The 112239-nt window shown below is 56.0% G+C and carries 114 protein-coding genes, 1 other RNA gene and 1 other annotated feature (1 of these 116 only partly in view); of the genes, 66 read left to right on the top strand and 49 right to left on the bottom strand.

Annotated features, from left to right (window positions below; all coding sequences use genetic code 11):
- Positions 1-58: 58 nt before the first annotated feature.
- Together LRM19_RS04470 and LRM19_RS04475 are read left to right on the top strand one after the other, a co-directional pair.
- A complete protein-coding gene (locus LRM19_RS04470; protein ID WP_271367690.1) occupies positions 59-406 on the top strand; it encodes a DUF1304 domain-containing protein in 348 nt (115 codons plus the stop codon).
- 74 nt (positions 407-480) lie between these two features.
- Positions 481-726: a DUF2543 family protein gene (locus LRM19_RS04475; RefSeq protein WP_271367691.1), complete on the top strand. Its 246-nt coding sequence runs from the start codon at positions 481-483 to the stop codon at positions 724-726.
- 288 nt (positions 727-1014) lie between these two features.
- Here the strand turns inward: LRM19_RS04475 and LRM19_RS04480 are convergent, their stop codons facing one another.
- Positions 1015-2514: an EAL domain-containing protein gene (locus LRM19_RS04480; protein WP_271367692.1), complete on the bottom strand. Its 1500-nt coding sequence runs from the start codon at positions 2512-2514 to the stop codon at positions 1015-1017.
- A 235-nt stretch (positions 2515-2749) separates the two neighbouring features.
- Between LRM19_RS04480 and LRM19_RS04485 the strand changes: the two genes are divergently transcribed.
- The 3 genes from LRM19_RS04485 (at position 2750) to LRM19_RS04495 (ending at position 6402) form a co-directional block, all read left to right on the top strand.
- The gene (locus LRM19_RS04485) at positions 2750-4270 is read left to right on the top strand and encodes an EAL domain-containing protein (protein ID WP_271367693.1); all 1521 of its coding nucleotides are present in this window, start codon (positions 2750-2752) and stop codon (positions 4268-4270) included.
- A gap of 113 nt (positions 4271-4383) precedes the next feature.
- Entirely contained in the window at positions 4384-5868 is a 1485-nt protein-coding gene (locus tag LRM19_RS04490; RefSeq protein WP_442876243.1) for a sensor domain-containing diguanylate cyclase, read from the top strand.
- Between the two features lie 285 nt (positions 5869-6153).
- A complete protein-coding gene (locus LRM19_RS04495; protein ID WP_008500746.1) occupies positions 6154-6402 on the top strand; it encodes a GlsB/YeaQ/YmgE family stress response membrane protein in 249 nt (82 codons plus the stop codon).
- Between the two features lie 131 nt (positions 6403-6533).
- On the opposite strand, the gene LRM19_RS04500 is transcribed toward LRM19_RS04495, so the two are convergent.
- Together LRM19_RS04500 and LRM19_RS04505 are read right to left on the bottom strand one after the other, a co-directional pair.
- On the bottom strand, positions 6534-6632 hold the full coding sequence (locus LRM19_RS04500) for a YoaK family small membrane protein (protein WP_029739841.1): 99 nt from the start codon (positions 6630-6632) through the stop codon (positions 6534-6536).
- 45 nt (positions 6633-6677) lie between these two features.
- Positions 6678-7706 carry a sensor domain-containing diguanylate cyclase gene (locus LRM19_RS04505; protein WP_127732765.1) on the bottom strand — a complete coding sequence of 343 codons (1029 nt, stop codon included), beginning with the start codon at positions 7704-7706 and terminating at the stop codon, positions 6678-6680.
- Positions 7707-8015: 309 nt separating this feature from the next.
- Between LRM19_RS04505 and LRM19_RS04510 the strand changes: the two genes are divergently transcribed.
- Together LRM19_RS04510 and LRM19_RS04515 are read left to right on the top strand one after the other, a co-directional pair.
- Positions 8016-8270, top strand: coding sequence for a putative hemolysin (locus LRM19_RS04510; RefSeq protein WP_111965569.1), 255 nt, complete (start codon positions 8016-8018; stop codon positions 8268-8270).
- An 80-nt stretch (positions 8271-8350) separates the two neighbouring features.
- The gene (locus LRM19_RS04515) at positions 8351-8656 is read left to right on the top strand and encodes a periplasmic protein (RefSeq protein ID WP_045401563.1); all 306 of its coding nucleotides are present in this window, start codon (positions 8351-8353) and stop codon (positions 8654-8656) included.
- Here the strand turns inward: LRM19_RS04515 and LRM19_RS04520 are convergent, their stop codons facing one another.
- The gene (locus LRM19_RS04520; protein WP_271367694.1) at positions 8657-9001 is read right to left on the bottom strand and encodes a DUF488 domain-containing protein; all 345 of its coding nucleotides are present in this window, start codon (positions 8999-9001) and stop codon (positions 8657-8659) included. It lies immediately after the preceding gene.
- Positions 9002-9102: 101 nt separating this feature from the next.
- Here LRM19_RS04520 and LRM19_RS04525 point away from each other — a divergent pair, with 101 nt between their 5' ends.
- Positions 9103-9810 (top strand): CTP synthase C-terminal region-related (seleno)protein, encoded by a 708-nt coding sequence (locus LRM19_RS04525; RefSeq protein ID WP_127730432.1) that lies wholly within the window; start codon positions 9103-9105, stop codon positions 9808-9810.
- A 31-nt stretch (positions 9811-9841) separates the two neighbouring features.
- Here the strand turns inward: LRM19_RS04525 and LRM19_RS04530 are convergent, their stop codons facing one another.
- A complete protein-coding gene (locus tag LRM19_RS04530) occupies positions 9842-11029 on the bottom strand; it encodes a CynX/NimT family MFS transporter (RefSeq protein WP_115874788.1) in 1188 nt (395 codons plus the stop codon).
- Positions 11030-11128: 99 nt separating this feature from the next.
- Here LRM19_RS04530 and LRM19_RS04535 point away from each other — a divergent pair, with 99 nt between their 5' ends.
- Positions 11129-11920 (top strand): AraC family transcriptional regulator, encoded by a 792-nt coding sequence (locus LRM19_RS04535; RefSeq protein WP_271367695.1) that lies wholly within the window; start codon positions 11129-11131, stop codon positions 11918-11920.
- On the opposite strand, the gene LRM19_RS04540 is transcribed toward LRM19_RS04535, so the two are convergent.
- Entirely contained in the window at positions 11904-12350 is a 447-nt protein-coding gene (locus LRM19_RS04540) for a DUF441 domain-containing protein (protein ID WP_024908579.1), read from the bottom strand. The two genes, LRM19_RS04535 and LRM19_RS04540, sit on opposite strands and share 17 nt — an antisense overlap.
- Positions 12351-12494: 144 nt before the next feature.
- On the opposite strand from LRM19_RS04540, the gene yoaI reads away from it, so the two are divergent.
- Positions 12495-12599, top strand: coding sequence for a small membrane protein YoaI (yoaI, locus tag LRM19_RS04545; RefSeq protein WP_111965575.1), 105 nt, complete (start codon positions 12495-12497; stop codon positions 12597-12599).
- A gap of 20 nt (positions 12600-12619) precedes the next feature.
- On the opposite strand, the gene LRM19_RS04550 is transcribed toward yoaI, so the two are convergent.
- The 3 genes from LRM19_RS04550 to yeaG form a co-directional block, all read right to left on the bottom strand.
- A complete protein-coding gene (locus LRM19_RS04550; RefSeq protein WP_111965576.1) occupies positions 12620-13120 on the bottom strand; it encodes a YbaK/prolyl-tRNA synthetase associated domain-containing protein in 501 nt (166 codons plus the stop codon).
- A gap of 98 nt (positions 13121-13218) precedes the next feature.
- Positions 13219-14502, bottom strand: coding sequence for a YeaH/YhbH family protein (locus LRM19_RS04555; protein WP_032651499.1), 1284 nt, complete (start codon positions 14500-14502; stop codon positions 13219-13221).
- A 74-nt stretch (positions 14503-14576) separates the two neighbouring features.
- Positions 14577-16511, bottom strand: coding sequence for a protein kinase YeaG (gene yeaG, locus LRM19_RS04560; RefSeq protein ID WP_008500713.1), 1935 nt, complete (start codon positions 16509-16511; stop codon positions 14577-14579).
- A 431-nt stretch (positions 16512-16942) separates the two neighbouring features.
- Here yeaG and LRM19_RS04565 point away from each other — a divergent pair, with 431 nt between their 5' ends.
- On the top strand, positions 16943-17689 hold the full coding sequence (locus LRM19_RS04565; RefSeq protein WP_115874791.1) for a MipA/OmpV family protein: 747 nt from the start codon (positions 16943-16945) through the stop codon (positions 17687-17689).
- A gap of 78 nt (positions 17690-17767) precedes the next feature.
- Here LRM19_RS04565 and LRM19_RS04570 read toward each other — a convergent pair whose 3' ends face one another.
- The gene (locus LRM19_RS04570; RefSeq protein ID WP_115874792.1) at positions 17768-18652 is read right to left on the bottom strand and encodes a D-hexose-6-phosphate mutarotase; all 885 of its coding nucleotides are present in this window, start codon (positions 18650-18652) and stop codon (positions 17768-17770) included.
- Between the two features lie 73 nt (positions 18653-18725).
- A complete protein-coding gene (gene gapA, locus LRM19_RS04575) occupies positions 18726-19721 on the bottom strand; it encodes a glyceraldehyde-3-phosphate dehydrogenase (protein WP_014831506.1) in 996 nt (331 codons plus the stop codon).
- Positions 19722-20061: 340 nt separating this feature from the next.
- Between gapA and msrB the strand changes: the two genes are divergently transcribed.
- Complete coding sequence (msrB, locus tag LRM19_RS04580) at positions 20062-20475, top strand: peptide-methionine (R)-S-oxide reductase MsrB (RefSeq protein WP_008500710.1); 414 nt, start codon at positions 20062-20064, stop codon at positions 20473-20475.
- A 56-nt stretch (positions 20476-20531) separates the two neighbouring features.
- The gene (locus LRM19_RS04585; RefSeq protein WP_249429466.1) at positions 20532-20795 is read left to right on the top strand and encodes a YeaC family protein; all 264 of its coding nucleotides are present in this window, start codon (positions 20532-20534) and stop codon (positions 20793-20795) included.
- A gap of 45 nt (positions 20796-20840) precedes the next feature.
- Here LRM19_RS04585 and pncA read toward each other — a convergent pair whose 3' ends face one another.
- The 3 genes from pncA to sppA all read right to left on the bottom strand — a co-directional run bounded on the left by pncA (position 20841) and on the right by sppA (position 24427).
- Positions 20841-21482, bottom strand: coding sequence for a bifunctional nicotinamidase/pyrazinamidase (pncA, locus tag LRM19_RS04590; protein ID WP_271367696.1), 642 nt, complete (start codon positions 21480-21482; stop codon positions 20841-20843).
- 9 nt (positions 21483-21491) lie between these two features.
- Entirely contained in the window at positions 21492-22508 is a 1017-nt protein-coding gene (ansA, locus tag LRM19_RS04595) for an asparaginase (protein WP_127730441.1), read from the bottom strand.
- Between the two features lie 62 nt (positions 22509-22570).
- Entirely contained in the window at positions 22571-24427 is a 1857-nt protein-coding gene (gene sppA, locus LRM19_RS04600; RefSeq protein ID WP_111965581.1) for a signal peptide peptidase SppA, read from the bottom strand.
- Positions 24428-24594: 167 nt separating this feature from the next.
- Here sppA and LRM19_RS04605 point away from each other — a divergent pair, with 167 nt between their 5' ends.
- The 3 genes from LRM19_RS04605 to LRM19_RS04615 all read left to right on the top strand — a co-directional run bounded on the left by LRM19_RS04605 (position 24595) and on the right by LRM19_RS04615 (position 28218).
- On the top strand, positions 24595-25146 hold the full coding sequence (locus LRM19_RS04605) for an NAD(P)H nitroreductase (RefSeq protein WP_143344991.1): 552 nt from the start codon (positions 24595-24597) through the stop codon (positions 25144-25146).
- A gap of 116 nt (positions 25147-25262) precedes the next feature.
- A complete protein-coding gene (gene selD / locus LRM19_RS04610; protein WP_008500702.1) occupies positions 25263-26306 on the top strand; it encodes a selenide, water dikinase SelD in 1044 nt (347 codons plus the stop codon).
- A gap of 4 nt (positions 26307-26310) precedes the next feature.
- The gene (locus LRM19_RS04615; protein ID WP_271367697.1) at positions 26311-28218 is read left to right on the top strand and encodes a DNA topoisomerase III; all 1908 of its coding nucleotides are present in this window, start codon (positions 26311-26313) and stop codon (positions 28216-28218) included.
- 25 nt (positions 28219-28243) lie between these two features.
- On the opposite strand, the gene gdhA is transcribed toward LRM19_RS04615, so the two are convergent.
- Complete coding sequence (gene gdhA, locus LRM19_RS04620) at positions 28244-29587, bottom strand: NADP-specific glutamate dehydrogenase (protein WP_271367698.1); 1344 nt, start codon at positions 29585-29587, stop codon at positions 28244-28246.
- 229 nt (positions 29588-29816) lie between these two features.
- Here gdhA and LRM19_RS04625 point away from each other — a divergent pair, with 229 nt between their 5' ends.
- A complete protein-coding gene (locus tag LRM19_RS04625; RefSeq protein WP_115874800.1) occupies positions 29817-30095 on the top strand; it encodes a DUF1496 domain-containing protein in 279 nt (92 codons plus the stop codon).
- On the opposite strand, the gene LRM19_RS04630 is transcribed toward LRM19_RS04625, so the two are convergent.
- The gene (locus LRM19_RS04630; protein ID WP_271367699.1) at positions 30055-30471 is read right to left on the bottom strand and encodes a pyrimidine (deoxy)nucleoside triphosphate diphosphatase; all 417 of its coding nucleotides are present in this window, start codon (positions 30469-30471) and stop codon (positions 30055-30057) included. The two genes, LRM19_RS04625 and LRM19_RS04630, sit on opposite strands and share 41 nt — an antisense overlap.
- Before the next feature lie 75 nt (positions 30472-30546).
- Between LRM19_RS04630 and LRM19_RS04635 the strand changes: the two genes are divergently transcribed.
- Together LRM19_RS04635 and LRM19_RS04640 are read left to right on the top strand one after the other, a co-directional pair.
- Positions 30547-31116, top strand: a complete 570-nt coding sequence (locus LRM19_RS04635) for a carboxymuconolactone decarboxylase family protein (RefSeq protein ID WP_149366700.1) — start codon at positions 30547-30549, stop codon at positions 31114-31116.
- Positions 31109-31726: a CDP-alcohol phosphatidyltransferase family protein gene (locus LRM19_RS04640; protein WP_111965589.1), complete on the top strand. Its 618-nt coding sequence runs from the start codon at positions 31109-31111 to the stop codon at positions 31724-31726. The genes LRM19_RS04635 and LRM19_RS04640 overlap by 8 nt, the downstream gene beginning before the upstream one ends.
- Here the strand turns inward: LRM19_RS04640 and LRM19_RS04645 are convergent.
- The 6 genes from LRM19_RS04645 to xthA form a co-directional block, all read right to left on the bottom strand.
- Positions 31723-33030: a rhodanese-like domain-containing protein gene (locus tag LRM19_RS04645; RefSeq protein ID WP_271367700.1), complete on the bottom strand. Its 1308-nt coding sequence runs from the start codon at positions 33028-33030 to the stop codon at positions 31723-31725. The genes LRM19_RS04640 and LRM19_RS04645 overlap by 4 nt on opposite strands.
- 73 nt (positions 33031-33103) lie before the next feature.
- Positions 33104-33724 (bottom strand): ATP-binding cassette domain-containing protein, encoded by a 621-nt coding sequence (locus LRM19_RS04650; RefSeq protein WP_271367701.1) that lies wholly within the window; start codon positions 33722-33724, stop codon positions 33104-33106.
- Positions 33724-35253: a thiamine ABC transporter permease gene (locus LRM19_RS04655; protein WP_127730454.1), complete on the bottom strand. Its 1530-nt coding sequence runs from the start codon at positions 35251-35253 to the stop codon at positions 33724-33726. The genes LRM19_RS04650 and LRM19_RS04655 overlap by 1 nt, the downstream gene beginning before the upstream one ends.
- The gene (locus LRM19_RS04660; protein ID WP_442876248.1) at positions 35226-36386 is read right to left on the bottom strand and encodes an ABC transporter substrate-binding protein; all 1161 of its coding nucleotides are present in this window, start codon (positions 36384-36386) and stop codon (positions 35226-35228) included. Before LRM19_RS04660 ends, LRM19_RS04655 begins: the two co-directional genes overlap by 28 nt.
- 15 nt (positions 36387-36401) lie before the next feature.
- Positions 36402-37085, bottom strand: a complete 684-nt coding sequence (locus LRM19_RS04665; protein ID WP_271367702.1) for a TVP38/TMEM64 family protein — start codon at positions 37083-37085, stop codon at positions 36402-36404.
- A gap of 6 nt (positions 37086-37091) precedes the next feature.
- On the bottom strand, positions 37092-37898 hold the full coding sequence (gene xthA / locus LRM19_RS04670) for an exodeoxyribonuclease III (RefSeq protein ID WP_111965595.1): 807 nt from the start codon (positions 37896-37898) through the stop codon (positions 37092-37094).
- A 433-nt stretch (positions 37899-38331) separates the two neighbouring features.
- Between xthA and astC the strand changes: the two genes are divergently transcribed.
- From astC to ves, 7 genes are all read left to right on the top strand, one after another.
- Entirely contained in the window at positions 38332-39552 is a 1221-nt protein-coding gene (gene astC / locus LRM19_RS04675) for a succinylornithine/acetylornithine transaminase (RefSeq protein ID WP_271367703.1), read from the top strand.
- Entirely contained in the window at positions 39549-40583 is a 1035-nt protein-coding gene (astA, locus tag LRM19_RS04680; RefSeq protein WP_115874811.1) for an arginine N-succinyltransferase, read from the top strand. The genes astC and astA overlap by 4 nt, the downstream gene beginning before the upstream one ends.
- Positions 40580-42067: a succinylglutamate-semialdehyde dehydrogenase gene (gene astD, locus LRM19_RS04685; RefSeq protein WP_271367704.1), complete on the top strand. Its 1488-nt coding sequence runs from the start codon at positions 40580-40582 to the stop codon at positions 42065-42067. The genes astA and astD overlap by 4 nt, the downstream gene beginning before the upstream one ends.
- A complete protein-coding gene (gene astB / locus LRM19_RS04690; RefSeq protein WP_271367705.1) occupies positions 42054-43379 on the top strand; it encodes an N-succinylarginine dihydrolase in 1326 nt (441 codons plus the stop codon). The genes astD and astB overlap by 14 nt, the downstream gene beginning before the upstream one ends.
- A 10-nt stretch (positions 43380-43389) precedes the next feature.
- A complete protein-coding gene (astE, locus tag LRM19_RS04695) occupies positions 43390-44355 on the top strand; it encodes a succinylglutamate desuccinylase (RefSeq protein WP_271367706.1) in 966 nt (321 codons plus the stop codon).
- A gap of 338 nt (positions 44356-44693) precedes the next feature.
- Positions 44694-45188, top strand: coding sequence for an ATP-independent periplasmic protein-refolding chaperone Spy (gene spy, locus LRM19_RS04700; RefSeq protein ID WP_271367707.1), 495 nt, complete (start codon positions 44694-44696; stop codon positions 45186-45188).
- A gap of 297 nt (positions 45189-45485) precedes the next feature.
- A complete protein-coding gene (ves, locus tag LRM19_RS04705; protein ID WP_115874816.1) occupies positions 45486-46043 on the top strand; it encodes an environmental stress-induced protein Ves in 558 nt (185 codons plus the stop codon).
- Here ves and cho read toward each other — a convergent pair.
- Together cho and nadE are read right to left on the bottom strand one after the other, a co-directional pair.
- On the bottom strand, positions 46021-46899 hold the full coding sequence (cho, locus tag LRM19_RS04710; protein ID WP_271367708.1) for an excinuclease Cho: 879 nt from the start codon (positions 46897-46899) through the stop codon (positions 46021-46023). The genes ves and cho overlap by 23 nt on opposite strands.
- Before the next feature lie 114 nt (positions 46900-47013).
- Positions 47014-47841: an ammonia-dependent NAD(+) synthetase gene (gene nadE / locus LRM19_RS04715; protein WP_271367709.1), complete on the bottom strand. Its 828-nt coding sequence runs from the start codon at positions 47839-47841 to the stop codon at positions 47014-47016.
- 232 nt (positions 47842-48073) lie between these two features.
- Between nadE and osmE the strand changes: the two genes are divergently transcribed.
- The 7 genes from osmE to chbG all read left to right on the top strand — a co-directional run bounded on the left by osmE (position 48074) and on the right by chbG (position 53923).
- Positions 48074-48418: an osmotically-inducible lipoprotein OsmE gene (osmE, locus tag LRM19_RS04720; RefSeq protein ID WP_010430142.1), complete on the top strand. Its 345-nt coding sequence runs from the start codon at positions 48074-48076 to the stop codon at positions 48416-48418.
- Between the two features lie 280 nt (positions 48419-48698).
- Complete coding sequence (gene chbB / locus LRM19_RS04725; protein ID WP_008500676.1) at positions 48699-49016, top strand: PTS N,N'-diacetylchitobiose transporter subunit IIB; 318 nt, start codon at positions 48699-48701, stop codon at positions 49014-49016.
- Between the two features lie 79 nt (positions 49017-49095).
- Complete coding sequence (gene chbC / locus LRM19_RS04730; RefSeq protein ID WP_032657878.1) at positions 49096-50454, top strand: PTS N,N'-diacetylchitobiose transporter subunit IIC; 1359 nt, start codon at positions 49096-49098, stop codon at positions 50452-50454.
- Positions 50455-50501: 47 nt separating this feature from the next.
- Positions 50502-50849 (top strand): PTS N,N'-diacetylchitobiose transporter subunit IIA, encoded by a 348-nt coding sequence (gene chbA / locus LRM19_RS04735; RefSeq protein WP_115874818.1) that lies wholly within the window; start codon positions 50502-50504, stop codon positions 50847-50849.
- A 29-nt stretch (positions 50850-50878) separates the two neighbouring features.
- Entirely contained in the window at positions 50879-51697 is an 819-nt protein-coding gene (gene chbR / locus LRM19_RS04740; protein WP_029740446.1) for a transcriptional regulator ChbR, read from the top strand.
- Between the two features lie 109 nt (positions 51698-51806).
- Positions 51807-53162: a 6-phospho-beta-glucosidase gene (locus LRM19_RS04745; RefSeq protein WP_115874820.1), complete on the top strand. Its 1356-nt coding sequence runs from the start codon at positions 51807-51809 to the stop codon at positions 53160-53162.
- An 11-nt stretch (positions 53163-53173) separates the two neighbouring features.
- On the top strand, positions 53174-53923 hold the full coding sequence (gene chbG, locus LRM19_RS04750) for a chitin disaccharide deacetylase (RefSeq protein ID WP_115874821.1): 750 nt from the start codon (positions 53174-53176) through the stop codon (positions 53921-53923).
- A gap of 88 nt (positions 53924-54011) precedes the next feature.
- Here chbG and katE read toward each other — a convergent pair whose 3' ends face one another.
- Positions 54012-56261: a catalase HPII gene (katE, locus tag LRM19_RS04755; RefSeq protein ID WP_271367710.1), complete on the bottom strand. Its 2250-nt coding sequence runs from the start codon at positions 56259-56261 to the stop codon at positions 54012-54014.
- Between the two features lie 188 nt (positions 56262-56449).
- Between katE and cedA the strand changes: the two genes are divergently transcribed.
- Positions 56450-56704, top strand: a complete 255-nt coding sequence (gene cedA, locus LRM19_RS04760) for a cell division activator CedA (protein ID WP_072032690.1) — start codon at positions 56450-56452, stop codon at positions 56702-56704.
- A gap of 49 nt (positions 56705-56753) precedes the next feature.
- Here the strand turns inward: cedA and LRM19_RS04765 are convergent, their stop codons facing one another.
- From LRM19_RS04765 to hxpB, 3 genes are all read right to left on the bottom strand, one after another.
- The gene (locus LRM19_RS04765) at positions 56754-58145 is read right to left on the bottom strand and encodes an L-cystine transporter (RefSeq protein ID WP_111965608.1); all 1392 of its coding nucleotides are present in this window, start codon (positions 58143-58145) and stop codon (positions 56754-56756) included.
- Positions 58146-58272: 127 nt separating this feature from the next.
- On the bottom strand, positions 58273-58863 hold the full coding sequence (locus tag LRM19_RS04770; protein ID WP_014883483.1) for a metal-dependent hydrolase: 591 nt from the start codon (positions 58861-58863) through the stop codon (positions 58273-58275).
- Between the two features lie 101 nt (positions 58864-58964).
- Positions 58965-59636 carry a hexitol phosphatase HxpB gene (gene hxpB, locus LRM19_RS04775; protein ID WP_115874824.1) on the bottom strand — a complete coding sequence of 224 codons (672 nt, stop codon included), beginning with the start codon at positions 59634-59636 and terminating at the stop codon, positions 58965-58967.
- Positions 59637-59784: 148 nt separating this feature from the next.
- Between hxpB and LRM19_RS04780 the strand changes: the two genes are divergently transcribed.
- Positions 59785-60321, top strand: coding sequence for a YniB family protein (locus tag LRM19_RS04780; RefSeq protein WP_023311291.1), 537 nt, complete (start codon positions 59785-59787; stop codon positions 60319-60321).
- Between the two features lie 36 nt (positions 60322-60357).
- On the opposite strand, the gene LRM19_RS04785 is transcribed toward LRM19_RS04780, so the two are convergent.
- The 3 genes from LRM19_RS04785 to pfkB form a co-directional block, all read right to left on the bottom strand.
- A complete protein-coding gene (locus LRM19_RS04785) occupies positions 60358-61218 on the bottom strand; it encodes a fructosamine kinase family protein (protein WP_024909435.1) in 861 nt (286 codons plus the stop codon).
- Between the two features lie 105 nt (positions 61219-61323).
- Positions 61324-61614 (bottom strand): type V toxin-antitoxin system endoribonuclease antitoxin GhoS, encoded by a 291-nt coding sequence (gene ghoS / locus LRM19_RS04790; RefSeq protein ID WP_271367711.1) that lies wholly within the window; start codon positions 61612-61614, stop codon positions 61324-61326.
- Between the two features lie 106 nt (positions 61615-61720).
- Positions 61721-62653 (bottom strand): 6-phosphofructokinase II, encoded by a 933-nt coding sequence (gene pfkB / locus LRM19_RS04795; protein WP_127732767.1) that lies wholly within the window; start codon positions 62651-62653, stop codon positions 61721-61723.
- A gap of 295 nt (positions 62654-62948) precedes the next feature.
- On the opposite strand from pfkB, the gene LRM19_RS04800 reads away from it, so the two are divergent.
- The gene (locus LRM19_RS04800) at positions 62949-63707 is read left to right on the top strand and encodes a DUF481 domain-containing protein (protein WP_111965612.1); all 759 of its coding nucleotides are present in this window, start codon (positions 62949-62951) and stop codon (positions 63705-63707) included.
- A gap of 80 nt (positions 63708-63787) precedes the next feature.
- On the opposite strand, the gene yniD is transcribed toward LRM19_RS04800, so the two are convergent.
- Together yniD and yncL are read right to left on the bottom strand one after the other, a co-directional pair.
- Positions 63788-63895 carry a small membrane protein YniD gene (gene yniD / locus LRM19_RS04805; protein ID WP_008500658.1) on the bottom strand — a complete coding sequence of 36 codons (108 nt, stop codon included), beginning with the start codon at positions 63893-63895 and terminating at the stop codon, positions 63788-63790.
- 98 nt (positions 63896-63993) lie between these two features.
- Positions 63994-64194: a stress response membrane protein YncL gene (yncL, locus tag LRM19_RS21160; RefSeq protein ID WP_320717749.1), complete on the bottom strand. Its 201-nt coding sequence runs from the start codon at positions 64192-64194 to the stop codon at positions 63994-63996.
- A 214-nt stretch (positions 64195-64408) separates the two neighbouring features.
- On the opposite strand from yncL, the gene thrS reads away from it, so the two are divergent.
- The 14 genes from thrS to selO all read left to right on the top strand — a co-directional run bounded on the left by thrS (position 64409) and on the right by selO (position 77047).
- On the top strand, positions 64409-66337 hold the full coding sequence (gene thrS / locus LRM19_RS04815; RefSeq protein WP_008500657.1) for a threonine--tRNA ligase: 1929 nt from the start codon (positions 64409-64411) through the stop codon (positions 66335-66337).
- A gap of 3 nt (positions 66338-66340) precedes the next feature.
- Positions 66341-66883: a translation initiation factor IF-3 gene (gene infC, locus LRM19_RS04820; protein WP_014069901.1), complete on the top strand. Its 543-nt coding sequence runs from the start codon at positions 66341-66343 to the stop codon at positions 66881-66883.
- A 97-nt stretch (positions 66884-66980) separates the two neighbouring features.
- Positions 66981-67178 carry a 50S ribosomal protein L35 gene (gene rpmI / locus LRM19_RS04825; RefSeq protein ID WP_003030583.1) on the top strand — a complete coding sequence of 66 codons (198 nt, stop codon included), beginning with the start codon at positions 66981-66983 and terminating at the stop codon, positions 67176-67178.
- 50 nt (positions 67179-67228) lie between these two features.
- The gene (rplT, locus tag LRM19_RS04830) at positions 67229-67585 is read left to right on the top strand and encodes a 50S ribosomal protein L20 (protein WP_000124850.1); all 357 of its coding nucleotides are present in this window, start codon (positions 67229-67231) and stop codon (positions 67583-67585) included.
- 117 nt (positions 67586-67702) lie between these two features.
- Positions 67703-67827 (top strand) — a sequence feature (Phe leader region).
- The gene (gene pheM / locus LRM19_RS04835) at positions 67708-67752 is read left to right on the top strand and encodes a pheST operon leader peptide PheM (protein ID WP_001386830.1); all 45 of its coding nucleotides are present in this window, start codon (positions 67708-67710) and stop codon (positions 67750-67752) included. It overlaps the preceding feature by 45 nt.
- A 62-nt stretch (positions 67828-67889) precedes the next feature.
- The gene (pheS, locus tag LRM19_RS04840; protein ID WP_020884406.1) at positions 67890-68873 is read left to right on the top strand and encodes a phenylalanine--tRNA ligase subunit alpha; all 984 of its coding nucleotides are present in this window, start codon (positions 67890-67892) and stop codon (positions 68871-68873) included.
- Between the two features lie 15 nt (positions 68874-68888).
- Positions 68889-71276, top strand: coding sequence for a phenylalanine--tRNA ligase subunit beta (gene pheT / locus LRM19_RS04845; protein WP_133294213.1), 2388 nt, complete (start codon positions 68889-68891; stop codon positions 71274-71276).
- A gap of 4 nt (positions 71277-71280) precedes the next feature.
- A complete protein-coding gene (gene ihfA / locus LRM19_RS04850) occupies positions 71281-71580 on the top strand; it encodes an integration host factor subunit alpha (RefSeq protein WP_003857805.1) in 300 nt (99 codons plus the stop codon).
- A 103-nt stretch (positions 71581-71683) separates the two neighbouring features.
- A complete protein-coding gene (gene btuC, locus LRM19_RS04855; RefSeq protein WP_271367712.1) occupies positions 71684-72664 on the top strand; it encodes a vitamin B12 ABC transporter permease BtuC in 981 nt (326 codons plus the stop codon).
- Positions 72665-72686: 22 nt separating this feature from the next.
- On the top strand, positions 72687-73238 hold the full coding sequence (locus LRM19_RS04860) for a glutathione peroxidase (protein ID WP_111965614.1): 552 nt from the start codon (positions 72687-72689) through the stop codon (positions 73236-73238).
- Positions 73238-73993, top strand: coding sequence for a vitamin B12 ABC transporter ATP-binding protein BtuD (btuD, locus tag LRM19_RS04865; RefSeq protein WP_127730480.1), 756 nt, complete (start codon positions 73238-73240; stop codon positions 73991-73993). Before LRM19_RS04860 ends, btuD begins: the two co-directional genes overlap by 1 nt.
- 74 nt (positions 73994-74067) lie before the next feature.
- Complete coding sequence (locus LRM19_RS04870) at positions 74068-74532, top strand: C40 family peptidase (protein WP_111965616.1); 465 nt, start codon at positions 74068-74070, stop codon at positions 74530-74532.
- 294 nt (positions 74533-74826) lie between these two features.
- Positions 74827-75543: an EAL domain-containing protein gene (locus tag LRM19_RS04875; RefSeq protein ID WP_271367713.1), complete on the top strand. Its 717-nt coding sequence runs from the start codon at positions 74827-74829 to the stop codon at positions 75541-75543.
- Positions 75544-75604: 61 nt separating this feature from the next.
- Entirely contained in the window at positions 75605-77047 is a 1443-nt protein-coding gene (selO, locus tag LRM19_RS04880) for a protein adenylyltransferase SelO (RefSeq protein WP_271367714.1), read from the top strand.
- Positions 77048-77091: 44 nt separating this feature from the next.
- Here the strand turns inward: selO and LRM19_RS04885 are convergent, their stop codons facing one another.
- Genes LRM19_RS04885 through LRM19_RS04905 form a run of 5 tightly spaced genes read right to left on the bottom strand, consistent with a single transcriptional unit; the run spans position 77092 to position 81866 of the window.
- On the bottom strand, positions 77092-77862 hold the full coding sequence (locus LRM19_RS04885) for a 3-hydroxybutyrate dehydrogenase (RefSeq protein WP_136194717.1): 771 nt from the start codon (positions 77860-77862) through the stop codon (positions 77092-77094).
- A 10-nt stretch (positions 77863-77872) separates the two neighbouring features.
- Entirely contained in the window at positions 77873-79264 is a 1392-nt protein-coding gene (locus tag LRM19_RS04890) for a GntP family permease (RefSeq protein WP_271367715.1), read from the bottom strand.
- 44 nt (positions 79265-79308) lie between these two features.
- Positions 79309-80490 (bottom strand): acetyl-CoA C-acetyltransferase, encoded by a 1182-nt coding sequence (locus tag LRM19_RS04895; RefSeq protein ID WP_271367716.1) that lies wholly within the window; start codon positions 80488-80490, stop codon positions 79309-79311.
- A gap of 9 nt (positions 80491-80499) precedes the next feature.
- Complete coding sequence (locus LRM19_RS04900) at positions 80500-81156, bottom strand: CoA transferase subunit B (protein WP_271367717.1); 657 nt, start codon at positions 81154-81156, stop codon at positions 80500-80502.
- Positions 81157-81158: 2 nt separating this feature from the next.
- Entirely contained in the window at positions 81159-81866 is a 708-nt protein-coding gene (locus tag LRM19_RS04905) for a CoA transferase subunit A (RefSeq protein WP_271367718.1), read from the bottom strand.
- Between the two features lie 140 nt (positions 81867-82006).
- On the opposite strand from LRM19_RS04905, the gene LRM19_RS04910 reads away from it, so the two are divergent.
- On the top strand, positions 82007-82909 hold the full coding sequence (locus LRM19_RS04910; protein WP_164850621.1) for a LysR family transcriptional regulator: 903 nt from the start codon (positions 82007-82009) through the stop codon (positions 82907-82909).
- Between the two features lie 19 nt (positions 82910-82928).
- Here LRM19_RS04910 and aroH read toward each other — a convergent pair whose 3' ends face one another.
- Together aroH and ppsR are read right to left on the bottom strand one after the other, a co-directional pair.
- Positions 82929-83975, bottom strand: a complete 1047-nt coding sequence (gene aroH / locus LRM19_RS04915; protein WP_008500645.1) for a 3-deoxy-7-phosphoheptulonate synthase AroH — start codon at positions 83973-83975, stop codon at positions 82929-82931.
- Between the two features lie 152 nt (positions 83976-84127).
- Positions 84128-84961 (bottom strand): posphoenolpyruvate synthetase regulatory kinase/phosphorylase PpsR, encoded by an 834-nt coding sequence (ppsR, locus tag LRM19_RS04920; protein WP_023311315.1) that lies wholly within the window; start codon positions 84959-84961, stop codon positions 84128-84130.
- Positions 84962-85296: 335 nt separating this feature from the next.
- On the opposite strand from ppsR, the gene ppsA reads away from it, so the two are divergent.
- The 3 genes from ppsA (at position 85297) to LRM19_RS04935 (ending at position 91688) form a co-directional block, all read left to right on the top strand.
- Complete coding sequence (gene ppsA, locus LRM19_RS04925; RefSeq protein ID WP_271367719.1) at positions 85297-87675, top strand: phosphoenolpyruvate synthase; 2379 nt, start codon at positions 85297-85299, stop codon at positions 87673-87675.
- A gap of 233 nt (positions 87676-87908) precedes the next feature.
- Entirely contained in the window at positions 87909-89309 is a 1401-nt protein-coding gene (locus LRM19_RS04930; RefSeq protein ID WP_048977420.1) for an MFS transporter, read from the top strand.
- 3 nt (positions 89310-89312) lie between these two features.
- Positions 89313-91688: a glycoside hydrolase family 3 N-terminal domain-containing protein gene (locus tag LRM19_RS04935; protein ID WP_271367720.1), complete on the top strand. Its 2376-nt coding sequence runs from the start codon at positions 89313-89315 to the stop codon at positions 91686-91688.
- A 5-nt stretch (positions 91689-91693) separates the two neighbouring features.
- On the opposite strand, the gene rprA is transcribed toward LRM19_RS04935, so the two are convergent.
- Both rprA and ydiK read right to left on the bottom strand, forming a co-directional pair.
- Positions 91694-91801, bottom strand: an RNA gene (gene rprA / locus LRM19_RS04940) — antisense sRNA RprA.
- A gap of 208 nt (positions 91802-92009) precedes the next feature.
- The gene (gene ydiK, locus LRM19_RS04945; RefSeq protein WP_271367721.1) at positions 92010-93125 is read right to left on the bottom strand and encodes an AI-2E family transporter YdiK; all 1116 of its coding nucleotides are present in this window, start codon (positions 93123-93125) and stop codon (positions 92010-92012) included.
- Between the two features lie 199 nt (positions 93126-93324).
- Between ydiK and ydiJ the strand changes: the two genes are divergently transcribed.
- From ydiJ to LRM19_RS04960, 3 genes are all read left to right on the top strand, one after another.
- Positions 93325-96381 carry a D-2-hydroxyglutarate dehydrogenase YdiJ gene (ydiJ, locus tag LRM19_RS04950; RefSeq protein WP_271367722.1) on the top strand — a complete coding sequence of 1019 codons (3057 nt, stop codon included), beginning with the start codon at positions 93325-93327 and terminating at the stop codon, positions 96379-96381.
- Positions 96378-96788 (top strand): 1,4-dihydroxy-2-naphthoyl-CoA hydrolase, encoded by a 411-nt coding sequence (gene menI / locus LRM19_RS04955; RefSeq protein ID WP_023311321.1) that lies wholly within the window; start codon positions 96378-96380, stop codon positions 96786-96788. Before ydiJ ends, menI begins: the two co-directional genes overlap by 4 nt.
- Before the next feature lie 85 nt (positions 96789-96873).
- Entirely contained in the window at positions 96874-97068 is a 195-nt protein-coding gene (locus tag LRM19_RS04960) for a YdiH family protein (protein WP_003857766.1), read from the top strand.
- A gap of 135 nt (positions 97069-97203) precedes the next feature.
- On the opposite strand, the gene LRM19_RS04965 is transcribed toward LRM19_RS04960, so the two are convergent.
- The 5 genes from LRM19_RS04965 to ycgZ all read right to left on the bottom strand — a co-directional run bounded on the left by LRM19_RS04965 (position 97204) and on the right by ycgZ (position 101275).
- Positions 97204-97842, bottom strand: a complete 639-nt coding sequence (locus LRM19_RS04965) for a winged helix-turn-helix transcriptional regulator (RefSeq protein ID WP_271367723.1) — start codon at positions 97840-97842, stop codon at positions 97204-97206.
- 218 nt (positions 97843-98060) lie between these two features.
- Positions 98061-100211 (bottom strand): formate dehydrogenase subunit alpha, encoded by a 2151-nt coding sequence (gene fdhF / locus LRM19_RS04970; protein WP_127730498.1) that lies wholly within the window; start codon positions 100209-100211, stop codon positions 98061-98063.
- 191 nt (positions 100212-100402) lie between these two features.
- Positions 100403-100681: a biofilm/acid-resistance regulator YmgB/AriR gene (locus LRM19_RS04975; protein ID WP_023311323.1), complete on the bottom strand. Its 279-nt coding sequence runs from the start codon at positions 100679-100681 to the stop codon at positions 100403-100405.
- 29 nt (positions 100682-100710) lie between these two features.
- Complete coding sequence (locus LRM19_RS04980; RefSeq protein ID WP_271367724.1) at positions 100711-101031, bottom strand: hypothetical protein; 321 nt, start codon at positions 101029-101031, stop codon at positions 100711-100713.
- A gap of 4 nt (positions 101032-101035) precedes the next feature.
- Positions 101036-101275 (bottom strand): regulatory protein YcgZ, encoded by a 240-nt coding sequence (gene ycgZ, locus LRM19_RS04985; RefSeq protein WP_029739771.1) that lies wholly within the window; start codon positions 101273-101275, stop codon positions 101036-101038.
- Positions 101276-101612: 337 nt separating this feature from the next.
- Between ycgZ and LRM19_RS04990 the strand changes: the two genes are divergently transcribed.
- The 9 genes from LRM19_RS04990 (at position 101613) to ldtE (ending at position 110691) form a co-directional block, all read left to right on the top strand.
- Positions 101613-102833, top strand: a complete 1221-nt coding sequence (locus LRM19_RS04990) for a diguanylate phosphodiesterase (protein ID WP_271367725.1) — start codon at positions 101613-101615, stop codon at positions 102831-102833.
- 188 nt (positions 102834-103021) lie between these two features.
- Positions 103022-103750: a MerR family transcriptional regulator gene (locus LRM19_RS04995; RefSeq protein ID WP_115874844.1), complete on the top strand. Its 729-nt coding sequence runs from the start codon at positions 103022-103024 to the stop codon at positions 103748-103750.
- Between the two features lie 312 nt (positions 103751-104062).
- Positions 104063-104431 carry a Fe-S cluster assembly scaffold SufA gene (gene sufA / locus LRM19_RS05000; protein WP_008500631.1) on the top strand — a complete coding sequence of 123 codons (369 nt, stop codon included), beginning with the start codon at positions 104063-104065 and terminating at the stop codon, positions 104429-104431.
- An 8-nt stretch (positions 104432-104439) separates the two neighbouring features.
- Positions 104440-105930, top strand: a complete 1491-nt coding sequence (sufB, locus tag LRM19_RS05005; RefSeq protein WP_111965634.1) for a Fe-S cluster assembly protein SufB — start codon at positions 104440-104442, stop codon at positions 105928-105930.
- Between the two features lie 9 nt (positions 105931-105939).
- Positions 105940-106686: a Fe-S cluster assembly ATPase SufC gene (gene sufC / locus LRM19_RS05010; protein WP_271367726.1), complete on the top strand. Its 747-nt coding sequence runs from the start codon at positions 105940-105942 to the stop codon at positions 106684-106686.
- The gene (sufD, locus tag LRM19_RS05015; RefSeq protein ID WP_271367727.1) at positions 106661-107932 is read left to right on the top strand and encodes a Fe-S cluster assembly protein SufD; all 1272 of its coding nucleotides are present in this window, start codon (positions 106661-106663) and stop codon (positions 107930-107932) included. Before sufC ends, sufD begins: the two co-directional genes overlap by 26 nt.
- Positions 107929-109149: a cysteine desulfurase SufS gene (sufS, locus tag LRM19_RS05020; protein ID WP_111965636.1), complete on the top strand. Its 1221-nt coding sequence runs from the start codon at positions 107929-107931 to the stop codon at positions 109147-109149. Before sufD ends, sufS begins: the two co-directional genes overlap by 4 nt.
- 14 nt (positions 109150-109163) lie before the next feature.
- Positions 109164-109580 carry a cysteine desulfuration protein SufE gene (gene sufE, locus LRM19_RS05025; protein WP_115874847.1) on the top strand — a complete coding sequence of 139 codons (417 nt, stop codon included), beginning with the start codon at positions 109164-109166 and terminating at the stop codon, positions 109578-109580.
- Between the two features lie 97 nt (positions 109581-109677).
- Positions 109678-110691: a L,D-transpeptidase LdtE gene (gene ldtE / locus LRM19_RS05030; RefSeq protein WP_115874848.1), complete on the top strand. Its 1014-nt coding sequence runs from the start codon at positions 109678-109680 to the stop codon at positions 110689-110691.
- A 60-nt stretch (positions 110692-110751) separates the two neighbouring features.
- On the opposite strand, the gene lpp is transcribed toward ldtE, so the two are convergent.
- A complete protein-coding gene (lpp, locus tag LRM19_RS05035) occupies positions 110752-110988 on the bottom strand; it encodes a murein lipoprotein Lpp (RefSeq protein ID WP_010430241.1) in 237 nt (78 codons plus the stop codon).
- 309 nt (positions 110989-111297) lie between these two features.
- A protein-coding gene (gene pykF, locus LRM19_RS05040; protein WP_115874849.1) for a pyruvate kinase PykF crosses the window boundary here: on the bottom strand, positions 111298-112239 show its 3' portion. 480 nt of this gene lie beyond the right edge of the window; 942 of the gene's 1422 nt are visible here — the last part of the coding sequence; its start codon lies beyond the right edge, outside the window; the stop codon is at positions 111298-111300.

The raw sequence follows: 112239 nt of genomic DNA on the forward strand, positions 1-112239 counted from the left end.
AAGAGCGGGGGCCTGAGGGTTCCCGTTTTTTTTGCCTCTGCCTGCGGGAGACAACACGATGCTAGCTACTCTTCTTATCGCTTTCGTTGCACTCATCCATCTCTACATTCTTGTGCTGGAAATGTTCCTGTGGAATACCAAAACAGGGCACAAGGCCTTTAATCTGCGTCCTGATTTTGCGCGCGATACCCGCGTACTGGCCGCGAATCAGGGGCTGTATAACGGTTTTCTGGCGGCAGGTCTGCTCTGGAGCCTCTGGCTCGGCGAAAAGGGTATTCAGGTGGCCATCTTCTTCCTGGCCTGCGTGCTGATCGCCGGGCTCTTTGGCGCAGCCACCGCCAGCCGGAAAATTTTGTATGTACAGGCCGTACCCGCTCTCGCGGCGCTGCTTGCGTTGCTCATCTGAAGCAATGCTTTGGTTGAGATAAGGCGTCCGATATACTGATGGCTTCACCCTTACAGGTTAGCGACGAGACAGTTATGAACAACGATATCCCACTGAAATATTATGACATTGCCGATGAGTATGCTACGGAAGCCGCAGAGTCCGTCGCTGAGTCAGAGCTCGACGCGCTTGCGCATTATTTCCAGCTGCTGCTTACCCGTTTATCGAATAACGACGAGATTAGCGAGGAAGCCCAGCAGGAGATGGCCGCAGAGGCCGGGATCCGTGCGGGGCGCATTGATGATATTGCGAACTTCCTCAATCAGTGGGGAAATGAATAGCCTGCTTCAAAAACCGTTATGCTGATGCTTTGCGATACAGCTAAGCATCACGCTATCGGACCACATGCACTTTTTCCGCAGAATATGCGAAGCGGGGGCGTCGATAAGCAGCGCGAAAATAACGGTCAGGCAAAAGAGTACCACTGGGAATAGTAAGGATAATTTCACGTTTTTAACCAAAATATGAGTGTGCTTCAGGGTAATCTACCGTCTGATTGTGACGACTATATGTTTTTGCGTAAAAAATTGAAATGCCCGACTGAAAAAAACGGGCACGCCAGTTTTGAATTACGGTGTGACGCCGGTGAGTTGCTTCGCCAGTTCGCTGCGGGTGAGTGCTTTTGAAAAATACCATCCCTGGATCAGGGCATCGGGATATCTGTCCGCAATAAAGCGATATTGAATTTCATTTTCCACGCCCTCGAATACAAGCGTTTTATTCAATCTTGCAAGAGCATCGCTGAAGATAGCGAAGATGTTTTGCTTATAATGCTCGCTGATGCCGTCAACCAGCGACTTATCAATTTTGATTTCATCATATTCAAGCAGCGACAGGCGGGCGAGGTTCGAGTTTTGCACGCCAAAATCATCTATTGATATTTTAACGCCGAGCGATTTGAGCTCCCGACAGAACCCCTCGAGGATATCTGCCGTTGAAACGGCTTTCTCAGAGAGTTCGACCTTCATCAGGGAAAGGGGAAGGTGATTGGCAAAACACGCACGACGCAAAATGGTAATGAACTGTCCATCTTCAATTTCCTTCCGCCCAACGTTGATTGAGACTATCAGCTGGTGTTTTATTGCCAGTGGGGCAATTTCGGAAAGGGATTTTTCGATAATATTACTATAATATTTTTTATACAGACCAATCTTCTTAATTAATGGAATAAACAGCTCCGGAGAGACGTCCCCGTGCTTTTGATCGCGCCATCTCGACAGAACTTCAACACCCACGATTTTTTTATCGTGAATGCGGATAATGGGCTGATAGTTAACGCAGATGGTATTCGTGATGACGGCTTTGATCAGCGTGCGTTCCAGAGAAAAACGATCTTCATAGATTCGGAAGATAAACAACGTAATCGCGATCCAGATCAAACAGAGAATGACCGCAAGAAGCGCAAAGATAAACGGAGGTAACGAGGCCAGCCCAGCGTCATGATGCTTCACGATGACGCACAGGTCCCAGAAGGCGCTGCACTGCGTCAGGGTCAGGGTAAACAACGTCGAATGCAGCCAGCTCTGCTGATTTAGCTCCGGAGCGGCCGAAAAAAAGACTCTGCCGAAGTCTTTCGTGGTAGCACTTAGCGAATAACTTGCGGTAACCGGGCTGAATTTATCGTAAGCATAGCGGGAGGTGAAGATAATAATATTGTTATAAATTGCCGCGTTGCCCGTGAAAAAGTCTTTTCGCGAAAACTGGGCCAGGAGAAAGCCTCTCGGCGTTTTATGCAGTTCTGCAGGAAGTGCAACGGGCGTTGCGAGTTTCCCCCAAAAAGCGGTACAGACTATTTTTCCCTTTTCGATAAAACCTATATCGCCAAAATAAAGATTATGAAGCTTGATTTGTCTGTAGCTATCAAGGCTGGCTTTATCACATCCCTGCGTCGTTATGCTTTTTAGGCCCAGCGCAACGTTTTGGGACAGGTCTTCTGAATAATGTAAAAGGGTTCGGGATATTTCGAGCTGTTTGCTCTTCTGCTGTCCTGTGATGACAGCATTGACGGCATAAAGAGACAGGAAGACCAGAAGCGTTGAAACGATAGCAACGGCAATGCGCTTTTTCATTTTCCAGATATCCAGTCCGCTCCCTGATTTCACAAAGCTTAACACAGCCTGGGCAAGGAACAAGCCTGATAGTCACGTCATGTGAGCAAATTCGGGCAGGTGAACTCATACGAAAGCATCAGTTTTTTAAGACAATTCTCAGCTAAGCTATTTTCATTGTCATAAGCAACGCCGGATTAGCACAGGCTTTTCTTCTAGTACATCCATGCTTGTTTTTTCTATTAAGGAAAACATCATGCGCAACGTGATGATCCCTATTATGAGTGCCCTGTTTCTTTTTCTGAGCGGCATTCTGATTATTAACTGGCAGCTATGGCAGATGGCGAAGCTGAGTAATAGTCATGCCGCGACGGCAAGCACCCAAAAAATAGAAAGTATTCTGGCTGAAGCAGTCAGTGCGGCCAGCACGGCGAAGCGCGTTGCGGAGCAGGGGTGTACCAGTAGCGGACAGCTGGCGCTAGGGACGGAAGCCGCGCTAAAACCGCATCTGCGCGCCATCATGATCCAGCAGCAGGGCAGGATCATCTGTACTTCCCTTCCCGGGAATGGCGTATTGATTATTCACCCTGAGACCTTACCTGCCGAAAAGTTGATGCTGCTACCCGGCAATCGGCTGGTGAACGGCATGCCGGTGCTTGTCTTTCAGATGCCCGTTGCGGGAGGGCGCGTCATGGTCAGCATCAGCGACGCGCATTTGCAGGATGCCATTACGAGCGCATCAAATAGCGTTGGCCTGGGACTGGTTGTCGGCGAAAGAATGTTTACCCGCAGCGGTGATGTGACCGGCTGGAAAGCGGCCTCGTGGACGGGGTCACTGACGACATCTTCGCAGTTCCCCTTTAGCCTGGCCTGGCAGCCTCCTGCCTTTTTTAGCCTGACGCGGCTACTGCAGCAGGGATGGAGCCTGACACTGCTTATTCTTGCATTATCCGTGGCGGTGGGCATTTTGATCCGCCGTTACAAGGGGAAAAGCACCTCATTCGAAGACGATTTGCGCAAAGCCATTTTGCAGGGGGAGATCGAGCCTTATTATCAGCCGATCGTGAACGGGGATACCGGCGGGTTGTACGGCGTTGAGGTCCTGGCGAGATGGAAACATCCAAAGTCAGGCTTTATCCCGCCGGATGTCTTTATTCCGATTGCCGAACGTAGCGGTTTAATTATCCCGTTAACCAAAGGGTTGATGGCGAAAGTGGTCGCACAGCTTAAACCACTGTTGCCTAAGCTACCGGACGGGTTTCATATCGGGGTGAACATCAGCGCCAGACACATCAATGCACCTTCCTTTATCGGGGACTGTCGCGTCTTCGGGAAGGGGTTTCAGGGTAAAGAAGTCAAACTGGTTCTCGAGGTGACCGAGCGTGAACCGCTGATCGATAATCCTCACCTGGTGGAAAACCTCAACATGCTGCATAACGCCGGTTTTGTTATTGCCCTTGATGATTTTGGTACGGGTTATTCCGGGCTGTCATGCCTTAATGCGCTTGCCATTGATTATATTAAAATTGATAAAAGCTTTGTGAACCGGGTTTCAGAGGAAAAGGACTCAACGATCCTGCTGGACTGCGTCATTGATCTGGCGAAAAAACTCTCATTGCGCATTGTAGCTGAAGGAGTAGAAACAAAAGAGCAGCTGGAGTATCTCAACCGTAATGAGATAACCCTGTTACAGGGATATTATTTTGGTAAGCCCGTCTCCTATATCGATTTTATTAAAGTCATTTTATCTAAACCCAGGGAGATCGTAAGTTTGTAAAACAAAATAAAGGCAAGCTTCCGTTGTCTGCTTAAGTGCAATTCATTTTCCTCTTATCCCGAGCTTTGTTACAGTGACAAGAGTTGTCAGCCAGGGATGTCAGGCGTGATAAGGTGGAAAAGCTCGTGCATGTGAAAAATACTTTTTACACAACAACCATTACCGTCATCATTGTTTCATTGATCCTCTCGCTGTCGCTCGCCGTCCAAATAGCCACGTCCAGACAGCAGTCAATCCAGCAAATTAATACCAGCGTTGCTAACCTGAGCCATACCCTTGATGTCTACACCGAGGGGATCATGCGCCAGAGTGAAATGTTAATTACTACCGTTTCCGACATAATCGAAATTTATGGTATGACCCCGCAGCAGGCGACCAATATTCAGCACGTGATCAATAATCAGGATAACCTTCTTACCCAGATTAATAATGTGGTTGTTTACAACGCTCAGGGCGATATCTTCACCGCACTGCATGAAAGTTTTACCGGGTCACGCAAAGGCTCGGACAGAGAGTTTTTTATCTATCACAAAGAAAATAAAACTCAGCAGATTTTTATTGGGGAGCCGGTGGTAAGCAGAACCAATGGCAAATGGGTTATCACCATCAGTCGACGCCTTGAAACCGAGAGCGGGGCATTTAACGGAGTGGTGGTGGTGACGCTGGGTATCGAAAATTTTCTGGCACTCTACGGGCAGATTAATATCGGTCACTCGGGCGTCATCGGCTTAACGACGCAATCAGGCGTGCTGCTGATCCGTTATCCCTTTAAAAATACTTATATCGGCACGATTGTTTCTGATTCACCGCTATTCAGGAAATATCTCAAGGTACAAAATTCGGGGATAGCCAGCTCCATCTCACGGTTTGATAAAATCGAGCGCATTTATGCCTACGAGAAAAACAGACGCTACGGACTGGTCACCACCGTGGCCGTTAGCATTGATGAAGCCCTTGCACCCTGGCGCAAACAGGCCATTCAGCTGGCGGTGCTCATTTTCGTGTTCACGGCGATCCTCATTGTGGCGTCATACTTCCTGTATTCCGACCTGTCCCGAAAAACAAGGGATAACAAAGCGCTGAAGATTATTGCCTCAGAAGATGCGTTGACCGGGCTGTACAACCGCCGCTTCTTTGATGAAAAAATCCTCTCGGAAATCACTATGTGTGCTGAGCATGACGCACCGATTTCGATACTGATCGTAGACGTGGATTACTTCAAAAAATACAACGATAACTACGGTCATCCGGAAGGGGACCGGTGTCTGGCAATGCTCGGAAACAGCCTCAGGGAGAGCCTTACGCGTGATAATCAGATTGTGGCGCGATACGGCGGAGAAGAGTTTGCGCTGATATTGCCGGATACGGATATCCAGGATGCGCTCCGACTGGCGCAGACGATTATTCGCAATGTGTTTTCCCTGCAAATTGCGCATGCTTTTAGCCCCTTCGGACGGGTAACGGTCAGCGTCGGGATTTCTACCGCACGTGCCGTCGACATCGCTGGCAGCCAGCAAAATATCATTATTGCCGCTGACCAGGCCCTCTATCAGGCAAAGCGCGCAGGACGTAACCGTTACGCGTTTGTTGGGGTATGAGCAGAAAAAAAAGCCCACTCAGGAGTGGGCAAGAAATACTGGAAGCAATGTGAGCAATGTCGTACTGAATACCTGAGTATTTCGCTCAACTATTCAGTGTTGAGAAAGATAATCTTTCTCAACAAAAGATGCAACCCCACAGTTTATGTGGCACGCTCTTTTTGTTGATGAATAATCACTCACTCTCTCATTGTGACGCCTATCACAAATTTCCTTTCTGAAATCCTGTGCTATTCTTTTTTGTGTCGTTGATTTAATGACAAAAACCATACAGAGAGGAAAGTTATGGGAATTTTATCCTGGATTATCTTTGGGCTTATTGCGGGTATTCTGGCGAAGTGGATCATGCCGGGCAAAGATGGCGGTGGGTTTATCGTCACCGTAATACTGGGTATTGTCGGCGCAGTAGTCGGCGGCTGGATCAGTACGCTGTTCGGTTTTGGCAAAGTCGATGGCTTTAACTTCGGCAGTTTCGCCGTCGCGGTGATTGGTGCGCTGGTTGTTCTGTTTATCTACAGAAAAATCAAAAGCTAAGGCTTAAAAGCGTTGAAAAAAGGCTGCCAGATGGCGGCCTTTTTACGTATTGGCGTTTACCACCAGCCAAGCTGGGTGCCGGCAAACGCCGCGATGGCAACGATCAGCATAATGAGGGTCGTTTTTCTCATTTATGCCCCAGGCGCCGCGTAACCACCGACAAAAAACCACGCTAAAAAAATCACCGCCGTTATAAAAATAACGACCGGGAAGAGGATCCCTATTCTCATATCATCACCTGTTTCGGTTTTTGTAACGCCGTAGAGTGTACGGGGTTAATCCATAGTGAGAAAGCGTGTTTTGCTTTTTCCTTTCTTATCCTGATACATCGCGACATCCGCGTCGCGTAATGCGCTGTCAGGATCGGTTGCGGCAGGGTCCACTTCGATAACGCCGAGGCTGGCGCCCGGATAAATAATATGAACGCTGCCCAGCCAGTATTCGCCTGCGATACAGGCGCTGAGGCGCGTTTTGAGCAGCGTAACCTGCGCGTTATCTCCGTCCTCGTGGAGCTGGCTCAGCGATGCGACCAGAAATTCATCACCGCCCAGTCGGCCGATAATATCGTCCTCCTGTTTCTCTTCCGTCAAACGCTTGCCCACTTCTATCAGGAACTGGTCGCCAGCCTCATGGCCGTAACGATCGTTAATCAGTTTGAAATCATTCAGATCGATGAACGCGATGATGGCGTTACGCTTAAGGTGCCGGGCCAGAGAAAACAGCGTGGTCAGATCTTCAAAAATGGCGCGACGGTTGGGTAAACCGGTAAGGGCATCCGTGTAGGAGTGCGCGATGAGGGCCGCATTGGCTTCGCGAAGCTGGGTTACCAGCGACTCTTTCTGAATGGACTGGGCGATCAGCCCGGCGAAGAGCTTCAGAACCTGTTCCCCGCGCTCGCTAAGCGGCTTTCTGGCCGTGCTGGTGGCGCAGAGCGTGCCGTAGAGTGAACCATCCGCAAGATGGACAGGTATACTCATGTAGGTCGTAATGCCAAGCGCTTTTGCGGCTTCACACTCGGGCCAACGTTCGGGTACGTCATTGCTGAATAACGTGTCACTGTCCAGAGCACGCTTGCACAGCGTCTCGTCCCATGGGACGCTCAGACCCTCCGGGATCGTCATCTGCTTGCTGTTGCGGGCGTAGAGGATGTGCTGCAGCCGCGCCTCGATATCGACCTTCGTCAGGTAGGTCGACTCCATGTCGGTGACAATCTCCAGCATCTCCAGCAGCTGGCGAACGAGGCTTTCAAGGGACTGCTCGGTGGCAAGGGTTTCTGAAACGCGAGCGAGGATAAGATCCGACATGACGTAGAATGACTCCCAGGCAGAAGACGTCTGCATCTGCATGTTATGCTGAGTTTTGAGGCTTCAGGCATAGTAAAACATGAATACAGAAAATTTAATATATGCAGGGAGAGGGCAGCATGCGTGAAAAAAAGCCCCGTTGTTGAGACCGGGGCAAAGACATCTTGATTACGGAATGATGTTCTCTGGTCATATCGAGAACATGCCACACTATAGTGCTGAAAAGTGCAGTTAAAATGGAGAAATCATGGAGAACGCGGCGATGACCCGTTACCCTTAGGGTGTAATGACGTCAAAAGGATCAATGAGATGAGATTTCTGCTTCTGGCGCTGGCGCTTCCCCTGACCGCCTGTACCGCAAAACCCACGCCACCCGATGCGCCGAAACCGCCGCACGTTATTGGTATGGCGAACCCGGCCTCCGTCTACTGCCTGGAGAAAGGCGGGGAACAGATCCCGGTTCAAAGCCCGCAGGGCGTTCGCACCGAGTGCAAATTACCGGGCGGGGAAGTGATCGATGAATGGACGCTCTATCGTCGCGATCGTCCGCAACCCACCAGGTGACAGACGGATACCGCCTGCGATACACTTCTCTTTAGGATTAATCTTAGCCAGTTTCTGGCATTCGTTTCCGCGAGAGAAGTATGTTTCAGCTAAAACCGGGCAGCATGGCGATGATCGTGGGTGCCCGCACGGCGTCAGGCCGTCGCAATATTGGTAAATCTGTTGAACTATTTGGCCTCTGCCAGCCTGGTCTGCGTTTTGTTAACCCGGTCAACGGCGTGATGACGCAATTACCGGCCACCGCAGATCGCGCGCTTTGGCTGGTGACGGGTGATGTCTACGCCTTTGACAACCAGCACGGCTTTGCGTTTGTACGCGCCGAACATCTGATGCCGCTCACCCCGGATGAAGCGCCGCAAATTCTGGATGAACTGACGATCGGCTGATCACAGATGACGCAGCCAGTCGGCTAAGATCAGGGCGTGATTTTGCTCCGTGTTTTTGGCAGCAAAGAGCAGGGTGACGGTCTGCCTGCGCGCCAGCGTCGCCAGACGCACTCCCTCGTTAGCATGCTGCGCAAGCTCTTCCCGATAGGCCTTACTGAAGGCGGTGAAATCAATGGTTTCGCTATGAAAGGCCTTGCGTAGTTCATTCGAGGGCGTGAGCGCTTTACACCATTCGTCATAAACGAGGTCCGTTTTTTTAACCCCGCGAGGCCAGAGCTTGTCCACCAGCACCCGATAGCCGTCGTCCGGACCTGCCTGTTCGTAAACGCGTTTGCACTGAATCATGATTTCACCCTCCCAATTTAAGGTATTGTGATAATTGCAAAAGATCGGTAGTCTGAGGTTCCTTATGTTATCTGATAATACTCTGGCATAAGGAACCTTTCATGGAACACCTCCCGGTTAAAACGACGCTGCGCATTGCGCTGGTTGGCGATTACAATCCCAATGTTATTGCGCATCAGGCGATCCCGTTGGCCATTGACGACGCTGCAGCAGTCCTTGACCTCACCGCCGATTACGACTGGCTGGCCACCACGGAGCTGACTAGCCCTGAAGATCTGGTGGGCTACGATGCCATCTGGCTGGTTCCTGCCAGCCCCTACAAAAACACCGAGGCCGCTTTTATCGCCGCGCGCTACGCCCGTGAAAACAGCATCCCGTTCCTGGGCACCTGCGGCGGGTTCCAGCACGCGCTGATTGAGTATGCCCGAAACGTGCTGGGCTGGGCCGATGCGGCACACGCTGAGACGGATACCGAAGGCACCATGGTGATTGCGCCGCTGACCTGCTCGCTGGTGGAAAAAACCGATGCGATTGAACTGCGCAAAAATACGCTGATCGCCAAAGCATACGGCAAGCCGGAAATTGAAGAGGGGTATCACTGTAACTATGGTGTGTCGCCGGCGTTTGCACAGGCGCTGGAAAGCGGTGATATGCATGTTACGGGCTGGGACGATCGGGGGGAAATTCGCGCCGCGGAGTTGGTTACGCACCCGTTCTTCGTGATCACCTTATTCCAGCACGAGCGTGCCGCGCTCGAAGGGCGTCCGGTCGTGCTGGTGCAGGCGATGCTGCGCGCCGCTCGCGGGTAAAAAAGGCAGACCCGAGGGTCTGCCACACTGTTTAACGGGGCGCGATCTCCCGGTCTCGCCCGGCTAAGATGCCGCAGAGGGCCATTATCACGGCGGCCAGGGCGCAGCCCAGAAGCGGGATTTGCCAGTCTCCCGCGCTATCGTGAATTTTCCCCATCAGCGGGGGACCGCAGGCGGCGAGCAGATAGCCAATCGACTGCGCCATGCCGGACAACGCCGCCGCCTGGTGTGCAGAACTGGCGCGCAGACCGATGAACGTCAGGCCGAGGATCATCGTTGCCCCTGTGCCAAAGCCAAACACCAGCGTCCACATCACCGCCATGCCCGGCATAAACCATAATCCCGCCGCGCTTATCGCGCACATCAGCGCCACCGCGCCTGCGATCGCCCGCTGGTCTTTCAGACGGTGAAGGATCAGCGGAACGGCGAGTCCCGGCACGGCCGTAGCCAGCTGCAACAGACCGTGCACCGAGCCGGCCTGCGCTTCGCTGTAGCCGTGGCTCAGCAGTATCGCCGGCAGCCAGCCGATGATGACGTAGTAAATCAGCGAGTTTATCCCCAAAAAGAGCGTGACCTGCCAGGCGAGGGCCGAGCGCCAGATCGCGCGGTTATGTAGCGCGCCTGCGGCCGTTACCGTTGCGACGTGTTTCTGACGCCACTGGGGCAGCCAGAGCAGCAGCGCGACCAGCGGAAACGCCATCAGCATCAGCAGCGCGCCATGCCAGCCGGCGCTACCCTGTGCCAGGGGAACGATCATTGCCGAACCGAACGCCGCCGAGACGCCCATCGTCAGGGAATAGGCGCCGGTGAGCTTCGCCACCTGGCCGGGAAAATCACGCTTAATTAATCCGGGTAACAGCACGTTCCCGAGCGCAATACCGCAGCCGACGATCGCCGTTCCGGTGAAAAGCAAAGCGGCGGAAGGCAGGGAGCGAACGGCAATCCCGACGCAAATCAGCAGCAGGGCGATAAACAGGCTGCGCTCCATGCCGATACGCCGGGCAACGCCCGCGGCGAGCGGCGAGACAATGGCGAAAGCCAGCAGGGGCAGGGTGGTCAGCAGACCGGTTTGCGCCGTACTTAAGCCATAATCAAGACGAATGGTATCGAGCAGCGGCGCTGCGCCGGTAAAGGTGACGCGAAGCGTAGTGGCAATCATCAGGATGCCTGCAACCAACAGCGCGCCGTGTTTTCCTGAGGTGCGAATAGCAGTAGTCATTATGTTCTCATACGTTCAAGCGAGCGCACACAATACCCATTTTATCAGCGGTTGAAATCAGGCTAAAATGACAGTTTATCGCTAATATCGGACAAACTGATGATTGGTCTGGGACTGGAAGGCTACGATCCAGATAGCCAGTACAATGCGGCCGTCGCATTTCGCATCCGCGTGGTGGCGGAGGAACAGTATATTCCCCGACATCATCACCGTAAGGGGCAGCTGATTCTGGCCCTCGGCGGCGCAATCACCTGTGAAGTGGAAAATGCGATGCTGATGGTTCCACCTCAGTATGCCGTCTGGATCCCCGGCCAGATGCCGCACAGCAACAGGGCCACGCCGGGCGCGCAGCTCTGCTTTTTGTTTATTGAGCCGGGGGCCGTCAGCCTGCCCGAGCGCTGCTGTACCCTGAAAATCTCCACCCTGGTGCGGGAGCTGATTTTATCGCTCGCGGAAAAATCTCGTGAACAGCTGCAGCTCGCGGCCACATCGCGTCTGGTGGACGTCCTGTTTGACGAGCTGCCGCTCCAGCGTCAGGAGCATCTGCAGCTGCCCGTCTCGCCCCATCCCAAAATTCGGCTGATGAGCGAGAAAATGGCGGAAGAGCCCGCCGCCTGGCAGACGCTGGCGCAGTGGGCGAGCCACTTCGCCATGAGCGAACGCAGCCTGGCGCGGCTGGTGGTGAAAGAGACCGGTTTAAGCTTTCGCCGCTGGCGTCACCAGCTGCAGCTGATTATGGCATTACAGCACCTGATCGGCGGGAAATCGGTACAGCAGGTGGCCCAGTCACTGGGCTATGACTCTACCACCGCGTTTATCACCATGTTCAGAAAAGGACTGGGCCAGACGCCAGCGCGTTATATGGCCAGCCTGACTACGACTTCCCGATAAACAGAGAGACAAGGCCTGCCGCAATCAGCGGGCCGACCGGTACGCCACGAAAGAGCGCCACGCCCAGCACGGTGCCCACCAGCAGACCCGCCACCAGCGAGGGCTGGCTGCTCATCAGCGTGACGCCGCGTCCCCCCAGCCACGAAACAAAAATCCCCACCGCGATCGCCACCAGCGATTTCCAGTTTACGAACGAGTGCAGCAGGGTTGATGCGGGCAGCGTGCCGCTGGCGATCGGCGCCATTACCCCAATGGTCAAGATAATGATCCCGATGGTGAGGCCTTGTTTTTCTATCCACGGGAAAAAGGTATTTAACGGGGTCACGCGTACAATAATCAGCACCAGAATCGAGATGGCGACGGTGGTGTTATGGCTGACAAAGCCGAGCGCGGCCAGTGCCAGAAGAATGAGCAGAGTAGGGTCAAACATAGGGAATCCTTGCCAGAAAAATTGTTCTGTTTACTGTACGCGCAAACGCGGCAGAGAAAAGGGTTAAAAAGATTTTGTCGTTGTCATAACCTTGTCACTTACGCGGATTAAAACGAAAGCAGATATCGCAAAAGGGTCGCCATCATGAACGATCACATGTTTGTTGAAACGCTGATTATCTCCTCATCGTTTTTCGCTATTGCCGCTATTCTCGTTGCCTCCGTGCTGTTTCTGGAACGAAAAGGCTGACAGGGCGTCAGCCATCGCAGTTACGCTTTATGGAAGGTGACAAGCTCAGGACGGGCGATGCGCAGGTAATCCTGGGTATCCATAATCACGGATTTCTCCAGCAGGCCGGCGTTAAACGCGATTTCGTCAAAACGCTCGAACAGCAGCGGGTCGGCAACCAGTGCCAAATCAGGATGGAAGCTAAAGGGCGGGATAGCGCCGAAAACGCAGGCGGTCAGGGCATCGACTTCCGCCGGGCTGGCGAGGGAGGCTTTTAGCCCGCCAAAATGGCTTGCAAGCTGGCTCAGGTCAGCCTGCAGATCGGCGGCGAGGATCGCCAGAACGTGTTTTTTTACGCCGTTTCCCTTCACCTTGCAGACCAGGGCTTTTGCGCCTTGCCGCAGGTCGGTCCCGCGAATTTCACTTACCGCTTCACATTTCCCGACCGCCTCGTGCTCCATGACGCGAAACCGCGCGCCCTGCTCGGTGAGTAAGGTAATCAGTTGCTGGTGGGTTCCTGCCCCAATAACGTCATCAGTCATAACGATTTCCCGGTGATAATCCAGTATGCAGCGTTCTACATTAGCACGGGATGAGCGGGGTCGAAAGAAAACAGCCAGCGGGCTCGCTGGCTGTTGGATTATGCGTTGCTGGTAGCAGACTGCTTGTGGAACAGCTCCCTGAACACCGGATAAATATCATCCTGGTCACGGATATGCTGCATGGCAAAATTGTCGAACATCGCCTGCAGATGCTCATATTCTCGCCACAGGGTCTGGTGCGCGCGGCGGGTGATTTCGATATAGCTGTAGTAACGCACCACAGGCAGAATTTTCTTCGCCAGAATCTCGTGACACAGCGGTGAGTCGTCGGCCCAGTTATCGCCGTCCGACGCCTGCGCAGCATAAATATTCCACTGCGCCGGGTCGTAGCGCTCTTTGACCACTTCATCCATCAGCTTCAGCGCGCTCGAGACGATGGTCCCCCCGGTTTCCTGAGAGTAGAAGAACTCATGTTCATCCACCTCCTTCGCCTGGGTGTGGTGGCGGATATAGACCACCTCCACGTTCTTATAGGTTCTGCTCAGGAAAAGGTAGAGCAAAATATAAAAACGCTTCGCCATATCCTTGGTTGCCTGGTCCATCGAGCCGGACACGTCCATCAGACAGAACATCACCGCCTGGCTGGAGGGCTCAGGGCGTTTTTCGTAGTTCTTGTAGCGCAGGTCAAAGGTGTCGATAAACGGGACCCGTTCGATCTTCGCCCTCAGCTCTGCAATCTCTTTACGCAGGCGCTCCTCTTCCAGCAGTTGCGCCGGTTCCGTGTTTTCCACCACCTTCAGGCTGCTCTCCAGCTCGCGCAGCTCGCGCCGTTTTCCTGCCGTCATGGCCGTGCGTCGCGCCAGCGAATTCTGCAGCGAACGTACGACGCTGATGTTGGCGGGTACGCCGTTGGCGGTGTAGCCCGCGCGGTGGGTTTTATATTCATTAAGCTGACGATGCTGATTCTTTTTCAGATTCGGCAGCGCCAGGTCTTCGAACAGCAGGTCGAGATATTCATCTTTTGAAATCTGGAAGACAAATTCGTCCTGACCTTCACCGTCCTGGCTGGCCTGTCCCTGACCGCTTCCTGAACCACCTCCGCCGCCCTGAGGGCGCTCAATTCTGTCGTTCTGAACGAAGTGGTCATTACCTGGGTGTACGCGATGGCGCAGGCCGCCTCGCCCCTGATGAAACATCGGTTCGCTGATGTCATCGGTGGGGATGGAGACAGACTCGCCGCTGTCGACGTCGGTCACCGAGCGTTTGTTGATGGCCTCGGAGATAGACTGTTTAATTTGCGCTTTATAACGACGCAAGAAGCGCTGGCGGTTCACCGTGCTCTTGTTTTTGCCGTTAAGACGCCGGTCAATAAACCAGGTCATATACCCCCCGTACTGCATTTGCCAACTTGCATTTTGTAGGCCCGGCAGGCTCTAAGCGCCGCCGGGCACTTGTTTTAAGACGATTTACGCACGCGCAGGTACCATTCGCAGAGCAGGCGCACCTGTTTGCGGGTGTAGCCTTTTTCCATCATACGGTCGACAAAATCGTCGTGTTTTTTCTGTTCATCGGTTGAGGTTTTGGCGTTAAACGAGATCACCGGCAGCAGCTCTTCGGTATTGGAGAACATTTTCTTCTCAATGACCGTGCGCAGCTTCTCGTAGCTGGTCCAGTTCGGATTGCGCCCGTTGTTATGCGCTCTGGCGCGCAGGACGAAGTTCACAATCTCATTACGGAAGTCTTTCGGGTTGCTGATCCCGGCAGGCTTCTCGATTTTTTCCAACTCCGCGTTCAGGGATTCACGGTCAAACAGCTGGCCGGTATCCGGGTCGCGGTACTCCTGATCCTGGATCCAGAAGTCAGCGTAGGTGACGTAACGGTCAAAAATGTTCTGCCCGTACTCTGAATAGGATTCCAGGTAGGCCGTCTGGATCTCTTTGCCGATGAACTCGGCGTATTTCGGGATCAGGTAACCTTTCAGGAACTCAAGATAGCGTTCAGCCTGCTCCTGCGGGAACTGTTCGCGTTCGATTTGCTGTTCCAGCACGTAGAACAGATGAACCGGGTTGGCCGCCACTTCCGCATGGTCGAAGTTAAAGACGCGGGAGAGGATCTTAAACGCGAAGCGCGTGGACAGACCGTTCATCCCTTCATCGACCCCGGCGTAGTCGCGGTATTCCTGATACGACTTCGCTTTCGGATCGGTATCCTTCAGGCTCTCACCGTCATACACGCGCATTTTCGAGTAGATGCTGGAGTTTTCCGGCTCTTTCAGGCGCGAAAGGATGGAGAAGCGAGACAGCGTTTCCAGGGTGCCCGGCGCGCAGGGAGCGTGCACAAGCTCACTGTGGTTAAGCAGTTTCTCGTAAATTTTGATCTCTTCGGAGATCCGCAGGCAGTAAGGCACCTTGACGATGTACACGCGGTCAAGGAAGGCCTCATTGTTTTTGTTATTACGGAAGGTCACCCATTCAGATTCGTTCGAGTGGGCGAGAATAATCCCGTTAAACGGCAGGGCGGAGATACCTTCCGTCCCGTTGTAGTTGCCTTCCTGGGTAGCCGTCAGCAGCGGATGCAGCACTTTAATCGGTGCTTTAAACATCTCAACGAACTCCATGATCCCCTGGTTAGCCCGGCACAGCGCGCCTGAGTAACCGTAGGCATCCGGATCGTTTTGCGCGAAGTTTTCCAGCTTGCGGATGTCAACTTTACCCACCAGCGCCGAGATGTCCTGGTTGTTCTCATCGCCGGGTTCAGTTTTGGCGATGGCGATCTGTTCAAGGATAGATGGCCAGACCTTCACCACGCGGAATTTGGTGATATCGCCACCAAACTCGTGCAGGCGTTTTGCCGCCCACGGCGACATGATGGTGCCGAGGTAGCGACGCGGAATACCGTATTCTTTATCCAGAATCTGCGCATCTTCCTGCGGATTGAACAGGCACAGCGGATGGTCATTCACCGGGCTGCGCTCGCCGTTGGCGCTCAGCACATAGATAGGCACGCGCTGCATCAGCGACTTCAGGCGTTCCGCCAGCGAGGATTTACCGCCGCCCACGGGGCCGAGTAAATAGAGGATCTGTTTCTTCTCTTCCAGACCCTGAGCGGCATGCTTCAGATAGGAGACAATCTGTTCGATGGCATCTTCCATACCATAGAACTCTTCAAACGCCGGATATCGGGCGACCACCCGATTCGAAAAGAGACGGGAAAGCCGGGGTTCCAGGGCAGTGTCAACCATGTTTGGCTCACCAATAGCCATCAATAGCCGTTCTGCCGCATTGGCATAGGCACTGCGATCTTGCCGACAGATGGTAAGAAACTCCTGCAGTGTGAACTCTTCGTCCTTGGCAGCTTCATAGCGCTGGCGATAGTGATCGAATATATTCATGGCATGCCGTCCTTTCGTTTTTTAGCACAGGATAAGAGCCGTTCGTATGAGTAGTGGAGGCTCCCGGAAGAGAATCTCTCGCACCTCACTGCCAGAGCAGCAACCTGTATGCCAGGTCAGACGCTAAGAACCGCAGGGTGTTCAGGAAAACTCTTCTTAAATTAAAGCGTAGATGGCATTTGCAAAACTTGCATGCCCACAAAATCTACTTTCAATGACATATCAATAACTCATCCAAAAATTTCCACTGTCGTTATAAGACAAATGCACGCTTTTCATTCAGCGGTCATATAAATGAAAGCGTGTTGTCATCTGAAAAGTTAAGAATAACGGGTTAATCAGACTGATTAGCAGGCAAAAAATTTTGGGATGTACGGGAATGGCGGTTACACTTCACCCGCTGATTATTTGACTACAGGAAAGAATGGATTGTGACCAAACTCAAACTTCTGGCATTAGGCATCCTTGCCGCGACCGCAGTAAGTACCGCACAGGCGGAAAGTCAGTGGACGCTTGGCGCGGGTGTTGGCGTCATTAACAGCCCGTACAAACAGTATGACCGTGATGTGTATCCTGTTCCGGTTATCACCTATGAAGGGGATAACGTCTGGTTCCGCGGGCTCGGCGGCGGCTACTATCTCTGGAACGACAAGGCCGATAAGCTCTCCATCATGGCCTACTACGATCCAACGCACTTCAAGCCGGGTGACAGCGACAGCCACGCGCTTCGCCAGCTCGACAAGCGTAAAAGCTCGATGATGGCTGGCCTCTCATACGTGCATAACACCCAGTATGGCTTCCTGCGTACGGCCCTGGCGGGTGACACGCTGGATAATAGCAACGGCTTTATCTGGGATCTGGCGTGGTTGTACCGCTATACCAACGGTGGGCTGACCCTGACGCCGGGTATTGGTGTGCAGTACAACAGCGAGAACTACAACGACTATTACTACGGCGTCTCTAAAAACGAGTCCCGCCGCAGTGGTCTGAAAAGTTATAGTGCAGATGACGGCTGGGATCCTTACCTGGAGCTGACAGCGAGCTACAACTTCCTTGGCGACTGGAGCGTGTACGGTACCGGCCGCTACGAGCGTCTGAGCGACGAAGTGAAGGATAGCCCGATGGTCGATAAGTCCTGGGCAGGCATCTTCTCTGTGGGTGTGAGCTACAAGTTCTGATTGTGCATTAATTTAGTGCAATCTATGCATCAAAACGGGGCGCTTGCGCCCCGTTTGCTTTAGCGTGGTGCGGAGAAATTATCGCTTCACAATGCGAATCGTCTGCCCTAAACGAGACGGTTTTTCTTCACTCGCTTTCTGCGGGTTGGTCACGCGAGCCGTTTCCACGCAGACAAACGTTTTATAACCCTCATCCGTCATGTCGGCCATGCTGACGGACAGCGCAGGACCCGGGTTCCAGCCCACCACATCGCTGTGATGATGATGGACCACTTCAATGCCGCGGTTCAGGGCGCCGTCGTGGATCACGCTGCACGCTTCCGGGTGCAGGTAGACGCGGTCGGTACGGTCAGGGAATGCCTGAACGCCGTCGCTCAGTTTGCCTTCTTTCGCGTTATCGACTTTATCGATATAGGTATCGCCCAGGCCGCTCACCTTCACTGCGCTGATATCACCCACGTTGAAATAGGTGTGCAGGGCAGAGGTGGTCTCGAACTCGCCGTGAGCTTCCAGTTCGATTTCGCAGGTTTTACCCAGCTTGAAGCGGGCATACAGGGTGAAATCGTGCGGCCACAGGGCGCGGGTTTCATCATTAGCCTGCAGCTCAAAGGTCAGCACGGCGCCGTTATCGTCTTCGTTGTGCGCTTTCAGGGTCCACTGCTGGTTACGGGCAAAACCGTGAGAAGGCAAACCCTGCTGGGCTGACGGGCCGAACCACGGCCAGCAGATAGGCACGCCACCGCGGATCGCAGCCCCTTTTTTGAAGGAGGTCGCATCGCTCAGCCACAAACCTTCGGCTTCGCCTTCCGGTTTCCAGGAGAGCAGGTGAGCGCCATTCAGCGCCACGGACGCTTTAACACGCGGATGGTCAACGACGATGATATCAGCACCGTCAATCTGACGGCGGGAGAGCACAGGGGTAAGCTGTTCGACTACCGGAAGTGCAAAAATTTTATTAATCATTAAGCAATCCTCTGTCTTATAAATAAAAAAAGGCGACCGAAGTCGCCTTTTTGGATCAAGCACTCATCTCAACTTATTTGGAGATGTGAGCGATCAGGTCCAGTACTTTGTTAGAGTAGCCAGTTTCGTTGTCGTACCAGGAAACCAGTTTAACGAAGTTGTCGTTCAGTGCGATACCTGCTTTAGCATCGAACACGGAAGTGCACACTTCGCCGTTGAAGTCGGTAGAAACAACGTCGTCTTCGGTGTAGCCCAGAACGCCTTTCATTGCGCCTTCGGAAGCAGCTTTGATTGCTTTCTTAATTTCTTCATAAGAAGCAGCTTTTTCCAGACGAACGGTCAGGTCAACAACGGATACGTTAGGAGTTGGAACGCGGAACGCCATACCAGTCAGTTTGCCATTCAGTTCTGGCAGTACTTTACCTACAGCTTTAGCAGCACCGGTAGAGGATGGGATGATGTTCTGAGCCGCGCCACGGCCGCCGCGCCAGTCTTTGTGAGACGGGCCATCAACGGTTTTCTGAGTAGCGGTGGTTGCGTGAACGGTAGTCATCAGACCTTCGATGATGCCGAAGTTGTCGTTGATAACTTTAGCCAGCGGTGCCAGGCAGTTGGTGGTGCAGGATGCGTTAGAGACGATATCCTGGCCAGCGTAAGTTTCGAAGTTTGCACCACGAACGAACATTGGGGTGTTGTCTTTGGAAGGACCGGTCAGAACAACTTTCTTCGCACCAGCGGTGATGTGTTTACGCGCAGTTTCGTCGGTCAGGAAGATACCGGTTGCTTCAGCAACAACGTCAACACCGATTTCGTTCCATTTCAGGTTAGCTGGGTCTTTTTCAGCAGTAACGCGGATGGTTTTGCCATTAACAACCAGGTGGCCGTCTTTCACTTCAACGGTGCCGTCGAAACGACCGTGAGTTGAGTCGTACTTCAGCATGTACGCCATGTATTCAGCGTCCAGGAGATCGTTGATACCAACGATTTCGATGTCAGAACGTTTCTGAGCAGCACGGAAAACAATACGGCCGATACGGCCAAAACCGTTGATACCTACTTTGATAGTCATATATTCCACCAGCTATTTGTTAGTGAATAAAAGGTTGCCTGTAAAATTACAAAAACCTTACGCAGCGTCAAGCGGAATCGTGTCAATCATTGCGACAAATCAATCCTGTGACTAACGTTTGTGCGACTGACTCGCCTCACTTTCCCTTTGAGCTTGCACCCATATGGGGGCTGCGCCGGGATTTTAAAGTCCTCGCAGGATAAAAATGTGAACGTGATCACAATTGCCTGACCGCTTATTCGCGACACATAAGTTTAGATCAAAAGTGCACGCAAGGGTGTTAATGTTTTGTTAGAATCCGGGTTGAAAGATGTCTGTTTCTACAGCGAGATGTAAGCATATGTCGAACCAACGTAACCCTGACGATTTGAAAAAAAACCTCACAGAAATGCAGTTTTACGTGACGCAGAATCACGGAACGGAACCGCCGTTCACCGGGCGTTTGCTGCACAACAAGCGGGACGGCGTCTACCACTGCCTGGTCTGTGATGCCCCGCTGTTTAATTCACAAACGAAATTTGATTCTGGCTGCGGCTGGCCGAGTTTCTATGAGCCGGTGAGCGATGAGGCAATCCGCTATCTGACCGACTCGTCGCACGGCATGGTGCGTACGGAAATTCGCTGCGGCAACTGCGACGCGCACCTTGGGCACGTTTTCCCGGATGGACCTCAGCCTACCGGCGAGCGTTTCTGCGTAAATTCAGCCTCAATGAGCTTCACCGATGATGAAAACGGTGACCAGATTAAGGGTTGAAAAAACGATTCAGCAAATTATTCCTTTGAAAGGGCGCGAGTGTGAATATTGATGACATGATTAGCGGCATGACGCCGGAGATTTATCAGCGTCTGGTGACCGCCGTGGAGCTGGGAAAATGGCCCGACGGCGTTGCGCTGACGCCGGATCAAAAAGAGAACAGCTTGCAGCTGGTGATGCTGTGGCAGGCGCGCAATAACACCGACGCACAGCACATGACGATCGACACCAAAGGCCAGATGGTGATGAAGAGCAAGCGCGAGCTGAAAGAGGACTTCGGTATCACGCCGAAGCCGATTGCGACGATTAAAATGCAATAACGGTGCGGGTTGATGCCCTCTCCCACAGGGAGAGGGCGTAAAAGACTATGCCTGCGTTTCCAGCCAGTCTTCGAGCGTATACAGGGTTGCGCCTTCCGCAGCCATATCCATAAACGCCTGAGCGCTGTCCTGTGGTTGAATGTTCACCCCGCGGCAGCCGTCGGTGATGACGCTAACGGTGTAGCCAAGCTGAAGCGCATCCAGCACGGTGAACTTCACGCAGTAGTCCGTCGCCAGGCCCAGTACGATCAGCTCCGTGATTTCGTGGTGACGCAACCAGGCGTCCAGCGCCGTTTTCTGGCGATGCCCGTTATCAAAAAACGCGCTATAGCTGTCGATAGCCGGGTTTTCACCCTTATGGAACACCGCGTCGACGGCCTTTTGATTCAGAAGCGGATGCAGCGCCGCGCCTTCAGTCTGCTGTACGCAGTGATCCGGCCAGAAAGTTTGCGCCAGCCCGTCGAGTTCACCCTGGGTGAAGGGCTCTACGTTGTGCTGGCTGGCAAAGCTGCCGTGATTCGCAGGGTGCCAGTCCTGACTTGCGACAACCGCTTCACCACGGGCTTTGCACCAGTCAATGAGCTTGTTGGCCACGTCAACGGTGCTGTCACCTTCGGCGACGGCCAGCGCACCGCCCGCGCAGAAATCATTTTGCAAATCGACCAGTAGCAGGGCGCGTTGCTTCATGAGACCTCCTTATTCGTCCGGGGTCAGTTCGCCGCGCAGGTTTTGCATCATCGCGCTGCGAATGGACTGAATGTCCAGATCCTGACTCAGTAAATAGTGAAGTTTAGTCAGCGTTGCCTCAACGGTCATATCGAAGCCGCTGATCACACCCGCATGCGCCAGCGCGTTGCCGGTGGCATAGCCCCCCATATTCACTTTACCGGACATACACTGGGTCAGGTTCACTACCACAATTCCGCGCTCGCTGGCTTCCTGAAGCTCTTTCAGGAACTCGCCGTTCTGCGGCGCATTGCCAACGCCGTAGGAGCGCAGGATAAGCGCTTTCACCGGCTGGCGCAGGAAGTTACGCACCACGTCCGCAGAGATACCCGGATAAATGGTCACCACGCCAATCGGTTGCGGGGTAATCGGATGCACAATCAGCTCGCCCGCGGTGTTCGGCGCAGGAGGGGTTCCCAGACGACGGATATGAATCCCGGCCTCCAGCAGCGGCTGCAGGTTGGGTGAGGCAAAGGCGTCAAAGCCGTCGGCGTGGGCTTTGGTGGTGCGGTTCCCGCGATACAGACGGTTGTTAAAGAACAGCGACACTTCGTTAATCGGGTAATTCGCCGCCACGTACAGGGAGTTCAACAGGTTGATCTGCCCGTCCGAGCGCAGCTCCGCCAGCGGAATTTGCGACCCGGTGACGATAACCGGCTTGCTCAGATTCTCCAGCATGAAGGAGAGCGCCGAGGCGGTAAACGCCATGGTGTCGGTGCCGTGCAGGATCACGAAGCCGTCGTAATGGTCGTAATGGGCTTTAATATCATCCGCGATGTGCTGCCAGTCTTCCGGCGTCATGTCAGAGGAGTCCATCAGCGGCTCGTATTCGTGGATGGTAAAGTCAGGCATTTCCGGACGGTGGAATTCGGGCATCAGCGCAAGCTGACGCTGCAGGTGGCCGGAGACGGGGATATAGCCGTTTTCGGAGCGCTGCATACCGATGGTACCGCCAGTGTAGGCTACATAAATCGATTTCTTCTGCATGGTAGTGAATTCTTGTTCTTCAAAAGAAAAAAATCCCCTCTTCGCGGGAAGAGGGGACGGTTTTAACGGACGTTCGCGCAGGTCAGGCAAAACGCGTAACGACTCTGTGGATCGTTAAAGGCCGCAAGCTTATCGCTTTCTGCCTTCATCGCTTTTGCCGCCGTGGCGACCGGCGCAGGCAGGTAAGCCTGCAGCGCCTCCGGCAGCATGGCACGTACCGAGCCGGACATGCTGTCCATGACCATATCGAAGAACGACGGTTCGTCCTGGTAATACTCGATATGCCACTGCTTCAGCTTCGCCAGTTCGGCGGCTTTCTTCACCGCGTCATCGAAGTCACCCAGGCTGTCGACCAGACCGTTGCTCTTCGCATCCTGGCCGGTCCAGACGTGGCCCTGTGCAATCTGGTCGATCTGCTCAGGCGTCTTTTTACGCGAGTCCGCGACCAGGGTGATAAAGCGTTTATAGCCGTTCTCAATGCTGAGCTGCATCATCTCAGAAACTTCCGGCGGCAGGGATTTGGTCACCGACACATCCGCCAGCGGAGAGGTTGCTACACCATCGGTATGCACGCCCAGAGAATCCAGGCTGTTTTCCACGGTGTTGATCACCCCGAAGATGCCAATCGAGCCGGTCAGCGTGCTTGGGTTAGCCACGATGTAGTTGGCTGGCGTGGAGATCCAGTAACCTCCGGAGGCGGCCATTCCGCCCATTGAGACGACGACCGGCTTGCCTGCGGCGCGGGCCGCGGCCAGTTCAGCACGGATCACCTCTGAGGCGCTGACGCTGCCGCCAGGGCTGTTGACCCGCAGGACAATTGCCTTCACTTTCGGATCGAGACGAGCATCGCGGATTTGCGACGCGGTAGTATCGCCGCCCACGTTTCCCGGGGTCTCCTGACCGTCCATGATCGCACCGTTGGCAAAGACCACCGCGACGCTGTCACCGTTCTCATCCGGTTTTTTCGTCGAGTAATCATACATGCTGATGGCGCTGTAATTTTTGTCCTCTTTGCTCCAGCCAAACTGTTTGCTCAGGGATTTTTCAATCTCGGCGCTGGTGCCCAGGGCATCAACCAGTTTGTTATCGAGCGCATATTTTGCGGTATCACCGTCAACCTTACGCAGGCCTTCGAGCACGCCCTGCGCGCCAGGGAACACCTGCTCAGGCGTAATCTGACGGTTAGCGGCAACGGTGCCGAGATAATTCTGCCACAGCTCGCCAATCCAGCGGCTGTCCGCTTCGCGGGCGGCAGGGGACATATCGTCGCGGATAAACGGCTCCACGGCAGATTTGTACGTACCGACGCGGAAGACGTGGGTGGTGACCTTCAGCTTGTCGAGCAGCGATTTATAGTACAGGCCGTTGGTGGCAAAGCCGTGCAGATCGACCGTGCCCTGCGGGGAGAGCCAGATCTTATTGGCGAAGCTCGCCAGATAATATTGCCCCTGGCTGTAGCTGTCGCCCACGGCAATCACCGGCTTGCCGCTGTCGCGGAACTCGCGCAGCGCTTTACCGATGTACTGCATGGAAGGCTGATCGCCACCGGCAAAATCTTTCAGATCCAGCACGATACCGGTGATGTTGCGGTCGTCTTTGGCCTGACGGATGGTATCGACGATATCGAACAGGGAATTTTCCTGCAGGCGGTCTGATGTCGCGCCAAACAGCTGACGGCTGATTACGCCCAGACGGCTGCTGGCGGAAGGTTTATCAACAATAACGCCGGTGATATCGAGTAACAGCGCCCCGCGAGTCGAATGCTGCGCCTGATTCGCGTTGCTGATGTGCATCCAGATTCCCGCGCAAACCAGAACCAGAAAAATGAAGAAGATGTTCATCACCAGGTTGCGGACGAAGTTGAGCAGTCGCCACGTCCATTTAAAGAAACCGGCAATGATTCGCCAAAGGGTTCGCATGTATTCTCCCTAACCAGAAAATGACTGTTTCCGTCGCCACTGGACGGTAATGTTGGGTTATCGTAATGACCCAACCGCCACTTGTCAGCAGGAATCGCCTGCCAGGCTGTAACAAAATCTGCCGTCGTGTTAATTTTGTGAGTAAATTTCAAGAAAGGAGTTAACCAATGGACGCACTCGAACTGCTTGTTAACCGCCGTAGCGCTTCCCGTCTGGCCGAACCTGCCCCGGCAGGCGAGCAGCTGGAGAACATTCTGCGTGCCGGCATGCGTGCCCCCGATCATGGCACACTGCAGCCGTGGCACTTCTTTGTAATTGAAGGCGAAGGCCGCGATCGTTTCAGCCAGCTGCTGGAGCAGGGTGCGGTGGCCGCCGGGCAGGATGAGAAGGGCATCGACAAGGCGCGCAATGCCCCGTTCCGTGCACCGATGATTATTGCTGTCGTGGCGAAATGCCAGGCCGACCATAAGGTGCCGGTCTGGGAGCAGGAAATGTCCGCGGGCTGTGCGGTAATGGCGATGCAAATGGCCGCCGTCGCGCAGGGCTTCAATGGCATCTGGCGCACCGGGCCGCTGACGGAGAGCGCAGCCGTACGGGAAGGATTCTCCTGTGGCGAGCATGACAAAATTGTCGGCTTCCTCTATCTCGGTACTCCGCAGCTTAAAGCCTCCAGCACCATCAGCGTGCCGGACACCACGCCTTTCGTCAGCCGTTTCTGATAACGCGCGCTAAACTGTCTGGATTCTGAGCATCTGCCGCAGAATTCAGACAGTCATACTTACCTCTTTATGGAATGAGCGCTACCATAGCGCGATTGAGATGACAGGAGACGTCCATGAGCGAGCAAACCATTCGTTTAACGCAGTACAGCCACGGAGCCGGTTGCGGTTGTAAAATTTCCCCGAAAGTGCTGGAGACCATCCTGCACAGCGAACAGGCGAAGTTTGTCGACCCGAACCTGCTTGTCGGCAACGAAACGCGTGACGATGCAGCGGTTTATGACTTAGGTAACGGCACCAGCATTATCAGCACCACCGACTTCTTTATGCCGATTGTCGACAACCCGTTCGACTTCGGACGCATTGCGGCCACCAACGCCATCAGCGATATCTTCGCAATGGGCGGTAAGCCGATTATGGCGATCGCCATTCTGGGCTGGCCGATCAACACCATCCCGCCGGAAGTGGCCCGTGAAGTGATTGATGGCGGCCGTTTCGCCTGCCAGCAGGCGGGAATTGCGCTGGCCGGCGGTCACTCTATTGATGCGCCGGAGCCTATCTTCGGCCTGGCCGTTACCGGCGTGGTGCCGACCGAACGCGTGAAGCGCAACAGCACCGCGCAGGCGGGCTGCAAGCTGTTTCTCACCAAGCCGCTGGGCATTGGCGTGCTGACCACCGCCGAGAAAAAATCCCTGCTGAAACCGGAGCACAAAGGGCTGGCAACCGAAGTCATGTGCCAGATGAACCTCGCCGGTGCGGCGTTTGCCAATATCGACGGCGTGAAGGCGATGACCGACGTGACCGGTTTTGGTCTGCTGGGACACCTCTCCGAGGTGTGTCAGGGCGCGGGCGTGCAGGCGCAGGTCTGGTATCAGGACGTGCCGAAGCTGCCGGGCGTGGAAGAGTATATTGCTCAGGGCGCGGTTCCGGGCGGTACCCAGCGTAACTTCGCCAGCTACGGTCACCTGATGGGCGAAATGCCTGAGGAGTGGCGCAACCTGCTGTGCGATCCGCAAACCTCCGGCGGCCTGCTGCTGGCGGTGACGCCGGAATCCGAAGCCGAGGTTCAGGCCACGGCCGCTGAGTTCGGCATTACCCTGACGGCGATCGGCGAGCTGGTGACCGCGCGCGGTGGTCGACCGATGATTGAGATCCGTTAATTCGATGCGGTTGTTTATTGCCGAAAAGCCGAGCCTGGCCCGTGCCATCGCCGACGTGCTGCCTAAGCCGCATCGCAAAGGCGACGGCTTTATCGAATGCGGTAACGGGCAGGTGGTCACATGGTGTATTGGTCACCTGCTTGAGCAGGCGCAGCCGGATGTCTATGACAGCCGCTACGCCCGCTGGAATTTGAACGATCTGCCCATCGTGCCTGAAAAATGGCGCCTGCAGCCCCGACCTTCGGTGACCAAACAGCTCAACGTGATCAAGCGCTTCCTGCATGAAGCCGATGAAATCGTGCACGCGGGTGACCCGGACAGGGAAGGACAGCTGCTGGTGGATGAGGTGCTGGACTATCTGGAGCTCGCGCCGGAAAAGCGTCAGCAGGTGCAGCGCTGCCTGATCAACGACCTCAACCCGCAGGCGGTGGAGCGTGCGATCTCGCGCCTGCGCGCCAACAGCGAATTTATCCCGCTGTGCGTCTCGGCATTAGCCCGCGCCCGCGCCGACTGGCTGTACGGCATCAATATGACCCGCGCCTACACCATTCTTGGGCGCAACGCGGGCTATCAGGGCGTGCTCTCCGTGGGGCGCGTGCAGACGCCGGTGCTGGGGCTGGTCGTGCGTCGCGATGAAGAGATTGAAAACTTCGTCGCCAAAGATTTCTTTGAGGTCAAAGCGCATATCGTTACGCCTGAAGACGAGCGTTTTACCGCCGTATGGCAGCCGAGCGATGCCTGCGAATCGTATCAGGATGAAGAGGGGCGTCTGCTGCACCGTCCGCTGGCGGAGCACGTGGTTAACCGCATTACCGGACAGCCCGCTATCGTCACCAGCTATAACGATAAACGGGAATCAGAACCCGCGCCTCTGCCGTTCTCGCTGTCGGCCCTGCAGATTGAGGCCGCGAAGCGCTTTGGCCTCAGCGCGCAGAACGTGCTGGATATCTGCCAGAAGCTCTATGAAACCCACAAGCTGATCACCTATCCGCGTTCGGACAGCCGCTATCTGCCGGAAGAGCACTTTGCCGGACGTCATTCGGTGATGAATGCCATCAGCGTGCACGCGCCGGATCTGCTCCCGCAGCCGGCGGTGAATCCGGATACCCATAACCGCTGCTGGGACGATAAAAAAGTCGATGCCCACCACGCGATTATCCCGACGGCGCGCGCCAGCAGCGTCAACCTGACGGATAACGAAGCGAAGGTCTACAACCTGATCGCTCGTCAGTACCTGATGCAGTTCTGCCCGGACGCGGTGTTCCGCAAATGCGTGATCGAGCTGGAAATCGCAAAAGGGAAGTTTATCGCCAAAGCCCGTTTCCTCGCGGAAGCAGGCTGGCGCACGCTGCTCGGCAACAAAGAGCGTGACGAGGAGAACGACGGCACGCCGCTGCCCGTCGTCTCTAAAGACGATGAGCTGCTGTGCGAGAAAGGGGAAGTGGTGGAACGCCAGACCCAGCCGCCGCGCCATTTTACCGATGCGACGCTGCTGTCGGCGATGACCGGGATCGCCCGGTTCGTGCAGGATAAAGATCTGAAGAAGATCCTGCGCGCCACCGACGGTCTGGGTACGGAAGCAACCCGCGCGGGGATCATCGAGCTGCTCTTTAAGCGCGGTTTTCTTGAGAAGAAGGGGCGCTATATCCATTCGACCGAGCCGGGACGCGCGCTGATTCATTCCCTGCCGGAGCTGGCCGCCAGGCCGGACATGACCGCGCACTGGGAATCGGTGCTGACGCAGATCAGCGAGAAGCAGTGTCGCTACCAGGACTTTATGCAGCCGCTGGTCGGGACGCTTTACCAGCTGATCGATCAGGCGCGCAGCACGCCGGTGAAAACGTTCAGAGGGATGGTTGCACCCGGTGGTGGCGCGAAGAAACCGTTTAAAAAGAAAAAGAGCGCGGCCTGATACACCCGGCCGCACGCTATAAACCTTAAATCACACCCTGCCCAATCATCGCATCCGCTACCTTCACGAATCCGGCGATATTCGCCCCGCGCACGTAGTTGGTTTGCGATGCCTCGCCGCCGTACTCCACGCAGGCATGGTGAATATCCAGCATGATGTGATGCAGGCGGGCATCCACTTTTTCCGCCTTCCAGCCGAGACGCGCGGCGTTTTGCGCCATCTCCAGGCCGGACGTCGCCACGCCGCCCGCGTTAGCGGCCTTGCCCGGTGCAAACAGTACGCCCGCTTCCAGGAACAGATCCGTCGCTTCGATTGTGGTCGGCATGTTCGCCCCTTCGGCTACCGCCTTCACGCCATTGCTAATCAGCGTGCGCGCGGCTTCAGCATCCAGCTCGTTCTGCGTGGCGCACGGCAGGGCGATATCCACCGGCACGCCCCACGGCTGTTTCCCTTCAAGATACGTCAGGCCAAACTCCCGGGCATAATCTGCAAGACGGCCATCGCGGCTGGCTTTGATTTCACACAGGCGCGCCAGCTTCTCTGCCGTGAAACCCGCTTCATCCACCACCGTTCCGCTGGAATCAGAGGCGGTTACCACGCGAGCGCCAAACTGCATCGCTTTCTCAATCGCGTACTGCGCCACGTTACCGGAGCCGGACACCGCGACGCGCATGCCTTCAAAGCCTAAACCGTGGCGCTTGAGCATGGCCTCGGTGAAGTAAACCAGGCCGTACCCGGTCGCTTCCGGGCGGATCAGGCTCCCACCAAACGACAGCCCCTTACCGGTAAAGACGCAGGCGCTGTTGTTGGAGAGCTTTTTCATCATCCCGGCCATAAAGCCCACTTCACGTCCGCCGACGCCGATATCACCGGCAGGCACGTCGGTATCAGGACCAAGATGGCGATAGAGTTCGGTCATCAGCGCCTGGCAGAAACGCATGATTTCACCTTCGCTTTTGCCTTTCGGGTCGAAATCGCTGCCGCCTTTCCCGCCGCCCATGGGCAGCGTGGTGAGGGCGTTTTTAAAGGTCTGCTCGAAGCCGAGGAATTTAAGAATCGACAGGTTCACGGACGGATGGAAACGCATGCCGCCCTTAAACGGGCCGATGGCCGAGTTGAACTGTACGCGCCACGCGCGGTTAACCTGCACCTGATTGCGATCGTCAACCCACGTCACGCGGAACTGGATCACGCGCTCTGGCTCGACCAGGCGTTCGAGCAAAGACATCTGGCGATAGCGCGGGTTTTGTTCAAGGAAGGGCCACAGGGTGGTCATCACTTCACGCACGGCCTGCGCGAACTCGCTTTGGTGCGGGTCGCGCTGCTGAACGTGGGCAAGGAAACTTTCCAGAGAGCGTGTCTGATCCATAGATATAAGAACCTCTTATAATAATGTTTGTATATGACTTATGCGATTTGTGTTGTTTTTTTGACTATACCACCCGTACTGCTTTGTCTGGCAAGCAGAAATTTAGGGCGAAAGGGAAATTAATGAGAGCGCGGGCGTCATAACCAAAAGCGATGACGAGATAAATTAAAGGTTCCGCGCGGGTTTACCGTTATAGTCATTATCAAGGGAACAACAGGAAGATGTGTCTATGAAACGTTATCTATTAACCGCGTTATGTCTGATCTTCACCGCTGGCGCGCAGGCTGACCGCATTCGTCCGGACGTGGAAGTGAATGTGCCGCCGGAAGTGTTTAGCTCCAGCGGCCAGAATCAAACGGTGCAGCCCTGTAATCAGTGCTGCATCTATCAGAATCAGAACTACTCGGAAGGCGCCGTGGTGAAAGCGGACGGCATTCTGCTGCAGTGCCAGCGCGACGAGCGCGCCATCAGCACGAACCCGCTGGTCTGGCGTCGCGTAAAACAATAAACGCTTCCAGCAGGGGAATATCCGCGCGGGCTAAGGCGTAGCCGAACGCCTCTTCCGGCGTACACCACGCCAGCGCGCTGTGGTAGTGCGCCGTGAGCGCACCGCTAAACGCAGGAACGTGCCAGGCGTGCAGGTTGATTAACCGCTGCGAGACTACACGCTGGTGGCTTGCCACGTATTGAGCGGGCAGCGCTTCAATACCCAACTCTTCACGCAGCTCGCGGATAAGCGCCTCGGGCTGGGTTTCACCCGCCTCGACTTTGCCGCCTGCAAATTCCCACATGCCCGGCTGGTCGGCGTGGGCAGGGCGCTGTGCCAGTAAAATTTTGTCGTCTTTTTCGATGATGGCGGCAACGACATCGAGTGTTTTCAGCATGGTCGTCAATAATTGATTGCGAAAAAAGACATATTATCGTGCCCTTTCTCAGAGTCCAGCTATCAGGAGAATCAGGTGAAAGAGACTACCGCTTGGGTTGCCCCTATCGAATCCCTTCCCGCCAGCCTTAAACCGATTGCCGTCATGCAGAAAAGGCATTTTGGCGCGGTGCTGAATCCCACGCGCTGGTGGGGGCGCATGCCGCGTCTGTTCTGGCTGGTGGCGCTGTTCGTCGGTTTTCTGGAGCGTCGTCGCGCGCGCCTGACGCCCGTTCTTCGTTCGCTGCTCATGACGCGGGTATCCCAGCTCTGCCACTGTGCTTTCTGTATTGATGCCAACAGTCTGCGGCTGGCCGAGCGCAGCGGGGCGCTGGATAAGGTGCAGGCCGTGAGCGACTGGCAGGGTTCCGCCTTGTTCACGGAGCAGGAGCGCGCGGCGCTGGCCTACGCCGAGGCGGTGACCGCCACGCCGCCCCGGGCGGATGAGGCCATCAGAGCGGCGCTGAAGCGCCACTTTACGGATGACGCCATCACCGAGATGACGGCGCTTATTGCCTTTCAGAATCTCTCTGCCCGCTTTAACGCCGCGCTGGACATCCCGGCGCAGGGGCTGTGCGCCACATTTAACGAGACGCCTCATGCTTGATCGCCATCTTCACCCGCGGATAAAACCCGCTCTGAATCGTATGGTCTCCGTGCTGGACCGACCGGGCATTACGCCCGACGGATTGACCCTGACAGGGTTTGCCATCGGCGTGCTGGCGCTGCCGTTTCTGGCCCTCGGCTGGTATCCGGCGGCGCTGGTCGCCATCGTGCTTAACCGCCTGCTGGATGGTCTGGACGGGGCGCTGGCGCGCCGCAGAGGGCTGAGCGATGCGGGGGGATTTCTCGATATCGCGCTCGATTTTCTTTTCTACGCCCTGGTGCCGTTTGGCTTTGCGCTCGCTGCTCCGGCAGAGAATGCGCTGGCGGCCGCATGGCTGCTGTTTGCGTTTATCGGGACCGGCAGCAGTTTTCTGGCGTTTGCGGCGCTGGCCGCAAAGCACGACATCGACAACCCCGGCTATGCGCACAAGTCGTTTTATTACATCGGTGGGTTAACAGAAGGGACGGAGACCATCGCGCTGTTCGTGCTGTGCTGCCTCTTCCCGGCACACTTTACGCTGTTCGCGTGGGTATTCGGCGCGCTGTGCTGGCTGACCACCACAACGCGCGTCTGGAGCGGCTATGTGACGCTGAAGTCACTCAACCCTTAGAGAGCGCTCTCTGGCCCACGCTCTCCGCTGGTGACCGGGTTCTGCGGGTGACTGCTCCATTCGTACCAGCCGCCGTCATAGACGGCGACATTCTTCCAGCCCATCGCCCGGGCGTACATAAAGGTTTCGGACGCCCGCCAGCCGGTGCCGCAGTAAAACGCGACGTGCTGTTCCGGCAGAATATTCCAGCGCTTCCACTGGGCGGCGATATCGTCCGCGCTGCGCATGGTGCCATCCGGGTTATGGAAATCCTCCATGTGGGTCGCATCGCTGCCCGCGTGGCCCCAGCGGGCACCGGCAATTTCACCTTTTGGCTTGATGTAGCTGTAGCCGCTGGTTTCGCCGATGAACTCCGGCCACGAGCGAATGCTGACCAGGGAGGCATCCTGACGGTGCAGCATGCCGCGCGCCTGTTCCATATCCACCATCAGCTGCGGCTGGCCGGGGATCGGCGCGCCAAAATCGGGGGCGGGTTTGACGGGGCCGGGCACACCGCCCTGTACCAGCAGTCCCGAATCAGACCATGCCTTCCAGCCGCCGTCCAGAAGACGGACATCTTTCACGCCGGCGTAGAGCATTATCTGGCCCACACGGGCGGCGGCGTAAACGTCGCGACCATACAGAATAACGGTAGTATCATGGCGGATCCCGTGTTTCTCCAGCATCGCTTTCAGCTTGTCGTCAGAGACTTTATTCCACAGCGGTTCGCTTTCAACCTCGTTAGTATCGATGTAGCCCGCCCCGGGAATATGGCCGAGCAGATAAAATTTAGGCGCCCCCCAGCCGGCTTCTATAATCTTCCAGTCGGCTGATGGTGCCGCGGTGATACGTTCCCCTTGTTGCAGGCGATGGATCCACTCCGGGTAAACCAGCTGTTCAAAGTGCGGCAGACGCTGAAGACGGCCGGGGGTCTGCAGAGCATCGCTGAGCAGCGAAACGTGGCGATATCCTGCTTTCTCCAGACGGGCTTTCACCGCCTGGTTATCCCTATCGTCACCGTACAGAGCGATGGCCGTCGTAGGGGTCAACTGATGCTGTTTTGCCCAAAGCGCAAGCTGCTCGTCGCTCATGCTGTCAAGCCAGGCGGCAGCCAGGTTGATTGCGGCGGGTTCATGCCCGGAAGGCGCGCGAAAAGTCTGTGGCCAGCCGTTATAGAAGGCGCTGGGCCGGGTATCGACAGGCGTGCCGTGCTGCGCCTGAAGCTGAGACAGCGTCATCGCGTTGGGCATATCAGCCGCCAGAGAGGAAAAGGACGCGAGGCCGCAGAGCAGAGCCAGCGCGGTCAGTTGAGAAACACGTTTCATCGAATAACCTGACGTCAATAAAAGAGGGGGGCATTGTCGTCTCTCCCGAAACGGAAAACATTGCGTTAGCACATTATTGCCAGCGAGAAATCTCAATCAGCTTGCCGCCGGGTGGAATATCGTCCTCATCGTGCGTGACCAGCACCACCGGGATATTGCGCGAGCGGACGGCGTCAAAAACCCATTCCCGAAACGAGGCCCGCAACGCTTTATCGAGGCGGCTGAACGGTTCATCCAGCAGCAGCGCCTGCGGCTCCGCGAGCAGGGCGCGCAGCAGGCTCACCCGGGCGCGCTCCCCGCCGGAAAGGGTGGCCGGGTCGCTGGCGTAATGACCGCTCAGCCCCGCGGAATTCAGAGCCTGCTCGACCGCTTCCCGACGCGCGCGTCCGGTGATGCGCTCGGGCAGCGCCAGCAGCAAATTCTGCCCGACGCTGAACTGTTCGAACAGCAGCGCGTCCTGAAAGAGAATACCCAGCCCGCGGGATTCCACGGGGAGACCGTCGCAGCGACGCGCGTCCAGCCACAGTTCGCCCCGCGCCTGGAAATCGTCTGACAGCGCGCCGACCATCCAGGCAAAAAGGGTCGATTTGCCGCTGCCGGACGGCCCCATCAGGGTGACGATCTCCCCGCGGGGCACGCAAAAACTAACCTCGCGGAAAAGCGGTTCGATGGTGAGATTGTTTACCTTCAGCATTAACGTAATCCTTGTCGGTAGCGGCCAACGAGCTGGGATAGCAGGGCAGCAAGACCAAACACCGTGCCCGTGACCAGCAGTAGTCCCAGCGCCCGGTTAGCGAGGATCGGGATGCTGCCCCCGCTGCTGAGCGCGACGGTTTCGGTGGTAAGGGTGGCGAACCGCCCCGCGCCCAGCCACAGCGTCGGCATGTATTGCGCCATGCTGACGGAAAAACCGGTAGCAAAGGCCAGCAGCGCAGGGCGCACCAGCAGGGGACATTTCAGCAGCAAGAAGATTTTTGCCCGTCGCCAGCCGAGCGTTCTGGCGGTAAGGATAAGCCGGGGATCGATCCGCCGCCAGGCGGGCTGCAGCACCAGCAGCATCCACGGCAACACCCAGAGCAGATGGCTCCAGAGCACGGCGGCGTAGTGCCCGTCGACGCCCAGGTGAAGCGCAATCGCGTACTGGCCGGTGACGAGCGGGAGGGCCGGAAGGGCGAGCGGTAGCCACACCCACAGTGCGCCGCGCTGCGGCCCCCATTCCAGCCAGAGCAAGCCGACGACCAGGGCGATCAGGCCTGAAAGCAGACCGAAGGAAAGGCTGCTTCCCACCGGGCCAACGTCATTCCTTTGCGCCAGCATCAACAGCACCACGGCGCACAGCACGCCGCACGCGGGGAGGAACCCGCTCAGTGCTCGCTCAGGCAGGATGCGCTGAGACCGGGGACGCGTCCCCGCGACTTCCGGAATTGTGCGACGCCATGCCTTCCAGAGGCCGTACCCGAGGGCGGCAAGCGCGGACAGCAGCAGAAGGAGAAGCAGGCACAGCAGCGTCCCTTTTGCCTGCTGATGCGCGTCGCCCTGGCTCAGCCACTGCCAGGCCAGCACGGCCAGGGTAGGCGGGTTGCCGGGCCCGAGAACGATCGCCACATCCACGACCGAGAGCGACCATGCCAGCACCGCCAGCATCACTGCGCCGAGGACTGGCGCGATGGCCGGGAGAATCAGCCAGCTGAGCGTCTGAAAACGCCCGTAGCCAAAGGTTTGCAGGGCGATCTTCTGCTGCGCGAGCCGCTTCTCCGGCAGCACGGCGTAAATCGCCCACAGCACAAACGCGCTCTCTTTGACCGCGAGCGTCAGGCCCAGCCCGGCGCCGTATCGGTCAAACGGCGGCGAACAGACGGTGCAGATCTGATAAAACAGACCGCCCTCGGCAAAAAGCAGTAATGCGCCGGTGGCGAACGCCACATGGGGGATCGCCAGTAGCCATGGCAGGCGGGTAGTGAGACGGCGCCAGCGCTTACCGGGCCATAAAAGGCTGACGAGGAAAAGGGCAATCAGCAACGCCCCCAGCGTGGCGATGAGCGTTGAGACCAGCGTGGCGACGGTCGCCTGCGGGAGTTGCGGATCGTTCACCAGCCGCTGCCAGTTTGTCAACGAAAACGCCGGTGCCAACAGCATGGCGCCTGCGGGCAGGAGCGGTAGATAAATTACCGCCATCGCCAGCCAGACTAGCCCGCTCAGCGGGTGCCGTAACGACGCAGCCATTCCTGCTCCAGCGCGTTCACCCAGTCGGACTGCGGCTCTGCAAGCACCTTCGGCAACCCCTGAGGCGTATGGGCCAGCAGCTGTTTGGCTTCACCTTCGGGCAGCGTTTTGGCATCCAGCACGCTCGGATCGCCCCAGATGGCCGGGTCAGCCTTGCGGATCTGCGCCTGCGGTGACAGCAGGAAATTAGCGACCACTTTTGCACCCGCGCTGGCGCCGGCATTGGCCGGAATCGCTACAAAATGGACGTTACCGAGCATCCCACTCTGGAAACCAAAGCTGTAGCTGTCGGCAGGCAGTTCGCCGCTCGCTATTTTTTGCTGACCATGGGCCGGGTTAAAGGTCAGCGACAGGTTCAGACTGCCGCTGGCAAGCAGGGCATCCATCCGTGCAGGGGAAGGGGGGAAATCTTTTCCTTCGCGCCACAGCAGCGGGTGGAGTTTGTCCAGATAATCCCAGAGCGGTGCCGTCACCTCGGCAAAGGTGCTATCGGGGGCCTTTTGCAGCGCGTCCGGGTGAGCGGTCAGCATCAGCAGCAGCTGCTCAAGAAATGCCGTGCCGGTAAAATCGGGCGGGCGCGGATAGCTGATCTTGCCGGGGTGCTGCTGCGCGTAAGCCAGCAGCGCCTGAGGATCCACAGGCGGCGTCGGCATGCTGGCCTTGCGGGCGATAAAGGTCAGCTGCGCGCCGCCCCATGGCGACTCCGCCCCGTCGGTTGGGACGGCAAAATCTTCCGTGACCGGTTTGCGGGTATCAACATAGCGCCAGTTTGGCAGCGTCTGCGCCCATCCGGTTTGCAGCAGGTTCGCCTCTTTCAGCGTGCGGAAGTTTTCGCCGTTAATCCACAGCAGGTCAACCGAGCCGTTGGTCTTACGCCCCGCGGCGGCTTCGGTCTGAATACGTTTTACGGCGTCGGCAGCATCCGCCAGCGGGACGATTTTTAGGGTAATGGCATAGTGCGTTTGCATCTCGCCGCTGACCCATTCCAGATAGCGGTTGACCGCCGGATCGCCGCCCCAGGCGTTAAACCAGACGGTCTGGCCTTTAGCCTGTTGCTGAATGGCCTGCCAGCCGTCGGCGGCAAATAGGGGGGCTGCCAGCAGCAGACCGGTCAGAAACGTGCAAAAACGCACACGGCGCATAATGCCTCACTTTTTAGCAGACGGGAGAAAACGGGAAAACAGCCAGCGGGTGACCAGCGGTAATAACCCCAGTAGTGTAAAGGCGAATACCATGCCAGGCGACAAAATATCGCGCAGCGAGGTCACTTTCCCCAGCTCGCGCCCGGCGTTCAGAAAGATAATCGTGGCGGGCAGCATGGCTGTCTGGCTGACCCACCAGTAGCGGCAGACGCCAATGCGGGTCAGCCCCATAAGCAAATTCACCAGGAAAAACGGTAACAGCGGCATCATGCGCAGGGCAAAAAGATAGCCCGCTCCGTCGCGCGCCATGCCAGCGTTTACCGTTTTCATCTGCTGAGCAAACCGCTGCTGAACCCAGTCGCGCAGCAGATAACGGCTTGCGAGCATCGCAAGCGTCGCCCCGAGGGTGGAGGCAAACGAGACCAGCACGGTGCCTTCCCACAGGCTAAACAACGCCCCGCCCAGCAGGGTAAGGATCGCCGCGCCGGGAATCGAGAGGGCGGAGACCGCCACATAGATCGCAAAAAAGGTCAGCGCGCTGCGCAGCGGCGCGTGGTCAACATGGGAGAGGAGTGCCTGCTGGTGGGTTTTAATCCCTTCCAGGGAGAGGGTTCCCGGGGAAAGCATGACAAACGTCAGAATAAATGCGCCCAGAAGGGCGCACAGGAAGAGTGTTTTTCGAATGTTCACGCGTCATTACAGCTTGAATTTAGCCCACACCGGCGCGTGGTCAGACGGTTTTTCCATGCTGCGGATGTCGTAGTCGATCCCGGTTTCGATGCAGCGCTCTGCCAGCGGCGAACTGGCCAGCAGCAGGTCGATACGCAGGCCGCGGTTGTCGTCAAAGCCTTTTGAGCGGTAGTCAAACCAGGAGAAGCGATCCTGCGTTTCCGGGTTGGCGTTGCGGAACGTGTCCACCAGGCCCCAGCCCAGCAGGCGCTCCATCCACTCACGCTCTTCCGGCAGGAAGGAGCATTTGCCGGTACGCAGCCAGCGTTTGCGGTTCTCTTCGCCAATACCGATATCCAGATCCGTCGGGCTAATATTCATATCGCCCATGATCAGCACCGGATTCTCTTTTTTGAGTTCGGTGGTCAGGTAGTCCTGCAGATCCTGATAAAACTTGGCTTTAGCCGGGAATTTTGTTTCATGGTCACGGCTCTCACCCTGCGGGAAATAGCCGTTAATGACCGTGATATTTCCGAGCGCGGAAGGGACTTCCGCCATGATGATGCGGCGCTGCGCTTCTTCACCGTCGCCGGGGAAGCCGCGACGCACGGAAACCGGCGGCGCTTTGGTCAGCAGCGCGACGCCATAGTGACCTTTCTGGCCGTGATAAAAGACGTTGTAGCCGAGTTTCGCCACCTCTTCGAGGGGGAACATGTCGTCGTGAACCTTTGTCTCCTGCAGGCCGATCACATCTGGCTGATGTTGCTCAACGATAGCTTCAAGCTGATGAGGGCGGGCACGCAGGCCGTTGATATTAAAAGAGACAAATTTCATAGTCGCTGCCAGTGCAAGGTGAATAGTGCAAGGATGGTAGCAGAATTTGCGTCAACTGTTACCGGCTTCGGCCAATAACTGCAACAGATAATGCCGGTGGTGCAATATTTGCACCATTCTGACGCGCCTCGCCCTCAAACAGGGCGTAAATGACCGATAAATTTCGCGAGCGATCACAATTCCAGAATTATATTTGGCCTGTGCATACTCTTTCTGATTTTCATGCGGCAAAGCGCCGCTTGTCGTAAAAATATTCACTTTTTATGCACTAACAGTGAATAAATCCATGTCGTAACTTGTTGATATTCTGTTACCTCAACCCGTTTATGCAATTTTATCGCTGGCTGGCACGAAGGCTGCAATCTACATTCACAGTGCAAACACTCAATTATTTAACATTCAAATAACTTTTTATTTACCGGATGAGGTCGCTATGTCTCTGTCAATTACGCGTGAAAATTTCGATGAATGGATGATGCCGGTTTACGCTCCGGCGGCTTTTATTCCGGTTCGTGGGGAAGGCTCGCGCCTGTGGGATCAGCAGGGTAAAGAGTATATCGACTTTGCCGGTGGGATTGCGGTCAATGCGCTGGGTCATGCGCACCCGGCGCTGCGTCAGGCGCTCAATGACCAGGCGGCGAAGTTCTGGCATACCGGCAACGGCTTTACCAACGAGCCCGCGCTGCGTCTGGCCAAAAAACTGATCGACGCGACGTTTGCCGAAAAAGTCTTTTTCTGTAACTCGGGGGCGGAAGCCAACGAGGCGGCGCTGAAGCTGGCGCGCAAATATGCGCACGATAAATTTGGAACCCACAAGAGCGGTATCGTTGCGTTCAAAAATGCCTTCCACGGACGCACGCTCTTTACCGTCAGCGCAGGCGGGCAGCCTTCCTACTCGCAGGATTTCGCGCCGCTGCCGCCGGATATTCGTCACGGTATTTATAACGATCTGCAGTCCGCCAGCGAGCTGATTAACGACACCACCTGCGCGGTGATCGTCGAGCCGATGCAGGGCGAGGGCGGCGTGCTTCCTGCGCAAAAAGCGTTCCTGCAGGGGCTGCGCGAGCTGTGCGATCGTCATAACGCGGTGCTGATTTTCGACGAAGTGCAGACCGGCGTGGGCCGCACCGGCGAGCTGTATGCCTATATGCACTACGGCGTCACGCCGGACGTGCTTTCGACCGCCAAAGCGCTGGGCGGCGGCTTCCCGATTGGCGCGACGCTGACCACCGATAAATTCGCCAGCGTGATGACCGTCGGCACCCACGGCACCACCTACGGCGGCAACCCGCTGGCCACCGCCGTCGCCGGGCAGGTGCTCGACATCATTAACGCCCCTGAGGTGCTGAAGGGCGTTAAGCAGCGCCACGACTGGTTTGTTGAGCGTCTGAACGCCATCAACGGCAAAACGGGGCTGTTTAAAGAGATCCGCGGCCTGGGGCTGTTAATCGGCTGCGAGCTCACAGCTGAGTTTGCCGGGAAAGCTAAACTTATTTCACAGGAAGCGGCAAAAGTGGGCGTGATGGTGCTGATTGCCGGTGCCAACGTCGTGCGTTTTGCTCCCGCGCTGATCGTCAGCGAGGAAGAGGTGCAAACCGGTCTGGACCGCTTTGCGCTGGCGTGTGAAAAAGTGAAATCCGGGGTGTCATCATGATGGTCATCCGTCCCGTTGAGCGCGGCGACCTCGCCGGGCTCATGCAGCTTGCCGGTAAGACGGGAGGCGGGCTGACCTCGCTTCCTGCCGATGAAAATACGCTGTCGGCGCGCATTGAGCGCGCCCTGCAAACCTGGCAGGGGACGTTGCCTAAAAGCGAACAGGGGTATGTGTTCGTGCTGGAAGACACCGACACGGGAACCGTGGCCGGGATCTGCGCCATTGAAGTGGCCGTCGGGCTTAACGATCCGTGGTACAACTACCGCGTCGGCACCATGGTTCACGCCTCGAAAGAGCTGAACGTCTATAACGCGCTGCCCACGCTGTTTCTCTGCAATGACCACACGGGCGCCAGCGAGCTGTGCACGCTGTTCCTCGACCCGGCGTGGCGAAAAGAGGGCAACGGCTATCTGCTCTCCAAATCGCGCTTTATGTTTATGGCCGCCTTCCGCGATCGCTTTAACGAAAAAGTGGTTGCGGAGATGCGCGGCGTGATCGACGACACCGGCTACTCGCCGTTCTGGGAGAGCCTGGGCGAGCGCTTCTTCTCGATGGAGTTCAGCCGGGCGGACTATCTCTGCGGTACCGGCCAGAAAGCCTTTATCGCCGAGCTGATGCCGAAGCATCCTATCTATACCCATTTCCTCAGCCCGGAAGCACAGGCGGTGATCGGCGAAGTGCATCCGCAAACCGCACCCGCCCGCGCGGTGCTGGAGAAAGAAGGCTTCCGCTACCGCAACTATGTCGACATCTTTGACGGCGGGCCTACGCTTGAGTGCGACATCGACCGCGTGCGCGCGATCCGTAAAAGCCGTCTGGTTGAGGTCTCTGAAGGCCAGCCCGCGCCGGGCGACTGGCCGGCGTGCCTGGTGGCGAACGAAAATTATGCCAACTTCCGCGCCATGCTGGTGCGGACCAACCCCAAATGTGAACGTCTGGTGCTGACGGCTGCAGAACTGGATGCCCTGAAATGTAACGCCGGCGATACGGTTCGCCTGGTGCGTCTCTGCCCTGAGGAGAAAACAGCATGACATTATGGATTAACGGTGACTGGGTCACGGGCGAAGGCGAAGAGCGCGTAAAGACCAATCCGGTAGGAAAAGAGGCGCTCTGGAAGGGGAATGACGCCAGCGCCGCGCAGGTGGAACAAGCCTGCCATGCCGCCCGCCGCGCGTTTCCGGCGTGGGCAAAACAGCCTTTCGCCGTGCGCCAGGAAATTGTTGAAAAGTTTGCCGGGCTGCTGGAGGCAAACAAGGCCGAACTGACGCGCATCATCGCGTCTGAAACCAGTAAACCGCGCTGGGAAGCGACAACCGAAGTGACGGCGATGATCAACAAAATCGCCATTTCGGTGAAGGCGTACCACACCCGTACCGGCGAACAGCACACCGACATGCCGGACGGCGCGGCCACGCTGCGCCACCGTCCGCACGGCGTGCTGGCGGTGTTTGGTCCGTACAACTTCCCGGGGCATCTGCCGAATGGGCACATTGTGCCCGCGCTGCTGGCGGGCAATACCGTCATCTTCAAACCGAGCGAGCTCACGCCATTAACCGGCGAAGCGGTGGTTAAGCTGTGGGAACAGGCAGGCCTGCCGCCGGGCGTGCTAAACCTGGTGCAGGGCGGACGGGAAACCGGTCAGGCGCTGAGCGCGCTGAGCGATATCGACGGCCTGCTGTTTACCGGCAGCGCCGGTACGGGCTATCAGCTGCACCGCCAGCTGGCAGGGCAGCCGGAGAAAATCCTGGCGCTGGAGATGGGCGGCAACAACCCGCTGATTGTGGAAGACCCTGACGATATCGACGCCGCGGTGCACCTGACGATTCAGTCCGCCTTTATTACCGCCGGACAGCGCTGCACCTGTTCCCGCCGTCTGCTGGTGAAGCGGGGCGCACAGGGGGATGCCTTCCTGAAACGTCTGGTTGAAGTGAGCGCGCGTCTGGTGCCTGCCGCGTGGGATGCCGATCCGCAGCCGTTTATCGGCGGACTGATTTCCGAACAGGCCGCGCTGAACGTGCTGAAGGCCTGGCAGGACCACGTCGCGCGCGGCGCGAAAACCCTGCTGGAGCCGAAGCTGGTTCAGCCAGGAACCTCGCTGCTGACGCCGGGCATCGTAGAGATGAGTGGCGCGAGCAACGTCCCGGATGAAGAGGTCTTTGGTCCGCTGCTGTGCGTCTGGCGTTACGACGATTTTGATGCGGCGATTGCGATGGCGAATAACACCCGCTACGGCCTGTCGAGCGGGCTGATTTCGCCTCATCGCGAGAAGTTTGATCGACTGCTGCTGGAAGCGCGCGCCGGGATCGTGAACTGGAATAAACCGCTGACCGGGGCCGCGAGCACCGCGCCGTTCGGCGGCGTGGGCGCATCGGGCAACCATCGCGCCAGCGCGTGGTATGCCGCCGATTACTGTGCCTGGCCGATGGCGAGCCTGGAAACCCCGGCGCTGACGCTGCCGGAGACGCTTAATCCGGGGCTGGACTTTACCGGAGGGGATCGCCATGAAAGCGCGTGAAGTCAACTTTGACGGGCTGGTGGGGCTGACGCACCACTACGCCGGTCTCTCTTTTGGTAATGAAGCCTCCACGAAGCACCGCTTTCAGGTTTCCAACCCGAAGCTGGCGGCGAAGCAGGGGCTGCTTAAGATGAAAGCGCTGGCGGATGCCGGTTTCCCGCAGGCGGTGATCCCGCCGCAGGAGCGTCCGAACGTGGCGGTGCTGCGTCAGCTCGGCTTTAGCGGCACCGATGAGCAGGTGGTTGAAAAAGCGGGTACGCAGACGCCGCACCTGCTCTCGGCGGCAAGCTCGGCCTCTTCGATGTGGGTCGCCAACGCGGCAACCGTCGCGCCGTCAGCCGATACGCTGGATGGCAAAGTCCACCTGACGGTGGCGAACCTGAATAACAAGTTTCACCGCGCCACCGAAGCGGAAACCACCGAGCGCGTGCTGCGCGCCATTTTCAACCAGGACGCCCTTTTTGCGGTGCATCAGGCCCTGCCGCAGGTGGCGATGTTTGGCGACGAAGGCGCGGCCAACCATAACCGCCTGGGGGGCGATTATGGTGACCCGGGCCTGCAGCTGTTTATCTACGGGCGAGAAGAGGGGGGCCACGCCGCGCCAACCCGTTACCCTGCGCGTCAGACGCTGGCGGCCAGCCAGGCGGTTGCCCGCCTGAATCAGGTCAATCCTTCCCAGGTGGTTTTTGCCCAGCAAAACCCGCATGTGATTGACCAGGGCGTATTCCATAACGACGTGATCGCCGTTTCTAACCGCCAGGTGCTGTTCTGCCACGAGCAGGCGTTTGCCCATCAGGAAAAGTTGCTCGCCACGCTGCATGAGCGCGTGCGTGGCTTCACGCCAATCCAGGTGCCAACGGAGGCGGTGAGCGTGCAGGATGCGGTAGAAACGTATCTGTTCAATAGCCAGCTGCTGAGCCGCGACGACGGCAGCATGATGCTGGTTCTGCCGCAGGAGTCCCGGGATCATCAGGGCGTGTGGCGCTATCTGACCGAGCTGGTGAAGGCCGATAACCCCATTTCCGAACTGCGCGTGTTTGACCTGCGCGAAAGTATGGCCAACGGCGGTGGTCCAGCCTGTTTACGTCTGCGCGTGGTCTTGACTCAGGCCGAAATGCAGGCGGTTAATCCGGCGGTCATGATGAACGATACGCTCTTTGCGCGCCTGAATGACTGGGTCGATCGCTACTATCGCGATCGGTTAACGCAGGCGGATCTGGTTGACCCGCAGCTTCTGCGTGAAGGACGCGAGGCGCTGGACGCGTTATCGGCAATCCTGCAGCTGGGATCGGTTTACCCGTTCCAGCGCTGAAGGAGTGGATATGGAAAATTTACCGGCGCTGACCCTGGCCGATAAGACACCGGAACAGAAAGAGGGGGAGGGCCCCTCATTTCGCTGGCGGTGGCTGGGCCGCGGGGTGCTTGAGCTGACGCCGACAGCAAAAAGCGATCTCTCGCTGCTGCTTTCAACGGGTATCCACGGGAATGAAACGGCGCCCGTTGAGATTGTCGATCTGCTGCTGCGCGCGCTGTATCGCGATGAGATTACCCTGAAGTGCCGCGTGCTGGTGGTGCTCGGCAATCCGCCTGCGCTGGCGCAAAACAAGCGGTATCTGGTCAGCGATATCAACCGCATGTTCGGCGGGCGCTGGTCGCAGTTTCCGCAGAGTGACGAAACGGCGCGGGCACAGTGGCTGGAGAACATCGTGACCCCGTTTTTTGCCGCTGCGGGACCCGTGCGCTGGCATCTGGATCTGCATACGGCAATTCGCGCGTCCTACCACGTTCGCTTCGGCGTTCTGCCGCAGCGCAATCAGCCGTGGGAGGAAGATTTCCTGAGCTGGCTGGGAGACGCCGGGCTGGAGGCGCTGGTGTTTCACCAGTCGCCGGGGGGAACCTTTACGCACTTCACCTGTGAACACTTTGGGGCGTTGTCCTGTACGCTGGAGCTGGGGAAAGCGCTGCCGTTTGGGCAAAACGATCTTACCCGCTTTGCGCCAACGCATCTCGCTCTTCGGGCGCTGCTGGGCGGAACGGCTCCCGAGCCTACGCATCTGCCCGTCGAGCGGTATCGGGTCGTACAGCAGATCACGCGGCGCAGCGACGCCTTCCTGCTCCATATGGCCGCGCATACTCTAAACTTCACGCCGTTTCGCAAAGGGGCGCTGCTGGCCGAGGATGGCGAGGAGCGTTACGAGGTGCAGAAAACCACCGAGTATGTTTTATTCCCTAACCCCAGCGTGGCGTTTGGCCTGCGTGCCGGACTGATGCTGGAAAAAATATCCTGAACCTTTCCCCTCTCTTCATCCGGGAGGGGAAGTAAAATACCTTTTCTTAGCAATTAAAGCGCGTGAACGTGTTTTGCAGAATATTCCTGGTGAATTGCTTTATTATTCACCTTCACTCCGTTATACTTCTGCAAAGTCGCTTTAAAATCATCGCATTGAATATTTTTGGTTGCAACTCTCCACGCTTTATCCTTATTTCCTCCACATTTGGCGAAAATTTGTTTTTTACACTTTCATTGTTTTACCGTTGCTCTGACTAATTGACGATAAACCCCGTAAAGTTAATCTCGTCAACACGGCATAGCGCCGAAGAATAACTGAAAGAAAGGAAATAAATTATGCGTAAGTTTACTGCACTGTTTGTTGCTTCTACCCTGGCTCTGGGCGCTACCAGCATGGCGTTCGCCGCAGATACTGCGACCACTACCGCTGCCGCGCCTGCTGAAGGCAAAATGATGATGCATCATAAAGGTCCGGGTATGCACAACGAGATGATGATGTTCAAGGATCTCAACCTGACGGATGCGCAGAAGCAGCAGATCCGCGATATCAGAAAAGGCGAACGCGACCAGATGAAACGTCCACCGCTTGAAGAGCGTCGTGCGATGCATGACATCATCGCCAGCGACAGCTTCGATAAGGCGAAAGCCGAAGCGCAGATCGACAAAATGGCCGAGCAGCACAAAGCCCGCATGCTGGCTCACATGGAAACCCAGAACAAGATCTACAACATTCTGACCCCGGAACAGAAAAAACAATTTAATGCGAATTTTGAGAAGCGTCTGACAGAACGTCCGGCGATGGAAGGTAAAATGCCAGCACCAACCGAATAATCGGTTCACTCTCTTAAGACCGCCGGGATCCTGTCCACAAAAGCGCAATCGCTGTGGACAGGACCGGCGGTTTTTCTTTCCTGCCCTCTTGTCTGCCGCCGCCAGCGCGGTATGCTCCTGTAGTCGCATCAGAGAATGTTTGTAGAGTCATGGCGTTAGAATTTTTATTAACGTTCCGCTAAGGCCTGCCCGCTCTGCTGCCGATACTGTTTCTTTGAATACCCAACGATAACAAACAAGACAGCAACGATAGCGATATCCTTGCCCTGGCACGGGTTGTGCCATTCAGGAGTGGTGATGGAGTTCTTTGATATCCGTAAGATGCCGGTCAGCCTCTGGCGCAATGGTGCGGGTGAAACGCGTGAGATTTGTTGTTTCCCTCCCGCGACGCGGGATTTTCAATGGCGTGCCAGTATCGCGACTATTGCCAGCAACGGCGAATTTTCCTCGTTTCCAGGCGTTGACCGGGTGATCACGTTACTGGAAGGAGGGGAGGTGACGCTGGATGCCGGTCAGGCATTCTTCCATACCCTCAAGCACCATCAGCCCTACAGCTTTGCCGGCGATCTGCCGGTGAAAGCGCTGCTTTCCGATGGGCGGATGGCGATGGACTTCAACATCATGACCCGGCGCGACTGCTGCCGGGCGAAGGTGCGCGTGGCTGACCGTACCTTTACCACCTTTGGCTCACGCGGGGGGGTGGTGTTTGTGTTAAGCGGGGCGTGGCAGCTGGGTGATAAATTGCTGACGGCCGATCAGGGCGCCAGCTGGGAGGAGGGTACCCATACGCTGCGTCTGCTGGAGGCTCAGGGCACCTTATTGTTCAGCGAAATCACGTGGCTGCCAGGCCATTGAGTTCGATGATCTCAAACTTACCGGCCAGGACAGGTTTACAGAGAATTTTGTAGCCATCGTGGTCAAATCCGGCGGGCGTGCGCAGCAGGGTTGCCGCGTCGTTGATGTCGTCGACAGCGCCCAGCCAGAGCCAGTTATTGACGATGTGATACTGGGTCATCGCGTCACCCACTTCTTTTAGCGCAACGGCGCTTTCCCAGGGCCAGCACTTCACGCTGATGGCCCCCAGACCGGAGAGGAGCCGGGCGTGGTGCGCCTCAATGCTCTCTTTCCCACAGCAGGCACCGGCGCAGCGCTTCAGCGCGGATCGGAAACAGGCGCGTCCGCGGGTGGTTGCCTCCAGACCTAAAAGGCTGTAGCAAAGCTGCAGCTCGTCCGCCAGCGTCTGCAGCGCCTGGAGCGCGGCGCGTTTATTGGCGAATAGCCCATAAAGATTCGGGGCATGTGAAAAATCGACCTCGCGCGCGTAGACGACCTGCGGCTTGCCATCGTTTATCTGCAGGGAGCAGAGCTGACGGTTGCGGCGCAGGCGCTTATTGAACAGCGGCTGTTGTTCTTTTATCAACCGAGCCTCCAGCAACAGCGCGCCCATTTCTCCGGCCGTCTGGAACCAGGTAATGCGTCGCGACTGGCGCAGCATGGCGGCCTCGTCCGGGGTACGCAGATGGCATAACACCCGACTGCGAATGTTAACGCTCTTGCCAATGTAGAGCGGCAGGGTGTCGCTTTCGCCGTGAAAGATGTACACGCCCGGCTGTTTAGGCAATGCTTCAAGCCAGGGGCGAAGGTGCTCGGGATATTCGTAGATAGCCGCCGCTTCAAACTCAAGTCGCGGGGCGGATTGACGCCTGCTCACATACTGCTCCATATACTGTTCAGGTATACAGTGTAGCAGGAGTGTGGTGGTTAAAAAAGAGCCGGGTGGCGGCGACGCCTTACCCGGCCTACTAAACGGGGTTACCGTTTTGCTTTATTTTTTCCAGAAGTCGTCAAACACCGTAATGGGCGTGTGGCGCTTGTGCTCGGTTTTCAGATACCAGCCTTCGATGATTTTCGCGGTACGTTCATCCAGCTTTTTGCCTTCCAGATAATCATCAATGTTGTCATAGGTGACGCCAAGCGCTGCTTCATCCGGCAGGGAAGGGCGATCGTCCTCCAGATCGGCTGTCGGCGCTTTCTTATACAGATGCTCAGGACAGCCCAGCGCGGCAAGCAGCTGCTTGCCCTGACGCTTGTTCAGGCGGAAGATCGGGTTAATGTCGGTGCCGCCGTCGCCGTACTTGGTGAAGAAGCCGGTGATCGCTTCGGCCGCATGGTCGGTGCCGACCACGACGCCTTTGGTCATCCCGGCGATGCTGTACTGTGCTTTCATACGTTCGCGGGCTTTCTCGTTGCCGCGGACAAAATCGCTCAGCTCAATGCCCGCTTCGCGAAGCGCCTGCTCGCTTGCCAGCACCGAGCCCTTAATATTCACGGTCAGCACGCGGTCAGGCTGAATGAAGGCAATGGCATCCTGGCAATCCTGCTCGTCCGCCTGTATGCCGTAAGGAAGGCGCACAGCGATAAACTGCAGCGTCTCATCGCCCGTCTCTTCGCGAAGCTCTGAAATCGCCATCTGGCAGAGTTTACCGGTCAGGGTAGAATCCTGGCCGCCGCTGATGCCCAGCACCAGGGATTTCAGGAAAGCGTTCTTTTTTAAGTACGATTTTAAAAAATCCACGCTGCGGCGGATCTCTTCATGTGCATCTACCGTAGGCTTCGCGCCCAGTGCCTGAATAATCTCTTGTTGCAGAGCCATCACGCCCTCCATATGCAGTACATAAACAGAATGTGTTAGCTGTTAAAACTAACCCTTTGGGCGAGAAACGACAAGGATCACAGTTTCGAGTGCGCTAATTTGCGCCGATTTAGCAGCTTATCGTTGTTTTATTAGAATTTTCCGAAATTCGTCTGGCGTAACTCACAAAGTTGAACAATAGTACTTTTTATCCCATGCTTAGATAACACGCTGATAAACAAGAGGACGGAATATGAACAAGAACGTAGCAGGAATTCTTAGCGCAGCGGCGGTACTGACTATGCTGGCAGGGTGTACGGCTTACGATCGCACTAAGGATCAGTTTACGCAGCCCGTAGTAAAAGACGTTAAAAAAGGGATGACCCGTTCGCAGGTGGCTGCGATTGCCGGTAAACCTTCTTCTGAAGTGACCATGATTCATGCGAAAGGGACCTGCCAGACCTATATCCTGGGTCAACGTGATGGTAAGGCAGAAACCTACTTTGTCGCCCTGGATGATACCGGCCATGTGATTAACTCCGGCTATCAGACCTGTGCTGAATACGATACCGATCCGCAGGCACCTAAGGCGCAGTAACCCTGCTTGCCTGAGGATGTAAAAAACCGGCCCCAGGGCCGGTTTTTTTATGCATCAGAAAATCTTATTTCTTTGCGCGAATTATTTGCCCGAAATGTGAAGGGAGTCAACAAGCCAGGTCAATGAGAGACAATTTGAGTCTATCCAGAATTATCCCCTGTCTGTACCATTGCGTATACTCACTCCAACGATAAACAACAGTACGCAAGCTACCTGTCTGCCGGGACAGCGAGTCGAGTGATAGCGCGATGGCAGGTAGTCATACAAGAGGGAAATCACGATGGAAAAGAAACATATCTACCTGTTCTGCTCAGCGGGCATGTCAACCTCGCTTCTGGTTTCAAAGATGCGTGCGCAGGCTGAAAAGTATGAAGTCCCTGTGGTGATTGAAGCGTTCCCCGAGACGCTGGCGGGCGAAAAAGGTCAGACAGCCGATGTCGTTTTACTGGGACCGCAAATTGCCTATATGTTGCCCGAAATTCAACGACTGTTACCGAATAAACCGGTCGAAGTGATCGACTCGGGGCTGTACGGCAAAATTGATGGTTTAGGTGTTCTTAAAGCTGCTGTGGCAGCCATTAAAAAAGCTGCTAATTAATTTTTATTTTTCCCGTCAAAGAGTTATTTCACACACAATACGCCGTAACATGCGTTACGGCATTTAAGGGTATTTTCCTATGAGTAAAGTCATCGCTTCACTTGAAAAGGTACTCCTTCCTTTTGCTGTTAAAATAGGAAAGCAGCCTCACGTTAATGCCATCAAAAACGGCTTTATTAAATTAATGCCGTTGACGCTGGCCGGGGCCATGTTCGTTTTAATTAACAACGTTTTTCTGAGCTTTGGTGAAGGTTCCTTCTTTTATTCATTAGGAATTCGGTTAGACGCTTCTACTATTGAAACCCTTAATGGTTTTAAAGCCATCGGCGGCAACGTCTACAACGGTACGTTGGGGATTATGTCGCTGATGGCGCCTTTCTTTATTGGGATGGCACTGGCAGAAGAGCGTAAGGTGGATCCGCTGGCCGCCGGGTTATTATCCGTCGCCGCCTTTATGACCGTAACGCCATACAGCGTGGGTGAAGCCTATGCCGTCGGTGCCAACTGGCTGGGCGGGGCCAACATCATCTCCGGTATTGTTATCGGTCTGGTGGTGGCAGAGATGTTCACCTTTATTATCCGCCGCAACTGGGTTATCCGCCTGCCGGATAGCGTACCGGCTTCTGTTTCTCGTTCATTTTCCGCGTTGATTCCGGGCTTCATTATTCTCTCCATCATGGGGATTATCGCCTGGGCGCTCTCCCACTGGGGCACAAACTTCCACCAGATCATCATGGACTCTATCTCTACGCCGCTGGCTTCGATGGGTGGCGTGGTCGGTTGGGCGTATGTGATTTTCACCTCTCTGCTGTGGTTCTTTGGCGTGCATGGTTCACTGGCACTGGCCGCGCTGGACAGCGGAATTATGACCCCATGGGCACTGGAAAACGTTGCGCTTTACCAACAGTACGGCTCCGTTGACGCGGCGCTGGCAGCGGGTAAAACCTTCCATGTGTGGGCGAAGCCGATGCTTGACTCCTATATCTTCCTGGGCGGTACCGGGGCAACCTTGGGTCTGATCATCGCGGTCTTTATTGTTTCTCGCCGTGCTGACTACCGTCAGGTCGCGAAGCTGGCGCTGCCATCAGGCATCTTCCAGATTAACGAACCGATTCTGTTCGGTCTGCCAATCATCATGAACCCGGTAATGTTCATTCCGTTCATCCTGATTCAGCCGCTGCTGGCCGCTATCACCCTGACGGCGTATTACATGGGCATCATCCCACCGGTCACCAACATTGCGCCGTGGACCATGCCGGCGGGTCTGGGCGCCTTCTTCAACACCAACGGCAGCGTCGCGGCCTTCCTGCTGGCGATATTCAACCTCGGAGTTGCCACCCTGCTGTACATGCCGTTCGTGGCGATTGCCAACAAAGCCGCCACCATCATTGATGAAGAAGAGAGCGAAGAGGATATTGCCCTCTCACTGAAATTTTAAGATTGACCGGCGCGGGGAAACCCGCGCCAGCCACAAGGAGCTTAAACATGTTAGATTTGGATAGTATCGTCGCAGACGAAGCCGCCGAGAACGATCTGGAAGAAGTGGTGATGGGGCTTATCATCAACTCCGGGCAGGCCCGCAGCCTGGCCTATGGCGCACTGAAGCAGGCCAAGCAGGGGGATTTCGCCGCCGCGAAAACCATGATGGAACAGTCCCGCACGGCGCTTAACGAAGCGCATCTGGTGCAAACAAAGCTGATTGAAAGCGATCAGGGCGAAGGAAAGATGAAGGTCAGCCTGGTGCTGGTCCACGCGCAGGATCACCTGATGACCTCGATGCTGGCGCGCGAGCTGGTGGCGGAGCTCATTGAGCTTCACGAGAAGATGCAGTAAGTCAGACTGAGTAGCAGGAGGTCAGCACGATGGAAATCAAAACCGCGCTTGAACAGCAGCTGTTTAACGGCAAAAATTTTCACGTGGTTATCTACAACAAAACGGAGAGCGCCAGCGGTCTGCACCAGCATGACTACTACGAGTTCACGATTGTTCTGACCGGTCGCTACTATCAGGAGATCAACGGTAAGCGCGTCCTGCTTGAACGAGGGGATTTCGTCTTCCTGCCGATGGGGTCTTACCACCAGAGCTTTTACGAATTTGGTGCCACCCGCATTCTGAACGTGGGCGTCAGCAGACGTTTCTTCGAGAAGCACTATCTGCCGCTGGTGCCGTTCTGCTTTGTGGCCTCTCAGGTCTATCGGGTCAAAAACGAGTTCATGACCTGGATTGAAACGGTTATCGCCTCGCTTAACTTCCGCGACAATGAATTTGATGAGTTTATTGAAACGGTGACCTTCTACGTGATGAACCGGCTGCGCCACCATCGGGAAGAGCAGCAGGTAACGGATGATATTCCACAGTGGCTGCGCAGCACCGTTGAGCTGATGCACGATAAAGGCCAGTTCAGCGAAAATGCGCTGGAAAATATGGTCTCCCTGTCGGGCAAATCCCAGGAATATCTGACCCGCGCGACGCAGCGCTATTATCGTAAAACGCCCGTGCAAATTATTAATGAAATCCGCATTAATTTTGCTAAAAAACAGCTGGAAATCACCAACTATTCTGTCACCGATATTGCATACGAGTCAGGATACAGCAGTCCCAGCCTGTTTATTAAAACCTTTAAGAAATTGACGTCATTTACCCCGAACAGTTACCGGAAAAATTTAACGGTAATTAATTAACTGTCGGCGGATTACCCGCCACGGATATTGCTTTAATGGCTTGCCCAAATAGCGGGAAGAGCACGCTATACCTTGCAGGCGATTAACCTGATACGCTAAGGGAGATATTATGCAGAAGAAATTAAAAGTCGTAACCATTGGTGGCGGCAGCAGCTATACCCCGGAATTACTGGAAGGCTTTCTGAAACGTTATCATGAATTACCGGTCAGCGAATTATGGCTGGTGGACGTTGAGGAAGGTCAGGAAAAGCTGAATATTATTTTCGACCTGTGCAAGCGCATGGTGGAAAAAGCCGGCGTGCCTTTGACCGTGCATAAAACCCTGGACCGTCGTCTGGCGCTGAAAGATGCGGATTTCGTGACCACCCAGCTGCGCGTCGGCCAGCTGAAAGCGCGTGAGCTGGACGAACGTATTCCCCTGAGCCATGGCTATCTGGGGCAGGAGACCAACGGCGCGGGCGGCCTTTTTAAAGGCCTGCGTACCATCCCGGTCATTTTCGACATCGTCAAAGACGTGCAGGAGATCTGCCCGAACGCGTGGGTGATTAACTTCACCAACCCGGCCGGGATGGTGACCGAGGCGGTCTATCGGCATACGAACTTCAAACGTTTTATCGGCGTCTGTAATATTCCGATCGGCATGAAGATGTTCATCCGCGACGTGCTGGAGCTGACCGACAGCGACGACCTCTCCATCGACCTGTTCGGCCTGAATCACATGGTGTTCATTAAAGACGTTATCGTGAACGGTAAATCGCGGTTTGCCGAACTGCTGGACGGCGTGGCTTCCGGTCGCCTGACGGCGGCATCGGTGAAAAACATCTTTGACCTGCCGTTCAGCGAAGGGTTGATCCGCTCGCTGAATCTGCTGCCTTGCTCGTATTTGCTTTACTACTTCAAGCAGAAAGAGATGCTGGCCATCGAAATGGGCGAGTACTATAAGGGCGGCGCGCGTGCGCAGATCGTTCAGAAGGTCGAGAAGCAGCTGTTCGATTTGTATAAAGATCCGAACCTGAACGTCAAACCGAAAGAGCTGGAGCAGCGCGGCGGGGCCTACTACTCCGATGCGGCGTGCGAAGTGATCAACGCCATCTACAACGACAAGCAGGCGGAGCACTATGTCAATGTGCCGCATCATGGCCATATCGACAATATTCCGGCTGACTGGGCCGTTGAAATGACCTGCATCCTGGGGCGCGAGGGGGCTAAACCGCATCCCCGTATCACCCACTTCGATGACAAGGTCATGGGCCTGATTCATACCATCAAAGGCTTTGAAGTGGCGGCAAGCAATGCGGCGCTAAGCGGCGAACTCAATGACGTGCTGCTGGCGTTGAACCTTAGCCCGCTGGTGCATTCCGACCGCGACGCGGAGCAGCTGGCCAGCGAGATGATCCTGGCGCATGAGAAATGGTTGCCAAACTTTGCCGCTACGATCGAGAAGCTGAAGTTCAAACAGCAATAAGAGGACGCACAATGGAAAACCTGCTGATCGTTAATGCTGATGATTTTGGCCTCTCGAAAGGCCAGAACTACGGCATTATTGAAGCCTGTCGCCGGGGTGTGGTGACCTCTACCACGGCGCTGGTTAATGGTGAGGCGGTTGAACACGCGGCGCAGCTGAGCCGCGAGGTGCCTGAGCTGGGCGTCGGCATGCATTTTGTACTGACGCTCGGGATGCCGCTTTCTCCAATGCCGGGCCTGACGCGCGATGGCCAGCTGGGCAAGTGGATTTGGGAACTGGCAGAGCAGGGTGCTCTGCCGCTCGAAGAGATTGCCCGCGAGCTGGAGAGTCAGTTCAACCGCTTTGTTGATGTGTTTGGTAGGGCGCCGACGCACATCGATAGCCATCACCACGTGCATATGATCCCGGCGATTTTCCCGATTGTCGCTGATTTCGCAAAGCGCAACGGCGTCGCGATGCGCGTGGATCGGGAGGTGCGCGGATTGCCGGACTGCGCTGTCACCACCACTGAGGGGTTCAGCAGCGCATTTTACGGAGAAGAGATCAGCGACGCGCTGTTCCTGACGGTGCTGGATGATTCCGCCGCGCGAGGGGAACGGTCGCTGGAGGTCATGGCGCATCCTGCCTTTGTCGATAACACCGTGCATAAAAGCGCCTACTGCTGGCCGCGCCTGGCGGAGCTGGATGTCCTGACGTCGCCGTCGCTGAAATACGCGATTGCCGAGCGAGGGTATCGTTTGGGGACGTTCGGGGATCTTTGAAATAAAGCCCGGTGGCGGCTTTGCCTTACCGGGCCTACAAAACCAATCGAATGTAGGCCGGGTAAGCGCAAGCGCCACCCGGCTTTTTTTACGCCGGAATCTGATCGATCTTGCTGCTTCGCGACCAGACGCGGTGCGCGGCGAGCAAATCAAACAGCTTCGTCATAAAGGCATCGTCAACGTTATCGCCCTCGACAATCCCGTCCTCACCCTGATCGGCTACCTTCAGCTGCGCCTTAAACTGTCGCGCGTCGCCGGACAGCGCGATCGGCTTCAGGTGCTTATAGGCTTCCAGCAGATAATAGACGGCGTCGCCGTTGGTCAGCAGGCTGGCAAGATCTCCGCCCGGCACAATTACCGCATCGACTGTGAGCGATGGCGCACCGGCAAAGGTCGCCGCGACCGGCAGCACAGAACCATCGTCGGCCGTCACTTCACCCATGCGGGAATAGAGCAGTTTGGCATGCACGCCCTGGGTTTTAAGCGCCTGCATAATTCCCAGCACGTCGCTGGCGCGGGTTCTGTCGTTCAGCAGAATGGCGACCACGCGGCCTTTTATCGAGCCGCCCGGCACCGCATACAGGCTCAGAGACGGATCTTTCTTCACCCCGTTAACCTCTTTCGGCGGGGCAAGATTGCGCTGCTCGTCGGTCAGCGTAATGCCCAGGTTGTCCGCAACGCTCTGGGCTAGCTGAATATCAATATGCGCCAGCTGATCGACTACCCGCTCGCGGATGTAGCTGCGCACCACTTTGCTCAGCTCAAAGCTGAAGCCGCCGATGATGTGCTGTTGCTCAATCGGCGTCTGGCTGTTCCAGAACAGGCGAGGGTGGGCGTAATATTCGCCGAACGAGGGGCTACGCTCGCGAATTTTGTTGCCATCGATACGCTCCTGGTACGATTCGAAGCCACCGCGTTTCGGCCCGGGAGGTGTTTCACGCGGCCAGTTATCGTTGATGGAGTTCGGCTCATAGTTTGCCGGGTTGGTATCAATATCCTGACGGTGCATCCCGTCGCGCTGGAAGTTGTGGTACGGGCAGGTTGGGCGGTTAATCGGAATTTCGTGGAAGTTCGGCCCGCCGAGTCGGCTGATCTGCGTATCGGTATAGGAGAACAGGCGTCCCTGCAGGAGCGGATCGTTGGTGAAGTCCAGCCCCGGCACGATATGCCCCGGGTGGAACGCGGCCTGCTCGTTTTCGGCAAAGAAATTATCCGGGTTGCGGTTGAGCACCATTTTACCTACCAGCTGCACCGGTACCAGCTCTTCCGGGATCAGCTTCGTCGGGTCCAGAAGATCGAAATCGAACTTAAATTCGTCCTCTTCCGGGATGAGCTGCAGACCCAGCTCGTACTCCGGGAAGTCGCCCGCTTCAATGGACTCCCACAGCTCGCGGCGATGGAAGTCCGGATCGCGCCCGGTTAGCTTCTGCGCCTCGTCCCACACCAGCGAGGCTTTACCCGCCACCGGCTTCCAGTGGAAACGGACAAACGTGGCTTTCCCCTCGGCGTTGATCATCCGGAAGGTGTGGATGCCAAACCCTTCCATAGTGCGGTAGCTGCGGGGGATGCCGCGATCTGACATCGCCCACATCACGTTGTGTAAGGTTTCAGGCTGCAGGGAGACATAGTCCCAGAAGGTGTCGTGCGCGCTTTGTCCCTGCGGTATGGCCCAGTGGGGCTCCGGTTTTACCGCATGGACAAAGTCAGGAAATTTATGCGCGTCCTGAATGAAAAACACCGGCGTATTATTGCCGACCAGATCGAAAATCCCCTCTTCGGTATAAAACTTGGTGGCAAAGCCGCGGATATCCCGGACGGTATCTGCCGACCCCGCACCGCCCTGCACGGTGGAGAAACGCACAAACACCGGGGTGATTTTATCCGGGTCGGAGAGAAAATCCGCTTTGGTGATCGCTTTCAGGCTCTTGTAGGGCTGGAAGTAGCCGTGCGCAGCGGAACCGCGCGCGTGGACGATACGTTCCGGTATCCGCTCGTGGTCGAAGTGGGTAATTTTTTCCCGCAGGATAAAGTCTTCCAGCAGGGTAGGCCCGCGCGCGCCTGCGCGAAGGGAGTTCTGATCGTCAGCAATGCGTACGCCCTGATTGGTGGTGAGCGCAAAACCTTCGCCGCCTTTACGGTGTGGCTCAAGAGATTTCAGCTTCTCGTTTCCCGTATCCGGCGATTTCATGCTTCCCGGTGCGGTAGGCTGTTCTCCCAGCGCGGAAGGGCCAGGGGAGGGGCGGTGAGAGCCGTCAGCAGGGGCGAGAGAGTCCATACCCGGTTGAGATTCTTCAGTGCCATGAATCGGTGATTGATGTGTTTTATCTTTGTTCGACATTGCACGCTTCTCCTTTATCCATTGCTAAAAACCCTATTAAGGATAGAACAATGTCGCGACATGGTTCGCGAACTAAGAGTTTTCACATGACGTGATTAACGAAAGGAGCCCTCTCACCCACTCGGGGCGCGACGGAAGGCAGCAGGATCGGCTATCATAGAGTTTTCCTGCTTCAAGAATTTGCTTTAGTGAACCAGTCGCTTATGAAACCTCTTCGTCAACAAAACCGCCAGGTTATTAGCTATGTGCCCCGCGTTGAGCCCGCGCCGCCTGACCATGCCCTGAAAGTGGAGGGTTTTCGCGATGTCTGGCTGCTGCGGGGGAAATACGTGGCCTTTGTGCTGATCGGCGAACATTTCCGTCGCTCACCCACCTTTACGGTGCCGGAGTCAGCGCAGCGGTGGGCGATGCAGATCCGCCAGGATGAAGAGGTTGAGGAATAACAGCCATAAAAAAACCGCCATCAGGCGGTTTTTTTATTTCAGACGGTGATTAACGGTGCGCCAGCTCGGCGTCGTCTTCACTTTCCAGAATCGTTTTGTCGGTCTGCTTCAGCCACTGGCTGGTCAGCGTGCCAGCGGTCATGGAGCCGCTCACGTTCAGCGCGGTACGACCCATGTCGATCAGCGGTTCAACGGAGATCAGCAGGGCGACCAGCGTCACGGGCAGACCCAGCGCAGGCAGCACAATCAGCGCGGCGAAGGTTGCGCCACCGCCAACACCTGCAACGCCTGCGGAGCTTACGGTAACAATCCCGACCAGCGTGGCGATCCAGACCGGATCAAGTGGGTTGATGCCGACTGTAGGAGCAACCATCACCGCCAGCATCGCCGGGTACAGACCCGCACAGCCGTTCTGACCAATGGTAGCACCAAAGGAGGCAGAGAAGCTGGCGATGGATTCAGGCACGCCCAGACGACGGGTCTGCGCTTCCACGTTCAGCGGGATAGACGCGGCGCTGGAGCGGCTGGTGAAGGCAAAGGTCAGTACCGGCCAGACTTTACGGAAGTACTTCAGCGGGCTGACGCCGTTCACGCCCAGCAGGATGCCGTGCACCACGAACATAATGCCCAGGCCCAGATAAGAGGCGACAACGAAGCTGCCCAGCTTAATGATGTCCTGCAGGTTAGAGCCGGCAACCACTTTGGTCATCAGCGCCAGCACGCCGTACGGGGTCAGCTGCATCACCAGACGTACCAGCTTCATCACCCAGCTTTGCAGGGTATCAATCGCGGTCAGCACGCGTTCGCCTTTAGGCGCGTCGTCTTTCAGCAGCTTCAGCGCCGCTACGCCCAGGAACGCGGCGAAAATAACCACGCTGATGATCGAGGTTGGGCTCGCACCGGTCAGGTCAGCAAACGGGTTCTTCGGAATGAAGGAGAGCACCATCTGCGGCACGGTCAGGTCAGCCACTTTCCCAACGTAGTTGGTCTGAATCGCGGTCAGACGCGCCGTTTCAGCGGTACCCTGAACCAGACCTTCTGCGGTCAGGCCAAACAGGTTAGTGACCAGCACACCCACCAGCGCGGCAATCAGCGTGGTGAACAGCAGCGTACCAATGGTCAGGAAGCTGATTTTTCCCAACTGGGTCGCGTTGTGCAGGCGGGCCACGGCGCTCAGAATAGAAGCGAACACCAGCGGCATAACGATCATCTGCAGCAGCTGGACATAGCCGTTACCGACGATGTTGAACCACTGAATGGAATCTTTAAGAACTGGATTATCGGAGCCATAAATTGCCTGTAATGCCAGACCAAATACGACACCCATGGCCAGACCAACCAGCACCTTTTTCGCCAGGCTCCACTGTTTGTGGCGCGCCTGCGCGAGAAGCAATAGCAATACAGCGAACACAACGACGTTCGCGATGAGTGGAAAATTCATCCCCGTTCTCCTGATTTATTATCGGGTCGGTTTTTACCGATCCTGTTGGCGGAAGGTTAGCAGAAGTGTGATGTAGCGCTTATATCCAAATGGAATGGGTTATGACAAATGAGATAATTTTGTTGGTTTACTGTTCAATCTGGTGATGAATAAAGCGATTGAACTGAAATTGCAGCGAATTAATCATCTGGGAAGACCAGCGGACTGCACTGTTTTCGGGCAACGTTTGCGGCATCCAGACGGCGTAAGCAAACAGCGCCATGCACAATACCCGCTCAAGCTGGTTACCTTTTTGCGGCGCCAGGATGGGAAAACGGAAACGCCAGCGGCAGGGCCAAAGTAGCGGCACGCCCGCAGGCGTCAGCATATCGGCAAGGATATGGCTTAAATAGCCCAGCACCATCCCCTGGATAGCGTCAGCGGGGACGATCCAGCTTTCGGGCACTTTTAAATAGAACAGCGTCAGCAGGCCAAACACGGCCAGCAGGCTGTGCGTAAACCCCCGGTGGCCGAACGCGCGGGCGATGGGTTTAGACACCCACTTCAGGCGCTGTCCTAGGAAGGACTTGGGGTGGTCGATGTCGGGCAGCAGACAGGTCAATACGGCGGAAGGAACAATATGCCACCAGTCCCCCTGTGCCAGCACGGGGGTAAGTTCAGCGTTTTTGGCAAATACTGCGCACGCGATTGAAAAAAGCAGGTGGCCTTCCGCCGTCATGATAAAACCCACAAAACTGTCAATTCATACAGTATAGGGTTTTTATACAGTAGGCGGAAGAGGTGACGGTGTAACTGTTTGTCACAAACCGGAGGAGGGCGTTAACCGCCCTGCAGATGATGCGCCGTGAGTTCTGCCAGTGAATTTAGCTTCACATCGGCGAGGGCAAACCGGGGATCGTGGCGGCCTTCTTCCGCAGGCACCACAATGGAGCGCATCCGCGCGGCTTTAGAGGCGACCATGCCGTTAACGGAGTCTTCCAGCGCAACGCAGTTGAGGGGATCCAGGCCGAGCTTAGCGGCGCAGTCCAGATAGACCTGCGGGTGCGGCTTGCTGTAAGGCAATTTTTCAGCGGACGCCAGCGCGTCGAAACTGTCGCGCAGTTCAAACATGACGAGCACTTTTTCCAGCATATGCAGCGGTGAAGCCGAGGCCAGTCCGACCTTCAGCCCCTGGGCTTTACACAGCGTGACGGCCTCACGTACGCCGGGCAGCAGCGGCTTGTTCTCTTCCACCAGCGAAATGGCACGGCTGATAATGCGCGCGGTTACCTCGTCTCGACCGGGACCCACCCACGGCTGTTGGGCAAACCACAGGTCAACCACCATGTCGATGCGTAGGCCCAGCGTATCGGGTAGTTCATTACGGCGGCTGATATCCACGCCCAGGCTGGCCATAACGTCCAGTTCGGCGCGATCCCACAGCGGTTCGGAATCGATCAGTAATCCATCCATGTCAAAAATTGCGGCAAGTATTTGGCGCGGTGTCGACATCACAACGTCTCCTTATCCAGGGTGTACGACAGACGATAAGTGCTAAGCACAATCTGCAATTTAGCATATTGCTTTTAAAGAGCGGGCGAAATTGATGACCAGCAGGTAGACTTAGGCACAAATAACGCGTCTTTATGAAGAGGAACTGATGACGTATCAACAAGCTGGACGCATTGCGGTCTTAAAACGTATTGCAGGCTGGGTGATTTTTATTCCTGCCGTCATTTCTACGCTGATTTCTGTACTCAAATTTATGTACGACCACAGCGAAAAACAGCCGGGTATCAATGCGGTAATGCTTGATTTTGCGCATGTTATGATTGAGATGATGCGTTTCAATACGCCATTTTTGAATGTCTTCTGGTTTAACTCACCCACCCCGGATTTTCATCAACAGCTGAATATCGGCTTTTGGGTGATATACGCCCTGATCTTTGTCGCGCTGGCACTGCAGGCCTCTGGGGCGCGAATGAGTCGTCAGACGCGCTTTTTACGCGAAGGCGTTGAGGATCAGTTGATTCTGGAGCAGGCCAAAGGCCCGGAAGGCATGAGTCGGGAGCAGATTGAATCCCGCATTGTTGTGCCGCGTCACACCATTTTCCTGCAAATTTTCCCGCTCTATATTCTTCCCGTGATTATCATTGTGGCGGGATATTTCTTCTTCTCACTGCTCGGTTTTCTGTAAGCGACACGGGTGGCTGCATAGCCACCCGTTCGCGTCTCAGGCGGCAAGCATACGCTCAAGTGCCCGCTGCGCGTTAACAAGGTGTTCTCCGCCAAAAAGAATGGCTCGGTTCATCAGGGTATAAAGCTGATACACCGGCTGGCGGTCGAGGAAACCGGGCGGCAGGGGGGAAACAGACTGGTATCCGTCATATATTTGCGGCGGCTGTTCAGGATGCAGCGGCAGCATGGCAAGATCGCACTCTCTGTCACCCCAGTAGCAGGCCGGGTCGAAGATGTAGGGACCGTTTGGACCCAGCGCGCAGTTATCGGACCATAAGTCGCCGTGAAGCAGAGACGCCTGAGGCTGGTGGGATGCCAGACGCTGCTGAACATGCTCGACGATGGCATCAATATTGCCAAATTCCAGCCCTTTCTCGGCGGCAAGCTCAAGCTGCCAGCCAATGCGCTGCTCGGCAAAAAATGTCGACCAGCGACGCTGCCAGGCATTGGGCTGTGGCGTGGTGGAGAGATCGTTGTCAAAATCGAGGCCAAACTGCGGCTGGTCGCTCCATTGATGCAGGCGCGCTAGCTGCTGGCCAAGAATGAATGCATTATGCGCGTCCAGCGGACGGGCGGGGAGGTACTCCATCACCAGGAAACTGTAATCGCGGTCGCTACCTACGGCCAGAACCTGTGGGACCGTCACCGTTTTACTGCGCGACAACAGTTCCAGCTGATCGGCTTCGGCGGTAAATATCGGAAGCAGCTCTCGTTCATCGCATTTAACGAAAAGATCGCGCCCTGCGTAGCGTAAATGCCACGCGGCGTGGATCTCACCGCCTGGCAGTTCGTTACGCAGTTCAATTTCACCTTCACCCAGCTGCTCACGTAAAAGATGACTGATAGCCTGCCACATGTTCACTCTCCCATGTTGTCTGCCAGATCATAAAGTTAGCGCATAATTGCGGTAAAAAAATACGAACTAACGCACACCTGAGCGGTTTAAATTCATGCAGCGCACTTATTGTTCTTTTTTTCGCCAGCTTTCCCAGGTATCCACGTTAATTTCGCCAGGCTTGTCGGTCACGCTCTCCACCAGACTGGCGGCCAGCGCTTGAACCTCTTCCTGACTCAGGGCGCCGACCAGACCAAATGTCAGGGTGCCTAAATCATGAATATTGCCTTCGTCATCCGTCAGCGTGAGGAGAAAATTAGCCCGGGTAAACGCATTGTTGAGCTCATTCAGCTCGGTCAGCGATGCCTCATGAAGGTTGATGGTCACGACGTAGCGTGTGATGTCACCACTGCTCATAATTCACCTCATTGTTATCATGGAAGTTTTCTTAGCATAGTCGATAGTTTGCGTTTGGCGACTCGGTGATGACATTCCCCTCCGTAAAGACGAAGGGGAATAGGCGTTAATTTCGGGACAGGTAATCGACGATTTTTTGCGTATCGGCAAGTGAACAGAGACGTGTGCCCTGGTTGATGGTGGCGGCGCTACCCGCTGCTACGCCGTAGCGTGTCATTTCGAGCAGAGACGCGCCCTGCGCCAGTTTGAGCGTCATCGCGCCCACCATGCTGTCACCCGCGCCAACCGTGCTCTGACTCTTCATCGGCGGCGGAACAACCTGAACGGATGACGATTCATCGACTGCAAGCGCCCCCTGAGGGCCAAGGGAAACCACCACGCGCCGCGCTTTGCCGCTGCGCACCAGCTCCTGCGCGGCGGTGCGAACATCGTCAGGTTGCGTCAGTTCGCGGTTGACCAGCGCGCTTAACTCTTTCTGGTTGGGTTTGACCAGTTCAAGATTGCCCGGCACCAGTGCCGCCTGCAGGGCCTCACCGCTGCTGTCAACGATGCAGCGGATACCGCGTTGCTGTGCAGCCTGAATCAGCGCCGTCAATTTTTCCGTGCTGACGCCAGGCGGCAGGCTGCCGCTTACCACCAGCAGCGCGCCGCTTTCTATCGTCAGCACTTTTTCTTCAAGCTGACGGAACTCGTCATCGGTAAGTTTCGCGCCCGGCATGACAAACCGGTACTGTTCGCCGCTGGATCCCACGTGGACATGCAGGTTTTGCCGCGTCCAGTCTTTCGCCTCGACGGTGTCTACGGCCACCTGTTCATCGGCCAGCAGAGAGACCAGGTGTTCACCGGTAGCACCACCTGCGGGAAAAATGGCCGTGGCTTTGCCGCCGAGATGGGTAATGGCGCGCGCCACGTTGATCCCGCCGCCGCCAGGCTCAAAGACCGGGGCGCTACAGCGCAATTTACCTTCCGGGTAAATCTGCGGCGTCAGGGTGGCGGAATCAAGGGAAGGGGAGAGCGTCAGGGTGTAGATAGAAACCATCATTACCTCCTTTTAGCATGGGTTCCTTTTAGTCTGGCACCATTTGTCAGGAAGGCAATGTAAATAACAGTATGATTTTAAATATGAATACTGAATAAAAGTCAGGCCGGAGATATATAAAATAAAACGCTTTTTGAGATCGTTCTTATTCAAAAAATGAAATAAGAAAACATTGCTATGTTATTTGCGGCTTTTTATAATTTGTTACCTTTCTCTGGACGCCTTGTCATTGATCCTCAAGAAAGATTCCGGGACCGTGTGGTCTCTTTTTTTGTTGTACGGACTCCTTAATAAAATGAAGCTTTTAAAGACAGTGCCCGCTGCACTGATGCTGGCGGGTGGCGTGTTTGCGGCTATGAACGCGACCGCCGATGATTCCGTTTTTACTGTCATGGACGATCCATCCACCGCGAAAAAACCGTTTGAAGGTAACCTGAATGCTGGGTACCTGGCACAATCCGGTAACACGAAAAGCTCTTCTCTGACGGCGGACAGTACGCTCACATGGTACGGTAATACTACCGCCTGGTCTCTGTGGGGTAATGCCAGCAACACTTCCGCTAACGACGAACGTTCTTCCGAGAAATATGCGGTAGGCGGACGTAGCCGTTACAACATGACCGACTATGACTATCTGTTTGGTCAGGGGAGCTGGTTAACCGACCGTTACAACGGTTATCGCCAGCGCGATGTCTTCACCGCCGGTTATGGTCGTCAGTTCCTGAACGGACCGGTACACAGCTTCCGTTTTGAATTCGGTCCGGGTGTGCGTTATGACGAATACACCAATGGCGATACCAAAACTCAACCGCTCGGTTACGCTTCCGGTACCTATGCCTGGCAGATGACTGACAACACCAAATTTACCCAGGGTGTTTCTGTATTTGGTGCCGACGATACGACGTTGAACTCTGAGACGGCGCTTAACGTGGCTATCAACGAACACTTTGGTCTGAAACTCGCCTACAACGTGACCTGGAACTCTTCACCACCAGAATCTGCACCGGATCATACCGACCGCAGAACCACGGTTTCACTGGGTTATAGAATGTAATAAAAGCGGGCCGATGATGATGTCGGCCCGTTTATTGTCTGTGACTTTTTGATGTCCCTTCTGATGACCTGCATTCGCCCCTAGCCCCAAATCATTGCCGCCCAACGGAGTAGCAGCATTGCGCCGCAGATGGCAATCAGCACCAGCACCATTTTCCAGTGTTTTACGGCAAATCGTTTTGTTGGCATAACCTAATCCTTGTTCGTTAATATCCACAGTCTACCAAACAGGGCCGAAATATGCCCCTTTTCAGGATCGATTGGGTTATGCCAGCGAAGGGTCTGGCTCAGAACCAGTGGAATCGTTCGGCGAGAATCAACAATAAACCTGTGGCGGAAAGGATGTTCAATATCACAACCGTTCTACTGGATACGTTCATGGTATGCACCTTTGGGTTTAAGGACCTGTTCAAGAGTAGCCCAGCATCATCGAAATGCGAGCGCAGGGGAGAAGCAACCTGCAAATTCGTGCGAAAGTGCCAGCCCATCAATCTGGCCGCAGAGGGTGCAATCTCCTTTCCGTTAGTGTTAACATTACGTCGCTTGCCGTAAATCCGAATTAATCTGAATTCGGCAGGTGAATGATGACGAACCAATTTGACGATTGTTGGTCAGATGGTGTCGTAATCTATTGTCAAATCACGATTATTTTCTTTGTATATGCTCTTATGTGTGGGGCATCACTGCAAATAAGGATATAAAATGCCTGTAATTACTCTTCCTGATGGCAGCCAACGCCATTTCGACCGTGCTGTTAGCCCAATGGATGTTGCCCTGGACATTGGTCCTGGTCTCGCGAAAGCGACTATTGCTGGCCGTGTTAACGGTGAGCTGGTGGATGCCTCCGATCTGATTGAAAACGATGCGACGCTTGCCATCATCACCGCGAAAGACGAAGAAGGTCTGGAGATCATTCGTCACTCCTGCGCGCACCTGTTAGGTCATGCCATCAAACAGCTGTGGCCAAACACCAAAATGGCGATCGGTCCGGTTATCGACAATGGTTTCTACTACGACGTTGACCTTGACCATACTCTGACTCAGGAAGATATCGACGCGCTCGAAAAACGTATGCACGAGCTCGCCGAAACGAACTATGACGTCATCAAGAAGAAAGTCAGCTGGCACGAAGCGCGTGAAACCTTCGTGAAGCGCGGCGAGAGCTATAAAGTCTCTATTCTTGACGAAAATATTTCCCATGATGACAAGCCTGGCTTGTACCATCACGAAGAATACGTCGACATGTGCCGTGGACCGCACGTGCCGAACATGCGCTTCTGTCATCACTTTAAGCTGATGAAGATCGCCGGCGCCTACTGGCGCGGTGACAGCAACAACAAGATGTTGCAGCGTATCTATGGTACCGCGTGGGCCGATAAAAAAGCCCTGAACGCGTACCTGCTGCGCCTGGAAGAGGCGGCGAAGCGTGACCATCGTAAAATCGGCAAGCAGCTTGACCTGTACCACATGCAGGAAGAAGCGCCGGGTATGGTGTTCTGGCATAACGACGGCTGGACCATCTTCCGTGAGCTCGAAACGTTCGTACGCTCCAAGCTGAAAGAGTACCAGTATCAGGAAGTAAAAGGCCCGTTCATGATGGACCGTGTGCTGTGGGAAAAAACCGGCCACTGGGACAACTACAAAGATGCGATGTTCACCACCTCGTCTGAGAACCGTGAATACTGCATCAAGCCAATGAACTGCCCGGGTCACGTTCAGATCTTTAACCAGGGTCTGAAATCCTACCGCGACCTGCCGCTGCGTATGGCGGAGTTCGGTAGCTGCCACCGTAACGAACCATCAGGTGCGCTGCACGGTCTGATGCGTGTTCGTGGCTTTACTCAGGATGATGCGCATATCTTCTGTACTGAAGATCAGGTCCGTGACGAAGTTAACGCCTGTATTCGTATGGTCTACGATATGTACAGCACCTTTGGCTTCGAGAAGATCGTGGTCAAACTCTCAACGCGTCCGGAAAAACGTATCGGCAGCGATGAGACCTGGGATCGCGCAGAAGCGGATCTCGCCGTGGCGCTGGAAGAGAACGGCATTCCGTTCGAATACCAGCTGGGTGAGGGCGCATTCTACGGTCCGAAAATTGAATTTACCCTGTATGACTGCCTCGATCGCGCATGGCAGTGCGGTACTGTACAGCTGGACTTCTCCCTGCCGCAGCGTTTAAGCGCCTCTTATGTTGGCGAAGACAACGAACGTCAGGTACCAGTAATGATTCACCGCGCAATTCTTGGTTCTCTGGAGCGCTTCATCGGCATCCTGACCGAAGAGTTCGCCGGCTTCTTCCCAACCTGGCTTGCGCCAGTGCAGGTCGTGGTGATGAACATTACCGATTCTCAGGCGGATTACGTTAAAGAATTGACGCAGAAACTACAAAATGCGGGCATTCGCGTAAAAGCAGACTTGAGAAATGAGAAGATTGGCTTTAAAATCCGCGAGCACACTTTACGTCGTGTCCCGTATATGTTGGTCTGTGGTGATAAAGAGGTGGAAGCAGGCAAAGTTGCCGTTCGCACCCGCCGTGGTAAAGACCTGGGCAGCCTGGACGTAAGTGAAGTGATTGAGAAGCTGCAACAAGAGATTCGCAGCCGCAGTCTTCAACAACTGGAGGAATAAGGTATTAAAGGCGGAAAACGAGTTCAAACGGCACGTCCGAATCGTATCAATGGCGAGATTCGCGCCCAGGAAGTTCGCTTAACAGATCTTGAAGGTGAACCACTGGGGATTGTGAGTCTGAGAGAAGCGATCGAAAAAGCTGAAGAAGCTGGAGTAGATTTAGTTGAAATCAGCCCTAACGCCGAACCGCCAGTTTGTCGTATCATGGACTACGGCAAGTTCCTTTATGAAAAGAGTAAGTCTTCTAAGGAACAGAAGAAAAAGCAAAAAGTTATCCAGGTTAAGGAAATCAAATTCCGTCCTGGTACCGACGATGGCGATTATCAGGTAAAACTCCGCAGCCTGATTCGCTTTCTGGAAGATGGCGATAAGGCCAAGATCACACTGCGTTTCCGCGGTCGTGAGATGGCCCACCAACAGATTGGTATGGAAGTGCTTAACCGCGTCCGTGACGATCTGAGTGAACTGGCAGTAGTCGAATCCTTCCCTACGAAGATCGAAGGCCGCCAGATGATCATGGTGCTCGCTCCTAAGAAGAAACAGTAAGGCCTTCAAGCAGCAAAATCTGTGGAGCCTTCGGGTTTCATAGGTTTTGTTCGCCTATGTTTCGTTTATTTAACAATGCGAAGTGGAAGTTATTAAGATGCCAAAAATTAAGACCGTACGCGGTGCTGCTAAGCGCTTCAAAAAAACCGGTGGTGGTGGATTTAAGCGTAAGCACGCAAACCTGCGTCATATTCTGACCAAAAAATCTACTAAGCGTAAACGTCACCTGCGTCCAAAAGGCCTCGTTTCTAAAGGCGATCTGGGTCTGGTTATCGCGTGCCTGCCGTACGCATAAGCCGTTAACGTTTAATTTTTTACTAAGAATATAGATACAGGAGAGCACATATGGCTCGCGTAAAACGTGGTGTAATTGCACGTGCACGTCACAAGAAAATTTTGAAACAAGCTAAAGGCTACTACGGTGCGCGTTCACGCGTTTACCGCGTTGCCTTCCAGGCTGTTATCAAAGCAGGTCAGTACGCTTACCGTGACCGTCGTCAGCGTAAGCGTCAGTTCCGTCAACTGTGGATTGCGCGTATCAACGCAGCAGCACGTCAGAACGGTATTTCTTACAGCAAATTCATCAACGGCCTGAAAAAAGCCTCTGTTGAAATCGACCGTAAGATCCTGGCTGACATCGCAGTATTCGACAAAGTAGCGTTCACCGCTCTGGTCGAAAAAGCGAAAGCAGCACTGGCATAAGCCAGTTGAGAGAGGGGGCCTGGCTCCCTCTTTTCATATAACCCTGTAAGAAGATTGACATTTACCCGTGCAGGCTTTTCAATAAGGTCTTAACGGTTTTTACCAGACAAGGTAACGCAAGCATGAATGCTGCTATTTTCCGCTTCTTCTTTTACTTTAGCACCTGATTTCAGGAGGCTAGCGCGTGAAAGATGAAACGAAAAACAGCGCCAGATAAGCCTCCCGATGGAGGCTTTTTTTGTGCCTGAATTTGAGAGAATAACTCCACCAAATCGGTGTCTGCACCGACATAATGAGGAAAATCATGTCACATCTCGCAGAGCTGGTTGCCAGTGCAACAGCCGCCATTAATCAGGCCTCAGATGTTGCCGCGTTAGACAATGTCCGCGTCGAATATCTTGGGAAGAAAGGGCACCTGACCCTTCAGATGACAACCCTGCGTGAGCTGCCGCCAGAAGAACGTCCGGCAGCGGGAGCGGTGATTAACGAAGCCAAGGAGCAGGTACAGCAGGCGCTTAACGCACGTAAAGCCGAGCTGGAAAGCGCTGTGCTGAATGCGCGTCTGGCCGCAGAGACGATCGACGTCTCTCTGCCGGGTCGCCGCATCGAGAACGGCGGTCTGCACCCGGTTACCCGCACTATCGATCGCATTGAAAGTTTCTTCGGTGAGCTCGGCTTTACCGTGGCGACTGGCCCGGAAATCGAAGATGATTACCATAACTTCGACGCCTTGAACATTCCTGGCCATCATCCGGCACGCGCTGACCACGACACTTTCTGGTTCGACGCAACGCGTCTGCTGCGTACTCAGACCTCCGGCGTTCAGATCCGTACCATGAAGGAGCAGGAACCGCCGATCCGTATTATCGCGCCGGGCCGCGTCTATCGTAACGACTACGATCAGACCCACACCCCAATGTTCCACCAGATGGAAGGCCTGATTGTTGATAAAAACATCAGCTTCACCAACCTGAAGGGCACGCTGCACGATTTCCTGAACAACTTCTTTGAGGAAGATCTGCAGGTTCGTTTCCGTCCGTCCTACTTCCCGTTCACCGAACCGTCTGCGGAAGTTGACGTGATGGGTAAAAACGGCAAATGGCTGGAAGTGCTGGGCTGCGGCATGGTGCATCCAAACGTGCTGCGCAACGTAGGTATCGATCCGGAAGTTTACTCCGGCTTTGCCTTCGGTATGGGCATGGAGCGTCTGACCATGCTGCGCTACGGCGTGACCGACTTACGTGCATTCTTCGAAAACGATCTGCGTTTCCTCAAACAGTTTAAATAAGGGCAGGACAGAACAATGAAATTCAGTGAACTGTGGTTACGCGAGTGGGTGAACACCACGCTGGACAGCGACGCGCTTTCTAACCAGATCACCATGGCGGGTCTGGAAGTGGACGGCGTTGAGCCGGTTTCCGGTGCCTTCAACGGCGTGGTCGTCGGCGAAGTGGTAGAGTGCGGCCAGCACCCTAACGCGGACAAACTGCGCGTGACAAAAGTGAACGTGGGCGGCGATCGTCTGCTGGATATCGTCTGCGGTGCGCCAAACTGCCGTCAGGGCCTGAAGGTGGCCGTGGCGACCGTCGGTGCGGTACTGCCGGGCGATTTCAAAATTAAAGCGGCTAAGCTGCGCGGCGAGCCGTCTGAAGGCATGCTGTGCTCCTTCTCCGAGCTGGGTATTTCCGACGATCACAACGGCATCATCGAGCTGCCGCTGGATGCGCCAATCGGCACCGATATCCGTGAATACCTGAAGCTTGACGACAACACTATTGAAATCAGCGTCACGCCAAACCGTGCCGACTGCTTAGGTATCATCGGCGTGGCGCGCGACGTGGCCGTGCTGAACCAGACCGAATTGAACGCGCCGGAGATCGCGCCGGTTGAAGCGACCATCAGTGACGTGCTGCCTATTCAGGTTGACGCTGCGGATGCCTGCCCGCGCTACCTCGGTCGCGTGGTGAAAGGCATCAACGTGAAAGCGCCAACTCCGCTGTGGATGAAAGAGAAGCTGCGCCGCTGCGGTATTCGCTCTATCGACGCCGTGGTCGACGTGACCAACTACGTTCTGCTGGAGCTGGGCCAGCCAATGCACGCGTTTGATAAAGATCGTATCGACGGCGGCATCGTTGTGCGCATGGCGAAAGAGGGCGAAACCCTGGTTCTGCTGGACGGCAGCGAAGCGAAACTGAACGCCGACACTTTGGTGATTGCTGACCACAGCAAGGCGCTGGCAATGGGCGGTATTTTCGGAGGCGAGCATTCGGGCGTCAACGACGAGACGCAAAACGTGCTGCTGGAATGCGCGTTCTTCAGCCCGCTCTCCATCACCGGTCGCGCACGCCGTCACGGCCTGCATACCGATGCCTCTCACCGCTACGAGCGCGGCGTTGACCCGGCGCTGCAGTATAAAGCGATGGAACGTGCGACCCGCCTGCTGATCGACATCTGCGGCGGTGAAGCGGGCCCGGTTATCGACGTCACCAACGAAGCGACGCTGCCGAAGCGTGCGACCATCACCCTGCGCCGCAGCAAGCTGGATCGTCTTATTGGTCACCACGTTGCCGATGCGCAGGTGACCGATATCCTGAAGCGTCTGGGCTGTGAAGTAACCGAAGGCCAGGACGAATGGAAAGCCGTTGCGCCGTCATGGCGTTTCGACATGGAAATTGAAGAAGATCTGGTGGAAGAAGTGGCCCGTGTTTATGGCTACAACAACATCCCTGACGAGCCTGTGCAGGCAGGTCTGGTGATGGGCACCCACCGTGAAGCCGACCTGTCCCTGAAGCGTGTGAAAACCATGCTGAACGACAAAGGCTACCAGGAAGTGATCACCTACAGCTTTGTTGATCCAAAACTGCAGCAGCTGATCCATCCGGGCCAGGAAGCGCTGATCCTGCCAAGCCCAATTTCCAGCGAAATGTCCGCGATGCGTCTGTCCCTGTGGACGGGCCTGCTGGGTACTATCGTTTATAACCAGAATCGTCAGCAAAACCGCGTGCGAATTTTCGAAAGCGGTTTGCGCTTTGTACCGGATAATCAGGCAAATTTAGGCATCCGTCAGGATCTCATGCTGGCTGGCGCCATCAGCGGTAACCGCTATGAAGAGCACTGGGACCTGGCAAAAGGGACGGTTGATTTCTACGATATGAAGGGCGATCTGGAAGCGATTCTGGATCTGACCGGTAAATTATCTGAAATTGAATTCCGCGCAGAAGCCATCCCGGCCCTGCATCCGGGCCAGAGCGCAGCCATCTATTTAGACGGCAAACGCGTTGGTTTTATTGGGGTTGTTCACCCTGAGCTGGAGCGTAAACTGGACCTGAACGGCCGTACCATCGTGTTCGAGCTGGAATGGAACCCGGTGGCTGACCGCGTGATTCCTCAGGCTCAGGACGTCTCCCGCTTCCCGGCAAACCGCCGTGATATCGCGGTTGTGGTCGCGGAAAATGTGCCCGCAGCAGATATTTTGGCCGAATGTAAGAAAGTTGGCGTAAATCAGGTAGTTGGCGTAAACTTATTTGACGTGTACCGCGGCAAGGGCGTAGCAGAAGGTTTCAAGAGCCTCGCTATTAGCCTTATCCTTCAGGATACCAGCCGTACACTCGAAGAAGAGGAGATTGCCGCTACCGTCGCCAAATGTGTAGAGGCATTAAAAGAGCGATTCCAGGCATCATTGAGGGATTGAACCTATGGCGCTTACAAAAGCTGAAATGTCAGAATATCTGTTTGATAAGCTTGGGCTTAGCAAACGGGATGCCAAAGAGCTGGTAGAGCTGTTTTTCGAAGAGATCCGTCGTGCTCTGGAAAATGGTGAGCAGGTAAAACTCTCCGGTTTTGGCAATTTTGATTTGCGAGACAAAAACCAACGTCCGGGCCGCAACCCGAAGACGGGGGAAGATATTCCCATTACAGCCCGCCGCGTGGTGACCTTCAGACCCGGCCAGAAGTTAAAAAGCCGTGTCGAAAACGCAACGCCTAAAGCAGAGTAATATGAACTAACTAAAAAGGCCGCCCATGCGGCCTTTTTTCTTTGCGCTCTTCGGCAAACCCGCCGTAAAATCAATTACATCTCACGCTACTAAAACCGTACACATGCTTGACTATGCCCATCATCAGCACCGTTCCGATCGGCGTCACCTGCTTTTGCTGGTGCTGTTGCTCATTGCCTCCGTGGGCGTGAGCCTCTGCGCGGGCGACAAATGGATTGGGCCTGAAAGCTGGTGGGGGCCTGACGGGCAGCTCTTCGTCTGGCAAATTCGCCTGCCGCGGACCGTCGCGGTGGTTCTGGTCGGCGCCGCGCTGGCGCTATGCGGCACCATAATGCAGGCGTTGTTTGATAACCCTCTGGCGGAGCCGGGGCTGCTCGGCGTGTCGAACGGAGCGGGCGTAGGCCTGATAGCGGCGGTAATGCTGGGAGGAGGAGAACTCTCGGGATGGCGTATTAGCCTGAGCGCTATTCTCGGTGCACTGCTGATCACAGCGATCCTTCTTCGTTTCGCCAGACGGCACTTATCGACCAGCCGTCTGCTGCTTGCCGGCGTGGCGCTGGGGATCATCTGTAGCGCGTTGATGACCTGGGCGGTCTACTTCTCAACATCCTTTGACCTGCGACAGCTCATGTACTGGATGATGGGCGGTTTTGGCGGCGTTGACTGGCACCAGGGCTGGCTGATGGCGCTGCTGGTACCGGTCATCGTGTGGGCTGCCCTGCAGGCGCAGCCGCTGAATATGCTCGCGCTGGGTGAAACCTCTGCCCGCCAGCTCGGTATGCCGATTGGATTCTGGCGCAATGTGCTGGTAATAGCCATTGGCTGGCTGGTCGGCGTCAGCGTGGCTCTGGCGGGCGCGATCGGTTTTATCGGGCTGGTGATCCCACACATGCTGCGTCTGTGTGGCCTCACGGACCACAGAACCCTGCTTCCGGCCTCGGGGGTTGCCGGGGCCGTCACGCTGCTGGTGGCCGACGTCATCGCCCGGCTTGCCCTGACGGCCGCAGAGCTGCCCATTGGCGTGGTGACCGCCACGCTGGGCGCGCCGGTATTTATCTGGCTACTATTAAAAGCTGGACGTTAAATCGACAACCTGAGGAAATGCTATGCAGTCAGATATCCTGAATACTGAAGTGACCACCATTGATGGCGATAAAACCACGCTGGAACGCTACAAAGGCAACGTGCTGCTTATCGTCAACGTGGCATCCAAATGTGGCCTGACGCCGCAGTACGAGCAGCTGGAAAATATTCAGAAGGCCTGGGAGAAAGACGGTTTTACCGTGCTGGGCTTCCCGTGCAACCAGTTCCTGGGCCAGGAGCCGGGCAGCGAAGAAGAGATTAAAACCTTCTGCAGCACCACCTATGGCGTGACGTTCCCGATGTTCAGCAAAATCGATGTCAACGGCGAAGACCGCCATCCGCTGTATGCGAAGCTGATCGCTGCCGCGCCGAAGGCCGTTGCGCCTGAAGGAAGCGGTTTTTATGAACGCATGGCCAGCAAAGGCCGCGCGCCGCTTTACCCGGACGATATCCTGTGGAATTTTGAAAAATTCCTGATTGGTCGCGATGGCCAGGTCGTTCAGCGTTTTTCGCCCGATATGACCCCAGAGGATCCGATCGTCATGGAATCGATCAAGCTGGCGCTGGCGAAATAATGTCTTTGCTGATGCAGCTCATGGACGTTGCCGAGAGGGGACGTCTTGAGCCGATGACCGGCGCCGTCAATGCGGGAGAAATCCTGCATCTTGTCGGGCCGAACGGCGCAGGAAAGAGCACGCTGCTGGCACGGATGGCAGGCATGACTGACGGAGAAGGGCAGATAACGCTGCTTGAGCATACGCTCGCCGACTGGTCACCGGTCTCGCTGGCGCATCGGCGCAGTTACCTCGTGCAGCAGCAGGTGCCGCCCTTTGCGATGCCGGTCTGGCATTATCTGATGCTGCATTTGCACGACAAACAACATACGGCACTGCTGACTGACGTGGCCGCGGCCCTCGGGCTGGAAGATAAACTGTCCCGGCACGCCAGCCAGCTTTCCGGCGGAGAGTGGCAGCGGGTGCGACTGGCGGCTGTCATCCTTCAGATCCACCCGGCAGGCAATCCTCACGGGCGGATGCTGCTTCTCGATGAACCCATGAGCGGTCTGGATGTGGCGCAGCAGGCAGCACTGGATACGCTTTTAAGCGCCCTGAGCCGACAAGGCATCGCCGTGGTGATGAGCAGTCATGACCTCAATCACACGCTGCGTCATGCCCACCGGGTGTGGCTACTGTCGCAGGGAAAGATGGTCGCCAGCGGTACGCGGGATCAGGTGCTTACGCCGCCCCATCTTGCCCGCGCATACAATATGTCGTTCCGCAGGCTGGATATAGAGGGACATAAGATGCTGATTTCTACCGGGCAAACGTAACCGTTTCTTGCCACTTAGCACAATTGCACGCTAAATTACGAAAAGAATAAAAAAAGCAGAGGATTCGTCTGAAAATGCGATTCTGGTTTATCCTGATGGCCGCACTCTTTCTTGCTGGATGCAGTAGCCATCGTGCGCCGCCGCCTAACCCACGGCTTTCAGATTCGATCACCGTCATTGCCAGCCTCAACGACCAGCTGAGCAACTGGCGCGGTACGCCTTATCGCTACGGTGGCATGAGCCGCGGCGGCGTAGATTGCTCCGGCTTCGTTCTGATGACGTTTCGCGACAAGTTTGATTTACAGCTTCCTCGCGAAACGCGCAAGCAGGCCGAAATTGGTACTGAAATTGATAAAGACGATCTATTGCCCGGGGACCTGGTTTTCTTCAAAACCGGCTCGGGTGAAAGTGGTCTGCACGTGGGCATTTATGATACAGACAATCAGTTCATTCACGCCTCGACCAGCCGCGGCGTGATGCGTTCTTCTCTTGATAATGTTTACTGGCGTAAAAATTTCTGGCAGGCACGACGTATATAGTCTTTGTCAGAAACTTCTCTTATGACGGCATGGTAACTAATAAATCATGCCGTTTTTTCTCAAATAAGATGCTTAAAGTTAAATTTATCTAAAATTATCGAATCCTGCATGTGTCTGTTTTATCTAAAACTGGCTATTATTTTGCAACCAGGATAAAATTATTTTAGATTCAGGGATAAATCTGAAAATAAATACGGAACTAATGAAATTAATCTTATTAAAATCAAAACAGTGGAATTGTGTCGGCAATTGCTCCAGGATGTCCTCTCTCATCTGTAATGCGGAGCGAGTGCAATGATTATTACGCTAGATAATGCTTACCAGTCTGAACTGCTGCTTCTGCCCGCCCGTAATAGCGCAGGGGAGCTTAAAGGTTTAGAGGTTCTGGTTAACTTTACTGGCGTCGGCAGCGATGTGAGGATCCCCACTGAACTCGTTATCCCTCGGCTTTCAGCAACTGAAGAGTTAGTGCTTTTTAACGAAAAACTGCAATTGCTTGATACCTGTAAACTGTTTTTTATTCAGCATCAGTTAATTGCATGGATCAATATTACACCTGCAATAGTTGAATTTTTATTAAGTAATGGAAACGCTGTTTCAATTCTTGAGCGTTATCCGTTTCTTGAGTTTACTGTTAATGAGAATTATCCAGGTTTAAATAACGGCAAGGACGATCTGCAGCTGGCGAGAATGGCAATCCATTTCCCGTTGGTGCTGGCAAACTTTGGCGCAGGCGCCGCCTCGCTCAAAGCTGTCTATGATGGATTATTTAAACGGGTTATCCTCGATAAAGGATTCATTCAGCAGCGCGCACCGGAGCTCTCTTTTGAGCCTTTTATGCGCGCCATCCTCTGGCAAATCACACCGCATTGCCAGTCAGTGATCGTCTCGGGCATTGACGATCACAGCCTGTTGCAACGCGTGTTGTCCTTCAATTTTGGCGCCATGCAGGGCGCACTTTGGCCAGCCGTCTCTGCCGAGCACGTTACAACGCTGGTTCAGCAGCGATAACCCTTGCTTTCGCCCGTGTTTAAGTCCGGGTAAACCCTCTACACTAAAAGCAGGAGGACCTATGACCCTGTCTTTTACTGCTCAATGGCATGACGAGTTGCCCGGCTTTTACACCGCACTCAAACCAACACCGTTACAAAATTCACGCCTTATCTGGCATAACGATTTGCTGGCAGAAGAACTGGCCATTCCGCCTGAGCTGTTTCGGCGTTCAGAGGGCGCTGGCGTCTGGGGAGGCGAAACGTTACTCGCCGGAATGCAACCACTGGCCCAGGTTTATAGCGGACATCAGTTCGGCGTCTGGGCGGGTCAACTGGGCGACGGCAGGGGGATCCTGCTCGGTGAACAACGGCTTCCCAACGGAGAGACGGTTGACTGGCACCTGAAAGGCGCGGGCCTGACGCCCTATTCGCGAATGGGCGACGGGCGTGCGGTTCTGCGTTCAACGATCCGCGAATGCCTGGGCTCCGAAGCGATGCATGCCCTGGGGATCCCCACCACCCGCGCGCTGTCGATCGTTACCAGCGATACGCCGGTTGTGCGCGAAACAGTGGAAAAGGGCGCAATGCTGATGCGTATCGCGCAAAGCCATCTGCGCTTCGGTCATTTTGAGCACTTTTACTATCGTCGCGAGCCGGAAAAGGTGCGCCAGCTGGCAGACTTTGCCATTCGCCACCACTGGGCGCATCTGATGGACGAGGCGGATAAATACGTGCTCTGGTTCAGGGATGTGGTGGCCCGTACCGCAACCCTGATTGCCCGCTGGCAAACGGTAGGCTTTGCCCATGGCGTTATGAATACGGACAACATGTCGCTTCTCGGGTTGACCTTCGACTACGGCCCGTTTGGTTTCCTGAACGATTATCAGCCGGGGTATATCTGCAACCACTCCGACTATCAGGGGCGCTACAGCTTTGACAATCAGCCCGCGGTGGGCCTGTGGAACCTGCAGCGGCTTGCGCAAACCCTGTCGCCGTTTATCGACGTTGATGCCCTGAATGATGCGCTCGACAGCTATCAGGACATATTACTGCGGGAATATGGCACGCTGATGCGCAACAAGCTGGGGCTGGTGACGCAGGAGAGGGGCGATAACGACATCCTCAATGGCCTGTTTGCCCTGATGGCGCGCGAGGGCAGCGATTATACGCGCACCTTCCGGATGCTGGGGCAGACGGAGCAGCACAGCGCCGCCTCGCCTCTGCGCGATGAGTTTATTGACAGACAGGCGTTTGACGACTGGTTTGCATCGTACCGCGCGCGGCTGCAGCAGGAAGAGGTAGATGATGCGACTCGCCAGACGCAGATGAACGCCACGAACCCGGCGATGGTGTTGCGCAACTGGCTGGCGCAGCGGGCGATTGAGCAGGCGGAGCAGGGCGAGTACGACGAGTTACACCGTCTGCACGTGGCGCTGCGCACGCCGTTTGCCGACCGGGATGATGATTACGTCAGCCGCCCGCCTGACTGGGGCAAGCGGCTGGAGGTCAGTTGCTCAAGCTAGAGATTTTTTGCCGGGAGGCGGCTTTGCCTTATCCGGCCTGAACGTCACTGCGCGACCCAGCCGCCATCCATATTCCACGCGGCGCCGCGAACGTTAACGGCGCTGTCGCTGCACAAAAACAGCGCCAGTTCGCCCAGCTGCTCCGGGGTAACAAACTCGCCCGAAGGCTGTTTCTCCGCCAGAAGCTGTTCCCGAGCCTGCTCCGGCGGAATGCCGTCGGCGATACGCTTGTCGATTTGCTGTTGCACCAGCGGCGTCAGTACCCAGCCGGGACAGATCGTATTGGCGGTAATGCCGGTGCGCGCGGTTTCCAGCGCCAGCGATTTCGTAAAGCCCACTACGCCATGCTTGGCAGCCACGTAGGCCGACTTCTCTTTTGACGCGACCAGCCCGTGAACGGAGGCGATATTAATGATGCGCCCCCAGTTTTTCTCGCGCATGGCAGGGAGCGCCAGCCGGCTGGTGTGAAACACCGACGAGAGGTTAATGGCGATAATGTCGTTCCATTTCTCTACCGGAAACGCGTCAACCGGCGCCACGTGCTGTATGCCCGCGTTGTTAACAAGAATGTCCACGCCGCCAAACTGCGATTCGGCGTAGCGCATCATGGCTTCAATTTGCAGCACGTCACGCAGGTCCGCATCGTGATAGCCCGGCTTTTTGCCCAGGTGCGCAATAGCTTCTCTTGCTGAGTCGCTATCGCCGAAACCGTTGAGGATAAGCTGCGCCCCGGCCTTCGCCAGTACGCGGGCGATCCCAAGGCCAATGCCGCTGGTCGAGCCGGTGACCAGGGCGGTTTTACCGTTCAGATTCATCTTTCTCTCCTTACACAATGCCGGTCAGATAAAACACGGCAATGACAAAAAGCACTGCCAGACTTTTAATGATGGTGATAGCGAAAATGCCGCCGTAGGCCTGGCGATGGCTCAGGCCTGTAATCGCCAGCAGGGTAATCACCGCGCCGTTATGGGGAAGGGTATCCATCCCCCCGCTCGCCATTGACGCCACGCGGTGCAGCACCTCAAGGGGGATATTGGCGGCGTGGGCGGCGGCGACAAACGAGTCGGACATAGCGGCGAGCGCAATACTCATCCCCCCGGACGCCGAGCCGGTGATCCCCGCAAGCACCGTCACGCTGATGGCCTCATTCAGCAGCGGATTCGGAATAGCCGCCAGCGCGTGGGATAACACCAGAAAACCGGGCAGGGCGGCGATAACCGCGCCGAAACCATACTCCGAGGCGGTATTCATCGCCGCAAGAATGGCGCCGCTTACCGCGGTCCGGCTGCCTTCAGCCAGACGCCCCCGGATGTTGCGAAAGCCAAAAATCAGCACCAGCACGATACCTGAGATCAGCGCCGCTTCAACGGCCCAGATGGCGGTGATCTTGCCCACCTCGGTCACGATCGGTTTCGCCAGACCGGGCAGGGTCAGCTCGTGGGTCGTGCCGTACCAGCCGGGGATCCAGCGGGTAAACAGCAGATTCAGTATGCCCACCACCAGCAGCGGGGAGATAGCAATCAGCGGGTGAGGGAGGTTAATGTTGTCCGGCGTTTCCGGTTCATTTTTCAGATCCGTGCCGTAACCTTCTTTGTTATTGAACGCCTTACGCCGCTGGCGCTCCAGCCAGAGCAGGCCAAAGACGATAATAAACAGAGATCCGATAAGCCCCAGCCACGGTGCGGCCCAGGCGTTGGTACCAAAGAAGCTGGTGGGGATGATGTTCTGGATCTGCGGCGTACCGGGCAGGGCATCCATGGTAAACGAGAAGGCCCCGAGCGCCACGGTGGCCGGGATCAGCCGTTTAGGGATGCCGCTCTGGCGGAACAGTTCGGCGGCAAACGGATAAACCGCAAACGCCACCACGAACAGCGACACGCCGCCGTAGGTTAACAGCGCGCACACCAGAACAATCACCGGGATGGCGTGGCGACGGCCCAGGATCTGAATCGCGGCGGCGACGATGGAGCGCGAGAAGCCGGAAAGCTCAATCAGTTTGCCAAACACCGCCCCCAGCAGGAACACCGGGAAGTAGAGCTTGACGAAGCCCACCATCTTTTCCATGAACAGGCCGGTAAAGGTCGGGCCGACGGCGCCCGGATCGGTCAGCAGTACGGCACCGAGCGCCGCAATTGGCGCAAACAAAATCACGCTATATCCGCGATAGGCCGCCAGCATCAGCAGCCCCAGCGCCGCCAGGGCAATTAACACGCTCATTACGACTCCTCACTTTAATTATTATTCGGGTACCAACGAGATGCTTAACGTTCAACGGTGAGGGCAATGCCTTGCCCGCCGCCTACGCACAGGGTGACGAGTCCTTTTTTAACGTCACGGCGCTGCATTTCGTGCAGCAGCGTCACGAGGATGCGGCAGCCGGAGGCGCCAATCGGATGGCCCAGGGCGATAGCGCCTCCGTTAACGTTCACCTTTCGCTCATCCCAGCCGAGCTGCTTACCCACCGCCAGCGCCTGCGCGGCAAAGGCTTCATTGGCTTCAATGAGGTCCACGTCATCGAGCGTCCAGCCCGCTCGCGCCAGCGCGGTCTGGCAGGCGCTGACCGGACCGATGCCCATCACCGACGGATCAACGCCCGTCACGGCGTAACTCACGATGCGGCCCAGGATCGGCAGTCCGCTCGCCCGTGCGTTTTCGCCGCTCATCAGCAGCACCGCAGCGGCACCGTCGTTGAGCGTGGAGGCATTTCCGGCCGTGACCGTGCCTTCCTCCTGCAAAAAGGCGGGGCGCAGCTGCGCAAGCTGCTCGGCGGTGGTGCCTGGCCGGGGCTGCTCGTCACGGCTGACAATAAGCGGAGGCTTTTTACCCTGTTTCACCGTCACCGGCGCAATCTCCGGGTCAAAACGACCCGCTTCGGCGGCGGAAGCCGCTTTCTGCTGCGACCGGGCAGCGAAGGCGTCCTGCTCTTCGCGGGAAACGCCAAACTGCCGGGCGACGTTTTCAGCGGTGATCCCCATGTGGTAATCGTTGAACGCGTCCCACAGGCCGTCCGTAATCATGCTGTCCTGCAGGCCCGTATGGCCAAAACGCAGCCCTGAACGCGCGCCGTCCAGTAGATAGGGGGCGTTGCTCATGCTCTCCTGACCGCCTGCGATAATCGCGTCCGCGTCGCCGCAGCGGATCGCCTGCGCGGCGAGCTGAACCGCTTTCAAGCCCGCGCCGCAGACCAGGTTGACCGTTGTCGCCGGCGTGCTGACGGGCAATCCGGCGGCGATGGCCGTCTGGCGCGCAGGGTTTTGTCCGCATCCCGCCGTCAGCGCCTGGCCGAAAATCACCTCGTCTATCGTCTCTGCTGGAAGACCGTTGCTTTCAAGCAGACGATGAACCGCGACGGCTCCCAGCTCGGCCGCAGAGAGGGGCGCGAGCGATCCGCGAAAACTGCCAATGGGGGTTCGCGTGGCCCCGACAATCATGACCTCTTTCATGGTGAGTCCTCAGCTAAAGCGCATCTCGCGAACGTCGTCCGCCACAATCATTTTCCCGGCCGTTTTCGCCGCGATTTCATCGATACTGACGCCGGGGGCGTATTCCCGCAGGATGAACGCGCCGTCCTCTATCTCCAGCAACGCGAGGTCAGTTAAGACCCGGCGGATACAGCCCGCCCCCGTGAGCGGCAGCGTGCAGCGCGACAGTAGCTTTGACTCACCGCTTTTCGACGCGTGGGTCATCACCACAATGATGTTCTGCGCTCCGGCGACCAGATCCATCGCGCCGCCCATACCCTTCACCATCTTTCCGGGGATCATCCACGAGGCGATATTGCCTTCGACATCCACCTCAAACGCGCCCAGCACCGTCAGGTCAACATGGCCGCCACGGATCATGGCAAACGACTGGGCCGAGTCGAAAATGGCCGCGCCCGTCCGTGCGGTCACGGTCTGTTTACCGGCGTTGATCATGTCCGCATCAAGACTCTGTTCGTCTGGAAACGCGCCCATCCCCAGCAGTCCGTTTTCCGACTGAAGCATCACGTCCATTCCTTGCGGAATGTAGTTCGCCACCAGGGTAGGAATACCGATCCCCAGGTTGACGTAATATCCGTCCCGCAGCTCGCGGGCGACGCGCATGGCCATCTGTTCACGGGTTAACATCGTCACACTCCTTCCGCGCGCAGGGTGCGCTGTTCAATACGTTTTTCAAACTGGCCGACAATCAGCCTGTCGACGTAAATGCCCGGGGTATGAATGGCCGACGGGGGCAGCTCGCCCGGGGGAACAATCTCTTCCACCTCGACGACCGTTATCCGGCCCGCCGTTGCCATCAGCGGATTAAAATTTTGCGCGGTTTGCCGGTAGACGACGTTGCCGTACCAGTCCGCTTTCCAGCCCTTGATCAGCGCGAAATCACCGGTAATGGCCTCTTCGAGGATGTAGTGCTTACCGGCAAACTGGCGCACGTCTTTGCCGGTAGCCACGGGCGTGCCGTAGCCGGTGGCCGTATAAAATGCCGGGATACCCGCACCGCCCGCGCGCACCTTTTCCGCCAGCGTGCCCTGAGGTGTGAGTTCAATCTCCAGTTCACCGCTCAATACCTGCTGCTCGAACAGGGCGTTCTCGCCGACGTAAGAGGCCACCACTTTGCGAACCTGCCGCGTCTCAAGCAGAATCCCGAGACCGAAGCCGTCCACGCCGCAGTTGTTTGATACCACCGTCAGATCTTTCACCTGACGGCGTCTGACCTCTGCAATCAGGTTCTCCGGAATACCGCACAGGCCGAAGCCGCCCGCCAGCAAAGTCATTCCGTCCGTCAGCCCATCCAGCGCCTGCGCATAGCTGTCGACGCGCTTATCCAGTCCCGCCATCGTCATTCCTCCTCTTAACCGTGGCGGTATCATTAGGGGCGGCAACTCATTTGTTAATTTTGAATTTGTGACCCACTCATTTGGTTTTTTTATTAATTTCCTGTTAACTAAATTTTTTCAATTAGTTAACAAGGTGAAAAATGAGAATGAGTGTCAAACAGTTACGCGCATTTTTAGCGGTAGCTCACACTCTCAATTTCGCGCACGCCAGCGAACGGCTGAATCTTTCCCAGCCGGCCCTGAGCCTGACGATTAAAGCGCTGGAGGACGCGCTCGGCGGACCGCTGCTGCAGCGGAGCACGCGCAAGGTCGCGCTGACGCAGGAGGGCGAGACGTTTTTGCCGATGGCGCGCCAGCTGCTTGCCGACTGGGATAACGTCGAAGAGGCGATGCACCAGTGCTTTACCCTGCAGCGCGGTAAAATTTCGGTTGCGGCCATGCCGTCGTTTGCCGCGAATGTCCTGCCCGAGGTGCTAAAAGCGTTTCGCGATCGTCATGCCGGGATTAACGTCACCGTGCATGACGTTATCAACGAGCAGGTGATAGAGATGGTGCGGGAAGGGCGCGTGGAGATGGGCATCGCCTTTGAGCCCGCGCCCACGCACAACCTGCTGTTTACCCCGCTGGGTCTCGACCGCTTTGTTGCCATTGTGCCGAAAGATTCCCCGCTGGCAGGCAAAAAGCGCCTGACATGGGAAGCGCTGCTGACGCTGGATTTCATCACCCTGCAGCGCCCCTCAGCGGTACGTCTGATGATGGAGGAGGAGCTGGCGCGAAGCGGCAGAAAGCTGGACGTCGCGCTGGAGAGCCATCAGCTGGTTACGGTCGGGCGAATGGTCGCGAGCGGGCTGGGCGGCAGCGCCGTCCCGGCGCTCTGCGAAGCCCAGATGACGGCGCTGGGCGCGGTCTGTATTCCGCTGGATAACCCGCCGATTGAAAAGTGCATTGGGGCGATCCATCCCGGGCACACGCAGCTCTCAAAAGCGGCGCATGCCCTGCTGGAAACGCTGAAGGATTTTTATCAGCCGGGTCAGGCGGTGTGACCCGGCTGACCCGCATGCTTCAGAAGCGGGTATCTACTGCTGCAGCCAGCTTTTCCAGCAGCAGCTCGCTGTCTTCCCAGCTCAGGCACGGGTCGGTGATCGACTGGCCGTAAACCATCTGCTGTCCGGCAACGATTTTCTGCGTGCCTTCCTTGATGAAGCTTTCCGCCATAATCCCGGCAACGGCGGTCGAGCCGCTGCGGATCTGCTGGCAGATCTCATCGCAGACGTCCAGCTGGCGGCGATGCTGCTTCTGGCAGTTGCCGTGGCTGAAATCCACTACCAGATGTTCCGGCAGGTCGAATTCGGCCAGCGTTTCACAGGCTGCCGCAATATCTTGTGCATGGTAATTGGGTTTCTTCCCGCCGCGCATAATGATGTGCCCGTAAGGGTTACCGCTGGTCTGGTAGATGGTCATATGACCGCTTTTATCCGGCGACAGGAACATATGGCTGGCACGGGCAGCGCGGATGGCATCAACCGCAATACGGGTGTTGCCATCGGTCCCGTTTTTAAAGCCGACCGGGCAGGAGAGGGCGGAGGCCATCTCGCGGTGGATTTGGCTTTCGGTGGTGCGTGCGCCAATTGCGCCCCAGCTGATCAGATCGGCGATAAACTGCCCGGTCACCATATCGAGAAACTCGGTCGCCGTCGGCACGCCCAGCTCGTTGACCTGCAAAAGCAGCTTCCGCGCCAGCTCGATGCCGTGGTTCACGCGATAGCTGCCGTTGAGGTCAGGATCGGAGATCAGCCCTTTCCAGCCCACCACGGTCCGCGGTTTTTCAAAGTAGGTGCGCATAACAATCTCAAGGCGGTGCTGATACTTATCCCGCAGGCCCTGAAGCCGTTTTGCATAATCCATCGCGGCATCCAGGTCGTGGATGGAGCAGGGACCAATCACCACCAGAAGACGCTTGTCTTCACCATTGAGGATTTTTTCAATGCGGCGGCGGGAGGCCGTCACGTGTTCCGCAACGGCAGCGGAAACAGGATGCCGCTGGGCCAGTTCAGCCGGCGTAACCAGGCTGTCAATGCGCGCAGTGCGGAGTTCATCGGTTTTATTCATGGAATGTCTCAGAAAATTTTTGCTTCATCGGCAGACTACCGGGAAGTGATGGGCATCACCTTAAACCAATCCCTGCTGATTTCAAGTTCGGGGCGACACCGCCCCGTGGTTGCCGATGATGATACCTGAATCTGAGTTAATGTACTAGCATATTAGTACATGCGGCGGTTTAGCCCCATGATGTCGAGAATTTTGGTGGCAATTTCTTCCACCGAATAGTTGGTGCTGTTCAGCCATGGGATCTGATTTTTGCGGTACAGGGCTTCCACTTCGGAGACCTCCATCCGGCACTGGCGCATGGAGGCGTAGCGGCTGTTCTCGCGGCGCTCTTCGCGGATAGCGGCAAGGCGCTCCGGATTAATGGTCAGCCCGAACAGCTTGTGCTGCAGCGGCTTGAGGGCAGCGGGCAGCACCAGGTTATCCATATCGTCAGCGATAAACGGGTAGTTGGCGGCGCGAATGCCGAACTGCATCGCCAGGTAGAGGCTGGTCGGCGTTTTGCCGCAGCGCGACACGCCAAGCAGGATCACCTGCGCCTGGTCGAGATTGCGCAGCGAGATACCGTCGTCGTGCGCGAGGGTGTAATCGATGGCGGCAATACGCGCGTCGTACTTGGTCAGGTTGCCGGGGTTCAGCCCGTGGGTACGGTGGGCGATAGGGGTCGGGTCGAGCTTCAGCTCGCTTTGCAGCGGAGCCACCAGCGCCTGCACAATATCCTGGCAGAAGCCTTCGCTCTGCAGAATGATGGAGCGAATCTCGGGGATCACGATGGAGTAGAACACCAGCGGGCGGACGCCGGTCTGCTGGTAAATGGCGTCGATCTGGTCCTTCACCGCTTTGGCGCGGCTCTCATTTTCGACAAACGGCAGCGTAATGCTGTTGATCGATACGGGAAACTGCGACATCACCGCGTGGCCCAGCACCTCGGCGGTGATCGCCGTACCATCAGAAATATAAAAAACGTGACGATCGACAGCACTATCCATTTTACCCACCCTGAATATCAGACGTAATTGTCTGAAAGCATAAATTAAAAAAGTAATTTACACAGCAAAGAACTTATCCTAATTATGAGTGAAACACTGTTTTTGATTTTCCTGAAAAGTGGATTTCATTTTTCAAATAGCGACTTTATTTTTGGGGTTTCTGGCTGAATATAGAGGAATCATCGGGTTAATCGTTGATGGGAAAGTATCCGAAAAGTTGAAATTTTAAATTGCTTACACGATTCACCGTTTTTTTAGCGGAAATAAATATGCCAGTATAAAAACGTAGTCAGGTGTTACTTACTCCGATCAAATATCACAAAAGGATTGTTTCGATGTCCAACAATGGCTCGTCACCGCTGGTGCTTTGGTATAACCAACTCGGCATGAATGATGTAGACAGAGTTGGGGGCAAAAATGCCTCCCTGGGTGAAATGATTACAAACCTCTCGGGTATGGGTGTCTCCGTACCGAACGGGTTTGCCACCACCGCCGATGCCTTTAACCTGTTTTTAGACCAGAGCGGTGTTAACCAGCGCATTTACGACCTGCTGGATAAAACGGATATTGATGACGTCACCGAGCTTGCCAAAGCCGGGGCGCAGATCCGCCAGTGGATCATCGACACACCTTTCCAGCCGGAACTGGAAAAAGCCATTCACGACGCGTACAACCAGCTCTCCGCTGACGATGCGCAGGCCTCCTTTGCCGTACGTTCCTCTGCGACCGCGGAAGATATGCCGGACGCCTCGTTTGCCGGACAGCAGGAAACCTTCCTGAACGTCCAGGGTTACGATGCGGTGCTGGTGGCGGTGAAGCACGTGTTTGCTTCCCTGTTCAACGACCGTGCCATCTCCTATCGCGTGCATCAGGGCTACGACCATCGCGGCGTGGCGCTCTCCGCTGGCGTACAGCGCATGGTGCGCTCGGACGTGGGCTCATCCGGCGTGATGTTCTCCATTGATACCGAATCCGGCTTCGACCAGGTGGTGTTTATCACCTCCGCGTGGGGCCTGGGTGAGATGGTCGTGCAGGGTGCGGTAAACCCTGACGAATTCTATGTTCATAAGCCTACGCTAGCAGCTGGCCGTCCGGCGGTAGTGCGCCGCACCATGGGCTCGAAAAAAATCCGCATGATCTATGCCCCGACGCAGGAGCATGGCAAGCAGGTTAAAATTGAAGACGTACCGCAGGAACAGCGCGACCGCTTCTCCCTGACCGACGCTGAAGTTCAGGAGCTGGCGAAGCAGGCGGTGCAGATTGAAAAACACTACGGCCGTCCGATGGACATCGAATGGGCGAAAGACGGTAACACCGGCAAGCTGTTTATCGTGCAGGCGCGTCCGGAAACCGTCCGCTCTCGCGGTCAGGTGATGGAGCGTTATACGCTGCACGCCCAGGGCAAAATCGTGGCGGAAGGCCGTGCTATCGGTCACCGCATCGGTGCCGGTCCGGTTAAAGTGATCCACGACATCAGCGAGATGAACCGTATTGAGCCCGGCGACGTGCTGGTGACCGACATGACCGACCCGGACTGGGAACCGATCATGAAGAAAGCGGCGGCTATCGTCACCAACCGCGGCGGTCGTACCTGCCACGCGGCGATCATTGCCCGCGAGTTGGGTATTCCTGCGGTTGTCGGCTGCGGTGATGCCACCGAGCGCATGAAGGACGGCCAGAACGTGACCGTTTCCTGTGCCGAAGGCGATACCGGCTACGTGTATGCCGATATCCTCGACTTCAGCGTGAAGAGCTCCAGCGTGGACACTATGCCGGATCTGCCGCTGAAGATTATGATGAACGTCGGCAACCCGGACCGCGCGTTCGACTTCGCCTGCCTGCCGAACGAAGGCGTAGGCCTGGCGCGCCTGGAATTTATCATCAACCGTATGATCGGCGTTCACCCGCGTGCGCTGCTGGAGTTTGACGACCAGGATCCGAAGCTGCAGAACGAAATCCGCGAGATGATGAAAGGCTACGACTCGCCGAAAGAGTTCTACGTCGGCCGTCTGACCGAAGGGATCGCGACGCTCGGCGCTGCTTTCTATCCGAAACGCGTGATTGTGCGTCTGTCTGACTTTAAGTCTAACGAATACGCCAACCTGGTAGGCGGCGATCGCTACGAGCCGGAAGAAGAGAACCCGATGCTGGGCTTCCGCGGGGCCGGACGCTACGTGTCCGACAGCTTCCGCGACTGTTTCGCGCTGGAGTGCGAGGCGGTGAAGCGCGTGCGCAACGACATGGGGCTGACCAACGTCGAAATCATGATCCCGTTTGTGCGTACCGTCGATCAGGCGAAAGCCGTTGTTGACGAGCTGGCGCGTCAGGGTCTGAAGCGCGGCGAGAACGGGCTGAAGATCATCATGATGTGCGAAATCCCGTCCAACGCCCTGTTGGCCGAGCAGTTCCTGGAACATTTCGACGGCTTCTCTATCGGCTCGAACGACATGACGCAGCTGACGCTGGGTCTGGACCGTGACTCCGGCGTGGTCTCCGAACTGTTCGATGAGCGTAACGAGGCGGTGAAGGCGCTGCTTTCTATGTCCATTCGCGCGGCGAAGAAGCAGGGCAAATACGTCGGGATTTGCGGTCAGGGTCCATCCGACCATGAAGACTTTGCCGCCTGGCTGATGGAAGAGGGGATCGATAGCCTGTCCCTGAACCCGGATACCGTGGTGCAAACCTGGCTGAGCCTGGCGGAACTGAACAAGTAACGCTGCGCTGACCCGAAAAGGCGAGGATATTATTCCTCGCCTTTTTTATTTCATTTGTTATTTGCTCCCCATCACAAATAAAGTAAAAAACTAAATATCATAATTTGCCTGTTAATTTAGACAATTGTTAGCGCGCAACGCGTTGCTAATACTTGAGCCTTACTGCGCATTTCCCTTCAGATGATGCGCAACTGGTTGAAATACGTTTTAACCTGATAAAAAGGCAAATAACAATGACACTTTCCTCTGTATTGCGTACCAAAGATAAAATAGGTTATGGCTTAGGTGATATGGCCAGCGCGCTGGTCTGGCAAACGGCAACCTTATTTCTCGCTTATTTCTATACGGACGTATTTGGGCTGCCCGCCGCAATCATGGGCACCATGTTTTTAGTGGTGCGCGTGGTTGATGCGTTTGTCGACCCGTGCATTGGCGCCCTGGTGGATCGCACCCAGACGCGTCACGGACGTTTCCGTCCCTGGCTGCTGTGGTTCGCCATCCCGTTTGGCGTAAGCTGCCTTATCACTTTCTATGTACCGGACGTGGGGCCGACGGCGAAAATCGTCTATGCCTGCGTGACCTACGCAATTTTAAGCCTGATTTACTCCGCGATTAACGTGCCTTACTGCGCCATGCCCGGCGCGCTGACGCTGGATCCGCGCGAGCGTCACTCCCTGCAGTCGTGGCGCTTTGGCCTGTCGTTTATCGGCGGGTTGATTGTGACGGTTATTGCCCTGCCGCTGGTCTCATTGTTAGGCCAGGGCAACGTGCAGAAAGGCTATTTCTATGCCATGAGTCTGATGGGCCTGCTGGGAATCGTTCTGTTCTTCTGCTGTTTCCTGATGACCCGCGAGCGCTATTCGCCGCGCAATGATACCTCCGGCTCGATGCTCACCGATTTAAAACTGCTGGCCGGGAACAGCCAGTGGCGTATTGTTTTCCTGTTTAATATTTTGCTGTTAACGGCGGTGGTGACGCGCGGTTCCGCCACGATGTATTACGTGAACTATGTGCTGTTGCGCCCGGATCTGGTTTTTGCCTTTATTGTTTCCGGCATGGTTGCCTCCTTAAGCGGCGCATTATTATCTGAACGGCTGCTGGGAAAATTTGACCGCGTGCGCGCCTATCAGTGGACGATAATTTCCTTCGTGATTTTTGGTGCGCTGATTTTCTTCCTGCCGCCTTCGCAGGTGTGGCTGATCTTTGGCCTCAACATTGTCTTTAGCTTTATTCAAAACCTCACCACGCCGCTGCAGTGGACCATGTTCTCCGATGTGGTCGACTACGAGGAGCATCGCAGCGGCCGCCGCCTGGACGGGCTGGTCTTCTCCACCGCGCTGTTTGCCATCAAATTCGGCCTGGCGCTGGGCGGCGCGGTCGTCGGCTGGGTGCTTGGCATGGTGGATTACGCCCCGGGACAGGCAACCCAGGCGCCAGGCGTTCTCTCGACCATCAACGCGCTGTTCACCCTTATCCCTTGCGCGCTGTTCCTCTGCATGGTCGCGCTGCTTGCCATCTACAAGCTCAACAGCCGGCTGGTGGATTCCATCGCCCGTGAGCTGGCCAGCAAACGTGAGGTCAGACCCGAAGCGGGGCAGCTCAGCCCGGCAACCCCTTCCGCACTACAGGAGTAAAACATGACAGCTATCTATAAGGACGCGGGACGTCCCGTGCACGAGCGCGTCGCCGATTTACTGGCGCGTATGACCCCGGAAGAGAAGTTCGCCCAGATGCATGCGTACTGGCTGATCCTCGATGAAAACGGTAACCACCGCGAGCGCAGCGACCTCAGCGATGAATTCGCGGGCGTGAGCGAGCAGGCAGCGCTAGGCGAACGGTTAAAACTGGGCGTCGGGCAGATCACCCGTCCGCTCGGTACCCATATCGTTGATGCGAAAACCGGCGTGCGCGCCGCGAACCGCCTGCAGCGGATGATGATGGAGGAGACGCGTCTCGGCATTCCGGCCTTGTTCCATGAAGAGTGCCTGGTGGGGCTGCTGTGCAAAGACGCTACGCTGTTCCCGTCGTCGCTGAACTACGGTTCGACCTGGGATCCTGAACTGGTACAGCGCGCGGCAGAGCAGATCGGTAAAGAGGCGCGATCCGTCGGCTGTCAGCAGGGGCTGGCGCCGGTGCTGGACGTTTCCCGCGACGTGCGCTGGGGGCGAACCGAAGAGACCTTCGGGGAAGATCCGTGGCTGGTGGGCGTGATGGCGACCGCCTACGTGAAAGGCTTACAGGGCGATAATCGCGACCTGCTGGCGACGCTCAAGCACTACGTGGGCCACTCGTTCAGCGAAGGGGCGCGCAACCACGCGCCGGTACACCTGGGGTTCAGCGAGCTGAATGACACCTTCCTGCTGCCGTTTGAAATGGCGGTGAAGCTGGCCAATGCCGGGTCGGTGATGCCCGCCTATCACGATATCGACAATCAGCCGGGGCACAGCGACAGCTTCCTGCTGACTACCGTCCTGCGCGAACAGTGGGGATTCGACGGGATTATTGTCGCGGACTACGGCGGCATCAGCCTGCTGCACCAGCATCACGGGATTTCCCACGATGCGGCGGAATCCGCCGCGCTGGCGTTCAACGCGGGGCTGGACGTTGAGCTGCCGAAAGACGACTGCGCGCGGCATCTGGCAGACGCCGTTGAGCGCGGGCTGATCTCTATGGCGAAAGTGGATGAGATCGTGGCGCGCGTGCTGACGGAAAAATTCCGTCTGGGGCTGTTTGAAAACCCGTACGCGGATGAGAACGGTATCGATCTGCAAAACGACATGACCCGCCAGGTCGCGCGGGAGGTGGCGACGAAATCGCTCACGCTGCTGGAAAATAACGGTATTTTACCCCTCGGCGGTAAGCCCCGCGTGGCGGTGGTGGGGCCGACGGCAGACGATCCGCTGGCGTTACTCAGCGGCTACAGCTTCCCGGTGCATCTGATCATCAGCGATATGGTTGAAGAGACCTCGCAGGTGACGACCCCGCGCGCGGCCCTGGAACACTACCTCGGCGCGTCGCAGGTCCGCTATGCCAAAGGGTGTCACATTATCGAGAAACGGATGGCGGGTGCGCCGGTCTTCCCGGGCGACAGCGGCGGCAAGCCGATGCAGCAGTCGCCGGTGTCGCAGAGTACCGCCCTGATCCCCGAGGCCGTGAACGCCGCCCAGGAGAGTGACGTGGTGGTGGCTTGCGTGGGCGATCTTGCCGGGCTGTTCCAGAGCGGCACCGTGGGGGAAGGTTCCGATACCGATTCCCTGAACCTCCCTGGCGTGCAGCAACAGCTGCTGGAAGCGCTGGTGGCGACGGGCAAACCGGTGATCGTCGTGATGACCGGCGGGCGCCCGTACAACCTTCAGGGGCTGGAGGATAAGGTCGCGGCGCTGCTGGTGGCGTGGGCGCCGGGGCAGGAAGGGGGCTGGGCGATTGCGGACGTGCTAACGGGACGCGCAGAGCCGCAGGGGCGTCTGGTGGTGAGCGTGCCGAAAAGCGCCGGGGCCATGCCGTATTACTACAATCACAAGCTCAAAAGCGGCGGCACGCCGTTTGCTTTCCACTTCGGTTCACGTTATCCGTTTGGCTTCGGCCTCGGCTGGACGACCTTTAGATGGGGCGCAGCCCGCCTCACCGAAAGCAGCGTGCCGGTTGACGGCGAGGTGACGCTGAGCGTAGATATCGCCAATACCGGGGAACGCAGCGGCAGCGAGGTGGTGCAGGTTTACGTCAGGGATAAGGTCGCCACCCAGGTACGGCCGCTTCAGGAGCTGAAGGCCTTCCAGCGCGTCAGGCTCTCGCCGGGCGAAACCGCCACGCTCAGCTTTACGCTACCGGTTGAGATGTTCAACTTTACCCGCCGGGACGGGAAGCGCATCGTTGAGCCGGGCGAGTTTGAACTGCAGGTTGGCGCATCGTCGGCGGATATCCGCGAGGCGGTGACGGTCAATGTGACCGGGGAAACGCGGGTGCTGCCAGCGGAGTGGCGGATGCTCAGTGCCTGTGAGATTAAGCGCGCGTAGTCAGGATAAAAAAAAGCCCATCGTGGGAGATGGGCAAAGACTACACACAGCAATTCGTTGTTTCACTCAGGGGATTTCCATGCTTATAAATCAAGGTGTTGATTTATAACCGTGTGCTAATAGTAGGCATGTCATCTTTGAGCGTCGATCGGATTCGTCTCAATAGTTAAAGAGACGTAAAGATTTCTTGAGGTTAAGAGCAGAATGAGTGCATGAATAGCGGGTCTGACCAGTGTGCAACGAATAAATACTTTAACGCTGCTAAAGTATTGTGAGGGAGAATGTAGGCCGGGTGCGCGTTAGCGCCACCCGGCAAAAAACTTAATGGGTGTTTTTCTCTTCCAGCTCTTCCAGTTCGCTCAGGATCACGTCCGGGTCGGTTCCCGGCGGCGGAATTTCATGCACCCAGGCGGAGAACAGACGCCATGTGACGGCGAGCAGCACCGGGCCAATAAACAGGCCGATCATGCCAAAGGCAATCAGTCCGCCAATGACTCCGGAGAGGATCAGGATCAGCGGCAGGTCTGCACCCATGCGGATGAGGATCGGACGAATGACGTTATCCATGGTGCCGACCACGCAGCTCCAGACCAGCAGCACCGTTCCCCACGTGGTGTCACCCGTCCAGTAGAGCCAGATAATACTAGGGACCAGCACCAGCAGCGGTCCCAGTTGCGCAAGACAGGTCATCAGCATGACAACGGTGAATACGGTGGCGTACGGTACGCCGGAAATCGCCAGACCGATACCGCCCAGCACCGCCTGCACCAGCGCGGTCACCACCACGCCCAGCGCAACCGCGCGCACGGCCTGCGCAGCCAGCAGTACCGCAGCGTCACCGCGTTTGCCCGCCAGGCGGGTGGCGAAGTGACGAACGCCTAAAGCCACCTGCTCGCCGCGCCAGTAGAGCAGGGCGCTGAAGAGCAGCATCAGGGTACAGTGCATCATAAATCGGCCGATATGCGCCGCCTGACCCACAAACCAGGTGGTAGTGGTGCCAATATACGGGCGGACTTTTGCCATCAGCGCGCTGCCGCCCATCTCCAGCAGGCTATGCCAGCCGCTGTAGAGCTTGGCGCCCACCATCGGAATGCTGTTCAGCCAGGCGAGATCCGGCAGCGTCAGGTCACCGCTGCTAATGGCGCGAATAACGGGGCCGCTGGAATCCACCAGGCTATTGACCAGCAGAGCAATCGGAATAATAAACAGCAGGAACAGCAGGAGCGTCATGACCAGCACGGCTAACCCGCGGCGGCCGAACAGCAGCTTCTGCAAGCGCAGCAGCAAAGGCCACGTGGCAACGACAACGGTCGCAGCCCACGCGAAGCCGAGAATAAAGGGTTGAACAATCCACAGACACGCAATAATCATGAGGGCCAGAAACAGCACCGACAGCAAAATTTGCGCAACATCCCTGGGCTGGCGAAGATTGACCATAAATGAAACTTTCCTTAAAAGAACGCCAGTACAACTGGCGGGAACGGAAAACCGCGTCTCTTTAATCATTAATGATCTCAGCGGTTTTTGACAGGCGGATTTTGCCTGTAATTCAGCAGAGATTATAAGAAAAAAATGTGATAAAACTTTTAAGATACACGCAAACGATTTCATACAACTCTAATTAGGGTCGACAGTCATGATCCCACAGATTTCTCAGGCACCTGGCGTCGTTCAGCTGGTGCTTAATTTTTTGCAAGCACTGGAGCAACAGGGTTTTACAGGTGATACCGCCACGAACTATGCCGACAGGCTGACGATGGCGACCGATAACAGTATTTACCAGCTTCTTCCCGATGCCGTGGTTTTCCCTCGTTCCACGGCCGACGTCGCGCTTATCGCCCGGCTGGCAACGCAGGAGCGCTTTGCCTCGCTGGTCTTTACGCCGCGCGGCGGCGGCACCGGGACCAACGGTCAGGCGCTGAACCAGGGCATCATTGTTGATATGTCGCGCTATATGAACCGCATCATTGAAATCAACCCGGAAGAGGGGTGGGTGCGGGTCGAAGCGGGCGTTATCAAAGATCAGCTTAACCAGTACCTCAAGCCTTACGGTTACTTTTTTGCCCCGGAGCTTTCCACCAGTAACCGCGCGACCCTCGGCGGGATGATCAACACGGATGCCTCCGGTCAGGGCTCGCTGGTCTACGGCAAAACCTCCGATCACGTGCTGGGCGTGCGTGCCGTTCTGCTGGGCGGCGATATTCTCGATACGCAGCCGATGCCGGTCGAACTGGCGGAAACGCTGGGCAAAGATAACACCGCCAGCGGACGCATCTATCGTACCGTGCTGGAGCGCTGCCGCGACAACCGCCAGCTTATTCTCGATAAGTTCCCCAAACTGAACCGCTTCCTGACCGGGTACGACCTGCGTCACGTCTTTAACGACGACCTGACCCAGTTTGATTTAACCCGCGTGCTAACCGGTTCCGAAGGGACGCTGGCGTTTATCACCGAGGCGCGGCTGGATATCACCCGCCTGCCGAAGGTGCGTCGTCTGGTGAACGTCAAATATGACTCCTTCGACTCTGCGCTGCGCAATGCGCCGTTTATGGTGGAAGCTAAAGCGCTCTCGGTGGAAACGGTCGACTCCAAAGTGCTCAACCTGGCCCGGGAGGATATTGTCTGGCACTCCGTCAGCGATCTCATTACCGACGTGCCGGATAAAGAGATGCTCGGCCTCAATATCGTGGAGTTCGCCGGCGACGATGCGGCGCTGATTGAGAGCCAGGTCACCACGCTCTGCCAGCGGCTGGATGAGCTGATTGCGCAGGGCGAAGGCGGCGTGATCGGCTGGCAGCTCTGTAACGATCTGGCCGGGATTGAGCGTATCTATGCGATGCGTAAAAAAGCCGTGGGCCTGCTCGGCAATGCGAAAGGGGCGGCGAAGCCGATTCCCTTTGCCGAAGATACCTGCGTGCCGCCTGAGCATCTGGCGGATTATATCGTCGAGTTTCGCGCCCTGCTGGACAGCCACGGCCTGAGCTACGGCATGTTCGGCCACGTCGATGCCGGGGTACTGCACGTGCGTCCGGCGCTGGATATGTGCGACCCGCAGCAGGAGATCCTGATGAAGCAGATCTCCGACGATGTGGTGGCCTTAACCGCCAAATACGGCGGCCTGCTCTGGGGGGAGCACGGGAAAGGGTTCCGCGCGGAATACAGCCCGGCATTCTTCGGCGAACAGCTCTACGCGGAGCTGCGCAAGGTGAAAGCGGCGTTTGACCCGCATAACCGCCTCAACCCGGGCAAAATCTGCCCTCCTGAAGGCGTGGACGCGCCAATGCTGCAGGTGGATGCCGTCAAGCGCGGCACGTACGACAGACAGATCCCGATTGCGGTGCGCTCCTCCTGGCGCGGCGCGATGGAGTGCAACGGCAACGGACTGTGCTTTAACTTTGATGTGAAAAGCCCGATGTGTCCGTCGATGAAAATCACCAGCAACCGCATCCACTCGCCGAAAGGGCGGGCGACGCTGGTGCGGGAATGGCTGCGTCTGCTGGCCGATCGCGGGGTGGATCCGCTCAGGCTGGAGCAGCAGCTCCCGGAAAAACGGGCCAGCCTGCGCTCGCTGATTGAGCGCACCCGCAACAGCTGGCATGCGAATAAGGGCGAGTATGATTTCTCCCATGAGGTGAAAGAGGCGATGTCCGGCTGTCTGGCCTGTAAAGCCTGCTCCACCCAGTGCCCGATTAAAATCGACGTGCCGGAATTCCGCTCGCGCTTCCTGCAGCTGTATCACACCCGCTACCTCCGCCCGGTGCACGACCATCTGGTGGCAACGGTAGAAAGCTACGCGCCGCTGATGGCGCGCGCGCCGAAGACCTTTAACTTCTTTATCAACCAGCCGCTGGTGCGCAAGCTCTCAGAAAAACATATCGGTATGATCGATCTGCCGCTGCTGTCGGTACCGTCTCTGCAGCGCCAGCTCGTCGGTCACCGCTCGGCGAACATGACCCTGGAGCAGCTGGAGGCACTCACGCCTGAGCAAAAAGCGAAGGTGGTGCTGGTGGTGCAGGATCCGTTTACCAGCTACTACGATGCGCAGGTGGTCGCGGATTTCATCCGCCTGTCGGAAAAGCTGGGGTATCAGCCGGTGGTTCTGCCGTTCTCACCCAACGGCAAGGCGCAGCACATCAAGGGCTTCCTGACGCGCTTTGCAAAGACCGCGCAGAAAACGGCTGACTTCTTAAACCGCGTGGCGCAACTCGGGATACCGATGGTCGGCGTCGATCCGGCGCTGGTGCTGTGCTATCGCGATGAATATAAGCAGACGCTCGGCGACAAGCGCGGTGATTTCAACGTGATGCTGGTGCACGAGTGGCTGCCGGTGGCGCTGGAAGATAAGGCGGTACAGGATGTCAGCGGGGAACCATGGTATCTGTTCGGACACTGCACGGAAGTCACCGCGCTGCCGGGCGCGCCCGCGCAGTGGGCGTCCGTCTTTGCCCGGTTCGGCGCGAAGCTGGAGAGCGTCAGCGTAGGCTGCTGTGGAATGGCCGGCACCTACGGACACGAAGTGAAAAACCACGCCAACTCGCTCGGCATCTATGAGCTGTCCTGGCATCAGGCGATGCAGCGTTTACCGCGAAACCGCTGTCTGGCGACGGGCTACTCCTGTCGCAGCCAGGTGAAACGGGTAGAAGGTAACGGCGTACGTCACCCACTGCAGGCTTTACTGGAGATAATTGGATGATCTGGAAACGTGCCGTGACGCTGCAGGCGCTGAACGCCATGGGCGAGGGGAATATGGTGGGGTTGCTGGATATCCAGTTCATCCGCATTGGAGATGATGAGATTGAGGCCACCATGCCCGTCGATAGTCGCACCCATCAGCCGTTTGGTTTATTGCACGGCGGGGCGTCCGTCGTGCTGGCCGAAACGCTGGGCTCGGTGGCGGGCTATCTCTGTACCGAAGGGGAGCAGAAGGTGGTCGGACTCGAGGTGAATGCTAACCATATCCGCTCGGTGCGCAGCGGGCGCGTGCGCGGTGTATGCCGCGCGCTGCACGCCGGTAGCCGCCATCAGGTGTGGCAGATAGATATTCTCGATGAGCAGGATCGCCTGTGCTGCTCGTCGCGGCTGACCACGGCGGTTGTGTAAAGTTTTCAGATGTTTTGCCTTTGGTCAAAAACTAGCCAGATGGTTGTGATATACTGGTCAGGTTTTGTACATAAGCGAGGACATCATGGATACTGAAATAACCCCAACGCAGCTGGCAATTGAATATTTACGTCGCGATAAGAGCAACCTGTCTCCGGCGCAGTACCTGAAAAAGCTGAAACAGCTTGAGCTGGAATTTACAGATTTGCTGGCGCTCTCTTCGAATGAACTAAAAGAAGAGATCTATTTTGCCTGGCGGTTGGGCGTTCACGTCCATTGAGTACATGAGAATAAAAGGGCCGCGAGTGCGGCCTTTTTTGTGTCTGAAATTCAGTATCGGGCAACTCGTTGTTAAAGGACGGCTACAGTGTCCGGGTCAGATCATTTTCTGCCCGGCCATCACCAGCCGGTGAGATTAAAATCTTTCAGGCAATTTCCTCATATTGATTAGCACACCTCTTTCAACTTCGATATAACCCCCTTCTTTTAAAGCTGAAAGAATACGCATGACGCCGCTACGGGACAGGTGGGTTTTATCCCGGATATACCTTTCTGCAGTAATGTTCTGCCTGAATGATTCTTCTTCGTTTGAGAGTGCATAAAGCTGGGCGCGGACAATATTGTAAGCGGAAGGTCCGGTTATATCTTCGTAGCTATGAAATAGCTTACCTGCAAGGCTCATCAGGTGATAAGCCAGCGGCTCCCATAGCTCATGATGCTTGATAATGTCATAAACAGCATCCATTTTAAGGGTTACGATCTCACAGTGATTAAAGGTTTTGATGTAACCGAACATCTGAGCGTAATGCAGATTACTGAGACCGAGCAAAGCGGGCGCCTTAACCGTTGCCATGGCTAAATCGTCGTTGTTACGGTGAATCATGACGCGACCGTTGAGGAGGATATAACAGAGGCGTTCATCGCCAGCTACAAAATTTAATCGACGGCGGGGGAGCACTTTCTTCAGATTTGCACCCTGTTTTAGATAATCGATCAGCAGTTGTGTGGATGAAGAACAATCGAATATTAACGTCTGGGACATCTCATCAGCCATGTGCACGCCTATCCATTAAACCTGTCAATAGTGATGCGGTTCAGTATAGCGTGGATCCTGCTGAGTCTGTTTCAAGCAGCCCTGCTGCTAAGTATTTCAGCGGCACGGCGGATATGCAGGATGTCACGGCATGAAAAAACAAAGTATTTCGAAATGCTGGAGATAGTGAGAGATGCGTTAACTATTACCGGGTACGCATAGCGCACCCGGCATTTTCCTCAGACGTTCGCCGCACTCATCAACCGAGACTTCATGGACTGATATGCAGACGCTGCATAGTCCTCCGCCCAACGCTGATCCTCTATCGCCTCCAGCTGCACCGCGCAGTACTTCGTTTCCGGCGTTTTGGAGATGGGATCGAGGTTATCCTGTGTCAGCTCGTTGCAGGCGCCAATCCACCACTGATAGGTCATGTAAACGGCTCCGGTGTTGATACGCTCGCTGATGCTGGCGCGGGTAATCACTTTGCCGCGGCGTGAACGTACCCAGACCAGCTGCCCGTCAGTAATGCCCAGCTTTTCTGCATCGGCAGGGTTCATTTGCACCCGGCCCGGCTCGTCGGCCAGGCTTTGCAGCGCGGCGCAGTTCCCGGTCATGGAGCGACAGGAATAATGTCCCACCTCGCGTACCGTACACAGCACCAGCGGGAAATCTGCATCCGGGGTTTCAGCCGGCGCGCGCCACGGTGCGGCAAAGAGTTGCCCTTTACCGCTCGGGGTGTCGAACTGATTGTCTTTGTACAGGTACGGCGTGCCGGGGTGATCCAGCGTCGGGCACGGCCACTGCACGTGGCCCATCTCGCCCATTTTTTCATACGTCACGCCGTAGAAAAGCGGGCACAGCTCGCGCATCTCATCCCAGATCTGCTGGTTGGAGTCATAATGCATCGGGTAGCCCATCTCGGTGGCGAGCAGGCTGATGATTTCCCAGTCGCGCTTCACGTTGCCGCTGGCCTCGATGGCTTTGCCAAAACGCTGGAAGCCGCGATCGGCACAGGTAAAGACGCCGCCGTGCTCACCCCAGGATGTGGCCGGGAGCAGAACGTCCGCCACCTCTGCCGTTTTGGTCATAAAGATGTCCTGAACCACAACAAAGTCGAGCGCCTCAAAACCGCTGCGCACCAGGCCGAGATCGGCTTCGGTCTGAAGCGGATCCTCCCCCATGATGTAGTAGGCCTTTACCTTGCCTTCCAGCGCCAGGTGGGGCACCTCGGTAATGCGCGTCCCGACCCGATCGTCCATTTTGTTGACGTCAATCCCCCAGGCATCGGCGAACTTCTGCCTGACCGCAGGATCGGTAACGTCCTGATAGCCGGGGAACATATTCGGCAGAACGCCCATGTCGCAGGCGCCCTGGACGTTGTTTTGACCGCGTACCGGCCCGACGCCGACGGCAGGGCGGCCGAGGTTGCCGGTCAGCAGCGCCAGGCTGGAAAGCCCTTTGACCACATCAACGGCCTGACCAAACTGGGTCACGCCCATCCCCCACATCACGGTAGCGGAAGGGGCCGCCGCGAAGGTGCGCATCGCCTGGCGGACGTCACGGGCGGGGATGCCGGTGATATGTTCGACCTTCTCCGGCGCATAGTCTTTTACCGTTTGTCGGTAGGCCTCAAGCCCTTCCGTAAAGCGCGCCACGTAGCTTTTGTCATACAGCTCCTCTTCCAGCAACACATAGCCAAAGGCGTTAACCAGCGCCATGTTGCTGCCGTTTTTCAGCTGCAGATGTTGGTCGGCAATGCGTGCCGTTTCAATGCGCCGCGGATCGCAGACGATAATTTTTGCGCCGTTCTCACGGGCTTTCAGCACGCGGCGCGCAACGATAGGGTGGGAGTCCGCGCAGTTATAGCCAAACACCAGCAGGCATTTTGAGTTTTCAATATCATTGATTGAGTTGCTCATTGCGCCATTGCCGAGCGTTTCCTGTAAACCGGCGACGGACGGGCCATGACAGACGCGCGCACAGCAGTCCACATTGTTGGTGTTCAGCACCGCGCGGGCAAATTTCTGCATCACGTAGTTGGTTTCATTGCCGGTGCCGCGAGAGGAACCGGTGGTCATGATCGACCGCGGCCCGTGCTGCGCTTTAATACTGCTGAGCCTGTGGGCGGTGTAGCGGATCGCCTCTTCCCAGGTAACGGGGGTGAATGCTTCGCCTTTGCGGTAGCGGATCATGGGCTGGGTGAGGCGAGGGGTGAGCAGACGGGTATCGTTGAGGAAGTCCCAGCCGTAAAAGCCTTTCAGACATAGGGTGCCCTGGTTTGTGACGCCCTCTGCCGCTTCGGCACGGATGATACGGTTATTTTCAACGACAAGGTTCAATTTACAGCCTGCACCGCAGTACGGGCAGACGCTGGCGATCTTTTTCATCAATAACAGACCTGTTAAGAAATGAAGCAAAGTTGACTGGAAAACCCAGTCCCGTATGCAGAGGTAAGCAGGAAGCGTGCCAGGTTGTCTTTGCGTGTATTATAGGGAGTTATACGGGGAGGGCACGTGTCATCGTCAAGCTGTTCGTCAGTTTTGACGATGACACGTCAGGAGGCGCGGCGAGCTGGAACTTAGAGATCGTCCATCGTGTAACCCACCACGATTTCCAGCGTCTTGCGAATCACATCCGCCTGAACCACGTCGTGAGTGGCTTCCAGCGTCTGAATGAGCCAGAGGATGATCGCCTTATTAGACAGATGCCCCTCGGAGGCCAGAACACAGCGTACTGCAGTAGAAAAAACAGCGGACTCTTCAGCAAAACGATCGCCTGCGTGACGGAAGTATTCCGACAGCGCACTGTCTAAAAAAGCAGAGTGGTATTCGGGTTGAAGCTGAATATTTTGTCTCATTTGTTCTCACCGTAGCTGTAAAATTGCAGTCAATGTATTTTTTTGGGGTCGGACGGTTTTCCACTTCCAAATAACGGCACTACATTGTCTCTGTTATCGTTGAGAGGTCCCTCTCTTTTCGTTCGTCCTTGCGCGGTTCTGCGACGTGTAAAGGCGATGCTGTTTGAGCCAATTTCGGCAATCACCGCCTCAAGTGTCTCCCGCCGCCGGGGATCCTTTTCATGTTCTTTCATGCTCCGCAGACGCTGCAGCAAGCCTTCGGTTGTCACTGGCCCCCGCTCTTTCAGAAGAGAAAGAACGGCTTCACCGATAAGCGTGTCAATCAGTCGGTCTGCGTCACTGCTATTCATAACCTTACCGTTCGAAGAGCAGACCAAGCAGCATGTGGTAATGCTCTTCCTCTTCTGGCCCATCGGCTCTTTCGAGACGGCTGAGCAGTTTGGTACAGAGCGATTTGCGATTGAGGTTTCGCCCGTCGCTGAGGATTTCGACAACTACCTGGCCCAGCGTCTCTTGTTGAGTAGGTAGGGCGGCCTTTTCGAAGTACTGTGCGATCGCTGCTGCGGAATCTGTGGCGTAACCTTTCTGCTGCATGTTTCGCTCCTGTAAAATTTTGTAATCACTAACGTTACAATTAAGGTATACACAATTCCTAAATCTGTACATATAAAATGTACAAATTTTTAATATTTTTATGATATATTTTATAAAATTCTTTATTTTCAGTGAGTTGGCTGACTGGCATGAACCGATAATGTTACAGGATATATTGTACAAAAAGGTCTGACACTGGTAAGTTGTACAGCGCAGAAAAATGTTTCATTAACTGCCGTAAATGATTGAGATGTAAATTATTTGTCAGGCAATGAATGTGCTATAAATGATACTTATCCACCTTTTTTGTGGCCAAAACCCTAACCCCAGGAATCGCATGCTCACAACCATCATTTACCGCAGCCATATCTGCGAGGACGTTCCAGTGAAAGCGCTGGAAGCCATGGTCGCTGCAGCAAATAGTAAAAACCGGCAATCCAACGTCACGGGGATCCTGCTGTTTAACGGCACTCATTTTTTTCAGCTGCTTGAAGGGCCAGTGGAACACGTCTCTGCTATCTATGAGCAGATTTGCAACGATCCGCGCCACCATAACGTGGTCGAGTTAATGCGCGATCACGGGCCTGTCCGGCGTTTTGGCAACGTGGGTATGGAGCTTTTTGATTTGCGCCACTTCGACAGGGACGAAGTGCTGCAGCAGGTGCTCAATAAGGGTACGACACGCTATCAGCTAGCCTATAACGATCGCCCTCTGCAGTTTTTCCGCACCTTTGTCGAGGCCACGGAAAAAGCGAACTATTTTGAACTGCCGCCTGCGGATTCATGGGAATTCGTTCGCGAAGAAACACACTTGTCCGGGCAGCCTGAGGTAGTCGCGAAAGGGGCGGATTGCAGCTTCGCGTTCCAGCCGATAGTCGATCCGTTTATGCAGCAGGTTGTCTCCTGGGAGGCGCTTTTGCGCACCCCGTCCGGCGACTCGCCAGGGGCTTATTTCGCCAGCCTTCCGAATGAGGAAGTGTACGCGTCTGATTTGCAAAGCAAGCAGGTGGCGCTCTCCATGGCCAGCGCGCTGGGGTTACAGGACCAGACGTTATCCCTGAACCTGCTGCCTATGACGCTGGTTAACATTCCCAACGCCGTGGACTTTCTGCTCACCGCGATTGAAGCAAATGGGTTTGTACCCGAGCAAATCGTGGTTGAGTTCACCGAGAGCGAAGCCATTTCCCGTTTTGATGAATTCACGGATTCGGTCAGGCAGTTAAAAAGCGCGGGTATCAGCGTGACGATCGATCACTTTGGCGCCGGTTTTGCCGGGCTGCAGCTGCTGGCCCACTTCCAGCCTGACAGAATTAAGATTAATCGCGATCTGGTGGCGAACGTGCATAAAAGTGGCCCCCGACAGGCCATTATTCAGGCGATTATCAAATGCTGTTCCTCGCTTGAGATCCAGTTCTGCGCGGTAGGAGTAGAGAAGGCTGAAGAGTGGATGTGGCTGGAATCCGCGGGTATTTCCCAGTTCCAGGGACATCTTTTTGCCAGCCCGCGACACGGCGGTATTCCGGCTATAGCGTGGCCGGAGAAAAAGTTCGAGTTCTGATAAAGCTGTACACAATCGGACAGAGTTAGCTGTACGAACGGCAAATTTTATACAACAATGTATTAACAGGTGAACGGAGGAGCAGCCCGTTCACCCGTTCAAAATGCGGTCTTAGTTATACAAATGGTGTGTACAATCTGATAAGGTTGGTGCAGTTAGGTATGGAAGTTCTGAGCGTGAGGGAGTTAATGGCCTATTACAGTATCGGCGAAGTGGCCGAACGATGCGGTATCAACCCCGTTACGCTGCGTGCCTGGCAGCGCCGTTATGGATTGTTGAAGCCGCAGCGCAGCGAAGGGGGCCATCGTCAGTTTGACGATGAAGATATCCTGCGTATTGAAGAGATCAAACGCCTGATGAAAAGCGGCGTCTCGGTCGGAAAAGTTAAAGCCTTGCTGGAAAACAAAGAAGTATTGACTCAGGGCAACTGGGTCTCGTACCAGGAAGAGATGATGACCGTTCTGCGCTATGCCAGCCCGGCAAAGCTGCGCGCCAAAATCGGCGAATTCCGCCGCGATCACGCGATAGATGCGTTGATTGACAATATTCTCTCTCCCGTCCGGCAGCGCATGAATCAGGATCAAAACACCGTGCGTCACATGGCGAGCCTGTTTGACGGCGTCCTGATCGAATTCGCGATAGCAAGCCTAGCGGAGTCTCGCAAGAAAGCCGGTAAAGACGCGCTCCTGATTGGCTGGGAATGCGATGACCGCACCCACCTGTGGCTGGAAGCCGCGCGCCTATCGCAGAAGGGCTGGCACATAGACGTCCTGGCGGAACCTATTGATTCGCCGCGCCCTGAACTCTTCCCGGGGCAAAAAATCTTCGTCTGGACGGGGAAATCCCCAACGCCTCGCCAGCAGGAACAGCTCGACCACTGGCGTGAACAGGGGTTTGCTGTCTCATTTCATCACTGAGTGTAAGAGGCCTTGAGGGCCTTTTTTGTTTTTATCACTTTCTGCGCAAAAGCTATCTCAAAAATAGGCATTTCCGATGCATATTTTACTTTTCTCCTCTGCGTTATAAACGCTGCGATGAAATGCATTATTAATCAATGCATTGAACAAATACATCCATCCTGACTGCATCCTCTCACAGGGTCTATGCTTAATAAAAGTAGGCAAAAAGGGCGGTTAAGCCGAATGCCCCTGCTGACAGAGGGTTGAAGTGATAATCGTTATCACTAACATGGTGTTATGCCCTGATGGCTTATCAGATGAGGTGGACCTATGGAACTGCATTCAGAAACCTTTAATCCTGCCGATTTCGCCTGGCGCGGGTTAACGCTCACGCCGGCGGCGGCGGCACATATTCACGAGCTGGTGGCGAAAAAGCCCGAGATCCTCGGCGTGCGTTTGGGTGTCAAACAGACAGGTTGCGCAGGTTTCGGCTACGTGCTCGATACCGTCACCGAACCCGAAAAAGATGACCTGGTGTTCGAGACTGACGGTGCGAAATTGTATGTGGCGCTGCAGGCAATGCCGTTTATTGACGGCACCGAAGTGGACTACGTCCGCGAGGGCTTAAACCAGTTATTCAAATTTCATAACCCGAAAGCCCAGAACGAATGCGGCTGCGGCGAAAGCTTTGGGGTATAGGCGGTACTATGTCTCGTAATACTGAAGCAACGAGTGAAGTAAATACCTGGAGCGGTGGGCACCTCAACTATAAAGAGGGGTTCTTCACCCAGCTGCAGACCGATGAGCTGGCAAAAGGCATTAACGAAGATGTCGTGCGGGCGATCTCGGCGAAACGTAACGAGCCCGAGTGGATGCTGGAGTTTCGTCTGAGCGCATTCCGCGCCTGGCTGGAGATGGAAGAGCCGCACTGGCTGAAAGCGCATTATGACAAGCTGAACTATCAGGACTATAGCTACTACTCCGCGCCCTCATGCGGTAGCTGCGACGACACCTGCGCCTCACAGCCCGGCGCGGTGCAGCAAACCGGCGCGGAAAACAGCTTCCTCAGCAAAGAGGTTGAAGAAGCCTTTAACCAGCTGGGCGTGCCCGTGCGTGAGGGGAAAGAGGTGGCGGTGGACGCCATTTTCGACTCCGTCTCGGTGGCAACCACCTACCGCGAGAAGCTGGCAGAGCAGGGGATCATTTTCTGCTCCTTTGGCGAAGCGATTCACGATCATCCGGAACTGGTGAAAAAGTACATCGGGACCGTGGTGCCCTCTAACGACAACTTCTTTGCGGCGCTCAACGCGGCGGTAGCCTCGGACGGCACCTTTATTTACGTGCCGAAAGGCGTGCGCTGTCCGATGGAGCTCTCGACCTATTTCCGCATCAATGCCGAAAAAACCGGTCAGTTCGAACGTACGATTCTGGTCGCGGATGAAGGCAGCTACGTCAGCTACATCGAAGGATGCTCGGCCCCGGTCCGCGACAGCTATCAGCTGCACGCGGCGGTGGTGGAGGTCATTATCCATAAAGACGCCGAGGTGAAATACTCGACGGTGCAAAACTGGTTCCCGGGCGACGGCAATACCGGCGGCATCCTGAACTTCGTAACCAAGCGTGCGCTGTGCGAAGGCGAAAACAGCAAGATGTCGTGGACCCAGTCCGAAACCGGCTCGGCCATCACCTGGAAATACCCGAGCTGTATCCTGCGCGGCGATAACTCCATAGGCGAGTTTTACTCGGTGGCGCTGACCAGCGGCCATCAGCAGGCGGACACCGGCACCAAGATGATCCACATTGGTAAAAACACCAGGTCAACCATCATCTCGAAAGGGATCTCTGCCGGGCACAGCCAGAACAGCTATCGCGGGCTGGTGAAAATCATGCCAACGGCCACCAATGCGCGAAACTTTACCCAGTGTGACTCGATGCTGATTGGCGCAGACTGCGGGGCGCATACCTTCCCCTACGTTGAGTGCCGCAACAATACGGCCCAGCTTGAGCACGAGGCGACGACGTCACGGATTGGGGAAGATCAGCTCTTCTACTGCCTGCAGCGCGGGATCAGCGAAGAAGACGCCATCTCGATGATCGTTAACGGCTTCTGTAAGGACGTGTTCTCTGAACTGCCGCTGGAATTTGCCGTTGAAGCCCAGAAACTCCTCGCCATTAGTCTTGAACACAGCGTCGGTTAAGGAAAGCACATGTTAAGCATTAAAGATTTACAGGTCAGCGTAGAAGACAAAGCCATCCTGCGTGGCCTCAATTTTGACGTCAAGCCGGGCGAAGTCCACGCCATCATGGGGCCGAACGGTTCGGGGAAAAGTACGCTTTCTGCGACGCTGGCCGGACGCGAAGATTATGAAGTGACCCACGGCTCGATCGAGTTTAACGGTAAAGATCTGCTGGAGATGTCGCCGGAAGATCGTGCTGGAGAGGGCATTTTTATGGCCTTCCAGTACCCGGTCGAAATTCCAGGCGTCAGTAATCAGTTCTTCCTGCAAACTGCGCTCAACGCGGTGCGCAAATACCGTGGGCTGGAGGCGCTCGACCGCTTCGACTTCCAGGACCTGATGGAAGAGAAGATCAAGCTGCTGAAAATGCCGGAGGATCTGCTGACCCGCTCGGTGAACGTTGGCTTTTCCGGCGGCGAGAAAAAGCGTAACGACATTCTGCAGATGGCGGTGCTGGAGCCCGAGCTGTGCATTCTGGATGAGACCGACTCCGGTCTGGATATCGACGCCCTGAAGATTGTCGCTGACGGCGTCAACTCCCTGCGCGACGGCAAGCGTTCATTCATCATCGTCACCCACTATCAGCGCATTCTGGACTACATCAAGCCGGATTACGTCCACGTGCTTTACCAGGGGCGCATTGTGAAATCCGGTGATTTCACGCTGGTTAAACAACTGGAGGAGCAGGGCTATGGCTGGCTTACCGAACAGCAGTAATGCGCTCCAGCAGTGGCACCGGCTGTTTGAAGCCCAGGGCGGCACGCGCTCGACGCAGGCGCAGCAGCATCTGCAGCAGATGCTGCGTCTTGGTCTGCCGACGCGTAAGCATGAGAACTGGAAATATACTCCGCTCGATGGCCTGCTAAACGCCGAGTTTGTGACTCGTCTGGCGGATGTCACCCCAGCACAGCGCGACGCGCTGGCCTTGCGTGTCGATGCCCTGCGCCTGGTGTTTGTCGACGGTCAGTTCCGTCCGGAGCTGAGCGACGCTCTTCAGGCGAGCGGATTTGAGATTGAGATAAACGACGATCGCCAGCCCCTGAGCGCCCCGGTTCAGCCTGAGGTTTTCCTGCACCTGACCGAGAGCCTGGCCCGCAGCGTGACGCACATCCGCGTGAAGCGTAACCAGCGTCCGGCTAAGCCGCTGCTGCTGATGCACATCACTCAGGGTCTGGACGGCGACGAAATCAATACCGCGCACTATCGTCACCATCTTGAGCTGGCGGAGGGCGCCGAGGCCACGATCATCGAACATTACGTCAGCCTCAATGAGACGCGTCACTTTACCGGGTCGCGTCTGACGATGAACGTGGCGGCCAATGCCCAGCTACACCACATCAAGCTGGCGTTTGAGAATGCGCAGAGCCACCACTTTGCCCATAACGACATTGTCCTGGGCCAGGATGCGGCGGCGTACAGCCATAGCTTCCTGCTCGGCGGGTCGGTGCTGCGCCACAACACCAGCACGCAGCTTAACGGTGAAAACACCACGCTGCGCATCAACAGCCTGGCGATGCCGGTTAAATCTGAGGTGTGCGACACGCGCACGTGGCTGGAGCACAACAAAGGCTACTGCAACAGCCGCCAGCTGCATAAAACCATCGTGAGTGATAAAGGGCGAGCGGTGTTTAACGGTCTGATTAACGTGGCGCAGCACGCCATTAAAACCGACGGGCAGATGACCAACAACAATCTGCTGTTGGGCCGACTGGCGGAGGTGGACACCAAACCGCAGCTGGAGATCTACGCCGACGACGTGAAGTGCAGCCACGGTGCGACGGTCGGGCGAATCGACGACGAACAGATGTTCTACCTGCGTTCCCGCGGTATCGACCAGCAGGCGGCGCAGAAAATGATTATCTATGCGTTTGCCGCCGAACTGACGGAAGCGCTGCACGATGGTCAGTTAAAACAGCAGGTGCTGGCGCGTATCGGTCAGCGTCTGCCTGGAGGCGAAGCATGAGTTTTCCCGTTGAGAAAGTACGGGCAGATTTCCCGGTTCTGACCCGTGAAGTGAACGGTCTTCCTCTGGCCTATCTGGACAGCGCGGCCAGCGCGCAGAAGCCGAATCAAGTGGTGGATGCCGAAGCCGAGTTTTATCGCCACGGCTATGCCGCCGTGCATCGCGGTATTCATACCCTGAGCGCCGAGGCGACCCAGCGGATGGAAAACGTGCGCACGCAGCTTGCCGCTTTTCTTAACGCCCGCTCGCCGGAAGAGCTGGTCTTCGTGCGCGGAACCACCGAAGGGATCAACCTTGTCGCTAACAGCTGGGGCAACGCGCAGGTCCACGCGGGGGATAACATCATCATCACCCAGATGGAGCATCACGCCAATATCGTGCCGTGGCAGATGCTCTGCGAGCGCGTTGGTGCGCAATTGCGGGTCATTCCGCTCAACGTTGACGGGACGCTTCAGCTTGAGCAGCTCGATGCACTGCTGGATGGCCGCACGCGGCTGGTGGCGGTTACTCAGGTTTCCAACGTGCTGGGGACTGAAAACCCGGTGGCAGCGATTGTGGAAAAAGCCCGTCAGGCGGGCGCAAAGGTCCTGATTGACGGCGCCCAGGCAGTGATGCACCACGCGGTTGACGTTCAGGCGCTGGACTGTGATTTCTACGTCTTTTCAGGCCACAAGCTCTATGGGCCGACCGGGATAGGCGTGCTGTATGTAAAAGAAGACATTCTGCAGGCGATGCCGCCGTGGGAAGGGGGCGGGTCGATGATCGCCACCGTCAGCCTGACGGAAGGCACGACCTACGCGCGCGCGCCGTGGCGTTTTGAAGCGGGCACGCCCAACACCGGTGGGATTATCGGTCTGGGGGCGGCGGTCTCTTACGTCTCTGCCATCGGTCTTGATGCCATTCAGGAGTATGAACGGCTGCTGATGCACTACGCGCTTGCGGAGCTTGCCAGCGTGCCGGATTTGACCCTCTACGGGCCTGCCGATCGTCAGGGGGTGATCGCGTTCAATCTCGGGAAACACCACGCCTATGACGTGGGCAGTTTCCTTGATAACTACGGCGTGGCTGTCCGCACCGGGCACCACTGCGCCATGCCGCTGATGGCGTTTTACCAGGTGCCGGCAATGTGCCGCGCATCTCTGGTGATGTACAACACGACGGAAGAGGTCGACAGGCTGGTGGCGGGGCTTAAGCGCATTCACCAGCTGCTGGGTTAACGGAGAGGCAAACGATGGCAGAACTGCCGGACAGAGACAAATTGCTGCGCAACTTTGGGCGTTGCGCAAACTGGGAAGAGAAGTACCTTTATATCATCGAGCTGGGGCAGCGTCTGCCGCCGCTCGGTGAAGAGGCGCATAGCCCGGAAAATATTATTCAGGGCTGTCAGAGCCAGGTCTGGATTGTGATGACGCAGTCTGATGACGGCACGATAGAATTGCGCGGCGACAGCGATGCCGCCATTGTAAAAGGGCTTATTGCGGTCGTCTTTAGCCTTTATCAGCAGATGTCGGCGCAGGATATTGTCGCGTTCGATGTCCGCCCGTGGTTTGAAAAAATGGCCTTAACCCAACACCTCACCCCGTCCCGTTCTCAGGGACTGGAAGCGATGATTCGCGCCATCCGCGCCAAAGCTGCAATCCTTAGCTAGACTTACAGAACAGCATTCATTCTGTTTCGCGAGGTGGTTCCCGCCTCGCTGGTTTTTCAGCTTTCTGGCGTTCTGTCAGTGAATAAGGAATCTCAGCATGAAGCGCGCGTCTCTCATAACTCTATTACTCCTCAGTTCGCTCGGTGCCCTTAATTCGGCCCGCGCGATGGACTATCCGTTGCCGCCCGCAGGCAGTCGTCTGATTGGGCAAAATCAAACCTACACGATACAGGAAGGGGATAATAAGCTGCAGACCATCGCCCGTCGGTTTAATACGGCGGCGCAGGTGATCCTGGAAACCAACAATACCATTGCGCCGGTTAACCCTGCGCCGGGAACCGTCATTACCATTCCGTCGCAAATGCTGTTGCCGGATACGCCGCGCGAGGGGATTGTGGTGAATCTCGCTGAGCTTCGGCTCTACTACTTCCCGCCGGGGCAAAACATTGTTCAGGTTTTCCCGCTGGGTATCGGACAGCTGGGGCTGGAAACGCCGGTGACGACCACGCGGGTGAGCCAGAAGATCCCTAATCCCACCTGGACGCCCACGCCGGGCATCAGAGCACGTTCTCTGGAGCAGGGCATCAAATTGCCTCCGGTGGTTCCTGCCGGGCCAAATAACCCCCTGGGACGCTTCGCGCTGCGTTTAGGCGTGGGGAATGGGGAATATCTTATCCACGGCACCAGCGCGCCGGACAGCGTCGGCCTGCGGGTCAGCTCCGGCTGTATGCGGATGAACGCCCCGGACATTAAGGCCCTGTTCGAACAGGTGCGGGTGGGCACGCGGGTGCAGATTATTAATGAACCCGTGAAATTCTCCGTTGAGCCGGATGGTAAACGCTATATTGAAGTCCACCGTCCGCTTGCGCAGGTAGAAGGGGAGAATCCGCAGGTCTCGCCCATTACCCATTCCGCTGACTTTGCGACCTTTGTTTCTCAGGCGGGAAGCGATAAGGCGCTGATTGATAAAGCCCTGTCACGTCGCGCCGGGATCCCGGTTATCGTGTCGTCCGGTAGCGGCCCGTCAGCCAGCAATAGCGTGTTGTCGGTGCAGAACAGCCGGGTATCTGCTGCGGTAGCGGAAGATGAAGGAGAGAAGGTGACGCAGTAGCCGTTTGACGCAGGCAAAAAAAATGGCGCACAATGTGCGCCATTTTATTAACAGGTACTATTACTTACGGTATTTAGTAGCCTGGTTGTCCAGACGCTGGTTAGCGCGAGCTGCGTCGTCTTTAGCAGCCTGAACGTCGGAACGGATTGCGTTCACGTCGTTGCTCAGCTGGTCAACTTTAGCGTTCAGAGTCTGAACGTCAGAAGACAGCTGATCGATTTTAGCGTTGCTGGAGCAACCAGCCAGCAGAGTAGAACCCAGGATTACCGCGCCCAGTACCAGTTTAGTACGATTCATTATTAATACCCTCTAGATTGAGTTAATCTCCATGTAGCGTTACAAGTATTACACAAAGTTTTTTGGGTTGAGAATATTTTTTTGATGGGAATACACCTATTTTTGATCGTTCGCTCAAAGAAGCATCGAATCAGCCCTTTTCGGGCAAAAATCTAAGGAAAAAAAGGCATTTATCATCGGATTCATCTTAGATAATTCGCAATTAAATAGAAAAACCCGATTTGCATTTTGAATGCGTTTGGCTAATGCCAGGAATAAAAAAAGCGCCCGGAGGGCGCTTTTTATCCAAATTAATTCGTTCAGGAATTATTACAGCACGTGAACAGATGCGGTATTGGTAGTGCCGCTTGGTACCAGTGCGCCAGAAACCATGACCACAACGTCACCTTTCTGTGCCAGACCACGATCAACCAGCTCCAGAGCCACTTCTTTACCCAGACGGTAGAAATCATCCGTAGACGCGATCTCTTTCACCAGGTGTGGGATCACGCCTTTGCTCAGCACCAGCTGACGGGCAGTGGTTTCGTTGGTGGTCAGCGCCAGGATAGTCGCATCCGGGAAGTATTTACGCACGGCGCGAGCAGATTTACCGCCCTGGGTGGCAACCACGATCAGTGGGGCTTCCAGTTTCTCAGCCGTTTCTACCGCACCGCGGCATACCGCTTCGGTGATGCGCAGCTTGCGGCTGTCGTTGTTGTAGTCCAGACGGCTTTTCATCACGCGGTCGGTACGTTCGCAGATGGTGGCCATGATGGACACCGCTTCCAGCGGATATTTACCTTTGGCGGATTCACCGGACAGCATAACCGCATCAGTACCGTCGAGGATGGCGTTTGCCACGTCGCCTGCTTCAGCGCGGGTAGGGCGTGGGTTTTTGATCATGGAGTCCAGCATCTGCGTTGCGGTGATAACCACTTTACGCGCGCGCACGCATTTCTCGATCATCATCTTCTGCGCGAAGATCACTTCTTCAACCGGGATTTCTACACCCAGGTCGCCACGTGCAACCATGATGCCGTCAGACGCTTCGAGGATTTCGTCGAAGTTGTTCAGGCCTTCCTGGTTTTCAATTTTGGAGATGATCTGGATCTTCTCGCCGCCGTGCGCTTTCAGGTGCTCACGAATTTCAACTACGTCAGAACGCTTACGGATGAAGGATGCCGCAACAAAGTCAACGCCTTGTTCGCAACCGAAGATCAGGTCCTGTTTGTCTTTTTCAGCCAGCGCTGGCAGTGCGATAGAGACGCCTGG

It is taken from the genome of Enterobacter sp. PI-10 (genome assembly GCF_027947695.1).
GTDB classification, from domain to species: Bacteria; Pseudomonadota; Gammaproteobacteria; order Enterobacterales; family Enterobacteriaceae; genus Enterobacter; species Enterobacter vonholyi.

What these genes read in the sequence shown, in the direction of transcription:
- pheT (WP_133294213.1), top strand. Translation starts at nt 68,889, where the DNA reads ATGAAATTCAGTGAACTGTGGTTACGCGAGTGGGTGAACACCACGCTG.
- pheS (WP_020884406.1), top strand. Translation starts at nt 67,890, where the DNA reads ATGTCACATCTCGCAGAGCTGGTTGCCAGTGCAACAGCCGCCATTAAT.
- sppA (WP_111965581.1), bottom strand. Translation starts at nt 24,427, where the DNA reads ATGCGAACCCTTTGGCGAATCATTGCCGGTTTCTTTAAATGGACGTGG.
- LRM19_RS04975 (WP_023311323.1), bottom strand. Translation starts at nt 100,681, where the DNA reads ATGAGACAAAATATTCAGCTTCAACCCGAATACCACTCTGCTTTTTTA.
- LRM19_RS04980 (WP_271367724.1), bottom strand. Translation starts at nt 101,031, where the DNA reads ATGAATAGCAGTGACGCAGACCGACTGATTGACACGCTTATCGGTGAA.
- yniD (WP_008500658.1), bottom strand. Translation starts at nt 63,895, where the DNA reads ATGCCAACAAAACGATTTGCCGTAAAACACTGGAAAATGGTGCTGGTG.
- sufA (WP_008500631.1), top strand. Translation starts at nt 104,063, where the DNA reads ATGGAACTGCATTCAGAAACCTTTAATCCTGCCGATTTCGCCTGGCGC.
- LRM19_RS04615 (WP_271367697.1), top strand. Translation starts at nt 26,311, where the DNA reads ATGCGGTTGTTTATTGCCGAAAAGCCGAGCCTGGCCCGTGCCATCGCC.
- katE (WP_271367710.1), bottom strand. Translation starts at nt 56,261, where the DNA reads ATGTCGAACAAAGATAAAACACATCAATCACCGATTCATGGCACTGAA.
- ihfA (WP_003857805.1), top strand. Translation starts at nt 71,281, where the DNA reads ATGGCGCTTACAAAAGCTGAAATGTCAGAATATCTGTTTGATAAGCTT.
- osmE (WP_010430142.1), top strand. Translation starts at nt 48,074, where the DNA reads ATGAACAAGAACGTAGCAGGAATTCTTAGCGCAGCGGCGGTACTGACT.
- LRM19_RS04995 (WP_115874844.1), top strand. Translation starts at nt 103,022, where the DNA reads ATGGCCTATTACAGTATCGGCGAAGTGGCCGAACGATGCGGTATCAAC.
- lpp (WP_010430241.1), bottom strand. Translation starts at nt 110,988, where the DNA reads ATGAATCGTACTAAACTGGTACTGGGCGCGGTAATCCTGGGTTCTACT.
- selO (WP_271367714.1), top strand. Translation starts at nt 75,605, where the DNA reads ATGACCCTGTCTTTTACTGCTCAATGGCATGACGAGTTGCCCGGCTTT.
- chbB (WP_008500676.1), top strand. Translation starts at nt 48,699, where the DNA reads ATGGAAAAGAAACATATCTACCTGTTCTGCTCAGCGGGCATGTCAACC.
- ppsR (WP_023311315.1), bottom strand. Translation starts at nt 84,961, where the DNA reads ATGGATAGTGCTGTCGATCGTCACGTTTTTTATATTTCTGATGGTACG.
- astD (WP_271367704.1), top strand. Translation starts at nt 40,580, where the DNA reads ATGACATTATGGATTAACGGTGACTGGGTCACGGGCGAAGGCGAAGAG.
- LRM19_RS04655 (WP_127730454.1), bottom strand. Translation starts at nt 35,253, where the DNA reads ATGGCTGCGTCGTTACGGCACCCGCTGAGCGGGCTAGTCTGGCTGGCG.
- LRM19_RS04625 (WP_115874800.1), top strand. Translation starts at nt 29,817, where the DNA reads ATGAAACGTTATCTATTAACCGCGTTATGTCTGATCTTCACCGCTGGC.
- gapA (WP_014831506.1), bottom strand. Translation starts at nt 19,721, where the DNA reads ATGACTATCAAAGTAGGTATCAACGGTTTTGGCCGTATCGGCCGTATT.
- LRM19_RS04570 (WP_115874792.1), bottom strand. Translation starts at nt 18,652, where the DNA reads ATGATTAATAAAATTTTTGCACTTCCGGTAGTCGAACAGCTTACCCCT.
- LRM19_RS04905 (WP_271367718.1), bottom strand. Translation starts at nt 81,866, where the DNA reads ATGGCGGGACTGGATAAGCGCGTCGACAGCTATGCGCAGGCGCTGGAT.
- LRM19_RS04900 (WP_271367717.1), bottom strand. Translation starts at nt 81,156, where the DNA reads ATGTTAACCCGTGAACAGATGGCCATGCGCGTCGCCCGCGAGCTGCGG.
- LRM19_RS04930 (WP_048977420.1), top strand. Translation starts at nt 87,909, where the DNA reads ATGACACTTTCCTCTGTATTGCGTACCAAAGATAAAATAGGTTATGGC.
- LRM19_RS04605 (WP_143344991.1), top strand. Translation starts at nt 24,595, where the DNA reads ATGGACGCACTCGAACTGCTTGTTAACCGCCGTAGCGCTTCCCGTCTG.
- LRM19_RS04860 (WP_111965614.1), top strand. Translation starts at nt 72,687, where the DNA reads ATGCAGTCAGATATCCTGAATACTGAAGTGACCACCATTGATGGCGAT.
- LRM19_RS04960 (WP_003857766.1), top strand. Translation starts at nt 96,874, where the DNA reads ATGGATACTGAAATAACCCCAACGCAGCTGGCAATTGAATATTTACGT.
- LRM19_RS04480 (WP_271367692.1), bottom strand. Translation starts at nt 2,514, where the DNA reads ATGAAAAAGCGCATTGCCGTTGCTATCGTTTCAACGCTTCTGGTCTTC.
- LRM19_RS04770 (WP_014883483.1), bottom strand. Translation starts at nt 58,863, where the DNA reads ATGACGGCGGAAGGCCACCTGCTTTTTTCAATCGCGTGCGCAGTATTT.
- xthA (WP_111965595.1), bottom strand. Translation starts at nt 37,898, where the DNA reads ATGAAATTTGTCTCTTTTAATATCAACGGCCTGCGTGCCCGCCCTCAT.
- sufS (WP_111965636.1), top strand. Translation starts at nt 107,929, where the DNA reads ATGAGTTTTCCCGTTGAGAAAGTACGGGCAGATTTCCCGGTTCTGACC.
- sufE (WP_115874847.1), top strand. Translation starts at nt 109,164, where the DNA reads ATGGCAGAACTGCCGGACAGAGACAAATTGCTGCGCAACTTTGGGCGT.
- LRM19_RS04470 (WP_271367690.1), top strand. Translation starts at nt 59, where the DNA reads ATGCTAGCTACTCTTCTTATCGCTTTCGTTGCACTCATCCATCTCTAC.
- yncL (WP_320717749.1), bottom strand. Translation starts at nt 64,194, where the DNA reads ATGGGCTGGCACTTTCGCACGAATTTGCAGGTTGCTTCTCCCCTGCGC.
- rplT (WP_000124850.1), top strand. Translation starts at nt 67,229, where the DNA reads ATGGCTCGCGTAAAACGTGGTGTAATTGCACGTGCACGTCACAAGAAA.
- btuD (WP_127730480.1), top strand. Translation starts at nt 73,238, where the DNA reads ATGTCTTTGCTGATGCAGCTCATGGACGTTGCCGAGAGGGGACGTCTT.
- chbG (WP_115874821.1), top strand. Translation starts at nt 53,174, where the DNA reads ATGGAAAACCTGCTGATCGTTAATGCTGATGATTTTGGCCTCTCGAAA.
- astC (WP_271367703.1), top strand. Translation starts at nt 38,332, where the DNA reads ATGTCTCTGTCAATTACGCGTGAAAATTTCGATGAATGGATGATGCCG.
- LRM19_RS04745 (WP_115874820.1), top strand. Translation starts at nt 51,807, where the DNA reads ATGCAGAAGAAATTAAAAGTCGTAACCATTGGTGGCGGCAGCAGCTAT.
- LRM19_RS04785 (WP_024909435.1), bottom strand. Translation starts at nt 61,218, where the DNA reads ATGTGGCAGGCTATCAGTCATCTTTTACGTGAGCAGCTGGGTGAAGGT.
- gdhA (WP_271367698.1), bottom strand. Translation starts at nt 29,587, where the DNA reads ATGGATCAGACACGCTCTCTGGAAAGTTTCCTTGCCCACGTTCAGCAG.
- LRM19_RS04555 (WP_032651499.1), bottom strand. Translation starts at nt 14,502, where the DNA reads ATGACCTGGTTTATTGACCGGCGTCTTAACGGCAAAAACAAGAGCACG.
- menI (WP_023311321.1), top strand. Translation starts at nt 96,378, where the DNA reads ATGATCTGGAAACGTGCCGTGACGCTGCAGGCGCTGAACGCCATGGGC.
- LRM19_RS04530 (WP_115874788.1), bottom strand. Translation starts at nt 11,029, where the DNA reads ATGACTACTGCTATTCGCACCTCAGGAAAACACGGCGCGCTGTTGGTT.
- LRM19_RS04515 (WP_045401563.1), top strand. Translation starts at nt 8,351, where the DNA reads ATGTTTCAGCTAAAACCGGGCAGCATGGCGATGATCGTGGGTGCCCGC.
- LRM19_RS04525 (WP_127730432.1), top strand. Translation starts at nt 9,103, where the DNA reads ATGGAACACCTCCCGGTTAAAACGACGCTGCGCATTGCGCTGGTTGGC.
- astA (WP_115874811.1), top strand. Translation starts at nt 39,549, where the DNA reads ATGATGGTCATCCGTCCCGTTGAGCGCGGCGACCTCGCCGGGCTCATG.
- LRM19_RS04885 (WP_136194717.1), bottom strand. Translation starts at nt 77,862, where the DNA reads ATGAATCTGAACGGTAAAACCGCCCTGGTCACCGGCTCGACCAGCGGC.
- ansA (WP_127730441.1), bottom strand. Translation starts at nt 22,508, where the DNA reads ATGCAGAAGAAATCGATTTATGTAGCCTACACTGGCGGTACCATCGGT.
- LRM19_RS04965 (WP_271367723.1), bottom strand. Translation starts at nt 97,842, where the DNA reads ATGGCTGATGAGATGTCCCAGACGTTAATATTCGATTGTTCTTCATCC.
- ves (WP_115874816.1), top strand. Translation starts at nt 45,486, where the DNA reads ATGGAGTTCTTTGATATCCGTAAGATGCCGGTCAGCCTCTGGCGCAAT.
- LRM19_RS04550 (WP_111965576.1), bottom strand. Translation starts at nt 13,120, where the DNA reads ATGACTGATGACGTTATTGGGGCAGGAACCCACCAGCAACTGATTACC.
- LRM19_RS04650 (WP_271367701.1), bottom strand. Translation starts at nt 33,724, where the DNA reads ATGCTGAAGGTAAACAATCTCACCATCGAACCGCTTTTCCGCGAGGTT.
- yeaG (WP_008500713.1), bottom strand. Translation starts at nt 16,511, where the DNA reads ATGAATATATTCGATCACTATCGCCAGCGCTATGAAGCTGCCAAGGAC.
- LRM19_RS04520 (WP_271367694.1), bottom strand. Translation starts at nt 9,001, where the DNA reads ATGATTCAGTGCAAACGCGTTTACGAACAGGCAGGTCCGGACGACGGC.
- yoaI (WP_111965575.1), top strand. Translation starts at nt 12,495, where the DNA reads ATGAACGATCACATGTTTGTTGAAACGCTGATTATCTCCTCATCGTTT.
- LRM19_RS04910 (WP_164850621.1), top strand. Translation starts at nt 82,007, where the DNA reads ATGAGAATGAGTGTCAAACAGTTACGCGCATTTTTAGCGGTAGCTCAC.
- LRM19_RS04640 (WP_111965589.1), top strand. Translation starts at nt 31,109, where the DNA reads ATGCTTGATCGCCATCTTCACCCGCGGATAAAACCCGCTCTGAATCGT.
- LRM19_RS04540 (WP_024908579.1), bottom strand. Translation starts at nt 12,350, where the DNA reads ATGTTTGACCCTACTCTGCTCATTCTTCTGGCACTGGCCGCGCTCGGC.
- LRM19_RS04800 (WP_111965612.1), top strand. Translation starts at nt 62,949, where the DNA reads ATGAAGCTTTTAAAGACAGTGCCCGCTGCACTGATGCTGGCGGGTGGC.
- LRM19_RS04630 (WP_271367699.1), bottom strand. Translation starts at nt 30,471, where the DNA reads ATGCTGAAAACACTCGATGTCGTTGCCGCCATCATCGAAAAAGACGAC.
- LRM19_RS04475 (WP_271367691.1), top strand. Translation starts at nt 481, where the DNA reads ATGAACAACGATATCCCACTGAAATATTATGACATTGCCGATGAGTAT.
- sufC (WP_271367726.1), top strand. Translation starts at nt 105,940, where the DNA reads ATGTTAAGCATTAAAGATTTACAGGTCAGCGTAGAAGACAAAGCCATC.
- ydiK (WP_271367721.1), bottom strand. Translation starts at nt 93,125, where the DNA reads ATGGTCAATCTTCGCCAGCCCAGGGATGTTGCGCAAATTTTGCTGTCG.
- LRM19_RS04765 (WP_111965608.1), bottom strand. Translation starts at nt 58,145, where the DNA reads ATGAATTTTCCACTCATCGCGAACGTCGTTGTGTTCGCTGTATTGCTA.
- selD (WP_008500702.1), top strand. Translation starts at nt 25,263, where the DNA reads ATGAGCGAGCAAACCATTCGTTTAACGCAGTACAGCCACGGAGCCGGT.
- fdhF (WP_127730498.1), bottom strand. Translation starts at nt 100,211, where the DNA reads ATGAAAAAGATCGCCAGCGTCTGCCCGTACTGCGGTGCAGGCTGTAAA.
- LRM19_RS04585 (WP_249429466.1), top strand. Translation starts at nt 20,532, where the DNA reads ATGATTAGCGGCATGACGCCGGAGATTTATCAGCGTCTGGTGACCGCC.
- LRM19_RS04890 (WP_271367715.1), bottom strand. Translation starts at nt 79,264, where the DNA reads ATGAGCGTGTTAATTGCCCTGGCGGCGCTGGGGCTGCTGATGCTGGCG.
- sufD (WP_271367727.1), top strand. Translation starts at nt 106,661, where the DNA reads ATGGCTGGCTTACCGAACAGCAGTAATGCGCTCCAGCAGTGGCACCGG.
- pncA (WP_271367696.1), bottom strand. Translation starts at nt 21,482, where the DNA reads ATGAAGCAACGCGCCCTGCTACTGGTCGATTTGCAAAATGATTTCTGC.
- ydiJ (WP_271367722.1), top strand. Translation starts at nt 93,325, where the DNA reads ATGATCCCACAGATTTCTCAGGCACCTGGCGTCGTTCAGCTGGTGCTT.
- pfkB (WP_127732767.1), bottom strand. Translation starts at nt 62,653, where the DNA reads ATGGTTTCTATCTACACCCTGACGCTCTCCCCTTCCCTTGATTCCGCC.
- chbC (WP_032657878.1), top strand. Translation starts at nt 49,096, where the DNA reads ATGAGTAAAGTCATCGCTTCACTTGAAAAGGTACTCCTTCCTTTTGCT.
- hxpB (WP_115874824.1), bottom strand. Translation starts at nt 59,636, where the DNA reads ATGTCGACACCGCGCCAAATACTTGCCGCAATTTTTGACATGGATGGA.
- msrB (WP_008500710.1), top strand. Translation starts at nt 20,062, where the DNA reads ATGTCGAACCAACGTAACCCTGACGATTTGAAAAAAAACCTCACAGAA.
- rpmI (WP_003030583.1), top strand. Translation starts at nt 66,981, where the DNA reads ATGCCAAAAATTAAGACCGTACGCGGTGCTGCTAAGCGCTTCAAAAAA.
- ldtE (WP_115874848.1), top strand. Translation starts at nt 109,678, where the DNA reads ATGAAGCGCGCGTCTCTCATAACTCTATTACTCCTCAGTTCGCTCGGT.
- aroH (WP_008500645.1), bottom strand. Translation starts at nt 83,975, where the DNA reads ATGAATAAAACCGATGAACTCCGCACTGCGCGCATTGACAGCCTGGTT.
- LRM19_RS04870 (WP_111965616.1), top strand. Translation starts at nt 74,068, where the DNA reads ATGCGATTCTGGTTTATCCTGATGGCCGCACTCTTTCTTGCTGGATGC.
- ghoS (WP_271367711.1), bottom strand. Translation starts at nt 61,614, where the DNA reads ATGAGCAGTGGTGACATCACACGCTACGTCGTGACCATCAACCTTCAT.
- spy (WP_271367707.1), top strand. Translation starts at nt 44,694, where the DNA reads ATGCGTAAGTTTACTGCACTGTTTGTTGCTTCTACCCTGGCTCTGGGC.
- LRM19_RS04510 (WP_111965569.1), top strand. Translation starts at nt 8,016, where the DNA reads ATGAGATTTCTGCTTCTGGCGCTGGCGCTTCCCCTGACCGCCTGTACC.
- chbA (WP_115874818.1), top strand. Translation starts at nt 50,502, where the DNA reads ATGTTAGATTTGGATAGTATCGTCGCAGACGAAGCCGCCGAGAACGAT.
- sufB (WP_111965634.1), top strand. Translation starts at nt 104,440, where the DNA reads ATGTCTCGTAATACTGAAGCAACGAGTGAAGTAAATACCTGGAGCGGT.
- LRM19_RS04485 (WP_271367693.1), top strand. Translation starts at nt 2,750, where the DNA reads ATGCGCAACGTGATGATCCCTATTATGAGTGCCCTGTTTCTTTTTCTG.
- thrS (WP_008500657.1), top strand. Translation starts at nt 64,409, where the DNA reads ATGCCTGTAATTACTCTTCCTGATGGCAGCCAACGCCATTTCGACCGT.
- LRM19_RS04505 (WP_127732765.1), bottom strand. Translation starts at nt 7,706, where the DNA reads ATGTCGGATCTTATCCTCGCTCGCGTTTCAGAAACCCTTGCCACCGAG.
- LRM19_RS04495 (WP_008500746.1), top strand. Translation starts at nt 6,154, where the DNA reads ATGGGAATTTTATCCTGGATTATCTTTGGGCTTATTGCGGGTATTCTG.
- ppsA (WP_271367719.1), top strand. Translation starts at nt 85,297, where the DNA reads ATGTCCAACAATGGCTCGTCACCGCTGGTGCTTTGGTATAACCAACTC.
- LRM19_RS04875 (WP_271367713.1), top strand. Translation starts at nt 74,827, where the DNA reads ATGATTATTACGCTAGATAATGCTTACCAGTCTGAACTGCTGCTTCTG.
- chbR (WP_029740446.1), top strand. Translation starts at nt 50,879, where the DNA reads ATGGAAATCAAAACCGCGCTTGAACAGCAGCTGTTTAACGGCAAAAAT.
- LRM19_RS04990 (WP_271367725.1), top strand. Translation starts at nt 101,613, where the DNA reads ATGCTCACAACCATCATTTACCGCAGCCATATCTGCGAGGACGTTCCA.
- ycgZ (WP_029739771.1), bottom strand. Translation starts at nt 101,275, where the DNA reads ATGCAGCAGAAAGGTTACGCCACAGATTCCGCAGCAGCGATCGCACAG.
- LRM19_RS04500 (WP_029739841.1), bottom strand. Translation starts at nt 6,632, where the DNA reads ATGAGAATAGGGATCCTCTTCCCGGTCGTTATTTTTATAACGGCGGTG.
- LRM19_RS04645 (WP_271367700.1), bottom strand. Translation starts at nt 33,030, where the DNA reads ATGAAACGTGTTTCTCAACTGACCGCGCTGGCTCTGCTCTGCGGCCTC.
- LRM19_RS04935 (WP_271367720.1), top strand. Translation starts at nt 89,313, where the DNA reads ATGACAGCTATCTATAAGGACGCGGGACGTCCCGTGCACGAGCGCGTC.
- LRM19_RS04780 (WP_023311291.1), top strand. Translation starts at nt 59,785, where the DNA reads ATGACGTATCAACAAGCTGGACGCATTGCGGTCTTAAAACGTATTGCA.
- astE (WP_271367706.1), top strand. Translation starts at nt 43,390, where the DNA reads ATGGAAAATTTACCGGCGCTGACCCTGGCCGATAAGACACCGGAACAG.
- LRM19_RS04895 (WP_271367716.1), bottom strand. Translation starts at nt 80,490, where the DNA reads ATGAAAGAGGTCATGATTGTCGGGGCCACGCGAACCCCCATTGGCAGT.
- astB (WP_271367705.1), top strand. Translation starts at nt 42,054, where the DNA reads ATGAAAGCGCGTGAAGTCAACTTTGACGGGCTGGTGGGGCTGACGCAC.
- btuC (WP_271367712.1), top strand. Translation starts at nt 71,684, where the DNA reads ATGCTTGACTATGCCCATCATCAGCACCGTTCCGATCGGCGTCACCTG.
- LRM19_RS04535 (WP_271367695.1), top strand. Translation starts at nt 11,129, where the DNA reads ATGATTGGTCTGGGACTGGAAGGCTACGATCCAGATAGCCAGTACAAT.
- nadE (WP_271367709.1), bottom strand. Translation starts at nt 47,841, where the DNA reads ATGGCTCTGCAACAAGAGATTATTCAGGCACTGGGCGCGAAGCCTACG.